Below are 101,895 nucleotides of genomic sequence, written 5' to 3'. Positions count from 1 at the left end.
GTGACTTCCATCGTGGTGATCGTCGTGACTTCCGTCGTGATGATGGTGAGCGTCGCAACTTCCACCGTGATGGCGATCGTCGTGACTTCCGCCGCGACGACCAGCGTCGTGACTTCCGTAAGGATCGTGACCAGCGGGACGCGGGTGAAGAGAGGAAGCAGTTCACCCGCGAGGAAAAGATGGAGTACCGCGAGGCCAAGCGTGGCGAATACCTGTCGAAGCCGCGCCGCAATTCCGACGGCACGATGAGTTTCCCCTCGCAGAACCCGTATACGCATCGCCGTCCTGATGAGCCCAAGATGCCGAAGAGCATCGAATGGCGCATGCTGAGCACCGATGATCGTGAACGTCTGCGTGGTCTGTCCAAGGAGCATGCCGAGAATATCGGCCTGCATATCCTTGCCGCCTACACGTTGGAGGAGAGCGACCCGGAAGGCGCCCTCGAGCATGCCAAGTGGGTGGCCCGCCAGGCGTCCCGCATCGACTTCGCCCGTGAGACGCTGGCCTTCATCGCCTACCGTCAAGGCGACTACAAGCTGGCGCTGAAGGAGTTCCGCACCGCCTACCGCATGAACGGCTTCCTGGATTATCTGCCGTTCATCGCCGACTGTGAGCGCGGCCTTGGCAGCCCGAAGAAGGCCATCGAAATCGCCATGAGCGATGATGCCAGATATCTGCGCGGCGAAGCCAAGGCCGAGATGTTCCTCGTATATGCAGGAGCCCTGGGCGACCTCAAGATGTGGGACAAGGCCATCGAAATCGTTCATAAGCTGGGCCGTTCCAAGGGACTGGCGGGCGAGTACCGCATGCGTGCGGTGCAGGCCGAACAGTACTTCCTCGAGGAATCCGGTCATACCGATGAGGCCATCGCGCTGGATCAGCTGCTCGACAAGCTTGAACTGCAGTATGCCGAATCCGACATGGATGAGACCTCCGACGATTTGGTCATCGAATATGACATGCAGGAGCTGAACGACGAACTTATGGATATGCTGGGCATCACCGAGGAGGACGCCCAGTACGCCCCGGAGGATGAGGATTCCGACGAGGCGTCCGACGGTGCCATCGACGCCAACGGCGAAACCGATGACGAAACGGAGCTGCCGGCCCAGGAGGCCGTGGAAGGCGCCGAATCGGATGTCGAACCGGCGCGGGAACAGGACGCCGATAATGATTCCGACGTATCGGCTGAACCCGAGGCGGAGCATGCCGACGAATCCGCCGACAACGAGTGAGGTGACGTTGATCACATGCTGAAGTCCACGAATCGGCCCTTGAGCGAAACATACCGGCTGGCGCTGCTTGACCTTGATGGCGTGGTGTATCGGGGCAAGAATCCGGTGGAACATGCGGCGACGAATATTCGCAAGGCGGAAAGTCTGGGCATGACGGTGGAATACACCACCAACAACTCATCCAGACTGCAGTCCGTCGTAGCCGATCAGCTCAGGGGCTTCGACCTTGACGTCGAACCATGGCAGGTCATCACCTCTTCCGTGGTGGCCGCCCGCATGGTGGCCCGTGAGGTGCCTGCCGGCGCCAAGGTGTTCGTGCTCGGTGCCCGGCACCTACGTGAGGAAGTGGCTAGGCAGGGCCTTGCCGTGGTCGACTCCGCCGAAGATGAGCCGGTCGCGGCGATCCAAGGCTGGTATCCGGACATGTCATGGAATGAGATGGCGCAGATCGCCTATGCGGTCGAACACGGCGCCACCTATTTCGTGACCAACCGTGATCTCACCATTCCCCGTGAGCTCGGCATCGCCCCGGGTTGCGGATCCATGATCATGGCCGTGGTCAATGCCACCGGTGTCGAACCCGTTTCGTCGGCGGGCAAGCCGGAGTCCGCCATGTACGACGAGGCGCGGCTGCTTGCCGCGCATGACGATGCCGAGCCGGTGGCCAAGGAACTGTGCCTTGCCATCGGGGACCGCCTCGATACCGATATCGAAGCCGGAAATCGTGGAGGCTATGATTCGCTGGCCGTGCTTACCGGCGTTACCGATCCGCATGAGCTTATGCTCGCTCCGGCGCATCTGCGCCCGACGTTCATCGCCAAGGATCTGCGAGGCCTCAACGAACCGGCTCCCGTCGTGGAACGCAACGCCGACGATGTCTGGATATGCGGCGACGCACGGGCCGGACTCGAAGGCGATGCGCTTGAAGTCAGCGACGTCACCAACATGAACGGTCTGCGTGCGGCCTGCAATGCCATGTGGGCGGCCGCCGACAACGGCCGTGCCCTGGATGGCGTCACCGTACCGGAATTCCATATCGACTGACGATCGGCAGCCAGTGCAGCATAACGATTCGCAACATGCCGTCCGCCTCGATCTTGCCCTACTGGACCGCGGGCTTTCCGACAGCAGGTCGAAGGCCCAGCGTCTGATTGCCCAGGGCAAGGTCAGCGTGAACGGCGTCATTGTCGCCAAGGCGTCGATGAAGGTCACGGACGGTGATGAGATTGCCGCCGATAGGGGAGACGATTACGTTTCGCGCGGAGCCTACAAACTGGCAGGCGCTTTCGATCTGTTCCTCAAGGACGGTCTGCGTCCGGCCGAAGGACTGCATTGCCTGGATATCGGCGCCTCCACCGGAGGATTCTGCGATGTGCTGCTGCGTCGCGGTGCGGCGCAGGTCATCGCGTTGGATGTCGGGCACGGACAACTCGATTCGAGAATCGCGAATGACGGCCGAATCATCGAAATGAGCGGAGTCAACATCCGTGACGTCGAGGCCGACGACCTACCGTACCGACCGGAGATGATCGTTTCCGACGTATCCTTCATCTCATTGACCCATGTCATTCCGGTGATCGCGCGAATCGCAGCCGATGACGCACAGATCGTGCTGCTCGTCAAACCGCAGTTCGAAGTGGGCAGGGGCAACCTCGGCAAGAACGGCATCGTCGAAAACGAAGAACTCCGTGAACAGGCGCTGCGCAATGTCATCGCCTGTGCGGAATCCAACGGGCTTGACGTGCGTGCGACCGGACCTTCGCCGATCGAAGGCACGCACGGTAATGTCGAATACCTGCTCTATGCCGTGAAATAACCGGCTGTCGGCTATCCCCGAATGAAGCGGTCAATCTGATCCTGCTTGCCCATGATGATGAGCTCGTCGTTACGATGCATGATCAGTTCCTTCGAGCCGTATTCGAACTCCTTGCCCGGTGACTTGATGCCGACCACGGTGATGCCGAAGCGCTCATGCACGCGCGCGTCCCCGATGGTATAGCCGACCACGTGTGGGGGAGTGTGGATCTTGACGACGTTATAGGCACCCTCAAGTTCGATGTAATCCAGATAATTGCCGGAGACCAGGTGCCCCACCCGTTTGCCGGCGTCGGTTTCCGCATTGATGATATGCCGTGCGCCGATACGCTGCAGAATACGTGCATGCTCCTTCGACACGGACTTCGCCCAGATATCGGAGATGCCGGCATCCAGCAGGTTTCCGGCGGTGATGACGGATGCCTCCACGCTGTCGCCTATGGCCACGACGGCCGTGTCGAAATCCGAGGCGTTGATCTGCTCCAACGCCATCACATCGGTCATGTCGGCCTGCACGGTGGGAATCTGCGAGGACCAGCGGTTCACCAGTTCGCCGTCCTTGTCGACGGCAAGCACGTCCTGGCCCATCATGTCCAACGTGGTGGCCACGGAACTGCCGAAACGGCCCAATCCGACCACGAGTACGCTTCTGGTGCTGTTCGCCATGATTCTTCGTATGTCCCTTTCCGTTGTGTGTTCTTCGGAGTCGTGTCCTGCAAAGTCCAAGTATATGGATGGCCTGCGTCAGCCGACCACGATCTGTTCGGTGGGGTAGCGCACCGCCTCCAGATTGCGCGGACGCGACACGGCATAGGCGATGGTCATCGGACCAAGCCTGCCGATGAACATGGTGGCCGCGAGAACATAGAGGGCGGTCGGATTGCCGGCATCGGCCACGCCTACGGAATAGCCGCCGAGACCGAAGGCGGAGCATGTGTCGAACAGTGCGTCGCACAACGAGCAGCCGGTAACGATCATCAACGTCATCGACACCACGGTCACCAGGGCAAGGCAGGCGGTGCTGACACTGACCGCGGTCATGACGGCCTGGGTATGGATACGACGGTGGAAGGCGTTGATCTCCCTTCGACCGGTGAAGGCGGCACGGCACACCAGCAGAATCACGGCAAGGGTGGTTACGCGAATGCCGCCTGCGGTGGAGGTGCTGCCGCCGCCAATGAACATGACGATGCTCAGGAACACCTTCGTGGCATCGCTGACCTGGGGCATCCACGACAGGTCGAAGCCGGAGCTGCGGGGCATGACGGCCGCGACCATGGCATGCCACAGGCGAGGCTCCACGCTGTTATCGGGGAACAGCGACCGGTTGTTCCATTCCACGACGAGGAACCAGGTGAGCGAGGTGGCCACGATGCAGAAGGTGGTGATCAGCGTGAGCTTGGTATGCAGGCTCCAACGCTTGGGCGGCCTGTGCATGCGCCAGGAACGCATGAGGTTGAGCAATACGGGGAAGCCAAGCGTACCGCAGAATGCGCTGGCGAGGATCGGCAGCCCCACGGCCCAGTTGTTGACATGCAGACCGGCACCGTCGGGCGTGAACCCGGCGTTGTTGTATGCCATGACGGCGAAGAACAGCGATTCCCACAATGTGTGGCGCACATCGCCATGATTGACTTTGTACAGGCCGGGGAACAACGCGATGAACGTGATGCCTTCGATGACGAACGCGGTGGTGATGACCACGGCGAGCACACCCTTGATCTCGCCAAGTTTCGTGGTGCCGAGCTCGCTGGCGGTGAGCAGCCGCTGCGTGGCCTTGAGATGATGGTTCACCGCCAATGCGATGAGCGAGGCGAAGGTCATGACGCCCAGACCGCCCATCTGCACCGAGAAAATCAGCACCGCCTGACCGAAGGTGGTCCAATGCGTGGTGGAGTTGACGATGGAGATGCCGCAGGTGGAGATTGCGGAGACGGCGGTGAAGAACGCGGTGGTGAAGTCGGTGGTGTCGCCTTTCGGCGTGGCGATCGGCATCAGCAGCAGGCTGGTGGAGATCGCCACCAGCAGCAGGAAGTAGATGATGGTCAGACGTCCCGGATGCGAGGTCAGGCGATGCATGAGACTGCGCTTGCGGGGCTTGCGGTCTTCCGCCATGGCCTTCTCGAAGGTGTCTCCCGAGAACCACCAGGCGTAGCCGTGCGAGGCCTCACGGTTGGAGGAGGACTCGTCAAAGACGAGGTTCGACATGTGTTCCTCTCTCCTTCGCCATGTAACGGGAACATCTTTCCATCAGCTATTGTAGGCATATGTGTGACTAATGGGCGACCCCGCCGGATGATCTCACCGGGATTTGTGGCGTGGGCTGCTCGCTTTCGTTCATTTGTTCGATTACTATTGGAGTCGAGGACGTTCCCTGGTCGAAAGGGTCTGAGATGGTCGATGCCCGGCATGCGGTGGTCGTAACGCATAGTCGTCTGCGGGAAAGCGGGACGGTGGTGCAGGAGGCGGTGGAGCAGCTCGCTCAGGCCGGTTTTCACGTCTCGATCATCGACAACGTGGAGGCTCCTGATTTCGGCAATCAGCCTTCCGCCGTGCCTGACAACACGGAAATCGTGGTGGTGCTGGGCGGCGACGGCACGATTCTGCGCGCGGCCGAGCTGGTGCACTGCACCGACGTGCCGATTCTCGGCGTCAATCTGGGTCATGTCGGCTTTCTTGCGGAATTCGAAAGCTTCCAGATGAGCGAGGCGATTCGCAGAATCGCCGATCATGACTATTCCATCGACGAACGCATGATCGCGCATGCCGACGTGTGGCTGCCTGGATCCGACAATCCCATCGCGGACTGGGCGCTGAATGACATCACCTTGGAACGCGCCGATCGTGGCAAGATGGTGGAGCTGTCGATCCGCGTGGACGGTGTGGAGATGAGTTCCTTCGGCTGCGACGGCGTGATCGTGTCCACTCCGACGGGCTCGACCGCCTACGCATTCTCGGCGGGCGGACCGATCATGTGGCCGAACGTCAAGGCGCTGCAGTTGATTCCATTGGCAGCCCACGCGTTGTTCGCCAGGCCCCTGATCATCGGTTCGGGATCCACGTTCGCCATCGACATTCTTGACGATTCCATGTCGGATGGCTGGATCTGCTGCGACGGCCGTCGACAGCGCGCCCTGCCGAAGGGCACACGGATCGAGGTGCGCGAATCGAAGGGCACGCTGAGGCTGGCCCGGCTTTCCGGAGTGCCCTTCACCAACCGTCTGGTCACGAAATTCGACCTTCCGGTCGTTGGCTGGCGTGAGCAGGCACGCAAGACCGGCGATGTCCATCATGGGCATATCTTCCCGGAGGCCGCGGCCCCCATTGGAGACGCGGATGCCGCGTCGGATACGGCAAGTGACGAGTGAGACCGGAACATGCTTGAAGAACTTGAGATTCGCAACCTTGGCCCGATTCGTTCCGCGCTGATCGCCCCGGCTGGCGGCATGACCGCCATCACCGGTGAGACGGGTGCCGGCAAATCCATGCTGCTGAGTGCGATCCGTCTGATTTCCGGCGGCCCCTCCGATGGAGGCCGCGTGTCGGTAGGTGCCAAGGAGGCATGGGCGCAGGGCGTGTTCGAGGTCGGCGAGTCGGTCGCGGCCGTGGCCGCCGCCCGTGAGGCCGGATTCGAACCGGAGGACGGCGAACTGTTCCTGTCTCGCAAGGTGCCGGCTTCCGGCCGGTCCCGTAGCATGCTGTCGGGCCGGAGCGTGCCAAGGTCCGTGCTTGGCTCGGTCGCATCCGAACTGGTGACCATTCATGGGCAGGCCGACCAACTGCGCATTGCCTCTCCCTCCCGCCAACGCGAGTTCTTGGACCGCTATGCCGGCGACGACGAAGCGATGGCCGCGTACAACAAGGCATGGGAGACCCTGCGAGCCATGGACGAACGGCTGGAGCGACTGTCCAGTCAGGAATCGTCAATGAGGCAGCAGGCCGATTATCTGCGTGAGTCCATCGAGCGCATCAACCGTATCGATCCGCAGCCGGGGGAGAGCGAGGAGCTGCATGCCCGGCGCGACCGCATTGAGAACGCCGCCGAAATCGCCCAGGGCGCCGCCATGGCGTTGGCGGCATTGGACGCATCGCAGGTCGGCGGCGACGTCGATACCGCAAGCGCCGCCGACCTGATCGATCGTGCGGCGCAGGCGTTGCGATCCATCCATGTGGAGGGCGTGTTCTCCGATCTGGCCGACCGTCTGGACTCCATCGGCACCGACCTGTCCGATGTGGTGTTCACGCTTTCCGGCGAGGTGGACAATGAGAACAGCATGGACGACCTTGATTCCATCAATGGCCGCATTCACGAACTCGACGAACTGACCCGGCGTTGGGGGCCGACGCTTGCCGACGTGATCGCATGGCGTGACAAGGCCGTATTCGACCTTGAGGATCTCGACGCATCTCCCGAAAAGGTCGAACAATTGCAGACGGAGCGGGGCCGGCTGTTCCGCAAGGCGTTGAAGGCGGCGCAGGCGTTGTCGAAGCTGCGTGCGGCGGCCGCCGGGAATCTGGCGGGCAAGGTCACGAAGGAGCTGTCGTCGCTGGCCATGGGAGGGGCAAGGCTGGAAATCAGTGTGAAATCCCGCGCCGATGACGGGTCCGGTTCGGCGGACGTGTTGGATGCCAACGGTTGCGACGATATCGAATTCCTCTTCACCCCGTTCCCGGGTTCCCCGCAACTGCCGATGGGCAAAAGCGCATCCGGTGGTGAGCTGAGCCGTCTCATGCTCGCGCTTGAACTGGTCGCCGCCGAACGGCATGTGGTGGCCGGTGGAACCGTGCCTCCCATGACCTTCATCTTCGATGAGGTCGATGCCGGCGTCGGTGGCAAGGCGGCGGTTGAGCTGGGCGCTCGCCTCGCCAGGCTCGCGCAATCCGCGCAGGTCATCGTCGTCACGCATCTGCCACAGGTCGCATCTTGGGCCGACCAGCAGTATGTCGTTTCCAAAGGCGCATCGGAGGGCGAGAATGGCGTCGTCACCACCATCAGGCAGGTGAGCGGCGGCGAGCGCGTACATGAGATCGCACGTATGCTGTCGGGCAGCGAAAGCGAGACGTCGCTTGAGCATGCCGAAGAGCTGCTGAAGGCATCGGTGCTCTAGGTGGCGCGTGGTGCAATCGCAAGACGGTAATCGCGGATCAGATATGGAACTGAGGGGAGCGGGTATGGCGGCAACCGACGGAATCGGCATCAATCAGGGCAAGGCGGCCATCTTCGATCTTGACGGCACCTTGCTCGATTCCATGGGCGTATGGGATCAGGTCGATATCGATTTCCTGTCGCGCCGCGGCATCGAGGTGCCCGATGACTACATGACCAAAGTCGCCGCCATGCAGTTCCGCCAGATCGCCGAATACACCATCGCGCGTTTCGGCCTGCGGGATACGCCCGAAGAGCTGATGGAGGAGTGGGACAACATGGCGCGCGTCATGTACTCCACCGTGGTTGAGGCCAAGCCGTTCGCCCGCGAATACCTGCGTCGACTGCGCGATGGCGGCGCTCGTCTGGCCGTCGCCACTTCGCTGCCGCCCGCATTGCGCGAGCCGGCCTTGCAGCACGTCGGCATCTTCGAATATTTCGATGCGATCGTCAGCGTCGACGACGCGGGCGATGTCGGCAAGGATCGGCCGGATGTCTATCTGCTGGCGGCCTCGCGTCTCGGCATCCCCCCGGAGGACTGCACGGTGTTCGAGGATTTGCTCGTCGGCATGCGGTCCGCCAAATCAGTCGGCATGAAGGTGTGGGCCATGCATGACGATTCCTCCGACCTTGACTGGTCCGAGATCTGCGAGCTCGCGGACGGCGTCATGTTCGACTTCCACGACGCTCCGCAACGGTTGTGAGCATGGGTGTTGCTTCCGCCGGAGCGGATTGCGTCTGACATCGTTCAGGATTGTTCCCTGTAGGCCTGCTCGAACATGCCGAGAAGGTCGATCAGTTCGATGTCCGCGCCTTGGCGGCGGTGACGGTCTGCCTGAGCACCTGCATGATGCGTTCCCGGGCGCGTTCCTTTATCAGCTCATTGCCATGGGCCATCACAAAGGTGCCCTTGCCCTGCATGTTTTCCACGAGTCCCTCATCACCCAGCTCGTTGTATGCCCTGGTGATGGTGAGCATGCTGACGTGCAGTTCCTTGGCGAGTGTGCGCAGGGAGGGGAGCGCCTCCCCGGCCGTGAGTTCGCCCGACAGAATCGCCGAGCGGATCTGATTCTTGATTTGTTCGTAGATCGGTTCTCCTGACGTGGATGAGATGGTCAGTTTCAATTTGCGCCTCCTCCTTGCCGTTCACGAAATCAAGCGGCAGGATTACTGCCATACTGTTATATATAACAGTATCACGGTTCGTGGTGACTGTTCAAGTGTTGTGTATAACAGTTGTGTTCGGTTATGCTTAATCGTTTAATGTCAATGTTTGCAACAATCATGGGCTGCCACTGCCATGGCGGGATGGCCTTGTCCAAGCATGTTCGACACACGTGCGTTCCCATTCCGTACGACTCCGCCGCAACGGCCTTGTCCAAACCCCAGCGAACAATACGGAACCTGCAAGCGGCCCCCGACGTACGGATCCAACGTATGCAACGCCGATCCGCCTGCCAGGAAGTCGCCATCTCGAACCAATCGTTATGCGCCCCCTCGCCGTCCGAATCAACGGACAGACAAATGGGGCCGGCTGCAATCGCAACAGCGCAACATAACGAAAGGAACCTCATCATGCCCCGTAACGGCAAGGAAGGCATTCTCTTCAGCTTCATCATGTCGGCCATCATGATCTACGTGATGGCGGCGCTCAACTACGGTGTACGCACCGGCGACGTCGGTGCCACCGCATGGAGCTACGCATTCTTCAACTGGCCTCTGGCCTATGTGGTCGGTATGATCTGCGATCTATGCATCTGCACGCCAAGCTCACGGGCCATCATGAATCGCTTCTGCGCGCAGACCGACCGCGCCGTGTGGAAGGGCATCACCGTCAAATTCCTCATGGTCGTGCTCATGACCGTATTCATGACCATCTTCGGCGCCATCATGGCCTTCGGCTTCAGCGGCGGCGCCGTGGCCGGTTTCTTCAGAATGTTCCCGTATAACTTCACCATCGCGCTTCCGATCCAGATGCTCGTCGTCGCGCCGCTCTCCGGCGTGATCGTGCACGCCGTCGGCGACAAGGCCGGTTGGAACAGGGCGGCACGGCAGCGCACCCCGAAACTTGATGTCGAGACCGTCGCCGATGTCATGCAGAGGGAGGTCTACACCGTTTCCGACACCGCCACCGTCCGTGACGCCATTGAGGTCATGCTCGATCGCAATACCGGCGGCCTGCCGGTCGTCGATGGAACGGGCGCCGTGGTCGGATTCGTGTCCGACAGCGATGTGCTGCGCCGTTTCGCACAGGACAACCTGCCGGTCTCCGACGTCTCCACGCTGATCACCGGCATGGCTCGCGGCGAATTCCCGCAGCTTTCGCATGCCGAACTCATGCAACGCAACGTCATGGAAATCGCGGCCAACAAGGTCACGACCGTCAACGTCGATGCGAGTATCGCCGAGGTCTGTCAGATGTTCGGTTACCAGCAGTACAAAAAGTTGCCGGTCGTCGATGGCGGCAGACTCGTCGGCGTCATCAACCGTGGCCATCTCACGCGCCGCTCCTTCGAAACCTGCCTGGAGTACCGGCAGAGCGCATAAGGCGTCGGTGGTTTCGAAGGAAGGTGCGGAAAACGTCGTTTCATGTGGAGGATATGGATACCACCACCATGAAACGGCGTTTCTCCTTTCCAAGGTGTCGTTTGGACGGAACGGCCATCGTGCTTATCGGCATGCAACGACGGTTTTCGGTACATAGCGACGGTTCTTGACGATTACGCGGGCGATACGGGTCCGCCGACGGCCCCGCGGCGACTTACGCTACCATGGATTGCAGGTTCCGGACGGGAACGAATGGCCATGATGGTCGGGAAGTCGAATCGGAAGGATCGCAGCATGACGACGCGACGTAACGATGAACGGACAGTGGCAGGGGAACGTCGCATGATGCGCCGCGCCGATCGTGAGGTTGCCGATCCGGCGCAGATCATGGCGATCGTCGCATCCTGCAAACTCATTCACATCGCATATGCGGATGCGGAAGGGCCGACCATAGTGCCGATGAACTTCGCCTACATCTGCGAAAACATCGGAGATGCGGCCAGACCGACATTCTATTTCCACAGTGCGCCGATCGGCCGTAAGATCGATGCCATCAAGGCCGCCGGCAACAAGCTGTCCGTCGCCTTCGAGATGGAAACCGATTGTGAAGTGGTGGCGGGACGTGTGCCGTGCAATTGGGGTGAGGCCTTCAAATCGGTGGTCGGTACCGGCGTCGCCTCCATCGTCAGCGATCTGGACGAATCCCGTCTCGCGCTTGAGATGCTGATGAGGCAGCAGGCGGGCATGGAGCATGTCGAATTCACCGACCGGCAGGTCCGCAGCGTCACCGTCTGGAAGGTCGAGTCGGACTATGTCACGGCAAAGGTACGCGAAAGACCGCAGCCGCGTCAGTAGTCTGCATCTCCTGACGTATCCGGGAATCGGCGAGCGGCGGCGTTCCTATTGTGGTTGTGGGCATCCCGCATCACCGTTGCGCCCGCCATCAATCGTCCGCATGGGCGGTGGGATGGATGACATGCGAGAATGCCAGATAGATGATCCACGCGATCGGCATCGTCAGCATGAACGCCGGATAGAACCAGCCGATCGGCATGTGCCCGTAGAAGACGCCCGCCAGAATCGGTCCCAATGCCATGCCCAGATCGAGTCCCATATAGTACGTGCTGTTGGCCAGTCCGCTACGTTCACGGCCGGCGATCACCACGGCCTGCGCCTGCGTGACCGAACTCATCAGACCGTAACTGGCGGCCATCGCCACGCCTGCGCCAAGCAGATACCAATCGTTCGTCATGAACGTCAGGAACGCCAGCATGGCAAGCATTGCGATCGAGCAGATCACCAGCCAGAACCGGAATCCCTTGGAATCGAACAGATTCTTCATGGTGATGCGCATGATCAGCAACACGGCAGCATAGAACACGAAGAACAGGTCGGATGAGACCGTCAGATGGCGCGCCGAGATGTAGTCCACGATGAACGACTGATTCGCGAAGTAGGGGATGGCGAACATCATGAACACCATCGTCAGCGGGATTGCGCGAGGCTCCACAAGATTGCTCAGGCGGAAGCGGTGCGCGATACCATGCCGTCCGGCATCGCCCCGGGATCGCGACGCGGCCTGGCGCGCCGGATTGCCGCCGTTTCTGACCAACATGACGACGATCAGCGTGAGCACGTTCAGTACCAGTGAGGCCACAAACGTCAGATGATAGCCGGCAACGGCCTGCAGGCGAATGCCAAGTGCCGGCCCCACCGCGATGGCCAGGGCGTTGACGATGCCGTACAGTCCCATGCCGGCACCCATATGACGGATCGGCAGCAGCAGCGACACCCAAGTCGCCAGACATACCGAACCACAGGCGAATCCCAGACCGTTGACCACGCGTGCCGCGATCAGCATGCCCGTGGAATTGGCCAGGCAATACATGATGCCGGCGATGATGTACAGGCTTGTGCCGACGGTCACCAGCAGACGTTTGCTCACCAAATCGGACAGATTACCCGCAACCGGCCTGCAAAACAGGGAGACGAAGCTCATCACACCGGCGATGACGCCCATCATGGTGCCGGCCGCGCCCATCAGCTCCGCATAGCCTGCGATGATCGGCGTGATGATCATGTTGCTGGTCATGAAGAAGAACGTCGCCAGCATGACCAATGCCACGTCACGGGTGATCAGCCGGTCCTTCTTCGGCCTATTCGCCATGCCTGCATTCCCGGATGTTGCGGGTGGGTTGGTTGTCGGGCCGGTCGGTCCATTCGCGTTGCCTGTAGCAGATTGCATCATTTTCGCCTCCGATTCCGACACTTTAGTGAGACTTATGAAAAACGGCCGCCCGCCTAAGCGGACAGCCGATTACCGATGTTGCGATTATCTCCTACAGGGACTTGGCGGCCTGCTCGACGAAATCCTCCATGCCGCTGATCTCAACGACGCTATCGAAGCGTACGTCGGCGGTCTCAAGACCGCGCAGCGCAGTCGGAGCGGTGGTGCCGGTGGCCTTGGCAAGCACGTCCATGCACTCGAAATCGGTGCCGGACGCATCCAGGCCGAGGGATTCGTTGACCACGCGAGGGAACTTGTACGGGCTGGCGGTGCTCAGCAGCACGCGCGGAGTGAGCGGATCCCGTGGCATCTGCTGCATCACGAAATAGCCGCAGGCGGTATGCGGGTCGATCACATAATGATGCTTGTCCCAGCAGTCCGCGATCATCTCGCGTACCTGATGCTCATCGGCCCAGCCGGTGCCGAAGATCGAACGGATCTTGGCGAGCATCGGCTCGGGAACCTCATAGGCGCCCCACTGGTTCAGATCGTTCATCAGCATGGCGATCAGGCGCGTGTCCTTGTCGGACATGTAGTACAGCATGCGTTCGAGGTTCGAGGAGATGAGGATGTCCATCGAGGGGGAGATGGTCTGGAAGAACGGACGCTGACGGTTGTACGTGCCGGAAGTCAGGAAATCGAACAGCACGTTGTTCTCGTTGGAGGCAACCACCAGATGCTTTACCGGTAGACCCAGCAACTTGGCATAGTAGCCGGCGAGGATGTCGCCGAAATTGCCGGTCGGCACCACGAATTCGACTTCGTCGCCCACGTTGATCACCTGCCGTTCCAGCAACTGCGCGTAGGCGGAGAAATAGTAGACGACCTGCGGCACCAGGCGGCCCACGTTGATGGAGTTCGCGGAGGAAAGCGCCACATGGGAACCGCCCGCCAGGCGTTCGGCAAGCTCCTTGTCGCCGAAGATGCGCTTGACCGCGGACTGTGCGTCATCGAAGTTGCCCTTGACCGCACACACGTTCACGTTGGAACCGGTCTGCGTGGTCATCTGCAGTTCCTGCACCTGGCTGACCTTGCCTTCCGGATAGAACACGGTGATGCCGGTGCCCGCCGCATCGGCGAAGCCTGCGAGCGCGGCCTTGCCGGTGTCGCCCGACGTGGCAGTGACGATCATGATCTTCTCGCGGCCATCACCGTCGGCCGGGGCGGTGCGCGCCATGAAGCGCGGCAGGATCTGCAGGGCCACATCCTTGAACGCGGAGGTCGGCCCGTTGAACAGTTCCATCACGAAATCGTCCCCAAGCGGCTTGACCGGGGTGATCCTCCCGTCGGACCATTGCGGGCCATACGCCTCGGCGATGCATTCCTTCAACTCGGTTTCGGTGAAGTCCGGCAACAGCACGGAAAGCACATCAAACGCGATCTGCTGGTAGGACTTGCCCGCCAGGGATGCGATGTCCACGTGGGATTCGCCTAGGGAGTCGGTTACGAACAGGCCGCCGTCATCGGCGATGCCTTTGCGAATGGCCTGCTTGGAGGTAAGCGAGTCGGTGGTGCTGCGTGTGCTGTGGAACGTGGTCACTGGACATCCTTAGCAATAAGGCGGATAGAGGTGAATACAGCATCAGTGTAATGGCAAAGGTGGGCAATGAAGGGCCTTGCGTCCGTGCAATGGGACGATGATTTCCGCCATGTTTCGAAACGTCCCTCGTCAAAAGCGATTACTGGTCGTAGACTGCTTCCTTAAACCGCATTGCTCGCGGACTGTCAGTACCAGCCAAGGAGAGCCCCATGACCACATCACCTCTCGCCCAAAACCCGAACGACATGTTCAACGCCCCCATCGCCCAGGCCGATCCCGAAATCGCCGCCGTGCTCGACGCCGAGCTGTCCCGCCAGCAAAACGGCCTGGAGATGATCGCCTCCGAAAACTTCGTGCCGCGTGCGGTTCTGCAGGCCCAGGGCTCCGTGCTCACCAACAAATACGCCGAAGGCTATCCCGGGCGTCGCTATTATGGCGGCTGCGAACAGGTCGACAAGATCGAGACCATCGCGCGCGAACGCGCCAAAAGCCTGTTCGGCGCCGAATACGCCAACGTGCAGCCCCACTCCGGAGCCCAAGCCAACGCTGCCGTCTACCAGGCACTCGTCAAACCCGGCGACACCGTGCTCGGCCTGGCCCTGGACCACGGCGGCCATCTCACCCACGGCATGAAAATCAACTTCTCCGGCCGCTTCTACCATGCCGAAGCCTACGGCGTGAACCCGGAAACCTTCCGCATCGACCCGGAAATCATCCGTCAACGTGCGCTGGAGACCCATCCCGCCATGATCATCGGCGGATGGAGCGCATACCCGCGCATCGAGGACTTCAAGGCCATGAAGGAAATCGCCGATGAGGTAGGCGCCAAATTCTGGGTCGATATGGCCCACTTCGCAGGCCTCGTCGCCGCCGGACTGCACCCAAGCCCGGTCCCGTACGCCGACGTCGTCTCCTCCACCGCGCACAAAACCCTCGGCGGACCACGCTCCGGCTTCATCCTCGCCAAGCAGGACTACGCCAAGAAACTCAACTCCTCCGTGTTCCCCGGACAACAGGGCGGCCCACTCATGCACGTCATCGCAGGCAAGGCCGTGGCATTCAAGGTCGCAGCCTCCGAAGAATTCAAGGACCGCATGCAGCGCACCCTCGACGGCGCCAAGATCCTCGCCGAACGTCTCACGGCCGACGACGTCAAGAACAACGGCATCAGCGTACTGACCGGCGGCACCGACGTGCACCTGGTCATGGTCGACCTGCGCAACAGCGAAATGGACGGGCAACAGGGCGAAGACCTTCTCGCACAATGCGGCATCACCATCAACCGCAACACCGTGCCGTTCGACCCACGCCCGGCATCCGTCGCCTCCGGCCTGCGCATCGGCACCAGCGCCCTCGCCACCCGAGGCTTCGGCCCCAAGGAATACGAAGAGGTCGCCGACATCATCGGCACCGCGCTCGCGGCCGGCAAGGATGCGAACGTGGACGCCCTGAAGGCGCGCGTCGACAAGCTTGCCGAGGACTTCCCGCTGTATCCGGGCCTCGACCAGATCCACTGACCGACGGGCATACGGCGCAATCGCGTCTTTTCCGATTCATTGGCGAAAAAACGGGCCATGAATCGGGAAAGGCGCGATTTCGCGCTATGGTAGGAGATTATGACGAATCCACAGACGGAACAGGGCGCGGTCGCCGCCGACGTGTTCGCAGCGGTCTGCGCAAAGGGTGACGCCGCACGACGCGCACAGGGCCTGCTGGCGCAATCCAATACGGAAGCCAAGAACGAACTGCTGTTGGCCATCGCCGACGCGCTCGACGCACGCGCCGACGAAATCGCGGGAGCCAATGCGCTCGATATGCAGGAATCCTTCGAAGCCGGCATGAGCGCAGGCAAACTCGACAGGCTCAGATTCGATGTGCCGCGAGTGGCCGCCGCCGCGCAAGGCGTACGTCACGTTGCCTCATTGCCCGACCCGGTCGGCGAAATCGTACGCGGATACCATCTGGAAAACGGCCTGCGCCTCGAGCAGGTGCGCGTACCGATCGGCGTGCTCGGCATGATCTACGAAGCACGGCCCAACGTCACCGTCGACGTGGCCTCACTATGCATCAAATCCGGCAATGCCGTACTCCTACGCGGCGGGCACGCGGCCGAACGCACGAATGCGGCGACCCTGAACATCATCGCCGACATACTGTCCGAACACGGGCACGACCCGGCGCTGGTCGCCTCCGTCGACGCATTCGGACGCGCGGGAGCCACCGCCATGATGGAGGCACGCGGCCACCTCGATGTGCTCATCCCGCGAGGGGGAGCGGGCCTTATCCAAGCCGTCGTACGCAACTCCAAGGTGCCCGTCATCGAAACCGGTGCCGGCAACGTGCATATCTACGTGGACCGCTCCGGAAACCTCGACAAGGCCATCCCGATCCTCATCAACGCCAAAACACAGCGCGTCGGCGTATGCAACGCCACCGAAAAGCTGCTCGTGCACCGCGATGTGGCCGAACGGTTCATCCCGCTGGCCGCACGGGCGCTCGCCGAGGCCCAGGTCGAGATGCATGCCGACGAACGGGCCTATGATCTGATCGACAAGGCCGGCATCGATGGCGTGAACCTCGTGCAGGCCATCGACGAGGACTGGGATACCGAATACCTGGCATTGAAGATCGGCATCAGGATCGTCGATTCGCTGGACGAGGCCATCGCACACATCAACCGTCACTCCACGGGGCACACCGAATCCATCATCGCCGAGGACTACTCGGCCATCGAGGAGTTCACCTCCCGAATCGATTCGGCGGTGGTGATGGTGAACGCCTCGACGCGATTCACCGATGGCGGTGTGTTCGGTTTCGGAGCGGAGCTTGGCATCTCCACACAGAAGATGCATGCACGGGGTCCGATGGGACTTCGTGAAATGACCACGACCAAGTGGATCGGATACGGAACGGGGCAGGTGCGGGCATGAGCGAACGGATCATGGTGGATATGGGTAATCCTTGGAATGCTGACCGCGAGGACCCGCGGCTCGGGTTGCGTCTTGCTTCGGAACGTCTGAGCATCGTACGGTACGTGTTCCTCGTGCAGATCGAGGACGGCATCGCCTCCGCGGCACAGCGCGCCTCGCTCGAATACGCCGATGCGGTGCTGATCGGATGGCCGGAAACCGATGCCGGCGACATCGCCGACCTGGACGAGGACCAGCTGAGGAACGTGGACGAGCAGATGCATCTGATGGAGCAGTACATCGCCAGATTCAGCGCAATGGAACGTGAAGGCGACATCGATGGCATGACCGACACCCTGATTCGCGTCACCGAACGGGTGGCTGAGGTCCGACGCCTGTATCAGCCTGATTTCCCGTTGCCGACCTTCGCCGAGATTCGACGTGTCGTACAGGATGAATGGGATGAGGATATGGGCAAGATCGACCCGCAGGAGAGTGTGCCCACTGCGGATGAGATCGAACGTGAAACCGCCGACGCCGACAAACGGCAGGATGAGGAGACGGCATGACCGGGCCGCGGCGCATGCGTCCGGAGTCGGCCGAGGCCGATTCCGAGCTTGCCGTCAGCTATGTGCTCGAGACGGAAAGGCGCATGGCGGACCTGTCCGTCGATGCCTCCGGTTCGGCGGTGGTATCCGGGCGAAGATCGGCACGCGGCAACTGGCATAGCCGGCCCCGCATCGGCATCATGGGCGGCACCTTCGACCCGATTCACAACGGCCACTTGGTGGCGGCTTCCGAAGTCTCGTGGGTCTACGATCTCGACGAGGTGATTTTCGTGCCGACGGGGCGGCCGGTGTTCAAGCTTGACAAAAGGGTCACCAACGCCGAGGACCGTTATCTGATGACGGTGATCGCCACGGCGTCGAACCCGAAGTTCACGGTGTCACGTGTGGATATCGACCGACCGGGCATCACCTATACCATCGATACGTTGCGTGATATCAGGGCGCAGCATCCGGAGGCGGAACTGTTCTTCATCACCGGCGCCGATGCGGTCGCGGAGATCATGCAGTGGAAGGATGCCGACAAGATGTGGGATCTCGCCCACTTCGTGGCGGTGACCCGCCCCGGATACTCGTCGCCGGAAGGCGTGAGGCTCCCGGAAGGCAAAGTCGACACGCTGGAGATTCCCGCACTGGCGATTTCGTCCACCGACGTACGCCGACGCGCCGAGCACGGCGAACCGGTCTGGTATCTGGTACCCGACGGGGTGGTCCAATATATCGGCAAACACGGCTTATACCGGTGATTTTCCACATGAACACGCGAGTCTCGCATGGTCTGTGTAAACGGTTAGTATTGGTCACGTCCAATTGACGCGAAAACAGACGTTTGGAGACATGGTGAGCGCAATCCTCGAAGGAAAGCCGGATAAAAACCTTATCCTTGTCACAGGCAGGACACACCCGAAGTTGGCGGCGGAAGTCGCGGAACAGCTCGGCATCGATGTTCTGGAAACCACAGCATATGATTTCGCCAATGGCGAGATGTACGTGCGTTACACCGAATCCGTGCGTGGCGCGGATGTGTTCGTACTGCAAAGCCATTGCAACCCAATCAATCAGTCAATCATGGAACAGCTCATCATGATCGATGCCCTCAAGCGCGCTTCCGCACGTTCCATCACCGCGGTCTGCCCGCTGTTGGGCTACTCCAGGCAGGATAAGAAGCATCGCGGACGTGAGCCCATCTCCTGCCGTCTGATGTTCGACCTGCTGAAGACTGCCGGCGCCGACCGCATCATGAGCGTCGACCTGCATGCCGCCCAGTCGCAGGGTTTCTTCGACGGTCCGGTTGATCATCTCATCGCCATGCCGGTGCTGGTCGATTACATCCGCGACCGTTTCGCCAACCAGCTCGACAATGTCGCCGTGGTCTCCCCGGATGCCGGTCGCATCCGTGTGGCCGAACAGTGGGCTCAGCGTCTTGGCGGCGGCCCTCTGGCTTTCGTGCACAAGACCCGTGACATTACCCGTCCGAACCAGGCCGTCGCCAACCGTGTAGTCGGTGACGTCGAAGGCAAGGACTGCGTGCTTGTCGACGACCTGATCGACACCGCCGGCACCATCGCCGGCGCATGCAGCGTGCTCAAGGACGCCGGTGCCAAGTCGGTGACCGTCGTCGCCACGCATGGCGTGCTGTCCGGTCCGGCCATCGAACGTCTGAAGGGTAGCGGCGCCCGCGAGGTCGTGCTCACCGATACCGTGCCGATTCCGGAGGAGAAGCGTTGGGATGGCCTGACAGTCCTGTCCATCGCGCCGCTGCTGGCCAGCGCCATTCGCGCCGTGTTCGAGGACGGTTCGGTCGCCGAGCTGTTCGACACGTATCCCGAGCATCACGGGCAGGGCTTCCTGTTCGCCTGATTCTTTGGGCTTTCGTTAGCGTATTTTGCGTTTATACGGGTTCCGACTTGTTTGGAACCCGTATTTTTTGTCGGTCACGATCGCCTCCATGAGGACGTTGGCTATGGACCATGATAAAGCGTATCCGGCGTGCGTGACCGGAAACAGGCTGTACTCTGTACACGAATCGACGGAGCCCATACGGGACTACACAAGGATTCCGCTGCTCAATAGCCACGGACATATAACGCATTGAGAACCCGTTGGTCTCTTGATTGGCGGGGAATGTTCTGAATGTCACTGGGCTGCAAATGTGAGGTTGAAGACGTACGGTGGCGAATGCTGCGAGACATGAGAATCCCTCCGGACGACAGTGCCGAAACTAGAATCATGGTCATCCACGACGTCGAATGCTACAAGACAAAAGCTCGTTAGGAAGGCGTGAATGAAAACATGAAAATCCGTATCAGAGAATCGACAGAAGCATTGCAATTCATGCGTTACCGCTGAGACATGGATGGCTGCGGATGGGAAGCGAAGCGATTCCATGCGTAAACCGGTCATGGCGTCGTCGTTGGTTGAACTGAAAATCAAACAGGAAGTAGCAGCAGACTCACCACCGCGGAAGGATACAGGACGGATGAAGTGGATGCATTCTCCGGGAATGCATCGAAACCCTGCGCAACGGATATGGACTGTCCGCCGATGACGTTGAACAGCACCCGTTCGCCATCACATATATGGGCGGATATGCCATGAACGACGTGGGTCCGGTGCTCGATCGGATAGTTCAGACGCTGAGGAGCCGTCCGTCCGGAAGACACGCTATGCCTATGGGCCAGCCCGACATGGGCCAATTGCCCAAACCGGTGCCGAGTCAGTATCCATCCGTTCCGTGGTCTCTGGCCTCTGCATCATCTCGATCCCAACCGGAACCGCGTCCGGCTTCGCAGCCGACGGTTTTAGGCGGTCTCCTCTCTAAAGCCAGGAAAAGCGCCGAAAAATTCGCGAAGGACAATGATCTGGAAGGGAAACTCGAAGCTGGCAGGACCAGGGCGAAGGAGGTGCTTTCCAAAGCCAAAAGCGAAGTAGACCGTATTGTGGCAGAAGATAGCCGCGAGGACAGGATCAATGTGATGCGCGAGCATTCGGCCCGTGCATGGAACGGAATCCAATCCAATGAGACGGTGAGGAAGGCGACCTCACGCATGCAGAATGCCACTCAGATCATCGGAGATTCCATCGATGAGGCGCGTTCAGTGTGTGAGGAAAGGAAACAGCTGCGCGAGTGGAATGCCGAGGAACACACCGCCGAAACCTTGCAGGTCTGGAACGAACCCCTGTATGACGATTCTCCGTCCGTGAGGACTAAGCCGGTTTCTCCCGGCAACAAACCACGGAGGGTATTTTCTGACATCCTCGAAAACACCGCCCCACACGGCCGGGCGGGAACTAAGGCTGAAGACGCGGAGCCGAACGCCACCGTGGAAATTGTTCCGGAGGAACAGGCCCCGACGGTCACACTTCCCACGGTTCCGGGTGGAGCCAGCTCCGAACCGACGGACGTGATGGCGCTGATCGACGTCGCTTCGGCTGCAGAGCCCGACGGCGATGCGAACCTGCCGGACGAGGCGGATGAGAACCCATCGGAACGACCGGATTCCACATACGATACGCTTGCGAAGTCCGATATGACGCCTGCGTTGTGTTGGCCCTCCGACGAGAAATGAAACCAGTCCGGCGAACAGTCCATCCGACACAAGAACGAAGGGGAATGCGACGTCTAACGGTTTCGCGGCATTGCTGAAGGACAAGCGGGGACTCACAATTCTTATCGGCTGTGTGGCAGCACTTCTCCTGCTCGTTGGCATCGCGTACTGCGCCAGCCAGCCATCCAGCGATTAGGGAAAGAACGATCCAGCATTGACTCCGTCGTATTCAGACACTCCCGACTCTGGAGATAAGGATGAGTCGTCCGCACCCTCGTTCACGACGATCGACACGAACGCGTAGAAAGGTCATTCTACGAAGGACGTGATGGAGGAACTTGACGGGAAAAACTTGGCTTATAATTTCTTGATTGACGGAGGCGACGGCAGCGACCAGACTTCAACGGTGAAGACGTACGTGCGGAACGGCGAGGAATAGACCGTTATCAAGGCGAGGCAATCCACCACGGATGGCAAGGTCACGTTGACCGTCCGGAAGAATGAGACCACGTCGTCGAAGGAATCACAGCAGCAGGAATTCCAGCAGCAGCCCGATAGCGACGGCGTCATCACGACCGCCAACAATCCGGAGTTCGCGGCGTTGCTCGCGCTGAAAGATCCTGACGATTCATCCGTCGCCGCGTTCGCGGAGAAATACAAGGGCCGCACCACCTTCGATGACAACATCGCAAACGTTATACCCAGCGACGAGCATCCCCGTTTCTTGCTGGATTACACGTTGGTATATGGCGGCGATTACAACACGGACAGTGTCAGTGGGCCGAATTTCAGGTTCGAGGGAATCATATGGAGCGATTTCCATAACGGTTCGGTCGGACTGTCCTCTTTCGTCCATGAGGGACAGAACATCCATGTCAAGGCGACAGTAGACAAATACAACCCAGACAACGGTCTTTTCAAATTGGAACTTGTCGAAATGACCGCACGCTGAGAAGTTGGCGCTATGCGATACGTCCTCCACTTCTATGAGTTCGTATGCCGTCGAAACATCGGACAACATTTGTGTATTCCCTTGTCCGGCGATGACCAGCCTCCATCCTAGCGAGGAGTTCAGGCAGTTACCCATGCACGCCGAAATTCTTTCTGACCGGCTGGACGGCGTCAGAGAGTTTGGATGACGACGACGTCAATGAAATCCACCGCGACGCCGCGGAAGACCTTTCGGCCAACAGCCGTCTCGCTGGCATGATTTCTTTTGTTGCTGCGGAAGAGATTGACGAGTGGCATCGCACATTCGCCGCCAGTCGCGGTCTCTCCGCCAATCCGACGATGGCCAGTGGCACCACCGTCTTTCTTGACGATTGCGTCATGTTTGTCATAACGCAATCGTCAAGATGATGGGGAAAGAACGTTAATCTGAGGAATTAAAACAACGTGAGGTTCCCCGTCCGTCCTTTTGCAAGTGCATCAACGATTCCTGGGACGTTATGCTTTAGCTGATATTGCCAGCATTCATTCACCGCGGAAGCGGATGATTTGGGTTTCATATCCGGAAGACAGGTAAGAACTGTTTCCTTCCCGTCAAACATGAAGGTCATCTTGTCACCTTTGAACGAACACATGGACCGTGTATCATTCTGAATCACCTCTGCAAGGGCCGCGAAGGCAATCCGTGCGTCCTCGTCGGACACACGGCCCTTTACTGTTCCGCTCATTGCATAGTCAAGCAGATCGAGCGCTGCGTGACGGTCGAGCTGATTATGGAATTGCTTGTTGTAGTAGTGCTTCAGGCAGGAGAAACAAGCCTCTTCACAATCGCAGCCGTTGAGGATGCTTCTGGTCTTGTCGAAGAGTTTTTTTGAGATTATGTCCCTTGGACAGAGCGGACGAATATCCGGCGCCACTGGAGAGAGAGTCGAAAAGGAACACGTCGGCGAAAGCGGATCCGCCGTTCCCGTCAAGACGTGTGCGGCTACCGACGCATAATTCGTTGAAATCGATATCCAATAGATCAACGGCGGCAAGTCGCATCGCCTCAGCAAGCGACACGCGGGCTCGTTTAAGCCATTTATTCGACTGGTTGACGCTCACCTCGTTTGGATCAAGGCGGAGGGCGAATATGATCATGTCCGTGTTGAACACGTCTCCGATGTATAGGCCACGGCTAAAATCATGCGCGCAGCCAGGTAGCCGATTCTGCGGAGTCTTCGTGTAAGGCGCTTTGATGTATTTTTCGACTCCTGCCGAATCCGTCGTCGGGAAAGCGGCTCCACAATGGGAACAGATTGTGAATCCCTCGCCATTCGGACCTTTGTTGATCACCATGAGGGAGCAGTCGTGTCTTTCGCTGTATTCAATGTGATTGTAATCGGTGCCCATCATTTCTTCGGAAGGCGTCGCGGAGTAGAAAGGTGGTTCCGCAAAGGACAATTCGGAACGTTCGCTCGCCGACGGAGACGCATCTCCGTTTTTCGGCGCGAATCCCCACGGCTTAAGGAACGGCTTGCGTTCAAGTCCAGGTTCCTTGCAGAACGGGCAACGGTCGGGTTTACGTAGCTCCTTTTCGAATCCGAACCATCCACAAGTCGGGTTCGTGCAGAGGAGCACTTCGTTGTGGTAGTCCTTGTTATCGAAGTACTTCTTCGCCGGCTCGAATGAGGTACCTTGCTTTTTGGCGAATCTCGACGAATGTGCGTAGATTCCACCGGAAATGTACCTTTTTTTGTTCACGATGAGTTCTCGCCCTGGAGCGTATTCGCTGATGGCCATATCGAGGGACCGTTCCGGCCGCTGCTCGAGCTTCTTGACATCGGATGGATCCTCAATGTCGAATCCGGTGACGTTGCGGGGGAATGAGTACGTCGGGAGTATGGCCGCTTCGAGGAGACTATCCAAAAGGCTCTTGTAGGTTTTATTGTCGGCGGACAGATAGTTCTCTCCGTATTTTTCAAAATCCTTTTTAAGGTCGTCCAACTCCACGGACAGGGCACGACGGAACTTGTTGGCATCCAGTCTCCAATCCCGTGGAATCAGCTGATGCCGGATGATGACATTGAAGTCGTACGATTCAAGAAAGGAGTTCCAATTTCTCCAATAGTTTTCGAAGAAATTCTCAATCGTAACGTTCTCCATCGAAAATCCTTGCTCAGCACTGAAATCGGTGAGCAGAATAGTCGCCAGATGCCGTCTAATCAGCTTTTCGTTGTCCACGTCGACATGCGGTTCCCTCAGTTCCCCGCGAACAATACTGTCTGGATGTTCGAAATAATGGTTGTCGAAAGGCCTGGCATCGACATACGTCACGATGGTGGACACTGAGGAGCCGCGACGTCCTGCGCGTCCGGCCCTTTGCTGGTAGTTCTCGCGCATCGGCGGAATGTTGCGGAGTGCCACCGCCGTAAGGGATCCGATGTCGATGCCGACTTCCATTGTTGTCGTACAGGAAAGGACATCCACGGGATCTTCGTTGTCGGATGTGTAAATGTCTTGGAACCGCATTTCGTATTCCTCGGTGGTGGACCAGCTCTCGTTCTGGCCATCCTTATGGGATAGCTGCGCTGTATGTTCCTCAGTGTTGATTCTCGCGCGCAGGGAATCGTCATCACCTTGGAGAATCTTTACAATCGGATCGCGCCAAAATGCGACGGAGCTGAAATCCGTAAGTTCATGCATTTCGCCTTGCTTGCAGTGAGGGCATTTGCCCCATAAATCATAGGGGGCATTCTTACCACATCGGTCGCAGACCTTCCACCGCGCATTCGGTTCGATCCTCAATGTGACGCAATGCGGATCCAAGAATTTATACTGGACTTTTTTTTGTTGATGTTTCGAGGAAATGGTCCAGTGCGTGCTCAATATGCGCCATTTCGTCCGCACTGAAGCGTTTCTTCAGGAATTCGTACAGCGAACGTTGTCCCCTCGTCTGTCCCTTGAAAATGTTGTCATTGTCCACCCCATATTCCGCGGAAAAAGGCATTGCCCTATCGCGAGTGGACCAACTGATATTTGGGTTCAGGGCGGCGTTGTGAATGAGCAGATACTCGCTCCACGCATAGAAAATCGACTTGAATTCCGCTTCGGAGATTCCAGCTTCATCGAGGTCGCCATCGATATCTTCCATGACGTCGTCGGTCGGATCAATCCATCCGATTGTCATATCGCTGAGAGAACGATAGCGATCGCAGATGAGCGATAAAAGGAGGTAGTGGTATTCTTGCGGCGCGCTTTCATCACCTGCGACTAATAGTTTTTTTGAAGCGTCGAGGGTTTTCGTATTTTCTCTGGTCTTTCTCGATTTTTCCCATAATGGTCGTGCGGTCGTTGCCGTAGAAGATACGCGATTCATGTTCCGACACGGTTTTCAGGAGCATTGGATAGACCGCGCTGACAGTTGCCTCTTCTCTGTACTCTCGGTACAGGTCGTATGCCGCCCTGCACAGTAGCTTACGCATCAGATCTTTGTCGGAGGATTCGGTTAAGTCGAGCGCTATCCTGGCGGCAGCCTGCCTGCTGTCGGAAAAGAGGATCACTTTCTTTCCGGCATTCGGGTTTCTCCATAGTTTCTCCGGATTGCTCGAAGGCTCTTGCAAAGAGAATTGCTCGGCGACGACGTTGTAGAACGGCTCATTGCCCTTGGTAGTGAAATCACTGACCGAAAGACGACCGCTGCATTTCGGGCAGGTGGTGAACTGCATCTTCTTGCCGTCCATGTCTTTGGGCTGGTCAAAGGAGAACGCCACATGCGAGAAATGGGACTGTCCATGATGGTCGTCACGGTATATCTTGCCGGATACCGTGTTGAGCCATCCTGTCTTGGTGTCGTCCGGACGGGAGTCTTCCGCTATCGGCATGACGCTGAGCGCTTTGATTTCACTGTTGCCGACAGGCTTCTCGTTCCAGAAGAAGAAGTCGTCATCGCTGGGATTGGCATAGCCTTTAAGGAACAATGCTCCGCAAGTACGGTCGGTGGCCAGTTCGTAGGTCTTCGCGCCGCAGGAGCAGTGTCCGGCTGACCCGTTGATGAACGTCTTGCCGAGTGGCAGATCGTCCTTTTTTTCCGCATAGATACATCTAGGATCGGCACAGACCGTGAGCGATTGGATTCCTCTGATGAACAGGTGCATACGTGTCGGCAGAAGCGGCCGTCCCTCATCCAAGGCCAATGCGGCGATATTCAGCAGAATGTCGGTCGCCCTGACGGCTTCAGGCTCGTCTTTGAAGATTTCTTCCGCGACTTCCTCCAAGGTCATCGTTTTCCGACGAAGAATTTCCGCCAACGCCCCGAACCGTTCAATCTTCTGAAGTTCTTCTCCGGCTCGCTCGCGGACCATCTGCTCATCCATGCTCTCCGGTACAGGCTGGCCGATTCCCGACAGGAACCGCCGCAGGCGCATCATCGAAGTATCCGCATCATTACCGGCTCCAGTGGCAGCCACTATGTCCTTCGCGGAAAGAATCCGGGAACCACGGATGACTTCCTGCTCCTTGCCCGTGATGATGCGCAGATTTGAAGCCGATCTGCCCGCCATGTCCTCGAAGAAACGCTCGACCGGTTCATGATTCTCCGGAATGGAGGCGGAAGTCAGGATGAATTGGAACCGGCCCATTCCGACGCCAAGCCTTGCCGCGAGACGTTTCAGCAGCAGCGACACCTCGCCTCCGGCGGCGCCTTTGTACATATGCGCCTCATCAAGCACGAGCAGAATCCGTTCCTTCGGATTTCGCTCCAGCCATTTCGCGGTGTTCTCCCAGATGCCGTTTTCCGTTGCCCGGATGAGCATGTACTGCAGCATGGAATAGTTGGTTACGAGTATGTCCGGCACATGTCGCTGCATTTCGAAGCGCATCAGCATCTCCGTGTCCAAGGAACTCCATCCGTCTCCGCCTTCCGCGATCACATCCGTATAGGCGAGGATGTCTTTCTTTTCTGGGAAACGGCCGGTTTCCGACAGATGGAGCTTGTCTCCCTCACCAAGCTCGCCGAAATCCTTCCTCAGTGTTTCGGCGTATTCCTTGTCTCGCTGCTTGTTTCTCGCGTCGCCGGCGTAAGGAGTCCTGCCGGTATACATGCCAAATTGGGGACGTCGTACGTTCCTGACGGAATTCTTCCAGATGTCAAGGAAACTGCCTTGCCTGTCGCCGATCATCCTGCGCAGACGACCGACCTGGTCGGACACGAGCGCGTTCATCGGATACAGGACCAGTGCTCTGACCGCACGGCTTTCCTCCCATGAGGACCGTCTATCGGTCAATCCCATGGCCTCTCCCGCCATTTTGGACACGAGCGGCCACATAAAGCACTCCGTCTTTCCGGAACCTGTTCCTGTGGAGACCAAGACGTCGCAACCGTTCCAGAACGACTCGAGGGATTCGACCTGATGGCTGTATGGTTGGGCGAACACTCCCTTGTCCTTTTCCGCCATATTCTGAAGAAAAGCCTTGATTCGTTCCGGAACCGCAGCGTTTCCGATGCCTCCATCGGCAAGCTGATAGGCTTTCGTGGCTTCCAGATACGGTTTCTGAAACAGCGTTCCAGGAGCAGCGAGTGTTTTCTCGCATCTGGAGAGGAGCTCGGGCGTTTTGCCGAAGTATTCGGTCTCGATGTATTTGACGAGTCTGTTCGAAATGGCTTTCTCGGTATCGGCGATACTCAGTTGGACTGGCATGTTCGGTTGCTCCTTACTTTGATTCCGCAGGATTCAAGCATATCCACAGCGGTTTCTAACAGTTCGTTGCGGATTATCCGCATGGTTTCGTCGTCGGGAGCTTTTTCAGGCCAGGTCATGAAATCCAGCCATCTGGATATTTCCGTTGGAAGCATGCCAAAAGGTGTCTTGATCCTGGTATGGGATTCTCCCAGCGGTTCCAGCTCCGCCCAGTAGGGATTCCCCGCGACGCTCCTTAGATGGGTGTACAGAGGCTTCCACTGGGAGCCGTCGATGATTCTCGCCTCGATGTCGCCTCGTCGGTCGCGTAGCAGAAAGTACGTGCTGCGCCTATAGGCTTCCTCTCTTCTTCCGATCCCAATCCCATCCAATAGGATGGGATTCGCCGCCCAACAGTCCCTAACGTTTTGTCGGAACGGGTCGGCGTATTCGTAGACCCGTTCGTCCGTGCAGGATGACCAGACATGGTACTCCCGCGGTAGATCCCACCATGCTGGGTTGCGTTCAACCTGTGGTTTCCCATGTTCACGTGCTGAAAGCATCATTCCCGAAATCGGCAGAGACATGACGTTACCTGTCATGTCGTAGACGCCCAGGAGTGCTTTCAAGTCATCGCTGATTTGAATCGTATGACGGGAAGGACACCTGTACGTTCCGCCGCTGTTTTCAGAGATGATGTCTCCGACCATGATGAGCTTGTCGTAAAGGAGTTTGGATGCCGGAGGGTCCCCGAACCATTGCCCAATGAACGGATATATGAGGGAGATTCGCCTGAGCCAAAGGTTCAGCCTTCTCGAGATAGTGCCAGGCCGGCATCCGTCAGCCCCCATTCGTCCGTCATCCAGACAAAAGGCTTCGATCCAGAACCGTGATGCGGAATAAACCGTTCTAATGCCGAACGATTCGTCCGTCTCATTCCGGTATCGCCTGACGCCAAGGTCCGTAGCCATAATGCTGAGCAGATCGTCATACTTCATTGGCTGCATCCCTGTCGATTCTCCGCAGGAGCCGTTCAGCCCTGTTCCGGTCATCCAAAGGGTCGGCGACCATCATCATTCCCTCCGGTCCGGCGAAGGCGTATGCCAGAATGAGCTGATGGTCGGCTGTCCACCTGCTGAATTCGTCCATGGCCTTCTTCTCCTTCCGCCGCTTCTCTTCTCCAGTCTCATTACTGCCATGTCGGACCATTTTGCGGAATGCCGTGAGTATCTTACAAGGTAGTACAAGGGCATTGCCTGGAACGGTCTTGTTGAGCGTTTCAGGCAATGACCGTAAATCGTCCACCTTGAACTCGACGTGCTCGATATTCGCCAGCTTGCTTGGCGCGTAGTAATTCTCTATCTCATAGGATGGATCCCGAGCGAAATCATTTGAAGACACATAGAAAATTTGTCCCCATAGCTCTGGCGCGAGGAGTTTGAGATTGCCATGCGCGCCAATGGGCAGGATGAAGATCTTTTTTGTTCTTGCCCGAAGCAGCGAAAACAAAAAATGCCTCATTCATAGTGTCGAAAACATTATCCATAACCAGAACGGAACAATCGGCCTCATCCAGCTTCTCCAACGTTGTATCTATATCGCTCCAATCGGATGGCACTGGAAAATGGTAGGCGGGTTTGCCGCTCAAGGTGAATGCCAATGAGTTTGCGACGTCATTACAGAAGGCCGAATCCACCGCAAGGAACCTCGTCGCGGCCAACGTCGCCAGTAGTCCGGCTGCCAATCCTTCGATATCATTCCCACCAAGCGCAAAAATGGATTCATCGAGATTATCTTCGAGAATCATGGAGAGTTCCTCATCGTCGATAGTCTTTTTACGTGACATATCGGCCAAGGGTTGGGGAGACGGAAGCGTGGGGAAGGAACTACCGCCGGATGGAATAGCTCTAGCAAGGCTCCGCAATCCCAACTTCAAGGCGATATTGTCCTCCATCTCTTTCAGTACTTCGTTCTGACGCTGGTTTGCCTCCTTTATTTTTCCTTCAAGGTCGGAAAGCGTCGTGCTTAGCTCTTCACGTTGAGCCTCGTCTTCTTTTTTTGAGCTGGTCCAGAATGGACAGTTCATTGTGTCCCTGTTGAACCCGCTGTTCAACATCTCGGAATGTCTTATTTTTTCTCCTCTATCTCCTTGTCCTTGCCTGCAAGGACCGTGTTGAGACATTGCTGATGAAAATCCTTGTCCGTCGCCAGTACATGGGTGATGATTCGATTCATCAAATCATCATCGGCGTGCATCAACCTTTGTATTGCATGGGCATATAGCTTTTCGTCACGGGTATCAAAAGGTTTTCCCGAATAATCCTCCAGCGAGATTGGTGAACTGATAGTCTCCTTGAACAAGGTTCCGATTCTTTGGCGATCTTCCTTGGAGTAATCAAAACCGGACTGGTCGCAATACCATTTCAGGTAATCATCGGCGTAGTCCTCAAAAGGCCTGATTGGCACACTGCCTTTGGGACTTGGAAGGACAGCCTTGGAGTAGAGCATTCTTACGGTCTCTTCCCCAAACTGTCTGGGCATTTCCTGCACATCATTCTCGTTGATAAGGAAACAAAGTGCTGTGAACTTCCCGTCGTGCATGTATTTTTGCAGTTTCGCTTTCCCATCGTGGAATTCAAGTTTGCTGCTTTGCAGTAGGGCCGCTTCCAGCATGTTCCTCTTGCAGCGCTTGTATGCAATGAGGATTCGTTCTGTAGGTCGACCTTGGTATTCGAATCCGATGGAAAGCATTTCAGATAGTTTGGCATCATTCTCGGTCAGGTAGATTACCTCGATGAGATCTCGCGGATTGGTATCGTATGATGGATACTTAGAATCAAAAGGATCGACTATGGTCGGCCTATCCGGTCTTGCGGAATTCGGTTTCCATCTCAGACGTACGAAATCACCAGCAAAAACGTTTACTGTTGCTGGTGATGCTTCGCGAGTATAAAGTTCTCGGATCGTCCGGATTATCCTTATCGATCCAGCGGTTAAGGTTCAGCCATATGAAAGGGTTCTCCTGAGATTGGGAATCGCAGTCGGCAAGACGAAGATAGTTGTTGACCGTGCCATCGTGGTTATACCGGACCATGCAAATCGATTCCCTTGCATATTCCTGTCCCCAAAACATTTTTATTCTCCTCTTCTCGCTCGGACTACCGTTTCGCTTCTCGACGTATTCGTCTTTCCAACCTTGATTCCAGTACGTTTCATTGCGATTGACGTGCCAAGATTTGTCTTTCGCAACAGCAACCTCGTATCGGTTTTGGCGGTTGATCGTGCGGCAGACTCTTCCGCTTTGCCGACATCATTAAAACGCAACAGGAACGTCTTTGGGAAAGCTCCTTTCGCGGCTCTGATTAGAACCAAATCCTTCCGCCGTGCCGGGAGCGTTCTCTCGCTTTTAAGCAGACTTTCGCTCCAGGCTTCTCCCGTCCTTGACCGTATCTCTACGTCCACGGGGAATGAGCTGGTAAGAATCGGCTTGTCACCCGATGTCAAACTCACGGATGACTCGTCGTATCCCGATGTCACGAATGCCGACCAGTCGATTCTGTCTCGGATTATTGTCCGCCATGTGTGGAATTCATCCGGCCGGGATACCAGAAAACCGGTATCCAATTCGTAGATACACTCGTTCTTGCCCGTTCCGATATATCCGAACGGGGATATGTAGTCGTCTCCCAGCCCGTAGGTCGCCGCAGGGTGCATGATCCGAACCATCCCAGCGTCTTCGGGACGAGCGTTCCCCTCCGGCTCATGATATATGACAGGTGTGTTTTCGAACAGTGGCTGATCCATTCCGTTGGAAGTGAGGGACGGAGGCCAAAGCAGGTCAACCGTTTTCTCCTCATCGGTAAGACGGCAGCCGAAAGAGGCAAACATATTCGCAGCATCGTCTCTTTTGGAGGATGACGTGGAGACGGAAACCAGCCAAACGGTAAAACGGTTGTTGGCCGCGAGACTTCCTATCTTTTTCGCGGTATCGAAGGATTTCACGACTGACTGGGTCAGTTTCGGCTCTCCCGAATCAAGGACAAGGCAATAGTGCCGTCCTGCGTATACGTCGTTTCCGTGCCGAATCCTGACTCCGATATGAATGACATGATCCGTTGGGATGCCGTCGTAGTCGCTGGTGAATACCATGCCGGTTCTGCAGTCTTCGACTGTCCCGATTCTGCTGAGTATGGATTCGGAAGCTGTTACCGTTACCACCTTGCTGAGTTCCAGCGTTAACAGTTTCCGGATGGGGGCTTTCAGGGATTCCGATGCCATTTGCCATAGCGAATACACTCGTCCATTGACCGACATATAAGCTTCTACGGTTTTCCTCAGATCATCACGCAGTCTTTGTCCGATTCCGTACAGGCCTGCTTTCAGTACGTAACGATTCGTGGATCCGCCCTCTCGTTCAAGGAAGATGGGAATGACCGGATTTCGCGTAAGGAGATTTTCGGATCCACTACCGCTGACATATTCATCGCAGAACTTCGCAAGATCATCGTTCCGATGATGTTTGAAATACGTTCTGACCTTCTTGGAGTCCAAGGCGGCAAGGTCGACCGGACGATCACAATAGGGACATTTGAAACGCGCTCCCCGAGGAACATGTTTTTTTGTTTCTGTCATCGATTTCACGTGCGAAGACGATTATCTCTCTATTATCTTTCATCATTTTCGCACAATCCATAGCTCAACCTCCGATGTCGGAGACAGATATTGATTATCCGTCGCCTATGACTTTTCCTATTCTACGAAGAGGAGAGGGTGCATGAGCCGATTTAGAAAGGTGTGTTACTGTCCGCTGCTGATTGGTTGGCGTTGGGAATGCTCTCGTTAAAGGGTAATGAACTGGCTCATTATGCCCCAGGAATTATGATATGCTTTACTCCCAATTTAAGGTTACGTCGTAATGGGAAACTTGCCGTTTCAGTAAATGGCCTTGATTTTGACTGTGTCTGTGACTAAGGGTGAGGTTCTGGAACGAAAGGCGTTTTGATAAATACCAAATGGAATGATTGATGTCGGCATCTCTTACATATAAGAAATTAAAAGTGTTTCCATATACGTAAGGCATAACTACATAATTATCTATTTTCAGAACGGGAAAAGGGAGTCATGCACTACGCGACCAGTGCATACAAGAATGCGTATTCCTCCGCTACGGAGTCCTCCCAGATTTTAGCGGCGCAAATCTCGGGCGGATTCTCCAATGGTGCGTATCGTTCCGTACGCCCAGAAGAGTCTGGATGAGCGGACTCGAGGTAAGGAGGGCTGGTCAGTCAGACGTGGCATCCACGACGATGGCGCACGCCCAATGACGGTTCGGACGACGATAACGTCAAAAAGACCAGCCCGAAGAAGTTGCTCAAAGTGCTCACATGTTGCCTCAAATACATGAGACGTGCCGGCAAAGAACTGCCGAAGACCTTGGAAGAGGCGGGGGGAGAAGAGTCAACTGCCGTTCTCACCGTGCAGTCCGAAGAGATAGGCCGTCTCAGACTGGGCGCGACAACGGCGAACGGGAATCATGTCCGGAAGATTGAGACACTTTGATGCCGATTACCCATCATGCGTTTAAGAAAATCAATCCTTCGAGATGACAATTGTCCGGGAACTCGGGCCCTCCGACTTTCCGAGAGGACCCGTTTTCAGGCTCCCCCACCTGGACTCGAACCAAGACAAAGGGTTCCAAAGACCCGTGTGCTGCCATTACACCATGGGGGAACGGCAAAAATCCTAAAAGCTTTTCGCCGAGTATTCATTATGCCATATGCCGCCAACACAGCGTGTCGAAAGTGTCACGCATCTGAAAACATGCGATGCCAAACTATGCGAAATGCTTATTCGTCAAGCCTGTACGATGAATAACAGTTCTTGGAATGCTGCTCGAACGGGGCTGTATTCTTCATCTGTGCTCCGTTCGATCTATTCCCTGCATGCTGTTGCGGAAACAAGATGGTTGTCTGCCTAGGAGAAGGATCCAAAACGCTTACCCCTTACACGCTACCGCATACTGGAGTTGCTGTGCGCGGAGGATCTGGCAACGGGGATCTCCGACTGCGGCCGTGCCGAACGCTGCGTTGCTCTGTCCGGCCCCAACGGTTATAATCCTCGAACAGAAAAAGGCCGTTTCCCACAAGATTCAAGGAAACTTGCACGCTGTATAACCTATTATGCGAATGCAACAGGAACGGTGGCGTGAATGGCTTCCCTGGCCTTGAGGAGACGGTATGGATATCCGGTGCACTTACTGATTGCACGGCAGAATATCCTCTGTTGACGAGAATCAAAAGACGGAAGGCGGAAGATGGCATTAAGCGCCGCAATCATCCTCGCCGCGGGTGAGGGCACCCGCATGCGTTCCAGTAAGCCGAAGGTGTTGCACACCTTGGCGGGAAAGACTTTTCTGAACCGTGTGATGAATTCCGTATCGGCACTCAATCCCGACACGCTCGCCGTGGTGGTGCACTACCAGGCCGAGCGTGTCGCGGCCGCCGCGCGTTCCTACGATGAGCGTGTCACCATCGTCAACCAGGACGACATTCCGGGCACCGGCCGTGCCGTGCAGTGCGCCATGGCCCAATTGCAGGAACATGGGGCACTTGACGGCGTCGTATTGATTGCCGCTTCCGACATGCCGCTGCTTGACGCAGACACGCTGAATCGGTTGCTCGCCTTCCATGAACAGAGCGGCAACGGAGCGACCGTGCTCACCACCATTCTCGATGACCCGACCGGCTATGGGCGAATCATCCGCGACAGCGAAGGCAACGTGCTGCGCATCGTGGAACAGAAGGACGCCAACAGCAGTGAACTGGCCGTGCATGAGGTGAACACCTCCGTATATGTGTTCGACGCCATGCTGCTGGCCGAGGCCATCGCCAACCTGAATTCCGACAACGCCCAGGGTGAGTTCTATCTGACCGATGCGCTGGAAACGGCCAAGGCGCATGGCGCGGTAGGCGCGTTCGCCGCCTCCGACCCGCTGAGCGTGGAGGGCGTGAACGACCGCATGCAGCTCGCCGCCCTCGCCAAAGCCCACAACGCGCGCGTATGCGAACATTGGATGCGCGAAGGCGTGACCATCCTTGACCCGGACACCACATGGATCGAAGACGATGTTCGGATCGCCCGCGACGCCGTGATTCTGCCGGGTTGCTTCCTCCAGGGCCATACCGTGATCGGCGAGGGTGCCGAAGTCGGCCCCTACACCACGCTGATCAGCGCCGTCATCGACGCCGAAGCGCACGTGGAACGTTCCCGCGTGCAGAAGACCCATATCGGCCGCGCCGCCAACATCGGTCCATGGACCTACCTGCGCCCAGGCAACGACCTCGGTGAGGAATCCAAGGCCGGTGCCTTCGTAGAGATGAAGAAGGCGCACATCGGCAACGGCACCAAGGTGCCGCACCTGAGCTATGTCGGCGATGCCGATCTGGGCGAGCACACCAACATCGGCGGCGGCACCATCACCGCCAACTATGATGGTGTGCACAAGCACCACACCACCATCGGGTCGAACGTGCACGTCGGTGCGGGCAATCTGTTCGTGGCCCCGGTCGAGGTCGGAGACGACGTGACCACAGGTGCGGGTTCCGTGGTCCGGCATGACGTGCCGGCCGAATCCATGGTCTATTCCGAAAACACACAACATGTAGTAGAGGGCTGGAAGCCCGAATGGGAGCGCTGATTATGCCGGCAGTACAAGATTCCATCGACGCCATCCGCATCGCCGCAGCCGCGGCCGATCGCATGAAGGCCACCGACATCGTGGCCTTCGATGTCACCGAACCATTGGCCATCACCGATCTGATGATGATCGCCGGAGCCTCGAACGAACGTCAGGTGCTGGCTGTGGCGGAGGAGATCGAGAAGGATCTCTATCTGAAGGACAACAAGCGCCAGCCGCGTTCCCGCGAGGGCCTGACCGAGGGCCAGTGGGTGTTGCTCGACTATGGTGACTTCGTGATTCATGTCATGCATCAGGAATCACGCGACTTCTATCGCTTGGAACGACTGTGGAAGGATTGCCCGAACATCGACCTCCAGCTGGACCACGCGCGGGACACGGCGGAGGAAACCGTCGGAGCGGAATAGCCCGAAACGCAAGGAGAAGCATGCCGCGCAACGTAACGATCGAACCACAGGGCAAGGTGCCACAGCATGTGCATGCCATCACGCTGGTACGTCACGGACGCACCGCGTTCAATGCGCAGCATCGTCTGCAAGGGCAGATCGACATTCCCCTTGACGAAGTGGGCGAGTGGCAGGTGAAGCAGACCTCAAAGGCCTTGCGTGAGCTCTATGTGGATCACCGTCCGGATATTCCCAATCGGCTGGTGGTCTGTTCCGACCTTGCCCGTGCGGCCGCCACCGCACACGCCTTCGCCGATCCGCTGGGGCTTGCGGTGCATGCCGACAAACGTGTACGTGAACGCAGTTTCGGCGATTGGGAAGGCGTTGCCGTGGAGGAGCTTGCCAGGCGTTATCCGGAGGATTATCGTTCCTGGGCCGAGTTTCGCGGCGGAGAAGTCAAATACGGTGCGGAAACCAAGGAGCATGTCGGCAGACGTGGCGTGGAGGCCCTTAACGATTGGGCCATGCGCGCCGGAACCGATACCGACCTGTTCGTGTTCTCCCATGGCGCCTGGATCTCACAGACGCTGCAGACGCTGTTGGGACTGAACGAAGTGCGGCCTGACTTCGCCTCCATTCTTTCGATGCGCAATGCGCATTGGGTGCGTCTCGTGCCGATCGAAATCGAGGGCACGTTACGCTGGAGATTGCTGGATTACAATCACGGTCCGGCCATCGCCGATACCGAACAATGGGAGCATCCGCGTCTGTAACGCTTGGGATTTTAAGGATTCCACGAATTTTCACACAATCGCCAGTCCTTTTGAAGCGATACTCGCTATCGTCGTGTGCTGTGAAGAATTTTTTTCAAGGGAATCTCATTTTCGTCAATTTCCGCAGGCGCGCTTGCGGCGGTGACATCCTTCCTGCTTTCCGCGAAAATCGGCATAGCGGGATCGGTGATCGGTGTGGCGGCCGGATCCATCGTCTCCGCGGTCTCGACGCAGATCTACAAGAACGTGTTGAAGGCGTCGGGGGAGAAGATTCAGAACGCGGTGCCGTTCGGTTCGAACTCGGACGGGAAAACCTCCGAAAACACCGCCACGACCGACGGCGATACGGATGCCACACAAGTCATAGGCAAGGTCCGGCATGACGGAGACGATACCACGGTCATGACATCCGACCAGACCGCGGTGATATCAGGCTCTCCAAGGGTCATCACCTCCGGCGCCGATAATGGCGCAGCCACGCGCGTGCTGACCGATCTTGGGCACAATGCGGAAACCAAGCCGCACACCAATGCGGCAAACTCCACCGACGGCAAATCCCGGACCATGCATCATGCGGGAGAGAACCGTGTCATGTCATGGCTGCACGGCAAATATGCGCCGGCCATCATCGCATTCGTCAGCGCGTTGGTCGGCGTGGGCCTGAGTGCCGGCCTCATCCTCGTTCTCACCCACGGCAAAGGTACGGACACCGTGGTGCATGACGTGGTGTACGAGAAGGTCACCCCCTCGCCAAGCTCCAGCTCCACCGACACGGGCGGTACCGTTTCCGGCACCCCGACCCCAAGCACCGGTTCCACGACGGGCGGAACCGGTGATACCGGCGGAACGGCCAATCAGTCAACCACCGGAGGCGGTGACAAGACTTCCGGCGGCACGTCCGACAGCACGTCCGGAACCAGCGGCTCGACCGATTCCAAGAAGAACGGCTCGACCGACTCCGGCACGGGCACCACCGATGGCGGCTCGTCGTCGACCGACGGTTCGGATTCCTCCGGTACCGATTCCGGTACCGGCTCCGATTCGAGCTCATCCGACTCCACCTCAAACGGTTCGACTTCCGGAAGTTCGACCGGCGGATCATCCGATTCCGGAACCGGCACGAATTCAAGCGGAGACACCGGAACGACGCATTGAGTCATGCAATCCCGGTCCCCGAACGACACGCCGGGATTGCATGATTCAGGTCTGCGATGTATCTTATACAAGGTTTGCAGAGCAGACACGGGGCTATGGCGCAGCTGGTAGCGCATCTCCATGGCATGGAGAGGGTCAGGGGTTCGAATCCCCTTAGCTCCACAAGCAAGGCTTCCGGATTCTTCCGGAAGCCTTTTTTCGTATGAAGCCGTCGCTCGCCCGGCGGTGATATGGGCCGGATGCCACCGCAATGGGGTCGGTATGGCGAAGACGGTACGACGGCATTCACGCAGGGTGAACATGTGTCGAAGGCGTTCCTGCCGTAGTCTGGAAACACACCTATGCACCACAGGTGCACAAGTTGGAAAGGATTGCAATCATGGCGAATCTCACTGCGGAGATGAAGGAATTCCTTAACGACAATCTGGCATGGGTCGCGACCATCGGCAAGGACGGCCATGTGGATTTGGGACCGAAGATGAGCATGTTCATCATCGACGACAACCACATCGGCTACCACGAACGTACGGCGGGCCAGATGTATCGCAACCTGCTCGACGGCAGCGAATTGGTCGTCGCCGTCGCGAACCTCGAACAGAAGAAAGGCTATCGTTTCCGTGGCAATGTCGTGCTGCACGACGACGATGCGATCTACGAGGACCAGGTCAAGGTCGCCGAGGAACGCGGCACGAAGAAGCCCATGACCATTCCGGTGCTGGAGATCAAGGAAATCCAGGATCTGACGCCAGGTGCGACGGCCGGCAAAACCATCGTCAAAGACTGACGGAACATATGTCCGGCCCACCGGGCCCGTATGGGGATGATGCTGATAGTCATCCCCATACAAGCTTTTTCGGATCTGAATCTTAGGCATATCGAACCGACATGGCGGATTGGATGCCTTACAGCATGCTTTCCGTCATGTCTGCCCAATCGTATTGGGCCATGTATTCGCCGTGGTACAGATTCACGGCATCGGAATCTCCCCTCAGGAAGCGGAACAGGTCGCAGTCAAGCGTTTCCATCCTGATTGCCACGCTGTCCCGCCCGCGCACGATGACGTCATCCTGACCGATCGGCTCCAGCGTCGTTTTCAGATCGTGGATAAGATTGCGTACCTGGGCGCGACGCGACGGCGAATTGGAGGCATCCTCCCATAATGCCGTGATGAGTTCGCCGATGGAGCAGCGTGCGCCCTTGCGATGCACCAGATAGGCGAACAGTTCCTTGGACTTGCTACGATTGAACTTCAACGGTTCGCCACGATAGAACACATCAAAATCACCGAAGCATTGCACCACGATACGGTCGTCGGCCTCCGGCTCGATGGGGTTGCGCAGATTGGACAGTGCGACGCGGACGTCATCCTCATCGGCGGGCTTCAGCAGGTATCCACTGACATACATGCCGTGCGCCTCAAGCGCATGCTCGGCATGCGCGGTGACGAAGATGATGTTGACGTTCTCATTGCATCCCTTGAGTTTTCGAGCCAGTTCGATGCCATCCATGCCAGGCATTTCAATGTCGAGGAACACCACGTCGAACCGGATCCGACAGGCCTCGTCCAACGCCTGTCGCGCCGATGTCGCCTTCACGCAGGTGCCATCGGGCTCGACGTCGCGCAAAATGCGGCATAGTGCATTGATCGCAAGCTGTTTGTCATCCACGATGAGGATGTTCATGCGTTACCGCCTTTGGGAATGGTGATGGTCAGGGTCGTTCCATGGTCGGCATCATACGCGAGGGACCCGTTGCAGATGGCACCCAACCGTTCGGCGACGCGATCCAGGCTGGCCGTACGATGGTCGGCCCCTTCCGGGCATTCGGATTCGGCATCGTCATGCACACTGACGTAGTCCGCCGCGTCATCCTGCCAAACCTTGATGGCGAGCGCCGGGTCGACAGTGCATGGCGAATGGAATTTGATGACGTGTTCCACCAGAGGTTGCATGCTCAGTGGCGGAATCCGAAAATCCAGGGTGCGTATGTTCCATGACACCGTGATGTTTCGCGGGGCATCGGCCTGCAGCAGATCAAGATATGCCTTGACATGCCGGATTTCCTTGCGGATGGGAACCAGCGTAGTCTCTCCGGCCGCATCGATATTGCCACGCAGATATACGGACAGCTCCTGTATGGCTTTTCTCGCCCTGTCGGGATCCTCCATGCACAGTTCCTGGATGGCGGTCAACGAATTGAAGATGAAATGGGGGTGAAGCTGTTCGGTGAACGGTTTCACCCTGCCCTCCGCCAGTTCATGCGCGGCTCGGATCCGCCGCTCCTCGCCGTTCTGACATCGCAGCATGACAGTATCATCGAAGAGAATGCTGTGGCCGGATACATCAGCATCACCGTACCATAGCGAAGCCCCACGATTCCCGAGACGACCGGCAGCAGGAACAATGCCAGCCATTGCGGCAGAACATGTTTGGCACTGGCCGTACGCCTCGCTTTCCAAGAAGGCCTGGACGGCAGATTGGCGCATGCCAGCAGAATGAAGCCGGTGACGGCCACAGGCCCCACAATATGCACGCAGTAGCTGCCGACATGCGTCATCACGATGGGGAACGTACCATCAAGACCGGTGAATCTCCAAACCAGCAGACCTCCGAACATGGCGACGGCATGAAGCGCCAATACCGTAGCAAATGCCATGCGGCTCCGACGCGTGTCATCGCTGAGCGCCACGACGACGATCGCCCCGGCAAACATCGCCGGCATGAGGATCTCGATACCGGAAAGAATCGTATTGTAAGCCATAACCCCTTCTGCCCGCATGGAGGCATGGTTATGCCCCTTCGACGGAACCAGTATAGAAGAGAGCGCAAGACTGCCTCGAAACGTGCGGATTGCGACGGATGACCATGATCCGCCGCCACCGGCACCCATGGCGCAGCCGCCCCCACGGATACAATGAACAACATGATCGACGAAGTACTGTTTCTACGCCACGGAAGAACCTCCTACAACCTTGGCAGAAGACTGCAAGGCCAGATCGACATCCCCCTCGACATCGTCGGCCGATGGCAGGTGGACCAAAGCGCCTATGAACTTGCACGCCGATACTACTGGGCGAAGATCACCAACCAGGCGCAACATCCCGAATCCCTGCAACAGCCGACCGGACCGGACGCACATCCGGCCGATCCAAACGAAATCACACAGGCGCCGGCGGCGAAACGCCGGATGACCATCGTCTCCTCCGACCTGTTCCGCGCACAACAGACCGCCCACGCCTTCGCCAACCTGCTCGGACTGCCCGTCGAATGCGACCCGCGACTACGCGAACGCAGCTTCGGAGAATGGGAAGGCATGACCCGCGAGGAAATCCGCAGCATCGACGCCGCGGACTACGACTCATGGCGCTCGCATACCGGCGGGGAACTCAAGCACGGCGTGGAAAGCCGCACCCATACCGGAAGGCGAGGCAGCCGGGCGGTGCTCGACATCCTCAGCCGTCACCGCAAGAACGCCGCACCGACCACACTGCTCATCGTCGGCCACGGGTCCTGGATCGTCGCCACCATCGAGACATTGCTCGGCATGGATCCCGACAGCCTCAGCAACCTTGGATCCATGCGCAACGCCTTCTGGTCACGTATGACACCCGCGGGCGATACGGAACAACCCCGATGGACGCTCGACGAATTCAACCAAGGCCCGGCGATCGCGGCATTCACCGATTGGGAAAACGGACCCGACAATCTCAGAGGCCCGAACATGCCACAATGGAAACCGATCACGCAGTAAGGCCGAGCGCACGGCACCCCGGGAGACCGTAACACCACGGTCCCGACATGAATAGTCGGTTAACGTTTCACCCTGCGCATCGCAAATTCTGCGCATGGGACTATCCTTAATGAGGTTGTATGCCCGGCCACATGGTTCCCTGTGGATTCACGGGCTGCCGTACAGCGATAGAACGTCGGAAAGCGCGAAAGGCGGGTGAGAGACATGTTGAGAATGTTCAGAACGATTAACGGCCAGGTGGAGCAGATCCAAAAACCTGAGAACGGCTCCTGGCTATGCCTTTCCGAACCGACCGACGTAGAACTCGCCAACGTCGCCCAGGAGACCGGCATCGACCTGGCCGACCTGCGTGCCCCGCTGGATGACGAGGAGCGCTCGCGAGTCGATGTCGAAGACGACTATACGATGATCATCGTCGACATCCCGACCGTCGAGGAGCGTGGCGGTCGCGACTGGTACGAGACCATCCCGTTGTCGATCATCATCACGCAGTCGATGATCATCACCGTCTGTATGCAGGACACCTCGGTGCTGCATCCGTTCATGGAAGGCACCATCCGCGGTTTCAATACGTATATGAAGACGCGCTTCATTCTGCAGATCCTCTACCGCAACGCCACCATGTATCTGCGGTATCTGCGCATCATCGACCGCGAGAGCGACAAACTCGAACTGAAGCTGCGCCACTCCATGCAGAACCGTGAGATCCTCATGCTGCTGGAACTGAGCAAGACCTTGGTCTACTTCACCACGTCACTCAAATCGAACGAGATCGTGATGGAAAAACTGACGACCCTGCCTCGTCTCAAGCAGTATCCGGAAGACGAGGACCTGCTCGACGACGTCATCACGGAAAACAAGCAGGCAATCGAGATGGCCAACATCTACAGCGGCGTTCTCGCGAACATGACCGATGCCTTCGCCTCGATCGTGTCGAACAATCTGAACAACGTGATGCGCATCTTCACCATCATCTCCATCACACTGTCGATACCGACGTTGATTTTCTCCATGTACGGCATGAACTTCCAGGACGGCATGCTGGGCATGCCGTTGTCCGACAAACCGTGGGGCTTCGTGGTGATCATTCTGATTTCGATGGTGCTTTCGGGCATCGTCACCTGGTTCCTTACTCGTTCACGCATGTTCAAGTAGACTTTGCGTCACCGGTCGGTGGTTCCGGCACCGACGCATAGTGAATGTTCGGAAGGCGGTTATATGGCGCACGGGATGCGGAATATCGCGGCGATGCTCTGCGCAGTGTCGATCATGATCGGTACGGGCGCATGCGGCACCTCCATCTCCGTGGTGACCAACGGTCAGGCGCAGGGGCCGACCATCACCATCGGCGTGGCCACCGATCAGCCGGGACTCGGCTTGCTGCACGGTAAGGATTATTCCGGATTCGATATCACCGTGGCCCGATACGTCGCGCAGTACCTGGGATTTGCCGACAAGCAGGTCGTGTTTACGAAGGTGATTCCCTCGACTCGCGTTTCGGCGTTGACTTCGGGGGATGTCGACATGGTCGTGGATTCCTTCGCGATGGATGCCTCCTATGACGACAAAGTGACTTTCGCCGGGCCGTATCTTACGGTGAGGCGGGATTTGCTGATCCGCGGAGACAGCGCGGATGTGATTTCCGGCGTCGATGATCTGGATGGCAAAACCGTATGTACGGCCAAAGGCGGCACTTACGGTTCCGACATGCGGAATCTGGCAGCCAGCGTGACGGTCGAGGAACGTGACACCTATCCGCAGTGCGTCACGTCGCTGATGATAGGCGAAGCCGACGCCATCGTTTCCGATGATGCGATTCTCACGGGACTCGCCGCAGACAGGGGCAACGGCTACCTGCAGGTGGTCGGCAATCCATTCGGCGAGGAATCCTACGGCATCGCCGTCAGGCATGGTGAGAGCGAGTTGGCCGGGCAGATCGATGCGGCGCTCAAGTCCATGCTCGCCGACGGTTCATGGAAGAGCGCGGTACGGACCATGAAACAGGAGATCGGATACACCACCGACGCTTCGCTGAACCCGCCTACGGTGCAGCGGAAAGACTGATCTTCGCGTCGCTTCTTGGATACTGATTATCACCTTGCCAAGTGTCCAGTTGCGCGGCTAGTTTCATGCATTATGAGTGACACCGAGAAAAGCGCGCAGGCGCAATCGAACGAATCCGCCGAGCCATCGTTTCGCTACAACGCGAAGCTGGCTCAGGTCGTTGAGGAGAAATGGCAGAAGATCTGGGATGACGAGGGCACTTTCTGGGCCGCCAACGTCAAGGGCGAACTGAAGGATGGTGAGGGACGCAACGCGGAAGGCCGTCCGTCCTACTTCGCCATGGATATGTTCCCGTATCCGTCGGGCAAGGGTCTGCATGTGGGACATCCTCTGGGATACCTCGCCACTGACGTGGTCAGCCGCTACCACCGCATGAAGGGCGAGAACGTGCTGCATGCCATGGGTTATGACGCCTTCGGCCTTCCGGCCGAGCAGTACGCCGTACAGACCGGTCAGCATCCGCGCATCACCACCGAGCAGAACATCGCCAACATGCGCCGCCAGCTGCATCGCATGGGCCTGAGCTTCGACAACCGCCGTTCCTTCGCCACCATCGATCCGGGCTATGTGCGTTGGACCCAATGGATCTTCTCGCGCATCTATGACGCATGGTATGACCAGGACGCCACCAACCCGAGCGGCTCCAAGGGCTGCGCGAGGCCGATCGGCGAACTGGTCGAACAGTTCGAATCCGGCGCACGCGCCATTCCCGGCTTTGGGGGCAGGTCCTGGGCGGATCTGAGTGAGGCCGAGCAGTCGGATGTGCTCAACGACTTCCGCCTAGCCTACATCTCCAAGTCCCCGGTCAACTGGTGCCCTGGCCTGGGTACCGTACTTGCCAATGAGGAAGTCACCGCCGAGGGTAAGTCCGAACGAGGCAATTTCCCGGTATTCCAACGTGAGCTGCGCCAGTGGTCCATGCGTATCACCGCCTACGGCCACCGTCTGATCGAAGACCTCGACGGCATTGACTGGCCGGAAAAGGTCAAGCTGATGCAGCGTAACTGGATCGGTGAATCCCACGGCGCATCCGTGCATTTCACCGTTGAAACCCCGAACGGTGCCAAGGACATGGAGGTCTACACCACCCGTCCCGACACCTTGTTCGGCACCACATTCGCCGTCGTGTCCCCGGAACACCATCTGCTTGAGGATGTGCCCGCCGAGTGGCCTGCCGGAACGCCGGAGAATTGGAAGGGTGGCTACGCCACTCCGGTCGAGGCCGTGAAGTCCTACCGTCTGGCGGCCGAAGCCAAGACGGCCAAGGACCGCGTCGACGAGGCAGGGGAGAAGACCGGTCTGTTCACCGGCTTGTATGCCGTCAACCCGATTACCGGAGCCGAACTGCCGCTGTTCACCGCCGACTACGTGCTCATGGACTATGGCACCGGCGCCATCATGGCGGTGCCGGGCGGCGACCAGCGTGACTACGATTTCGCCGTCAAGTTCGGTCTGCCGGTCATCTACACCGTCAAGCCGCTGCCGGAATCCGGCGATGACTTGTCCGACTACGAGGGCAGGGCCCCGTTCGTCTCCCATGACGGCATCGTGATCAACTCCTCCGTGGAATCCACCAAGGCCAAAGGCGACGCCCTGAGCCTCGATGGTCTGCGAGTGGACGAGGCCATCGACAAGGTCAATGCATGGCTCGAATCCGCAGGCGTCGGCAAGGGTACCGTCAGCTACCGTCTGCGTGACTGGCTCTTCAGCCGTCAACGCTACTGGGGCGAACCGTTCCCGATCGTCTACGGCGAGGACGGCACCCCGCATCTGCTGCCGGACGAACAGCTGCCGATCAATCTGCCGGACGTGCCGGATTACAGCCCGAAGACCTTCGACCCGGAGGATGCCGAATCCAACCCGGAGGCGCCTTTGAGCCGCAACGAGGATTGGGTCAAGGTCGAGCTCGACCTAGGTGACGGCAAGAAGACCTACTACCGCGACACCAACACCATGCCGAACTGGGCCGGCTCCTGCTGGTATTACATGCGTTACCTCGACCCGACCGACACCGAACGCATGGTGGAGAAGGATGAGTTCGACTACTGGATGGGACCGAACCACAACAAGACCGCCGGCAAGTCCGGTGGCGTGGATCTGTACATCGGTGGCGTGGAACATGCCGTGCTGCACTTGCTGTACTCGCGCTTCTGGCACAAGGTGCTTTTCGACCTCGGCTTCGTCAGCTCCGCGGAACCATTCCACAAGCTGTTCAACCAAGGCATGATCCAGGCTTATGCCTACACCGACGATCGCGGCCAGTACGTGCCGGCCGCCGAAGTGGTGGAAGGCCCGGCCGACGCCAATGGCGAACCGACCTTCACCTGGAACGGCGAGCACGCCAACCGCGAGTTCGGCAAGATGGGCAAGAGCCTGAAGAACATCATCACCCCGGATGACATGTATGAGAACTACGGCGCGGACACCTTCCGCCTGTACGAAATGGGCATGGGCCCGTTGGCCGAGTCCCGTCCGTGGAACACCCGTAACGTGATCGGCTCCATGCGTTTCCTGCAGCGTCTGTGGCGCAACGTCGTCGACGAGACCACCGGTAAGGTGCGTGTCACCGAAGGCGAGCCCGACACCAAGACGTTGAAGCTGCTGAACAACACGATTGCCGACGTGACCGTGGAAATGGAGGCCATGCGTCCCAACACCGCCATCGCCAAGCTCATCGTGCTCAACAACCATCTGACCGGTCTTGACGATGTGCCGCGTGCCGCCGCCGAACCGCTGGTTCTGATGCTCTCGCCGATCGCCCCGCATATCTGCGAGGAATTGTGGAACAAGCTCGGCCATGCCGAGTCGTTGGCCCATGCCGACTGGCCGAAGGCCGACGAACGCTACGTTGGTCAGGACACCGTCACCGCGGTGGTGCAGATCAAGGGCAAGGTGCGCGCCAAGCTCGAGGTCGCTCCGGATGTCGACCCGAAGGAACTCGAGAAAATGGCCCTTGAGGCCGTCTCCGAACGTCTTGGTGGCAAGGAGCCGCGTAAGGTGATCGTCAAGGCCCCGAAGATCGTCTCGATCGTTCCGGCCGAATGACGCCTGAAGGCTGCCGAAAGACACTGAACCATTCTCCCGCTTGACGACACGCCGAGCCTGTGGATAACTGGCGTCCTCCGACCACAGGAGCTGTTTCGGCTGGACAAATGCCCATGATTCCATCAGCGTGGAATCATGGGCATTTTCGTTATCCTCAAGAAGCATCCAGCCGCCGCAGCCGCAACGATGACACGGCTGCGGCGGCTGGATGCTCCCGAGAAGACGGTGGAACCTGAATCTCATCCGCCCTCGCATCATCCGCAACCCGCACGATTGCGGATCCGGACATCACAGGCTCGGCATGCCGTCGTCGCAAAACCATCGTTAGCCGATTTGTCCGGTGTCCGGCCATCCGATTCCGAGGAGACGGCCAATCACGGGCGACGGGACAGACCCCGCATCATATTCCAACCGATTCACGCGGTCATCGCGATGCTGATCCTGACCTGCGCATTATGTGCAAGCCTGACCATGCTTGTCCAACAGGCGACTCACTATGCGCAACTGCAATCCACGCAAGCCATGACACGACAGGCTTCATATCCTCCATCCGATACGACATCGTCGCCGCCTGCGTCAGCCTCATCCACACAGTCGGATACGGCGCAATCCGAATCGCAGGATTCCGGCTCCGACCAGTGTCTTCTTGATCTCAACACCGCGAGTCTGGAGGAACTGCAGACGCTTAAGGGTGTCGGACCGGTTACCGCGCAACGCATACTCGACTACCGCATGCAGGTGGGTCGTTTTGATGATGTGAATCAGTTGATGGAGGTCAAGGGCATCGGGAGCAAGACATTGGCCAAATTCCGTGACCAGGTGTGCGTGCGATGAGCAGGAGGGATCAATGGTCCGAACACGAACAGGGGAGCAAGGACCGGCGTCTGCTGCCCGTGGCGTTGCTGGGCTGGTCGTCGAGTTTTCTCGCACATGTCGTGTTCTCGATGGTGATGTCGGAAGGGGCGCATATGGGCCTGGCTCCGATCGTCGTCGTGGTTCTGGTGCCTGTACTGGCCTTTACGGGACTGGTATCGTCTCGATTACGTGGACCAGGCGGCGCCATGCTGATGATTCGGCATAATGGCGCCATGGTATGCGTTGCCGCCATGCTGGCATGTTTCTCCACCGCGTTGACCTACGATCTCATGCAATGGAACGACGTATCCTCGGTACTGGCAAGGAGGGGAACCACGCGGGTCACGGTACGGCTGCATGTCACTGCACCGGCGGTCGCCTCGGACAGGCGCTCCAACGATTGCCAAGTGGACGCCATGCTGCAATCCGTGACCGAAAACCATGTCGTACGGGCATCGGCTGGCCGCATACGGGTATACGCCGACCAGCCCGACTGCGCCATGCTGCAGCAGGACGGCGTATATCAGTTGGACGGTATGCTGATGCCGGCCAACTATGGCGGCAGGCCGCTATGGCTGACCGATGCCGGCGACGTTCACAGGATCCGTGCGCCGAATGTCACGTTCCACCTTGTCGGCGTGATGCAGCGTGCGTTCTTCGTGCAGACCGGCAAGCTTTCGGATCAGGGGAAGGTACTGGTACCTGGACTGACATTGGGCATTCTCGGACAGGATTACGTACCGATGGAAGATCAGCCCGACGAATCCGGCATTGATGCCACCTATGCCGGTCGATTGGAGGATGATTTCCGCAGATCGGGAATCCTGCATCTGATGGCGGTCAGCGGCGGGCATCTCGCCGTGGTCGCCGCCTTGGTCCGTACGATCTGCGCGTTCTTCGTGATACCGCGAAGAATCACGGCGACACTGACCGCTCTCGCCTACATTGCATTGTCCTGCTGCATGTTTCCTTCGGATTCCGTCTCCCGTGCGCTACTGATGGGTCTGGCCGGTGCGATCTGTCTGTTTCTGGGACGGCGTGGACAGGCGTTAAGCACCTTATGCTGGACCACCCTGGGCGTGTTGCTTGCCAAGCCGTACATGTCGCGCAGCTTTGGTTTTGCGCTTTCATGCGCCGCGGTGTTGGGCATAGTGCTGTTTGCGGACCGTATAACCGACTGGCTGAAGGTGATCCTGCCGCAATTTGTGGCGCAGGCCGCAGGCATGACCATAGCGGCACAGCTGTTCACGCTGCCGTTGCAGGTGCTGATCGAGCCGGAATTGCCGGTATTTTCGATTCCGGCGAATCTCGTGGTCTCGCCGGTCGTTGGTTTCGCCACACTGACCGGACTGGCGTCATTGGCCTTGTCCTGGATACTTCCCGACATCGGATTCGCACTGGCGTGGTTGTCCGGTTGCGGCACCGCGATCATGGAGGTCGTATCGTCGCATCTGGGGTCGGGCGATCACGCCATCGTCCCATGGACCGGTGGCATCGCAGGCGCGTTGCTGGTGCTGGCGGTCGAATCGATCTGCGCCTGTACGGTATGGCTGATGCACCGCATCGCAAGACATGCGGGAACATCCGAACGAGGCATGCCTGGTCGACGTTTGCTGATCAATCCCGTGGATCGGCTACGCATGTGGGGCGAACGCACGGCCGTCGCACTGAGAAGCATGCACTGGGATGCCGGCAGGTGATGACGCGCTTGTCCACCGATGCGGCGAGATTGAATACTATGCCGAAAACATCCGCAGCGAATACGCCCTTCCATATCGTCTTTGGCGGTGACGCATACCTGAACGAACAGATGGTGCGTGACCAGTGCAGTGCCGCGCAACGCAGGTATCCCGATGCGGAATTGATCGAACTGGATGCGGCAGGTGCGGATCATTACGCTTTCGACGAAGCGGTGAGTCCCTCGTTGCTCAGTGATCGTGCGATCGTGAAAATCGTCAACCTGCAAGGCGCAGACGAAGGACTCGGCGACGCCATGGTCGATTACTGCAGGCAGTCATGCAGGAATCCCGCGGATTCCAGCATCGTCATCTGTCAACATGAAGGTGGTGTCAAGGGCAAGCGATTGGTGGACCGGCTCACGAAGGCCGGCGCCGACAAGCAGGTCGTGCCCGATTTGAAGAAGGCCGACGCGAAGCTCAACTTCGTCATGCAATGTTTCGAACGTAGAAACCGTCGTGTGGAACCGATGGCGGCGCAGCAGCTCGTGGCCGTGCTCGGTGAGAAAACCGGCGAGCTTGCCGCAATGGTTTCGCAGCTGTGTTTTGATTTCGACGACGATCCGATGGGCTTGGATCGCGTGAACCAGTACCTTACCTCCAATCCGCAGGTCACGGGTTTTTCCGTGGCCGACCAGGCGATGGCCGGGCGTTCCGCCGATGCCATCATCGCCATGCGGTCCGCGGTGGAACAGGGTATCGATCCGATTGCGCTGATCGGAGCCCTCGCCATGAAGCTGCGTACGCTCGCCAAGGCGTCGGCGGTACAGGCCGGCACCATTTCCCAAGCGGAGGCGAAAACGAATCCTTGGGTGCTGAAAAACGCCACGAGACAGCTTCCCGGATGGACCTCGGCGGGCTTGGGCCGGTGCATCCAGATGCTTGCATGGGCGGACGAGCAAAGCAAAACCAACGGGGGAGACCCGGTCTATGCGCTGGAACGCTCCATCGAACTCATTAGCCAAAAAGGACGGATCGGCTGATTATGAACAACAATGGCCCCACCATCACGGTCAAGACCGGTGACGACATGCGCGCCATCGGAGAACGGTTGTCAAAGCTGACCCGCGGAGGAGATGTGGTGCTGCTTTCCGGACCGCTTGGAGCCGGCAAGACCACGTTCGCGCAGGGTTTTGGTGCCGGTCTCGGCATCGCGGAGCCCATCGTGTCCCCGACATTCACCATCGCCCGTGAACTCGAAGGACGCTTCTCCGACGGATCTTCCGCGCACCTTGTGCACGTTGACGCCTATCGTCTGGGAGGCAACGCCTATGCCCCCGGTCAGGATACCGTGGGCAGGCTCCTGGATGAGCTTGAATCACTGGGACTGGATGAGGAGTTGGAGAATCCAGGCGACAATACGGTGATACTCATGGAGTGGGGCGAACAGATGGCGGCGGCCCTTGCCCCGGAACGGTTGGAAATCCATATCGACCGGCCCGCCGATGCCGGTATGCCGGATGATGACCGGGAGATGACCAGCGATGGCGTGCGTATCGTCACCATGATTCCGGTCGGCTCGGCCTGGAGCGGTTTCGATTTCGAAAACGGTTCCCGCTGACCGGCGTTTTGGACGCTTCTAGCGCCGGTTGTACAGTATCTAGAAGCTTGGCACAAGGAGTTCTTGAAGATGCAGACACTGGTGATCGACACCTCGTATGGTTCCACCGTCGGCGTGGTCGGACACGAACCCATCGTGGAGACCGATTCGCGCACGCACGTCGAGAAACTGCAGGTGAACATCGCCCGTGCCGTCGAACAGGCGGGACTCAGACCGCAGGATATCGAACGTATCGTGGTGGGCATCGGACCGGCGCCGTTCACGGGACTCAGGGCCGGTATCGTGGCGGCCAAGGCATTGGCGTTCGCCACCGGAGCCGAATTGGTGGGGCAGGATGTGCTTTCGCCCCAGGTGCGACTGGTCGATGCGCGCGCGAATGATGACGCATGCCATCTGACGCTTGCAGTCAACGACGCCCGCCGCCGGCAGCTGTACTTCATGCTGAAGGGCGCGGCGCGGGAGGGCGCCACGCCTCGGACATTGATCGAAATGGATATCGACTATCCTCAATCCATCGTGCAACGGGTCGACGCCGCGATCGAACGACTGCGGAAGGAACATCCGAATGTGCGATATGCGGTCGACATCGCGGGCCATGGTGCCATGAAATACGCCACGACATGGAATTCGCTGTCGGCGCTCAGTTCGGTGTCCGACGATACGTTGCTTGATGAGGGGGCTTGCGGATTGGAACGGTTCGCCGCTTTCGCCACATCCGACGAGGCGTTGTCCCATCCCGTCCCCGTTGAACCGCTGTACCTGCGGCGTCCCGACGTATCCGTGCCGAATCCGCTCAAGCATGTGCTCAATCATGCCGGTGCCGATAAAACCGAGTGAGGCGACGATATGATTGTCGATCATACGCAGGTCGAACAGGATATGGCCGTCAGCCAGATCGCCGCATTGGAGGCTGACCTGTTCGGCCACGGCGCCTGGAGCGAACACGCGATCCGGCAGGAGTTCAATGCGCCGGCACGCACCTATCTATTGGACCTTGGGCCGGCGGATGACGATGGGGTTCCGGTCATCCGCGGCTATGCCGGTTTCTGGTATGACGGTGACGACGCGGAAATCATGACCATCGGCGTCGGCAGACCGTTCCAACGTCGTGGAATCGCGGCAACGCTCCTGCGGTCCCTGATCGAGTCGGCCAAAGGACAAGGCGCGAAGCGCATGCTCCTGGAGGTGCGCGTCGACAATGAGCCGGCACTGGGACTCTATGAGCGTTTCGGCTTCACCAAAATGGGTCTGCGCAAACGCTACTACCAGCCCGAAGGAATCGATGCCTACACCATGAGCCTCGATCTTGCACCACGAATCATCGGTTTCCAACCACAGAATTAACGGAGTGTCCAACCAATGAGCGAACCAATCGTACTCGGTATCGAATCCACCTGCGATGAAACCGCCGCGGCCGTGGTGCAGGGCAGAACGCTGATCTCCAACGTCGTGGCCTCGTCCATGAACGAACATGCACGCTACGGTGGCGTGATTCCGGAGATCGCCTCCCGAGCACATGCCGAGGCCTTCGTGCCATGCGTATCGAAGGCCCTGATCGACGCCAATATGACGTTATCCGACATCGATGCCATCGCCGTATCCGCGGGCCCCGGTCTTGCCGGATGCCTCGCCGTCGGCGTTTCCGGGGCGAAGGCGCTGGCCTGGGCCGCGAACAAACCGATCTACGGCATCAATCATGTCATTGGCCATATCGCCGTCACCCAACTGCAGTTCGGCCCGTTTCCCCAAGACACGCTCGCGTTGATAGTCTCCGGCGGCCATACCTCACTGCTGCACGTTGAGGATGTGGCTCGGCATATCGATGTGGTCGGCACCACACTTGACGACGCCGCCGGCGAATGCTTCGATAAAGTGGCTCGACTGCTTGGTTTTCCCTATCCAGGAGGTCCGCATATCGACCGTCACGCCCAGTTAGGCGATCCGCATGCCATCAAGGTGCCGCAAGGACTGACTCAGGGCAAGGCCGGCCAGCAGCATCCCTATGATTTCAGCTTCTCCGGGGTCAAAACCGCCGTCGCACGTTGGATCGAGCAACGGCAGGCCGCCGGCCGTACGGTTCCCGTAGATGACGTATGCGCCTCACTGGCCGATTCCGTCGCCACCGTGCTCGCCAGAAAGGCCATGCGGGGCTGCGAACAGTATGATTCCAAGACGTTGATCGTCGGCGGTGGTTTTTCCGCGAATTCCCAGTTACGCGCCAAACTGTTGGAAGCCGGCAGGGAATGTGGTGTAGAGGTACGTATTCCTCGCATTAAGCTGTGCACCGACAATGGCGCGATGGTGGCCATGCTGGGAGTCAATCTGGTCGAGGCGGGCGTCAGCCCGTCCGCTCCGGATTTCCCGATCGACTCCGCCATGCCTCTGACCAGGATTTCCATGTGACACGCTGAGGTTTTGCAATAGCGCCATTCCGGAGTATCATCTTCGTCTTGTGCACAACGCATTCCTGCGTAGCTCAGTTGGCAGAGCATCCGACTGTTAATCGGACGGTCACTGGTTCAAGCCCAGTCGCAGGAGCCATGGTATGAGCCCTCGAAGGATCGAGGGCTTTTTGTTATTCCAATGAATCCAACACCTCATCGATAAGCGTGCGATCGTGACCTTCTCCCTCACGCAGACGAGGAAAGCGACGCAACGCATTCGCGGGGCTGGCACCCGCTGCGCGCGCCACATTCGATTTGGATTCCCCGTGTGCGATCGCCGTTTCGGCCAGGCGATCCACCAGTGAATCCGCCACCTGGCGAATGCGTTCAGCAACCCACAGCTGTGACAGGGCGGGAGAGAGCGAATAATCGTCCTGCAATTCGCTCGAAGCCTCCTGCACGGCCGCCCATAGCACCATGAACGGTTTGCGATAATAGGCGATTCGTTCCTCAACGGATTCGCTCTCCAGCTGCTGTAGGGCTTTACGTTGCGTGGTGTTGTCACTCATGTCTCCCATCGTAGGGCGCGACACGCCCGGAGCCTGTGGATAACCTCCATCCTCCGACCACAGCCCTCGTTCTGGCTTGACGGGGAAGATAAAGGGTCTTCATGCTGGCAGCAACGACAAAGGAGCCATGGTGAACGAACAGGATTATCAGCGTAGACTTCGACGATACCGGTATCAATGCGACGCCGAGCGCAGTGATTGCGAGCACAGACGGGCGATCGTCTCCTGTCTGGTCACGACGATCGCGGTGCTGATCTGCTGCTGCATGATGGTGCGATCATCGCAGGCCTCGACGATTGCACCATCATCATATTCGGATGACTGCAGCGCACTCATGCGTTGGCCTGTGTCGAACGCCAGAATAACGGAGCGGTTCACGGCACCTGAAAAGGCATGGCTTGCAGGGCATCGGGGCGTCGACCTCAACGTGGAGAAAGGCGAGGAGCTCCTTGCGCCTGCAGATGGCGTAATCGCCTTCGTGGGAAGTGTGGCGGGCAAATCGGTGGTGACCATACGTCACGGCACGATGCATGGCGAGCTGACCTCCACCTTCGAGCCGGCCACCACCGATCTATCCGTGGGGACAATGGTCGAAAGCGGGCATGTCTTTGCGCACGTCGAAGGATCTTCCGACCACTGTGCGGATGTCTGTCTGCACTGGGGGCTTAAAGGCGCCGGTCGCGATTACGTCGATCCGGAGGGGAAAGTCAGATCGACGGCGATCATGCTGAAACCGGTCGGGTGATGTCAATGAAAACGCTGAAAGGCAGGGTGGATTCCAAGGAAGATGACTGATTCGACTATGATGCATACTTGTAGGTTCATGCATTGAGGAGAATAGCGCCATGTATAAGGAATACACGCGTCCTTTGGAACAGTCGATCGACACTGACAAGAACATCTTTTCGGTTCTTGAGGAGCGTGTGAAGCGCGCGCCGAACGATTCCCTGGTCGAGTATAAGAACGGGGAAGGAGCGTGGATGTCCTTCAGTGCGGTTGAATTCCAGGCCAAGGTCATCGCCATCGCGAAGGGTCTGATTGCGCGTGGCATCATGCCGGGAGACTCGGTGTCCATCATTGCCCATACCTGCTGGCAATGGACGGCGCTCGACTTGGCCATCATGTCCATCGGAGCGCTCACCGTGCCCGTGTATGAGACGAATTCGCCGGCTCAGGTCACGATGATCTTCAACGATTCGAAGGTCAAGATGGCATTCGCCGAAGACGATGGCCAACGGGATAAAATCGAGTCGGTGCGCGGGCAATGCGCGGATCTGGGTGACGTTTATGTGATTCGGTTCGGCGCGATCGACACCATCATCGAATACGGTCGTTCCGTATCCGATGCGGAATTCTATGAACGCGAGCACGCCGTCAAGGGTTCCGATCTGGCGACCATCGTGTACACCTCCGGTTCCACGGGAACGCCGAAGGGCATTGAGCTATCCCACGCGAACTTCGTGTTCATCACCTATTCCGGTGTCCGTTCCATGCCCGACATCGCCATGAAGCCCAACCGTCGTCTGCTGCTGTTCCTGCCGCTGGCTCACGTGTTCGCCCGCTATATGCAGTTCTTCAGCTTCGCCGGCAACGTTTCGCTTGGACTGTCCGGCGATCTCAAAACCATTCTGGCCGATTTCCAAGCATTCAAACCGACATTCATCCTGGCCGTGCCTCGGATTTTCGAAAAGATCTACAATGCCGCCTCGCAGAAGGCCGGTTCCGGCTTCAAGGGCCGTGTGTTCGCGGGCGCCACCCAGGTGGCACGCGACTGGTCGCATGCGCAGCAGTCAGGCGAAGGCATTCCACTGGCGCTTGGCATGAAGCATGCGCTGTACAACAAGCTTGTCTACTCGTCGATCATGGACGTATTCGGCGGACATGTGGAGTATGCGGTCTCCGGTGGCGCGCCTCTTGACTCCTCCATCGCACACTTCTTCAACGGTGTGGGTCTGCCCTTGCTTGAAGGCTATGGCATGACCGAAACCTGCGCCCCATCCAGCGTGAACCCAACGACCGGCTACAAGATCGGCACCATCGGGCTGCCGTTGCAGGGCGTGACCATGGGCGTTGACGAGGAGGGCGAGCTGTGCATCACAAGCCCGGCCGTATGCGTGGGCTATCATAACCATCCGGAAGTCACCAAGCAGCAGATCGTCGACGGATGGCTGCACACCGGGGACCTCGGATCCATCGACGATGACGGATTCGTGTCCATTGTCGGACGCAAGAAGGACCTCATCATCACGGCGGGTGGCAAGAACGTCTCCCCAAGCGAGATGGAGGCCTCCATCATGACTTCGCCTGTGGTGAGCCAGTGCGTGGTGATAGGTGACCGCAAGCCGTTCATCGCGGCCATCATCTCCCTCGATCTGGCGGAGACGAATCTGTGGCTTGAATCGCAGGGCGCCGAACGTGTGGAGAATCTTGAAGAGGCCACGAAGAACCCGATCGTTCGGGCCGAAGTGGAACGTGCCGTCAACAAAGCCAATGAATCGGTATCCCGTGCCGAATCCATCCGAAAGTTCGAGATCGTGCCCGACGAGTTCACTGAAGAGAACGGTCTGGTCACGCCGAGCATGAAGGCTCGCCGCCAAGCGGTCGTCGAATACTACAAGACCCTGATCGACACCGTGATCTACGTGCCAAGAAAATAGGCATTGGTATTCGTAGATGGCGGGAGGGCCGCACCGGAAATCAACCGGCACGGCCCTCCCGCCATCTACGAATTCGAATCGATCGGCATCGTCTACATTCCGGCGTCGGCCAGAGAGATGTACCCCGGTTCGATAAGCGTTTTTTTTCAGATTATAGGCGCTGACCGCCAGGGCATCTTCCTGTACGGTGGGCGTCTTCTGTCCGCTTACGGTGGTGTTTTTGACGAAACTCAGTCCGTCGATCTTCTGCGATGCGTTGAAGCGTACGCATACCTCGGCGATGTCCTGGGCAAAGGCCTTGCGATTCTCCAATGCGGTCATCCATTGCTGTCCGTTCACGATGCTCGGCATGGAACCTGCATAGGCTCCGTAACCGGTGACGATCGGCCATTGCGCGTTCTGTTTGTCGATGGATTCGTCCTTGCCGGAATCATCGGCGGACTCATCGTCGTCATCCGATTCCGGGGCCTTGATGGGGTCCGGAACGGCTTTTTTTCTTCAGATCATGCTTGCCTGCGATGTTGTCCATGATGCCGGAGATCGTAATCGAAGGATTGATATCCGCAGCCGAGCCGGTGTATGCCAGATCCGATAATTCGGCGATGACCGCGTCCGCCACGAAATCGTTGCAGGCGATCACGCCATCAATGCGTGTATGGCTGGACCTATCCTTGTCCATGCCGAGACGTTCAGCCAACACCTGTCTGATCTGCTCGCTTTTCGTGGCCTCGAACGCCACCTTCCGCCAGTCGTCATCGGTGCTGGACGCGGTCAGCTTACCGGAAGGGCTTACGGCCTTACCGTCTTTGAAATACGGGCCCAACACCTTCCATATCCCCTTGAACACCGATTGGGCGAAGGTCGCATCGATGTCCTGACCGCTCTCATCGGTCGTATCGTAGGGGAGCAGTACCTCGATATGCTTCGGATTGTCGGAACTCGTCTTGTCCAAAGCCAACTTGCTTGCCAATTTCTGCGCCTGCAGCATGCCGATCTGCTCCGCATCGGACATCTTTACGAACGCATCCGGAACGTATTCCTGCAGGCTGTTGGAGATCAGCACCACCTTCATGCCTTCGTCCTGGGCAAGCCGCAATGCGGAAACCAGGCGTTCCGCGGATTGCGCGTAGGCCTGCTCGTCTTCATCCGAGGAATCGTCGTTCCAGGTGATGGCACGGCTCACATAATCGCCGTACTGTCTGTCCGATTCGGTGGTATTCGCCACAGGAGCCACAACCAACGTGGTCTTCGTCTTCTTGGCGGCGCCGGTCACGTGATTCACCACGTAATCCTGCACGCTTTGGCTTTGCCTATCCAGACTCGAAGCGGTTCTGACGGTGATGTTCCTACTGTCCACCCCCTTGGATTTCAAGGAGGATACGATTTCCGGCACCAGCTTCTCCCACTTGCTCAAAGGGGTCTGCTGCGAGATGGTGATACCGTCCGAGGGAGCGAAGATCACGACATTGCCGTCTTTCGTCGTACTGGATGCGCTGGCGGAGGAGGATGCCGCCGACGAAACGTCATCCGACCGTGAGCAGGCGCCCATGGCTAGGAGCAACCCCGCCGATGCCGCCAACGCGATCAGTCGTTTCGCCATAGCTGTGCAGTGCAATGTCATGCCGTCGTTCCTTCGCTGGTGTCGCTGATATTCCTGTGCTGACCATGATTGTAATATCTGGTCATCGAAAAGGCCTGAACATATGCGTGAATGCGCACATATTCAGGCCGGAATCATATGGGGACGGGAACGGGGCGGTGACCCTTATTCCGACAGAGCCGCGGCAAGAGCCTCATCAAGGGCGTCCATGAAGCCCTCGGTGTCGAGCCACGGCTGGTCCGGGCCGATCAGCATGGCCAGATCCTTGGTCATCTTGCCACCCTCCACGGTATCGACGATGACCTTCTCCAGCGTCTCGGCGAAATGCTTGACTTCGGGCGTATTGTCGAGATCGGCGCGGTGCTTGAGGCCACCGGTCCACGCGAAGATGGAGGCGATCGGGTTGGTGGATGTCTTCTCACCTTTCTGCCAACGACGATAATGGCGGGTCACGGTACCATGTGCGGCTTCGGCCTCGACGGTCTGACCGTCAGGGGTCATGAGCACGGAGGTCATCAGGCCGAGTGAACCGAAGCCCTGCGCCACGGAATCGGACTGCACGTCGCCGTCATAATTCTTGCAGGCCCAGATATAGCCGCCATGCCACTTGAGGGAACTGGCCACCATATCGTCGATCAGACGATGCTCGTAGGTCAGGCCGGCAGCTTCGTACCTGTCCCTGTATTCCGTTTCGAACACCTCTGCGAAGATGTCCTTGAACTGGCCATCATATGCCTTGAGAATCGTGTTCTTGGTGGACAGATACACCGGATAGCCACGCATCAGCCCGTAGTTGAAGCAGGCGCGCGCGAAGCCACGAATCGAATCGTTGACGTTGTACTGCACCTGGGCCACGCCGCCGTCGGGCCCATAGTTGTAGACCACATGCTCGATCGGTTCGGAACCATCTTCCGGAGTGAAGGTGACGGTAAGCGTGCCGGCTCCCGGCACCTTGAAGTCGGTGGCCTTGTATTGATCGCCAAAGGCATGACGGGCCACGACGATCGGTTTGGTCCAGCCCGGAACCAGACGTGGCACATTGCTCATGACGATTGGTTCGCGGAAGATGGTACCGCCAAGAATATTGCGGATGGTGCCATTGGGGGACTTCCACATCTTCTTGAGGCCAAATTCCTTGACGCGGGCTTCGTCCGGGGTGATGGTGGCGCACTTGACGCCGACATGCTCGCGCTGGATCGCCTTGGCCGCGTCGATGGTCACCTGATCGTCGGTGGCGTCGCGGTTCTCGATGCCCAGATCGTAGTAGTCGAGATCCACATCGAGATACGGCAGAATCAGACGATCCTTGATGTCCTTCCAGATGACACGGGTCATCTCGTCGCCGTCGAGCTCGACGACCTTGCCTTCGACCTTGATTTTGGCCATGTGTTGCCCTCCTGTCGGGATTGAAGGTTATGTGTTCCGTCATAGCGGAAGTGTGTTAATTTCGTGTGGCAATGTCCAAATTCGACAGATGGACACGGTACGTCCACTGTCATTGCTGAGCATTAGCCTTGAAGCCATGTCTCAGGAAATTGAAATCGGTTTGGGCAAGAAGGGCCGTCTGGCCTATTCATTGGACGATGTCGCCATCGTTCCCTCCCGTCGTACCCGTGATCCGCAGGATGTATCGACCGCATGGCAGGTCGATGCCTATGAATTCGACATTCCGGTCATCGGTGCGCCGATGGATTCGGTGACCAGTCCGGCCACCGCCATCGCCATGGGCAAGATGGGCGCGCTGGGCGTGTTGGATCTGGAGGGTCTGTGGACCCGATACGACGATCCGCAACCGTTGCTTGACGAAATCGCGCAGCTGCCTGCGGATCAGGCCACCAGCCGCATCCAGCGGATCTATGCCGAGCCGATCAAGCCGGAGCTCATCGTGCAGCGTCTGCATGAAATCCGTGATGCCGGCGTCACCGTCGCCGGAGCTCTGTCTCCGCAACGCACCCAGGACTATTATTCGACCGTGCTTGATGCCGGGGTCGACCTGTTCGTGATTCGCGGCACCGTCGTGTCCGCCGAGCATGTGTCAAGGAACCATGAACCGCTGAATCTTAAGAAGTTCATCTACGATCTGGATGTGCCGGTCATCGTCGGAGGGGCCGCCAACTACACCGCCGCCCTGCATCTGATGCGTACCGGTGCGGCCGGCGTGCTGGTCGGATTCGGGGGCGGCGCGGTCTCCGCCAACCGCAACACCATCGGCGTGCATGCCCCGATGGCCACCGCCATCGCCGACGTGGCCGAGGCCCGTCGCGATTATATGGATGAATCCGGTGGCCGCTATGTGCAGGTGATCGCCGATGGCAGCATGGGAGACTCCGGCAGTTTCGTCAAGGCATTTGCGCTTGGCGCCGATGCCGTGATGCTCGGTTCGCCGCTGGCCCGTGCCGAGGAGGCTCCGGGGGCAGGGGATGCATTGGGGTACCGAGGCCCGCCATCAGACGCTGCCGCGTGGTTTCCGCACGAACGTCGGCACCGTCGGATCCCTGGAGAGCGTTCTGTTCGGTCCGAGCCATCAGGCCGATGGCACCACCAATTTCATCGGTGCTCTGCGCCGTGCCATGGCCACCACGGGTTATGTCGATCTCAAGAGTTTCCAGCGCTGCTCGGTAACGGTCGCTCCGCATTGCGCCCGTTGACGTTCCGCTTCTGACGAGGGGTTGTCCACATATCCACAAATCCCTTCCGCCGATTTGACGGAAGGGATTTTTGACGCTGTAATGAATATACCCCCATATTCGATGGTGAATATGAATGTTCAGGAAAGGAGTCCTATGAAGGATCCCGAAGAAGAAGTTCCTCCTCCCGATGACGATATGCAGCAGGAGGAGGCCGAGCAGGAACCCGATGAAATTCCGGAGGACATCCCGTCCTCTGGATTGGATGCCATACTGGATCCGAATGATGAGACCAACACGATGTGGCGGGAATATGTGGACAAACCGAAAACGCCATTACCCGTCTTCGATGGCTTCATTGCCGTCGAACTCTCCGCCGAACCCATCCCATTCCACTTCGTACGCACCGATGCCGTGGAATGGGACCCGCAACAGGCTCATGCCATGGCGATGAACTCGGCACGCATCGCTTGCGATTCCGCAGATATCTTCCGCGGCAGGGCGAAGCCGGCGCGCATAGAGCGCAGAATGACGCCGGCATGCCTGAGACGATTGGAAAATGCCTCCCAGCTGTTGGTCGACCATATGCGTAGAGATGCGCGATTGCATGCCAGAATCGGAATACTGCCCGTCATTATGGGATCCATCAGCGGGTGGCTGGTCAACCCGCGAAAATTCGACTGCGTGGTCATGCTGCGCATCGGCGCCGAACGAATGTGCTGCAACATGGTGTTCGAGCGGATGGGAACCGTTTGGAAATGCTCGTATTCCGATATCGGTTGACACTTGCGGCGTAACTGAAAACGAAAAATAGACAGAATCCTTGGAAACGGCAACATCCAGCCGCTTCCAAGGATTTTCAGCGTGCCTTGAGAAAGCTGCAACTACTATAGGGATTCATGTTGCGTGAATTTATACCGGAACCTGCATACAACACCACTGATGAGGACACCGTGTATTCGCTGCTCTCCAAACGCGCCGAGCGAAACCCCGACGATCTGATCGCCCAGTGGCAGGATAATGAGACCCGACATTGGCATGACGTGACTGCCGGACAGATGCTTGATCGAGTGAAAAGCGTGGCCAAGGGTTTGCTCGGGCTCGGAGTCAAGCCCGGCAGCATGGTGGTCATCTACTCGGCGACCTGTTATGAATGGGGCGTCGTCGATTTCGCATGCGCCGCGATCGGTGCGGTAAGCGTACCCGTATATGAGACGGATTCAGCCAGGCAGACGGCCTCCATCATCGAGGAGGTGAATCCCGTCATCGCCTTCGCCGGCGATTTCTCGCATACACAGACGCTGGAACAGATTCGCGATAGCCATGATGGACTGAAGTACGTGTTCAATTTCGAAGCGGATGGACTCGATGCCGTCGCCGATTTCGGCCAGGCAATCGATGACATTACGCTCGACAAAGCCATCTCGCGGGTCAAGGCCGATGACATGCTGACCATCGTCTACACTTCAGGCTCCACAGGCAAACCGAAGGGTGCGATGCTATCGCACCGTAATTTCACGCATATCGTGCTCAACGGGTACATCATTCTCGATGAGATGCTCTATCAGCCGAATCGATTGATGCTGTTTCTGCCGTTGGCGCATTGCTTCGCCCGATATATCCAGTATGTGGCCATCGGTGGTCAAGGCGTGGTCGGTTACCTGCCGGGCGCCAAGCACCTGTTGGCCGATCTGCGTAGCTTCAGGCCCACCTATCTGCTTGGTGTGCCGCGTGTGTTCGAAAAGGTGTACAACGCGGCCTCGCAGAAGGCTGGTGCGGGCATCCGCGGCCGTCTGTTCGCCAAGGCCTTCGAGCATTTCGTGCAGTGGTCCAAAGACGAGCAGGAGACTGGTCATCATTCGATTGCCGCACGTGCCGAGCATACGTTCTTCATGTCCACCGTGGGCAAGTCCATTCGCTCCGCTCTTGGCCCGAACATGCGCTATCTGGCATGCGGCGGCGCGCCGTTGAACGTCGATCTGGCCCATTTTTTCAATGGCATGGATGACATTACGTTCATCCAGGGGTATGGCATGACCGAGACCGCGGCCCCGATGATCGTCAACTGGCAGGATGCCAACCGTGTGGGATCCGTAGGCAAACCTGGTCCCGGAATGGGCGTGCGCACCGACGATGACGGCGAGCTGCTTGTCGAGGGGCCGAACGTGTTCCTCGGCTACTACAAGAAGCCTGAACTCACCGCCGAGGTCAAGCTGCCCGATGGATGGCTGCGTACCGGAGATCTCGGCACCATCGACGATGACGGTTTCGTGTACATCACAGGCCGTAAGAAGGACATCATCATCACCGCAGGCGGCAAGAACGTGAGTCCTGCTCCGATGGAGGACATCATCAACACCTGTCCGATCGTCTCGCACAGCGTGGTTGTGGGGGATGGCAAGCCGTTCATCGGCGCGCTGATCGAGCTTGATCCGGAGATGGTGCGCTCCTGGCTCTCCCAGCAGGGCCTCGATGCCAATATGCCGTTGCGTCAGGTTGCGGGCAACGATGCGGTGCACGCCTTCATTCAGCAGTACGTCGAAAAGGCCAATGCCAACGTATCCCGTGCGGAATCGGTGCGTAAGTTCGAGGTGCTGGGTGAGGAATTCAGCCAGGACAACGGCACGCTGACCGCCAGCCTGAAGGTGGTTCGTCCGAAGGTGCTGCAGCGCTACGCCGAAACGATCGAGAACGTACTGTACGCACCAAAGCCTTCCGGAAAGCCGCTTCCAAGGACCGTGCAGATTCTTGACCGCACCACGGAAACGGTCAAGCAGGCGTCTGAAAGCGTTCGGCAGGCATCGGAATCCATGAGCCCGAAGGTTCGGCAGGCATTTGATACCATGCAGGAGAAAATCAAGAGGCAGGCTGAGGAATCGCATGGTGAAGCTGAGGCGTCGGTCGATTCCGCGGTATCTGCAACGACGAACATAGATGAGGAGAAATAATCTTGGCAATCCGTGAGATTCGAGTCGTGCCCGATCCGGTGCTACGCACCCCGTGCGATCCCATCAAGGAAATCACTCCGGCCGTACGCCATCTGGTGCAGGATCTGCTGGACACCGTTGACGATCCGGGTCGCGCCGGCCTGTCGGCCAACCAGATCGGGGTGAACCTGCGTGCATTCTCCTACAACATCGACGGCAAGGTCGGCTACGTCCTGAATCCCGTACTCGAAGAGACCAGCGGCGAGCAATACGGCGATGAGGGGTGCCTGTCGGTGCCGGGCTTGTGGTACAAGACCCGTCGTGCCGATTACGCCCGGGTGCGTGGCATCGATCTGGATGGGAACCCGGTCGTGCTGGAAGGGCATGGCATCATGGGTCGTATGCTGCAACACGAGACGGATCACCTGGATGGCCATGTCTATCTTGATCGTCTCGAAAAGGAGGAACGCCGCGAGGCGATGCGATACATGCGCAATCACCGCCAGTAGGCCTTTTGCTCCCAGCGAAAACGCAGATATCATACGCATACGGGGTCCCGTCCGGAAAAAAGACGGGGCCCCGTGCTATTTTCATATTTCGTATGCCACTCGGCGAGAGGCGCAGTCGCAAGCGTTTCGGACCAACCATTATCGTCAACCGGCATGCGACAAATTCGCGTCATGCTCGCGACGACCTGTGTCGGTCGGCCCCACCCTGCAGGCGGGGCTGCACGCAGGGACGCATGACCAGGCAAGAACCGACAAGAAAGAGGTAGCAATACCATGGCTCAGATCACTATGAGCGACATGCTGAAGGCAGGTCTGCACTTCGGCCACCAGACCCGTCGTTGGAACCCGAAGATGAAGCAGTACATCCTCACCCAGCGCAACGGCATTCACATCATCAACCTGTTCAAGTCGCTCGACATGATCGACGCCGCCTATGACTTCATCAAGGCCACCGTCGCTCATAACGGCACCGTGCTGTTCGTCGGCACCAAGAAGCAGGCTCAGGAAGCGGTGTCCACCCAGGCCACCCGCGTGAACATGCCGTATGTCTCCGAGCGCTGGCTCGGCGGCATGCTGACCAACTTCCAGACCGTGTCCAAGCGCGTTTCCCGTCTCAAGGAACTCGAAGAGATGGACTTCACCGACGTGCACGGCTCCGGCCTGACCAAGAAGGAACTGCTGCTCCTCGAGCGCGAGAAGGATAAGCTGGCCAAGCAGCTGGGCGGTATTCGCAACATGAACCGTACCCCGTCCGCCATGTTCGTCGTTGACGTCAACAAGGAGGCTCTGGCCGTCGAAGAAGCCCACAAGCTGGGCATTCCGGTCGTCGCCATCGTCGACACCAACGCCGATCCGGAATCCGTCGAGTACCCGATCGCAGCCAACGACGACGCCATCCGCGGCATCGAACTGCTGACCAGCCTCATGGCCGATGCAGTGGCCGAGGGCCTGCTGGAGCGTTCCGGCAAGGCCGCCAAGGCCGAGGGTGAAGCCGAGCAGCCGATGGCCGCTTGGGAGAAGGAGCTCCTGACCGAAGGCGCTCCGGCCGCAGAAGCCCCGGCTGAAGCTGAAGGCGAAGCCAAGGCCGAGTGAACACGTCCTCTATGATGGGAGGTGCAATGCCTCCCATCATGTGGGGCATCATAAATTTTCCAGAGGAGACAAATCAATGGCAGCAATCACTGCAGCTCTGATCAAGCAGGTGCGCGAGGAAACCGGCGCCGGCATGATGGACGTTAAGAAGGCCCTGACCGAGGCCGAGGGTGACGTGGCTCGCGCCAAGGAAATCATCCGCGCCAAGGGCATCCAGGCCGCGGGCAAGCGCGAAGGCCGCAAGGCTCAGGAAGGCACCATCGCCTCCAAGGTCGTGGAATCCGCCGACGGCCAGACCGGTTATGCCGTCGAACTCAACTCCGAGACCGACTTCGTGGCCAAGACCCCGAAGTTCGTGGAGTTCGCGGACAGCGTTCTCGAAGACGCCGTCAAGGCCGAGGCATCCTCCGTGGATGAGGTTCTGGCAGCCGCTTCCGGCGAAGCCACCGTGAAGGAGGCCGTCGAAGAGGCGGCAGCCCTGTTTGGCGAGCATGTCAAGGTCGGCCAGTTCGCCAAGGTCGCCGGCCCGCATGTCGAGATCTACGCCCACAAGAAGTCCGCTGAGATGCCGCCGAGCATCGTGGCCATGATCGCCACCGATGAGGCGGGCGCCGCCGTAGCCCACGAAGCCGCTCTGCAGATTTCCGCAATGGGCGCCCAGTGGCTGACCCGTGAGGATGTTCCGGCCGATGTGGTCGAATCCGAGCGTCGTGTGGCCACCGAGAAGTCCCTGGCCGAAGGCAAGCCGGAGAAGATCGTTCCGAAGATCGTGGAAGGCCGTCTGAACGCTTTCTACAAGGAGAACGTCCTGCTTGAGCAGTCCTACGTCAAGGATCCGTCCAAGACCGTCGGCGACCTGTTCAAGGAAGTGGGCGGTACCGCCCTGGCCTTTGCTCGTGTGGAGGTCGGCAAGGGCGAAGCCGAGTGAACTCGCATATGATGAATCCGTGACACACGGTGCCACGGATTCATCCCGAGGCGGTCATCATGCGCAATGATGGCCGCCTTTTACGTATGAGTCGTGTCGCTCATACATGGTGTCGTTGTTTGCCGATAGTCTTGAGAGCGGTAAATTTCGTGAGTTTTCGGGCAAGAAAGGCTTTTCATGACTGACGAAAACACTGGTGACAATCCGCGCAGGGTGCTGCTCAAGCTTTCTGGCGAGGCGTTCGGCGGAGGCAAGGTCGGCATCGATACGACCGTGATTCGGCGCATCGCAGGTGAGATCGTTCCCGCTGTCCAGCAGGGTGTTCAGGTGGCGATTGTGGTCGGCGGCGGCAACTTCTTCCGTGGGGCCGAACTGCAGCAGGCCGGCATCGACCGTTCCCGCGGCGATTACATGGGCATGCTCGGTACCGTGATGAACTGCCTGGCATTGCAGGATTTTCTGGAACAGGAGGGTCAGGCCACCCGAGTGCAGACCGCCATCACCATGGGGCAGGTCGCCGAACCGTATATTCCGCTCAAGGCGATTCGTCATCTTGAAAAAGGCCGTGTCGTGATCTTCGGCGCCGGTGCGGGCATGCCGTACTTCTCCACCGACACCGTGTCCATTCAGCGATCGCTGGAAATTCACTGCGATGAGGTGCTTATGGGCAAAAACGGTGTGGATGGCGTCTACACCGCCGACCCGCGCAAGGACGAGAGCGCCAAGCGCTTCGCAACCCTGAGCTACAACCGCGCACTCGTCGACAACCTGGCCGTCATGGACGCCTCCGCGCTTTCCATGGCTCGCGACAACAAGCAGCGCATTCGCGTGTTCGGCCTTGAAGGCGAAGGCAACGTCACCCGCGCCTTGCTCGGCGAGGGAATTGGTACCATGGTTTCCACCGCGGAGTCCTCGCTGGCCGAGTAACGACATTCAACGTCGAATATCGATCAATCACAAACAAGGAGTATGAATATGGCAAGCATCGTCGATCAGGCAAAGGCCCAGATGGCCAAGTCCGTCGAATCCACCAAGGAGAATTTCTCCGGTATCCGTACCGGTCGGGCCAACCCGGCCCTGCTCAACGGCATCACCGTCGATTACTACGGCGCTCCGACACCGCTGAAGGCCGTCGCCACCATCGGTGTCCCGGAACCACGCACCCTGTCCGTCACCCCGTTCGATGCCTCGCAGGCCAATGCCGTGGAAAAGGCCCTGCGCGATTCCGATTTGGGCGCCAGCCCGCGCCGTGACGGCAACGTCATTCGACTGACCATGCCGGAGCTTACCGAAGAGCGTCGCAAGGAATACGTCAAACTCGCCAAGGGCAAGGCGGAAGACGGCAAGGTCGCCGTGCGCAACATCCGCCGCAAGGCCAAGGAATCCATCGACAAGGCCATCAAGGACGGCGATATGGGCGAAGACGAGGGCGACCGCCTTCTGAAGGAGCTCGACAAGGTCACCAAGCAGACCACCGACGAACTCGACACCCTGCTCGAAGCCAAGCAGAAGGAGATCATGGAGGTCTGATTCGCGGACATTCATGATCGACAATCGACGCCAGCAGAGACAGTCAAGGAACCATGATGGAGCATCAGGAACAGCGCGAGAAGGAAGCCGAAGAGGCCATCAACGCCATCAATAGGAAAACAGGGCGTAATATGCCGCAGGCCATCGCCACCGCGGCCGTGCTGGTCGTGCTTATTCTGGCATGCCTGCTGATCAGCATCGACCTATTCGTCTATCTTGTCGTGCTGTTCATGCTGCTCGCATTATGGGAGCTGCGTGTCGACTTCGCCACCGCCGGGTTGCATATCCCGGTGGTGACGCTGTGGATCTGTTCGACGGTGACACTGCTGGCCACCTTCTACAGCGATCGGCATATCGTTGCCATGACACTCTGCGTGCTGGTGTCGATGTTGCTGGTGGCCATCGCCGCAAGCGCCAAGGTGACGTTCGGCAGCAGAATCTCGTTGGCCGTCGCCAACAAGCTGTCCCACACCGATGCCGGCGCAAGACTCGAATCGTCGTTCAACCATGAGCGGGGCGAGATCAGCCACAGCCGTCTCAGCCACGTGGCGGTCTCCATGTTCACCGTACTGTACATTCCGCTGCTCGCCTCCTGCCTGATCATGCCTTTGACATTCAACGACCATCCGGTGGCGCACGCCATCATGCTGGTGTTCATGCCGGCCCTGAGCGACACCGGCGGCCTATTCGCCGGCGCCTGGTTGGGCAAGCACAAGCTCAGCCCCCGCATCTCGCCGAAGAAGTCGTGGGAGGGACTGGCCGGCTCCATCGTATTTGCCATGGCAGGTGCGTTCGCGGTGATGTTCTGCACCTATGATTCCTCCGTTTGGATGTCCCGTTGGTGGGTACCTGTCGTCGCAGGCATCATGATCGGCGTCGCCGGTACGTTCGGTGACCTGTGCGCATCCATGCTCAAGCGTGATATCGGCATCAAGGACATGGGCCATCTGCTCAAGGGGCATGGCGGCGTAATGGATCGTGTCGACTCCATACTGCTGTGTGCACCGTTCGTGTGCGTACTGCTATGGGCCACCGGCATGTAACGAATAAGAGGATTGGTTGACACTGTGATGAACGACCCCGTGAACACCGCGAAGGATCTGCCTGAGACCGGTATCACGCCCGGAGGCACCACCGGTGCGTTCCGTGACGTGCTTTCCAAGAATCATGCTCGTCGAGGCAAGCCGCCGCTGCATTTTGCCGACATGAGTGAGGACGAGCGAATCGCCAAGGCCAAGGAACTCGGCCTGCCGAAATTCCGGGTCAGGCAGCTTGCCAATCATTACTATGGCCATTTCGATGTGAATGCCGGGGAATTCTCCGATTTTCCCGCAGCCAAACGCGCCGAAGCGGCCGAAGCGTTCTTTCCGACATTGATCACCGAAGTCACCCGTCAGATAGCCGATGAGGGCACCACCATAAAAACGCTGTGGCGTTTGTTCGACGGTTCGCTGATCGAATCCGTACTGATGCGCTATCCGACACGAACCACACTGTGCATCTCCAGCCAGGTGGGCTGCGGCATGGGTTGTCCGTTCTGCGCCACTGGCAAGCTCGGTCTGACCCGCAATATGTCCGCCGGAGAGATTCTCGAACAGGTGCGCGTAGCGGCGAAGGCCATGCGCGATGGAGAGGTCGCCGGCGGTCCCGGGCGTCTGAGCAATATCGTGTTCATGGGCATGGGCGAGCCGATGGGGAATTACAGGTCCGTATTGAGTGCGGTCCGCCAGATCAGCGCCATGCCACCCGAAGGCTTCGGCATTTCCGCACGTAATGTCACCGTATCCACTGTCGGCGTGGTTCCGGGGATCAGAAAGCTTGCCGCTGAAGGCATTCCGGTCCGTCTTGCGGTATCCCTGCACGCTCCCAGCGATGAATTACGCGACGAGCTGGTGCCGATGAACAAGCGTTTTGACACCACTCAGGTGCTGGATGCCGCCCATGACTACTATCTGGCCTCCAAACGTCGCGTCAGCATCGAATACGCGTTGATGCGCGGCATCAACGACCAGGTCGAGCATGCCCGTCTGCTGGCCAAACGGCTCAATCATTATGGAGACAACTGGGCCCACGTCAATCCCATTCCACTCAACCCCATCGAAGGATCGAAGTGGACGGCATCCAAACCGGAGGATGAGCGACGGTTCCTGGATATTCTGCATCAGGCGGGTGTCACCGCCACCCTGCGCGACACTCGTGGCCAAGATATCGACGGCGCCTGCGGACAACTCGCGGCAAAAGAGCGGCAATAGTCTGTCCGCTACTCGGACTTCATGCGAACATGCGTAACGCGTAGCGGTTACTCTTGCAATCGTTGTACGAAACCGTAAGCGAGGAGAAGCAGCATGTCATTGGCAGTCCGAGTCATCCCATGTCTTGATGTCGACGCGGGACGAGTGGTCAAGGGCGTGCATTTCGAAAACCTCCGCGATGCCGGGGACCCGGTCGAACTCGCCGCCGAATACTACCGTCAAGGTGCCGATGAACTGACGTTCCTCGACGTCACCGCATCCAGTTCGCATCGCCAGACCATGGTGGATGTGGTCAGCCGCACCGCGGAACAGATTTTCATTCCATTGACCGTAGGTGGTGGCGTACGCACCCCGGAAGACGTTGACTCCCTATTGCGCTGCGGCGCCGACAAAGTCGGCGTCAATACGGCGGCCATCAACGATCCGACCCTGATCAGCCGTGTATCCGAACGTTTCGGTAACCAGGTGCTGGTGCTTTCCGTCGATGCCCGCCGTGAACAGGGGGAGCGCCACACCCGGTCCGGCTTTGAGGTGACCACCATGGGAGGGCGCAAATCCACGGGCATCGATGCCATCTGGTGGGTCAAGCGCGCGCAGGAGCTCGGTGCCGGCGAGATTCTGCTGAACTCAATGGATGCGGATGGCACCCAACAGGGTTTTGACATCGAGATGATCAAGGCCGTGCGCAGGGAAGTCAAGATTCCCATCATCGCCTCCGGCGGTGCGGGCAAGGCCTCCGATTTTCCCCCGGCAATCGAGGCCGGTGCCGATGCCGTGCTCGCCGCGTCGATCTTCCATTACGGCAAAGTCTCCATCGGAGAGGTCAAGTCCGCCATCAAGGCCGCCGGATACACCGTACGCTGAGATGGCGGCATTCATCAATTGTTCCCATAATCGAAAAGAACGACATCAAGATTACTATGACCAACGAAGCATACGATAACAGCGTCAATCTCGATCCCCGCATCGCGGCACGCCTTAAGCGTGATGGAAAGGGATTGGTTGCGGCGGTGATTCAGCAGTTCGATACCAAGGAGGTGCTGATGGTCGGCTATATGAACGATGAGGCCGTCCGCCGCACCCTGACCACCGGTCGAGTGACGTTCTGGTCCCGTTCCAGACAGGAATATTGGCGTAAGGGCGATACGTCCGGCCACGCCCAATATGTCAAATCCTTCGCTCTGGATTGCGATGGGGACGCCATTCTGGTCGAGGTCGATCAGGTCGGAGCCGCCTGCCATACCGGCAAGCGGTCCTGCTTCGAGGAGGGCGGCCGGTTGCCGGTGGTCGTGGGTCACCGGACCAAGGAACAGGAGGAACAACGATGAGCGAATGCAGCGTACGCAACCTCAAGTGGGGCGCCACCTGGCCAGACCGCGAACAGTTCCATGAGCTCGCGGACGAAGGATACCGCGTCATTCCCATCGTACGCAGACTTCTTGCCGATTCGCTGACCCCGGTCGGCTTCTACGAGCGCCTGGCGGGAGACCGTTCCGGCACCTTCATTCTCGAATCCGCTGAATTCGGGGGAACCTGGAGCCGTTACAGCTTCATCGGCGTCAACTCCATGGCGCAGTTGCGCTCCAATGATGGCAAGGCCGACTGGCTGGGCAAAGTCCCGGTGGGAGTTCCCACCCAAGGCGATGTGATCGAGGTGGCGCATGCCACACTGAAAACACTGAAGGCACCGCATGTCGACGGTCTGCCAAACCTCACCAGTGGTCTGGTGGGTACGGTCGGATGGGATTCCATTCGTCATTGGGAGCCGACTTTGCGTGCCGAAGCCCCGAACGAGACGGGACAGCCCGAAACCGTACTGGCATTGGCCACCGACATCGCCGTGGTCGACCATGTGTCAGGTTCGGTGTGGATGATCGCCAACGCGGTCAACGTCGATGATCGCCCGACACGTGCCGATGCCGCGTACGACGAGGCCATAACGAGACTTGACACCATGCAACGCAAGGCCGCGACACCTGTCGGGGGAGAGGTGCGCGTCAACGTGCTGGACGAGACCATCAGCCAACCGGAGCTCCGTTTCCGTACGGAGAAGGCTGATTACGAGCATGCCGTCGAGGTCGCCAAACGGCACATCATCGATGGCGATGTATTCCAGGTGGTCATCTCCCAGCGTCTTGACATCGATTCCCCCGCCGATCCGTTCGACGTCTACCGCGTTTTACGTACGCTCAATCCCAGCCCGTACATGTATTTCATGGCATTGACCGACGCTCAGGGCCGCGATTTCAATGTTATCGGCTCCAGTCCGGAAACACTGATCAAGGTCGACAATGGCCATGCCATGACTTTCCCGATTGCCGGCTCCAGACCGCGTGGCGCCACCGTTGAGGAAGACGAACAGCTGGCCAAGGACCTGCTCGCCGATCCGAAGGAACGTAGCGAGCACATCATGCTGGTGGATCTCGCCCGCAACGATCTGAGCCGCGTGTGCCAGCCGGAAAGCGTGGAAGTCGTCTCGTTGATGGACATCAAACGATTCAGCCACATCATGCACATCTGCTCCACAGTGACCGGTCGGGTGAACCCCGACATGACTTCATTCGACGTGTTCACCTCCGCATTCCCCGCAGGAACGCTTTCCGGCGCACCCAAACCCCGGGCCATCGAAATCATCGACGAGCTTGAACCAGCCGATCGCGGCATCTACGGCGGCACCATCGGCTACTTCGATTTTTCGGGCAATCTCGATATGGCCATCGCCATTCGAACCGCATTCATTCGGAATCATGAAGCGAGCGTGCAGGCCGGAGCCGGAATCGTACTTGATTCCGTACCGGCCAGTGAGTGGCAGGAGACGCGCAACAAGGCGGAGGCCAGCGTCGAGGCGGTGCAGATCGCCTCGCAGCTTCGCCAGCTGTAGAAGCCAGGAAGCTTACCAATCGAGTAAACCACTGAAAGGAATACCATGTCTGTACTCGATGAGTTGGTGGCAGGAGCCGTCGAAGACCAGCAGGCGCGCGAGAAGGACGTGCCGCTCGACGAAGTGATGCGGCAGGCGGCCCAGGCTCCCGCGCCGATTGATGCGCGCCGATGGCTGAAGAGGGCGGATGGCATTCCGGTCATTGCCGAAATCAAAAGAGCGTCGCCTTCCAAAGGCCATCTCAGCGACATTCCCGATCCCGCGGCATTGGCCCACGAATACGAGCGTGGCGGTGCAAGCGCGATTTCCGTGCTTACCGAAGGGCGTCGTTTCCTTGGCTCACTCGATGATTTCGACAAGGTTCGTGCCGCCGTGCACATTCCGGTGTTGCGTAAGGACTTCATCGTCACCGAATACCAGGTATGGGAGGCTCGCGCTCATGGAGCCGATCTGGTGTTGCTCATCGTCGCGGCGTTGAATGATGCCAGACTCAAGTCGTTGCTTGATCTGGCACATAGCCTCGATATGACGGTGTTGGTCGAGACACACACCCGCGAAGAGATTCAGCGAGCCATCAATGCCGGTGCGCGCGTGATCGGCATCAATGCGCGCAATCTCAAAGACCTGAAGGTGGACGTCAACAGATACAACGAACTCGCGGCCGACCTTCCGGACGATGTCATCCGAGTCGCCGAATCCGGTGTATTCGGAGCCGTCGAACTTGAAGACTATGCCCGCGCCGGAGCCGACGCGGTGCTCGTAGGCGAGGGTGTCGCCACCGCCGCCAACCATGAACAGGCCGTAGAACGTCTAGTAAAGGCAGGAGCAAGAGTGAAAGCATCAGAACAAACCCCGTTGAGCACCCATGAAGGCCCGTATTTCGGACAATTTGGCGGACGCTACGTGCCGGAGGCGCTGATCACGGCACTTGACGAGCTCGAGCGTGTCTATGCGGAGGCCAAGGCCGATCCGGAATTCCACAAGGAGCTGGCCAGACTCAACCAGCAGTACGTGGGTCGCCCGTCGCCGCTGACCGAAGCCCCTCGTTTTGCCGAACGCCTTAAGGAGAAGACCGGTCTGGATGCCCGTATCTTCCTCAAACGAGAGGATCTGAACCATACCGGTGCCCACAAGATCAATAACGCTCTCGGACAGGCGTTGCTGGTCAAGCGTATGGGCAAGACCCGCGTCATCGCCGAAACCGGCGCAGGCCAGCACGGTGTGGCCACCGCCACCGTATGCGCCATGCTTGGCCTGAAATGCCGCATCTACATGGGCCAGATCGATGCCCGCCGTCAGGCCCTGAACGTAGCCCGCATGCGCATGCTCGGCGCCGAAGTCGTAGAGGTCACCTTGGGAGACCGCATTCTCAAGGATGCCATCAACGAAGCGCTGCGTGACTGGGTCACCAACGTCAAGGACACGCATTATCTGCTCGGCACCGTTGCAGGACCACATCCGTTCCCGGGCATGGTACGTGATTTCCAGAAGATCATCGGCGAGGAAGCCAAGCAGCAGCTGCGGGATTGGTACGGCATCGACCATCCGGACGCAATCTGCGCCTGCGTCGGCGGCGGCTCCAACGCCATCGGCATCATGAACGCCTTCCTGGATGACGAACGTGTGAACCTGTATGGGTATGAAGCTGGAGGCAATGGTCCGGAATCCGGGCGTCACGCCATCCGTTTCGCTCCCGGCACCGGCGAGCTGGGCATGTTCCAGGGAGCCAAGAGCTATCTGCTCGAAAACTCCGAAGGTCAGACGCTCGACACCTATTCCATCTCCGCGGGCCTCGATTATGCATCCGTGGGTCCGGAACATGCATGGCTCAAGGATATCGGACGGGTCAACTATTCGTGGGCCACCGATGAGGAGGCCATGAGCGGTTTCAAGGATCTGTGCGAGACCGAAGGCATCATCCCCGCCATCGAAAGCTCCCATGCCGTCGCCGGCGCGTACAAGGCCGCCGAGGATCTCAAGGCCAAGGGCTATGAACATCCGGTGATGATCATCAACATCTCCGGTCGTGGAGACAAGGACATGAACACCGCGGGCAAGTGGTTCGGCTACCTGACCGATGAGCAGGCCAAGGCGCTGGAGGCCAACGGCGCTCAAGGCAACAACGCAGACGGCGAGTGAAAAGAAGGAGAGCGATCATTATGACGAATGCAAACGACGCAACCACCCCGTCCGGTCAGCCGTTGGGTATCAGCCACAAACCAAGCCCGACCGAAGCCATGTTCGACGAGTTCAAAGCCGACAACAAGCCGGCGTTCATCGGGTACCTTCCATACGGATTCCCGAACCCGGACTACTCGCTTAAGGCGTTCAAAACCATGGTCGAGCATGGTGTCGATGCCGTGGAGATCGGTCTGCCGTACTCCGATCCCGTGATGGACGGACCGGTCATTCAGGCCGCTTCCCAGATCGCCATCGACAATGGCGAACGGATAGCCAACGTGTTCAGGGCCGTGGAGACCGTGGCCAATGCAGGGGGAGTGCCTCTGGTCATGAGCTATTGGAATCTGATCTTCCACTACGGTGTCGAACGTTTTGCGCGCGACTTCGAAAACGCCGGCGGCGCCGGACTGATCACGCCGGATCTCATTCCGGATGAGGCCGGCGAATGGATTGAAGCCTCCGATCGCCATGGCCTGGATCGTATCTTCCTGGTATCTCCGGACTCGACCGCCGAGCGTCTGAAAGTCGTGGCCGACAACGCCCGTGGATTCGTCTACGCCGCCGCCCGTATGGGTGTGACCGGCGAACGCGCCACCATTGACGCCTCGCCTCAGGAACTGGTGGCTCGTACCCGTGAAGCGGGCGCGAGGAACGTATGCGTCGGCATTGGCGTTTCCACCGCCGAGCAGGGGGCGCGTGTCGGTTCCTATGCCGACGGTGTGATCGTCGGTTCCGCCTTGGTGCACACCATGCTCGATGAGACCGGCAGCCTTGCCGTGGACGAGACGACCGGTCTCAAGGCTCTTGCCGCCAAGGCCGAGGAGCTTGCCGAAGGCATTCACAACGCCCGTAACTGAATCATGAAATAAGGGGTTCGCGCAGCTCGCACATATCGGCTGCGCGGACTACCATCAGGGAACCATGACACTTGCATATATTCCATCACCGACGATTTCGCAATTTTCCATCGGGCCGGTGACGATTCACATCTACGCCTTGTGCATCCTGATGGGCATCGTGCTCGCCGTATGGATTACCAACAGCCGATGGAACAGATTGGGAGGGAACTTCGACCAGATTCTAGACATCACGCTGGTCTCCGTACCTTCCGGCATCATCGGCGCACGCCTGTACCACATCATCACCACGCCAGAACGCTTCTTCGGCGCGAACGGCGACTGGGTGGAGATGTTCCGCATCTGGAACGGCGGCCTGGGCATTTGGGGAGGCGTCGCGCTCGGCGCACTGGCCGCATGGGCATGGTGCCGCCACAAGCACTATCCGATGGCATTGCTCGCCGATGCCATCGCTCCGGGTCTGTTGGTTGCGCAGGCCGTCGGTCGCCTGGGCAACTGGTTCAACCAGGAGCTCTATGGCGCCCCCACCACATTGCCGTGGGGTCTTAAACTCAATGACACGGGCACGGCCATCGGCCAAAGCGAGCAATGCTACGACGGTGCCACCTGCCCAAGTGGCACGTTGTTCCACCCAACCTTCCTGTATGAGATGATCTGGAATCTCATCGGCGCCGTCATCATCGTGTGGATCGGTTCCAAAGCCATGAAGAAACTCAAGGCGGGTTCGCTGTTCACCATCTACATCATGTGGTACACCGCCGGACGCACCTGGATCGAATCCCTACGCATCGACTACGCCCACGAATTCCTTGGCGTGCGCATCAACGTGTGGGTGTCCCTTGCAGTCTTCGTACTCGGCGTGATCTCCTTCATCATCGTGCAGCAGATGGGCAGGCCAACCGAATTGCTCGCCGAGAAGCTGCGCACGGTCACGCAGATCGAGGTACGGTTGAATGGCGAGGATAAGGCCGGTTCCACCAGATCAACGGCATCCGATACGACCGCCGCGCAAACGACGGATGAACAAACGGGCAATGAAGACGGAACCGTCTCAAATGCCGATGACCAGCCTCATATCCGATAGCGTCAAGTCGCTTACCTTCCATAGAATAAGAGTCATGACTATTCAAATCGCACCAAGCATTCTGTCCGCCGACTTCTGCAACCTCGAGCGTGACCTCAAGGCCATCTCCAATGCGGATCTCGTTCATGTCGACGTGATGGACCATCATTTCGTTCCGAACCTGACTTTGGGCGAGCCGATTGTGGCACGCATCTGCCAGGTCACCGACCTACCGGTCGATGTGCATCTGATGATCGAGGATCCGGACCGTTGGGCACCGGAATATGCCAGGCTTGGCGCCGCTTCCGTCAGCTTCCACATGGGTGCCACCCATGCCCCGGTGCGTCTGGCGCGTCAGCTGCGCGACATGGGATGCAAAGCCTGCTTCGCCGTGCGTCCGGCCGAACCCGTGGAGCCGATTTTTGACATTCTCGATGAGTTCGACATGATTCTGATCATGACCGTCGAACCGGGCTTCGGTGGCCAGAAATTCCTCGACAATCAGATGGCTAAGGTACGCCGCCTGCGTGACGAGATCACCCGCCGTGGCCTCGATACCAGGATTCAGGTCGATGGCGGTGTCAGCCCGAAGACGGCACACATCGTGGCCGAGGCCGGCGCCGACGTGCTGGTCGCTGGTTCCGCCGTGTACGGCGCCGAAAACCCCGCCGAGGCCATCGACTCCATCCGTGACAAGGCCGAGGCCGCCTTCAAAGCCTGAGCAACGCCGACATCCAAAAAGGAACTGACAGAATAGTATGAAGACTTTCGAATCGCTGTTCGCCGAATTGAGCGAGAAGGCCGCCAACAAGCAGGCTGGATCCCTGACCGTCGATGAGCTGAACAAGGGCACCCATTTCATCGGCAAGAAGATCGTGGAGGAGGCAGGTGAGACCTGGATCGCCGCCGAATACGAAGGGGCGGACCGCACCGCCGAGGAGATGAGTCAGCTCATCTACCATCTACAGGTCATGATGATCGATCGTGGCATCACTCTCGAAGACATCTACAAGAACCTGTGACATTTCCCGGGCCGCGTCTTTGCGCCGCATGGCTCATGAGGAGGAACAATGCTAAGAATCGCAGTGCCCAATAAGGGCATGCTGTCTGAGCCCGCCTGGACCATGCTGGCCGAAGCGGGCTACCGACTGCGTAGCAACCCACGTCAGCTCGTCGTCGAGGATCCCGATAATGATGTGGAGCTGTTCTACCTGCGTCCGCTCGATATCGCCGTCTACGTCGGCCGCGGCACCATCGATGTCGGTATCACCGGCCATGACCTGCTGCTGAATTCCGGTACCGACGCCGAAGAGCACATGCAACTCGGCTTCGGTGCCTCCACCTTCCGGTTCGCGGCGCCGAACGAATCCTCGATCAGCACACTCGAGGATATTGAAGGCAAACGTGTGGCGACGTCCTTCGACAAGCTCGTGCATGACTATCTGGTTGAACACGGCATCAACGCGGAAACCGTGCATCTCGACGGTGCGGTGGAGTCCTCGGTACAGCTCGGCGTCGCCGATCTGATCGCCGATGTCGTTTCCACCGGCACCACACTGCGCAATGCAGGCCTGCGCATCTTCGCCGAACCGCTGCTGCACTCCGAGGCGGTGCTCATCCGATCCCCACGCCTCAGCGAGGATGATGACCGGCTGATGATTCTGAGCCGCCGCCTGCAAGGTGTGCTCACCGCTCAGCGTTATGTGCTCATGGATTACGACATCCCCGTAGAGAAGGTCTCCGCCGCGGTATCCGTCACCCCGGGTTTCGAGAGCCCGACGATTTCGCCACTGCACAACAAGCAGTGGGCTGCCGTGCGCGTGGTGGTTCCGAAGGCCAAGGTGAACCCGCTGATGGACCAGTTGTACGAGATTGGTGCTCGTGGCATAATCGTCACCGCGTTGCAGGCTTCGAGAATGTAGTATTGCCCGCAGTATGAGCAAACTGATCATCAAGAAGCAATACAGTCCGGAACCGCGGGATATCTATTTCACGGTTCCGAACTTCATCAGCCTGCTGCGCATCATTTCGATTCCGCTTATCGCCATGTTGGTGGCCCGGCATGAGATGGTGAGCGCGCTTGTGGTCCTGGCACTGTCCGCGGTATCCGACGGCCTTGACGGATTGATTGCGCGTTCGTTCAATCAGGTGAGTAAAATCGGGCAGATCCTCGATCCAATCGCGGATCGCCTGCTGATTTTCTGCAGCATTCTCGCGCTCGGCATCGCAGGCATCATCCCATGGTGGATGCTGATCGTCGTAGGCCTGCGTGACCTGATCATGGCGATTCTCGTACTGATCCTGGCACAGCATGATTATGGCCCATTGCCGGTGCATTTCGTCGGCAAGGCAGGAACGGCCATGCTGCTGATTGCCATCGTCGCACTGATTTTCGCCGATATCTGGTCGAACTCAGCCACCGATGTACTGCACCTGTGCGGTCTTGCCACCGGCATCTGGGGCGTAGGCCTGTACTGGCTGGCCGGATACATCTACATTCGTCAGGGCGTTGGGCTGTTGAAGAGCGACAAGGACACCTCCCATGACGCATGATGCTTCCGAACACGCGTCATTCCCCGTATCCCCGGAGAACACGCCGACGAAGCGTCGCGCCGTGTTCTCAGCCTCCTTTGCGGGGCTGGAATCACATCATGTGCAGCCCGATGCGCAGCCGACGGGCCATACCGGAAGACGTCATTTGGAAGATGATTCGCTACGCTTGATCGATGATCTGACCAACCGCCCCATGGATGTGCTGTACACCGATTCGAGATTGGCCACCAAGCCGCCATCGGCCATTTCGGTGTGGGCTACACGGGTCACGGTGTTCCTCATCTGCATCGCCGTCGGCGTGGCGGGAAGTGTGTTCGTGCGTCAGCTCAGCACCGACCCACGCAAGGAAGTGCGCAAGCAGCTCGCCTCCCAGCTCGCCGACCAGACGGATAAGGTCGAATCGCTGACCAAGGAAGTGAACTCCCTGCGTTCCCAGATCGAAAGCGAATCGAAAACGGTTTCGAACTGGTCATTGAGCCAGACCACACGGGACGATGAAATGGTCAACGGCGTGCTTCCGGTCCGAGGGGAGGGCATCACGCTCACCATCGCAAACCCCATGTCGGTCAAGGGCGACGGCACGGATGAGAAAAGCGGCAATCAGATCCGGGTCGTCACCGATTCCGATCTGCAAACGCTCGTCTCCCTGCTGTGGCAGGCGGGAGCCGAGGCGATTTCCATCAACGGGAATCGTCTTGGGGTCCAGACATCGATTCGTACTGCGGGGTCCACGATTCTGATCGGTGTCACTTCCGTGCAAAGCCCTTACAAGATCGAAGCCATCGGTAACAGGAACGTACTTGCCGCCGCGGTGAGCGAACAAACGCAGAAGCCGTTGTACAGTGCATTCAAGGAAGCCGGCATCTATCCGCAGGTCAGCAAAAGCAAATCGCTTACACTGGAGGCGGCGGTTACCGGTGAAGTGACATATGCGAGAGGGGACAAGTAGATGGCAGCTGTCTTAGGTCTTATCATCGGCGTGGTCATCGGCGTATTCGTGCAGCCGGACATTCCAGTCGAACTGCAGCCATATCTGCCGATCATGGTCGTGGCCGCATTGGATGCGTTGCTCGGCGCGGCCCGTGCGTATTTTCAGCGTAGCTTCTCCGACAAGGTGTTCGTGATCTCCTTCTTCTCGAATGTGATCACCGCGACCCTGCTCGTGTTCCTCGGCAACCAGCTCGGTGTCGGCTCTCAGCTGCAGACCGCCGTCATCGTCGTGCTTGGCATCCGTATCTTCACCAACGTGTCATCCATACGCCGCTTTATCTTCAAGGGCTGATGCGTGATGTTACGGCACACCAACGAATCTCCCGAATCACCCGACGTGTTGACCAAGCTGCATAGCCAGATCGTCAAAGACCAGGATAACGACAGTACCGAAACCGGCTCGTTCCCGGTAATTCGGCGCAAGCCGAAGCGTGTGTCGTTGAACGCGAAGTCAACAAGGGCACGACTGTACTCCAGCGTGCTGGTCACCATACTGTGCGCGTTGCTGGGATTCGGCTACGTCATTCAGCTCAACAATACAAAGTCCACATATGAGACGATGAGCGAGGATGAACTGACCCGGCTCATCAGCGAAACCAGTTCGCAGGTGCAGAAGCTGGAGCAACGAAAAAGCGAACTGACCAGTCAGCTCAACTCCTTGAAGGATACCGCCGATAAAAACGCGAAGGCCGCCGAAATCGCCAAGCAGAACGCCGAATCCAACGGCATCCTGTCCGGTCGCCTGCCCGCTTCCGGCGAAGGCGTCGTCATCCGAATCTCCCAAGGGCAGAAACAAGACATCGATGCGTCCATATTGTTCACCCTGCTTGAGGAGCTGCGCAACAGCGGTGCCGAAGTCATCGAGATCAACGACGTCCGCGTGATCACCAGTACTTATATCAGCGACACCGACGACGGCCTTGACTGCGATGGAACCATACTGAAGGCTCCATTCGTGATCAAGGCGATCGGCGACAGCGACAACCTGCAGAATGCGGTGAATCTCGCCGGAGGAGTCGGTTCGCGGCTGGAGGTGAAATACGGGGCCACGGTCTCGGTCAAGGCCTCTCAGGACGTGGAGATTACCGCGACCCGTTCCGCTCCGCAGTACACTTACGCACATGTCATCGAGCAGTAGGATGAGCGGCCATCCTCCGTTGGCTTGGAATTCACCATTGCCGCGCGTCGATGTCTGCACTCGTCCCTATCTTGTTCATCGTTGATACACAAAGTCCAGGCCTGCACATTGGTAACGCGGACCCCGATAGCAAAGGACAACCCATGGCTGAACAGACCATCTCCATAACACTCGACGGCGAAGCGAAGGAGGTGGCGGCGGATCAGACCGGTGTCCAGCTCTTCTCGGACGACAAGAACATCATTGCGGTGCGCCTGAACGGCGAACCCCGTGACCTTTATACCGAGTTGCATGACGGTGATATCGTGGAGCCGATTGCGCTTGACAGCGAGGACGGCGTGGCCATCATGCGCCATTCAGCGACCCATGTCATGGCACAGGCCGTGCAGGAAATCCGTCCGGGCGCCAAGCTCGGCGTCGGCCCGGTCATCAAGGACGGCTTCTACTACGATTTCGACGTAGATGAACCGTTCACCCCCGAGGATCTCAAGGATGTCGAGAAGCGCATGCAGCGCATTATCAAGTCCTCCCAATCCTTCCGACGTCGTGTGGTGAGCGAACAGGAGGCTTTGGCGGAAGAGGCCGACCAGCCGTACAAGCTCGAGCTCATCAGGGATAAGGAGGCCCATCTCGATCCGGAGGCCGCCACTGAGATCAGCGAAAAGGAACTAAGCTTCTACGACAACGTCGACCGTGACGGCAACGTGGTCTGGAAGGATCTGTGCCGTGGACCGCATCTGCCGAACACCCGCTACATCAAGGCGTTCAAGATAGAACGCTCCGCCGCCGCCTATTGGCGTGGCAACGAGGCGAATCCCATGCTGCAGCGCATCTATGGCGCCGCCTTCGCCACCAAGGAGGATCTGAAGGCGTATCAGACCCGTCTTGAGGAGGCCGCCAAGCGAGACCATCGCAAACTTGGCGCTGAAATGGACCTGTTCTCCTTCCCTGACGAGATCGGCCCGGGTCTGGCCGTATTCCATCCGAAGGGTGCCGCGATCATCAACGCCATGGAGGACTATTCCCGTGAGATGCACCGTAAGCACCACTACAGCTTCGTGCAGACCCCGCATATCACCAAGGGTGGCCTGTATGAGACCTCCGGCCATCTGCACTGGTACAAGGACAGCATGTATCCGGCAATGCGCCTGGACGAGGAGAAGGACGAGAACGGCAATATCATCAAGCAGGGTTTTGACTACTACCTCAAGCCGATGAACTGCCCGATGCACAACCTGATCTTCAGGTCCCGTCAGCGTTCCTACCGCGAGCTGCCGCTGCGTCTGTTCGAGTTCGGTACCGTATACCGCTATGAGAAGTCCGGCGAGGTGCATGGTCTGACCCGTGTGCGCGGCCTGACTCAGGATGATTCCCACATCTACTGCACCCGCGAGCAGATGAAGGATGAGCTCAAGAACCTGCTGACCTTCGTGCTTGGTCTGTTGAAGGACTTCGGCTTGGACGACTTCTATCTGGAACTGTCCACCAAGGATCCGCACAAGTACGTCGGCTCCGACGAGATCTGGGAGGAGGCCACCAACACGCTGGCCGAGGTCGCCAAGGAATCCGGTCTGGAATTGGTCGACGACCCGTGCGGCGCCGCCTTCTACGGTCCGAAGATTTCCGTGCAGGCTCGTGATGCCATTGGACGTACCTGGCAGGTGTCCACCATCCAGCTCGACTTCAACCTGCCGGAACGGTTCAAGCTTGAATACATCGCGGCCGACGGAACCCATCAGCGTCCGGTGATGATTCACCGCGCGCTGTTCGGTTCCATCGAACGTTTCTTCGCCGTGCTGCTCGAGCATTATGCCGGCGCGTTCCCAGCGTGGCTCGCTCCGGTTCAGGTACTCGGTGTGCCGGTTGCGGATGAATTCGCCCCGCACCTGCAGCAGTTCATCGCAAGTCTGGAAGAAGAGACCGTTCGTTGCGAGATCGACATGTCCGACGATCGTTTCGGCAAGAAGATCCGCAACGCATCCAAGTCGAAGGTGCCGTTCATCCTCATCGTCGGCGAGGAGGACATGAACAACAACGCCGTGAGCTTCCGCTTCCGTGACGGCAGCCAGCTCAATGGCGTGCCGGTGGCCGATGCCAAGGACCAGATCATGACGGTGCTCAGGAAGCGCGTTCAGATCAACAGCGCCGACGACTTCAAGGCCGCCATCGCCGACTGAAGGTAAGTTGGATCCATAGCCATGACTGGAAGCGGCATGCGAGTAGCGGGTTTATTCCGCTTCTTCGCATGCCGCCTTTCTTATATAGCGAACAGGAATCGTAATGCTTGAGCATCTTCGCGGCCCATTCAAAAGACTGATAGAACCCATCGCGAGGGCGTTGATCGCCATGGGACTCACCGCCAATGCGGTGACGGTGATCGGGGCCGTTGGCACCATCGTGGTCGCCATCGCCACCGGCATCACCGGCTGGCTGTTTGCCGGCGCGGTGGTGCTGACGATTCTGGTGTTGGCCGATTCCCTGGATGGTTCCATCGCCAAGCTCACCACCGGTGGTACCGAATTCGGCGCATTCCTTGACTCCACGCTGGACCGCATCGCCGATTGGGCGGTGCTTACCGGCGTGATCATCTTCTTCCTGATGCACGGCGATTGGTGGTATGACGGCACAAACACCAGCCTGCCCGATTATACGAGCCGGGTCGGCGTAATCGCCGCAATGGTATCCATCATGACCTCCTTCGTCACCTCATACGCCCGTGCCCGTGCCGAATCCGTCGGTTTCGAGGTAAAGAACGGCGTCGCCACCCGGGCCGATCGGCTGGTCATCATTCTGGTGGGCATGGCCATCACCGGTCTGACCCACCAAGGTCTGTGGTTGGCCATGGCGATGGTGTTGCTCGCGCTGCTCGGCATCATCACCGTTTTCCAGCGCATCCTCGAGGCAAAGAGGCAGATGCGCATCGGCAGGAAGACGTATCATGCCTGATCGGCTTCTTCTTGACGTGGCCAGGAGTGCGGACCGGATTCCGGAGGCCGTATTAAGAGGGTTTTTCGTGTGCGCCGCCGACATCGCATGGACGTTCCGCATGGGAGGGGTCAGGCAGTTGGAACGCAATCTTACGCATGTATTCGCCAGCGAAATGCGGCAAGCGCATGAACTAATCGATAACCGGAAACTGCGGAGGCGCGTTCGTCGTTGCTCACGGCAAGGCATGCGTTCGTATTTTGCGTACTTTTGCGAGGCGATGACTGGCGGGGCACGAAGCGAACAGCAGTTGCGGGCGCGAATTCGGGGTATGGGCGGCGGATTCGACTCCATCGCCGACAATGCGCGGCAAGGGACGTCGTCGCTCATCGCGATGGGACACCAGGGCAATTGGGACTACGCAGGGTACTGGGCGCAGTTTGAGGTCGCCCCGGTGGTTACGGTCGCCGAAAGACTTGCCAATGCCGAATTGCTGCGCACCTTTGTTGAGATCCGAGAACGGCTTGGCATGCGCATTCTGCTCACCGGCCAGCACGATCTTACCGACCGGTTGCGCAATGCCTTGCAGGATTCCACGGTTGTTGTTCCGCTACTGGCCGACCGGGATCTGAGCAGACACGGCATCTTCGTCCATGCCTTCGATTCCACGATTCGCGTGGCCCGTGGGCCTGCGGCGCTGGCATACGATACCGGGAACCCTCTGTATGTGGTGAATCTGTATCGCGAAAAACTCAGCGGCCAGCGTAAAAAAACAGGCAGGCGCTCCATACGGGTATGTATGTGATATCAGTGGCCCTGTTGACGTCCACAAGTTTCGCGAGATGCCTCGGCAAGAGGCGTTGCAGGCGATTTCGCAGGCATGGGTTGACCTGTGGGCACGGGGAATCGCGGCCCATCCGCAGGATTGGCACATGCTGCAGCCGCTGTTCCTGGAGGATCTCGATCGTTCCCGGCTGCATGATGTCCCCGATGGACTGCGTTCGCGGATGGATGACAAATCCTTCGGTCAATGAGAGAATGCAGGGTATGGCTGAATCCGATGAAGAAGAACATGGCGGCGATTCCCTGAACGGACGCAAACTCCGCATTGGCATCATCTCGCCATATGCGTTCGAGACGCCGGGAGGCGTGCAATTCCATATCAGAGATTTCACGAACGAGCTGATTCGCCGTGGGCATGACGTACAGGTGTTCGCTCCGGGCAGACGCACCAAGGACATGCCGCTGTGGGTGCACACCAATGGCTCGTCATTCGCCATTCCGTACAACGGTTCCGTAGCACATCTGAGCTATTTTCTCATTGCTGGACTGCAGACACGACGCTGGATCCGGCAGGGGCATTTCGATCTGGTACATCTGCATGAGCCTGAGGCGCCATCATTGAGTCACAAGCCGTTCACCATGCATCGACATCCGCCGTTGGTCGGCACCTTCCATGCCTCGCTCGATCCGTACCCATTCGGCCTGAAGGTTTTCGAGCGCTACCTGCATCGATATCTCGAACCTCTTGACGAAGCCATCTTCGTCAGTGACGCGGCGCGGCAGACGGCCGAGCATTATCTGCCGGAATCCGTCGAGCGCACGGTGATACCGAATGGCATTTACCATGACCAATTCGCCTCAGCCGTACCTGACCCACGATGGACGGGCAACGTCCAGGCCCCGACCATCGGGTTCCTGGGTCGCATGGGGGAGGAACGCAAGGGATTCGCCGTGTTCGCGGCCGCGGCGCAGCAGGTGTTGGGACAATATCCATACGCCCGTTTTCTCTGTGCCGGAGATGGGGAGGACGACGGCAGGCGCATGGTCAGACGGCTGGACCCCTCAGGGCGGCTGCTGGAACATTTCGAATTCCTGGGTCGCATTTCGGAAGACGACAAAGCTCGTTTCTATCGTTCCCTCAGTCTGTACGTCGCCCCGCAAACCGGTGGCGAAAGCTTCGGCATAGTTTTGGCGGAGGCCATGAGCGCTTCATGCCCGGTGGTGTCTTCGGACCTGAGTGCGTTCCGCGCCGTGAGCCAGAATGGACGAAGCGCTGCGCTGTTTGCCAACGGGGACGCGACATCCTGCGCCGATGTCATCTGCCATCTGTTGGCCGATGACGCCAAACGCGCCGATCTTGCCGCCGAGGGGGAGCGAAGGTCAAGGGATTTCGATTGGAATGCCGTGGTGAACCGCGTTTTGCATGTCTATGCGCGCGTATTGTCGTAGAACCGCTTTAGAATCATTTCGTTTGAAACATCCGCAACCTGCCTAGGAGCATTATGTCAGGTCATTCCAAGTGGGCGACCACCAAGCACAAGAAGGCCGCCATCGACGCGAAGCGTGGCAAGCTGTTCGCCAAGCTGATCAAGAACATCGAAATCGCAGCGCGCATGGGCGGTGGCGATCCTGACGGTAATCCGTCGCTGTACGACGCCATCTATAAGGCCAAGAAGGCCTCCATGCCGGCCGACAACATCAAGCGCGCCGTCAAGCGCGGTTCCGGTGAGGAAGCCGGCGGCGCCAATTACGAAGACATCGTGTACGAGGGCTATGCTCCTGCAGGCGTCGGCCTGATCATCGAATGCCTTACCGACAACCGTAACCGTGCGGCGGCCGAGGTTCGTTCCACCCTGACCAAGGGCAACGGCTCCCTGGCCACCACCGGTTCCGTGAGCTTCAACTTCGAGCGCAAGGGCCAGATCATCGTTCCCGCCGAAGGCGTTGATTTCGATGATCTGTTCGAGAAGGCCGCCGAGGCGGGTGCCGAGGACGTGACCGAAGACGGTGAAGTCTATACCGTCGTGACCGGTCCTTCCGAGATGATCGACGTGCGTAAGGCACTGCAGGACGCCGGTTTCGATTATGATTCCGCCGATCTGGTCATGATGCCGAAGAACGAGGTCGAACTGAATCTCGAGGACGCCCAGAAGGTCTCCAAACTCATCGACAACCTCGACGACCTGGACGACGTTCAGAACATCTACTCGAACTGGACCGCTTCCGACGAAGTGATGGCCCAGCTTGACGCGGAGTAGCCAAACGTGATCATTCTTGGCGTTGACCCCGGGCTGACACGGTGCGGGGTCGGCGTGATCGAAGCCGGCGCATACCGCCGGCTTTCGTTTATTCACGTGGATGTGGTGCGCTCCGATCCGAAGATGTCGCAGGACCTGCGCCTGTTGGCCATCTACGACGGTCTGGTCGAGAAGATTGAACGATTCGCCCCGGATACGGTATCCATCGAACGGGTATTCGCACAGGAGAACCGCAATACCGTGCTGGGCACAGCGCAAGTCGCGGGGCTCGCGATGCTGGCCGCCGCACAGCGGGGAATTCCAGTGGCATTGCACACGCCCACTGAGTCGAAGATGGCCATCACCGGCAACGGCAAGGCCGAGAAAATCCAGATGGAGCGCATGGTCGCACGCATGCTGGGACTGAATACTCTGCCCAAGCCGGCTGATGCCGCCGATGCGTTGGCCATCGCCATCTGCCATGCGCTCCGCCCGGCGGGTGCCCTGCAGGGCGGTGAACGCGAACAGCACCTGACCGCTGCACAGCGGCAGTGGGCCAAGGCCGCCCAGAAGGCCGCACGCAGGCAGGGCGTCCGCAGAGGCATGTAGACTATCGAACAGATGTTCTATATGCTGGCGAAGGAGACACCACAGTGATAGGCATGTTACATGGCCGGGTCGAGTCCGTCGATACGGTCTCGGCTTTGATTGAGGTAGGCGGAATCGGCTACGAGACCAGGATGCCCTCCGCCGATCTGGCTTCCATGCACGCGGGCCAGGAAGTCAGGGTCTATACCTCACTAAGCGTTTCGCAGGACGCCATCACCCTGTTCGGCTTTCTGACCCCCGCTTCGAAACGCATGTTCCTGCAACTGCAGAAAGTCAGCGGCATCGGTCCCAAAGTGGCGCTTTCCCTGCTTTCCACGTTGCCCCCCGCACCGTTTGGCCCATGCCGTCGCCGAAGGCGACGCCACCGCGCTTGCCAAAGCGCCGGGACTCGGCAGGAAGGGTGCGCAGAAGATCATTCTCGAACTCAAAGGTTCCATCGATCTCAGCCAGATCGAGACTGCGGCGTCCGTCGCCAGTCAGCCGGAGGACACCGGCTCCGAACAGGTAGTCGAAGGCTGATCTCACTGGGTTGGCGTCAGCAGGACGCCCTGCACGCCGTTCAGGAGGTATGCAGGAGCAATGGAATCACAACGCCTTTAAGCGACGAGAACGTACCGCGTGTGTTGAAACTCGCATTGGCGTCGCTGGACCGAGGTAGGTGAACGGAATCATCATGACGAACGACTCCGCATTCGAGCAGTCGAATACCGGTGCCAATGAGGAATCCCTGCGTATGGTGTCGGCTTCTCCGGTCGGCAACGAGCCGGTCAGTGACGAAGAGCTGCGTCCGCATATACTTGATGGCTTCATTGGCCAACCACGCCTTAAAGCCCAGCTTCAGCTGTTTCTCGACGCGGCGCGCAAGCGTGAGGTGCCACCCGATCACATCCTGCTTGCCGGGCCTCCGGGCCTGGGCAAGACCACCTTGGCGATGATCGTGGCCAATGAGCTTGGCGTGCCGATTCGCGTCACTTCCGGACCGGCCATCCAGCATGCCGGCGATCTCGCCTCAATCCTCAGTTCCCTGGATGCCGGCGAGGTGCTGTTCATCGATGAGATTCATCGTCTGCCCCGCGCGGCCGAGGAGTTGCTGTACATCGCCATGGAGGATTTCCGCGTCGATGTGATGGTGGGCAAAGGGCCTGGCGCCTCGTCCATCCCGTTGACCCTGCCCCGCTTCACGGTTATCGGAGCGACCACGCGTGAGGGTATGTTGCCCTCGCCATTGCGTGCACGTTTCGGTTTCACCGCACATCTTGATTTTTATCCTCATGAGGAACTCGAAAAGCTCATCGAACGATCGTCCTCCGTGCTGGGTGTCCGTCTTGAGAACGGATCGGCCCACCAGCTGGCCGTGCGCTCCCGTGGCACGCCACGTATCGCCAACAGACTGCTTCGTCGTGTCAGGGATTGGGCCATCGTGCATGATCTTGAATCGGTGCATCCCGATGACGTCAAGGAAGCCCTCGCACTGTATCAGATCGATACCGAGGGGCTTGATCGGCTCGATATCGCCGTGTTGAAGGCCATCGTCACCAACTTCAATGGCGGGCCGGTGGGATTGAACAACCTGTCCGCCATGGTCGGCGAGGAGTCGGAGACCGTGGAGACCGTCTGCGAACCGTATCTGGTACGGGAAAGATTCCTTATCAGGACTCCCAAGGGTCGTGTGGCGACACGCAGGGCCTGGGAGCATCTCGGTCTTAGTCCCGACGATTCCCAGCTTGATGTCAGTAAGCTGGCATAGACTCTGTGTTCTGGACGAACGGTCCCACCGAGTGCCCCACCTTCAAGGAGTTTTGCTTTGGAATACGCAATTCTAATCGTTATCGTCGTCATGATGTTCGGCATGATGTTCCTGCAATCCCGCAAGGCCAAGCAGCAGCAGGCCGAACGTCAGGATTTCCGCGCGAATCTGCAGCCGGGCACTGAAATCATCACCATCGGTGGCGTTATCGGCAAGGTCGTCTCCGTCGACACCGAATACGAGGAGATCGTTATCGACTCCGAGGGCTCCCTGCTGCGTTTCGCCTTCAATGCCATCAACCGCGAATACGTTCGTCCGGCGTACGTGCACGATGATGAGGTCGATGAGGATGGCAATCCGCTGCCGCAGGAGAGCGATGGTCAGGTTGCCCAGGAACCGATCGAAAACGTGAATGACGGGCTGCCGCAGGTCGTAGAGGCCGAGACGGCCGCCGAAGAGTCCAAGGCGGAGCCGAAGAACGCCTGATATCTGTGCAATGAACGGCGAAAATCTCGTTTTTGGGATTTTCGCCGTTTTCATTCATGGGTGAATCATATAATTGCCACAAACTAGGGAGAAGGAAACCACCGTCATGGCACAATCGGATATTGCAGTCGCCGGGCTGGGCAAGGTCGGGGACGAAGATGCCGAATATCTCGTTTCACTGATTCGTTCGATTCCGGGCTTTCCTAAGGAAGGCATCGTCTTTCGTGATTTCATGCCCGTTCTTGCCGATGCACGCGCGCTGGGCATCCTGATGAATGCACTGGAGGCGGCGCTTCCGGTCGATGCCGATTCCTTCGATCTTGTGGCGGGGCTCGAGGCACGTGGTTTCCTGTTCGGACCGGCCCTTGCAGTGCGTTTGGGCAAGGGATTCGTCGCGGTGCGCAAGGCTGGCAAACTTCCACCGGAAACCGTGAAGCAGAGCTACGATCTGGAATATGGACAGGCTACCGTGGAAATCGAAACCGGTTCCGTTCATGAAGGCGCCCGTGTCCTGATCGTGGACGATCTGATTGCAACCGGCGGCACTGCCAATGCGGCGCGGAGCCTTGTTGAGAAGTGCGGCGGCAAAGTGGTCGGTTTCAGCTTCGTCATGGAGCTATTGGGCATTCATGGCATCGAATCCCTGGGGGACTGCCCGACCAGTTCTCTGGTCACCATGCCCGCCTGATACCTCCATCATCATCTAACAACCAATTAGTAGTCATAAAGGGAAGAAGTTCATGGATCTCTATGAATATCAGGCGAGGGAGCTGCTCGAAGAGCAGGGGATCCCGACCCCGAAGGCCGTGTTCGCGCAGAACTCTCATGAAGTGGCACAGGCTGCTGAAGACATCGGCTATCCTTGTGTGGTCAAAGCCCAGGTGAAGATCGGTCACCGTGGTCAGGCCGGTGGCGTGAAACTGGCCAAGACCCGCGATGAAGCCATTCTGGTGTCCGAAGACATTCTGCCGATGACCATTCACAGACACAAGGTCAGCGGCGTGCTCGTGGCTGAAGCCAAGAACATTCTGCACGAATACTACGTATCCATTTCCGTGGACCGAACCTCGAGGGACTTTGACGTACTCGCCACCGCGAATGGCGGCACCGAAGTCGAGGAGATCGCCCGCGAGCATCCGGAATCCGTCAAGCGCCTGCATATCGATGCCTTGGAGGATTTCGATATCGAAGCCGCCACCAAGATGGCCGAAAGCATCGGCTTCTACCACGCCGATGTCGATCAGGCGGCACAGATTCTGCTGAAGATGTGGCGCTGTTTCAAGGAGAACGACGCCACTCTCGTGGAAATCAATCCGCTCGCCAAAATCGGCGATCCGGACGATGAGTCCTCGAAAACGCTATGCGCACTTGATGCCAAGATCTCACTCGACGACAATGCTGCCTTCCGTCATGACGGCTGGCAGCGTTTTGCCGATCCGGTGCATGTCGATCCGTTCGAGCAAAAGGCCCGCGAACATGGGTTGCACTATGTGCATCTCAATGGATCCGTCGGCGTGATCGGCAACGGCGCGGGTCTGGTCATGAGCTCGCTGGATGCGGTATCCGGTGCCGGCGAGGATCAGGGCACGAATGTCAAGCCAGCCAACTTCCTTGATATCGGCGGCGGCGCATCCTCGGAAGTCATGTGCAGCAGTCTGGAGATCGTGCTATCCGACCCGCAGGTCGAGTCCGTGCTCATTAACGTATATGGCGGCATCACCTCTTGCGAGCAGGTGGCCAAAGGCATTCTCGAAGCACTTGATAAGTTGGGCAGCTCCAAGCCGCTCGTCGTTAGATTCGACGGCAATGCGGCGGCCGAAGGCCTGGAGATCCTGGCACAGGCCGACCGTGCCAATCTGCATGTCGCCCAGACCATGGAAGAAGCCGCACAGCAGGCCGCTCGTCTCGCGGCCAACAACGGCAGGGAGGTTCGCTGAAACATGACGCTTTTCATTGAAGACGGTGCACCGGTCATCGTGCAGGGCATGACGGGGCATCAGGGCATGACCCATACGGCCCGTATGCTCAAGGCGGGCACCAACATCGTTGGCGGCGTCAATGCACGCAAGGCCGGGCTTGATGTCGAATTCCCGGGCGCACATAACGGAGAGGATGCCACCATTCATGTATATGCCAGTTGCGCCGAAGCCGTAAGTGCCACCGGCGCCACGGCAAGCGTGGTTTTTGTTCCGCCCCGCTTCGCCAAAGACGCCGTGGTCGAAGCCATCGAAGCCGGCATCAAGCTGATTGTGGTCATCACCGAAGGCATTCCGGTCGCGGACAGCGCCTATTTCGTCGAACTCGCCCTGCGCAAGGGTGTGCGAGTCGTAGGTCCGAATTGCCCGGGTCTGCTCACGTTGCCATCGTCCGAAGGCGCCAAGGGTTGCAATCTCGGCATCATTCCGGACGGTATCGTCTCCCGCGGCCCGCTTGGCCTGGTCTCCAAATCCGGTACGCTGACCTACCAGCTGATGGGTGAGCTGTCCGATATCGGCTTTACCGCATGTCTCGGTGCCGGCGGCGATCCGATCGTCGGCACCACCTTGCTGGAGGCGCTGGAGGCATTCGAGAGTGATGACGCCACCAAAGCCGTCGTCATGATCGGCGAAATCGGAGGCAGTGCCGAACAGGATGCCGCCAAGTGGGCGGCCGAGCACATGACCAAGCCGGTCGTCGCATACATTGCAGGCTTCACCGCGCCGGAAGGCAAGCAGATGGGTCATGCAGGCGCCATCGTCTCCGGAGGCAAGGGTACCGCGCAAGACAAGAAGGATGCGTTGGAGGCCGTCGGCATTCGTGTCGGACGCACTCCGGGACAGACTGCGGAGATCATGCGCGAGGTGCTTGCTGCCAACTCGCTATGATGACTCACCTGAAGTATTGGTTGAAGGGGCTTGCCGTCGCCGCAACGTCCATGATCGTCTACGCCGTTGCCCTCGGTTGCTATATCGCACTGATGCTTCTGGTCATTTCCATGGAGGAGGGCGGAGACAACCTTTCCGCCCTCTCCGTACCGTTGACTGAAGCAGTTGTTCTGCTCAGCCAGGGCGTCGGCTTCCAAGCCGGTGCGATCACGCTGACAATAACCCCGCTACTGCTGACGGTGTTGCTGATTGCGCTGATCGCTTCGTTCGCGACACGCTTCGGCACTGATATCAGGGGATTCGTTTCCGGGTCGGTGTTCTGGGTGCTGATGAACGTCCTATTCGCCCACAGTGCGGAGGTGACGTTACTGGACCAGCTCACCGGCATCATATGGAAATCGGCCCTGGTGTTCGTCACAGGATATGCCGTCGCCGCAATTCCACGAAGCGAATTGACTCGACGACTGTTGGGCAAGGTGCAGACGCACGTTTCCGCCCCGGTTCGCAAGACCATATCGATTGGCGCGATTTTGGGCGTATTGCTGATCGGCATCTACCTGATGGCGGGATTGGCCGCCGTATTGTACTGGTGTCTCTCCAGTCGATCCGCAGTGATGAATCTTTATGAGCTTTCCGGCATGCAGACCGGCTCGCGCGTTCTCACCACCATCGCGGTTATCGTATGGCTGCCCAATATCATGATCTGGGCCGTGTCATGGCTGTTCGGTTCCGGTTTCGCCATAGGAGACCTCGCATCCTTCACCATGTGGAGCGGTCAGGGAAGCGCGCTGCCGGCGCTGCCGGCATTCGGCATACTTCCGCAGGCCGTGTCCATACCGTGGGTCCGCATCGTCCTACTGTGCATTCCATTTGCGGTGAGCCTGATCTCGGGATTGGCGATTATGCTGTTCAATCGCGGCTTCGCCGTGCGTATCGGCAAGCCGAACCAGCCGGTCGACGTCAAGCGCATGATATCCGGATTCGCCTGTTCGGCAGGCACATTCTGCATTGCCAGCGCATTGGTCGCCATATTGGGCAGTGTGCTGTTCGCACTGTCGAACGGAGCCTTGGGAACGAAGCACCTCGCGCACATCGGAGTGCAGGTGGTCGCTTCCACTCGCAAGGTCGGTCAGCCAACTGCATTGGGCCTGTTCTCATCATGGCTTGTCATGCTGGTTGGTGTGGCCGCTGTTTTCGGGATACGCTGCGTCATGGGGCGTATCCGGGAGGCCAGGGGCATGTCCTCTGAGCCAACCACCGTCAAACGTGAATTCACCGTCGTTCCCCGCACGGTGAATTCGACCATCAACAACAAGGAGGAGCAGGGTGACAACAACGAATCGACAGATACGGAGGGCTCTGGTATCCGTCTTCCATAAGGAAGGCATCGAGGTACTCGCCGAGGCGTTCATCAAGGCTGGGACCGAGGTGGTCTCCACCGGTTCCACCGCCAAGCGCCTTGCCGAGCTGGGTGTCAAGGTGACCGAAGTCTCCGAGGTCACCGGCTTCCCGGAATGCCTTGACGGTCGTGTCAAGACCCTTGATCCGCACATCCATGCCGGCATCCTCGCCGACATGACCAATGTGGATCACGCGGCTCAGCTGGAACGGTTCGGCATCAAACCGTTCGATTTGGTGGTGGTGAACCTGTATCCGTTCGCCGATACCGTACGATCCGGGGCCGATGAGGCAGCCACCATCGAAAAGATCGATATCGGCGGTCCTTCCATGGTTCGTGGCGCGGCCAAGAACAGCGCCACCGTCGCCATCATCACCGATCCGAATGACTACGCTCTGGTGGCTTCCCGCATCGAAAGCGGCAAGGGCTTTTCCCTTGATGAGCGCCGTTGGCTCGCCGGCAAGGCCTTCGCACATACCGCGGCCTATGATGCGACCATCAACGAATGGACGTCCAAACACTGGACGAAGCCGGCATCCATCGAACAATCCGCTGCCGAGGATGAGGCTGCGGTGAATGAAGCCAAGTTCCCCGGCGCATTCACCCGCACCTGGGACCGAGCCCATGTACTGCGTTACGGCGAGAATCCTCATCAGCAGGCGGCTTTGTATCTCGATCCGCTGAACCGGAACGGTTTCGCGCACGCCGAACAGCTCGGCGGCAAGCCGATGAGCTATAACAACTACGTCGATGCGGACGCCGCCTGGCGTGCCGTGTGGGATTTCGCCCCCCAGATCGCCGTAGCCGTGGTCAAGCACAACAACCCATGCGGATTGGCCATCGGCGCCACCGTCGCGCAGGCCCACAAGAAGGCCCACGCATGCGACCCGATGAGTGCCTACGGCGGCGTCATCGCCGCGAACAGCAAGGTCACTCTCGAAATGGCCGAAAGCGTCCGACCGATTTTCACCGAGGTCATCGTCGCACCGGATTATGATCCGCAGGCACTCGAATTGCTGCAGACAAAGAAGAAGAACTTGCGTATCCTCAAGGTCGCCGAGCCGCCGAAATCCAAGACCCAGTTCCGCCAGATCGACGGAGGCCTGCTGGTGCAGTCCACGGATCTCATCGATGCCCCCGGCGACGATCCCGACGCGTGGAAGCTGGTGTCGGGCGAGCCGGCTGATGCCGAGACCATCAACGATCTGGTCTTCGCGTGGCGGGCCATCCGTTGCGTCAAGTCCAACGCCATCCTGATCGCCCATGATCAGGCGACGGTCGGCATCGGCATGGGGCAGGTCAATCGCGTGGATTCCGCCAATCTGTCGGTCGAACGTGCCAACACGCTGGCTGATGGCGCCAATCGCACCAAGGGCGCTGTTGCCGCATCCGATGCGTTCTTCCCATTCGCCGATGGCGCTGAGATTCTCATTAAGGCTGGGATCAAGGCCATCGTGCAGCCCGGAGGATCCATCCGCGACGAAGAGGTGTTCGAAGCGGCCCGCAAGGCCAATGTCAGCATGTATGTGACCGGTACCCGCCATTTCTTCCACTGACGGGGGGTAGGATCCGTCCGGGATTCTCCGGTAACGCAAGGCGTGGCGTCCATGGTCATGAAAACGACGGACGCCACGCTTTGTTATGATTGCTGCGCTATGTTTATGACATCTAAGGAAGGTGTGACGGCCGATGAAGCATCCTTATGTTTCCGAAGACCACGAAGGCAAGCCCTGGTTTGAGTGGCTGGTGGCCGCCGCAGTGGCGGTTTCCGCGTTGCTGGCCTTCCTCGGCCATACGAAAGCCGCCACTGTGATCATCGCAGTGGCGGCTTTGGTCACCGGACTCATTCGGCTTGTATTGCGCGAACGCAGTCCTTGGAAGGTGCGGTCAGTCGCGTTCGACGCCTTCATCGGCATTGCCCTGGGCATCGGACTGCTTGTCCTGCTCGTCCTGTTCCCCGTCGGCATGTAGCTCTTCATCGGTCTCGGCCGATACTTCCTCTTGAGCGTCATCACCTTCCTCGGTCTTGGCGCCCTTCTTATTCGGGGAGGATATCATGGCGGCGACGATGATCACCAAAGCCACGACGGCCGCGGCAAGAACGGGGCAGATCCAAAACACCCACAGCTGCTGCAGCGGTTCCTCGTTAAGGCCTTGGTTCTGAGCGAAAATCGCAATGCCGGTGGCGCGTGCCGGGTTCAGGGCGGCACCCGTCACCGGATAGGTGATGGTGGTTCCCACAGCATAGGCCAAACCCATGGCAACGGCGTACTTGGTGTTGGATTCGTCATGCTCGCCCATGCCACGCATCGCGGTGGCGGCGATGATCAGACCGGCGATCAGCTCGACGACGACGGCCAGGGTGATGCCGAAGCTCAGCCCGAGATTGGCCAAGGTGGAGTAGGATATGGAGGCTTTATCAAACCCGTTGACGGCCAATGACAGCCAGCTTTTAAATGGGACCTGCTCCGACGTCGGCAACAGGAAGCGAATGGCCGCGCCCGCGCCGATACCGCCCAGCAACTGGGCGATGATATAGAGAATACCGTCAAGTACACGCGTTTTGCCGGTCAGCATCGCGGCGATGGACACCGCGGGATTGAATTGGCCACCGGAGATCCTGCCGAAGATCAGGATCATTACGGCATACGCCGCGCCGGTCAGCAACGCGATGAATGCCATGTTCAGGTTGGAAACGATGGCGTCGAGCGTGCAGATCGTGTAGATGGCGAAGCAAATGAAGAAGCTGCCCACCAGTTCGGCGCCTACGCGCAAAGCCAACGGTTGCTTTTTGGATTCCTCGGTTACGGGTGTTGCCTCAACAGCAGTCATAGTCTTTCCTCTGTCATATAGTTAATCCGTTGTAGGTACGTAAAAGGTCCTACCGAACGACTGCCATAGTACCAGCAGCTCCTACAAGAGCGGTACATGGCATCGAAATCCGATTATCTATCCGGCCACGTTGGGAGAACGATGCCAAACGCATATTCCCGCGCCGCCAAGGCGCATGACAATAACAATGAAGGTATCCGCCTGCAGAAGCTGCTCGCACAGGCAGGCTTCGGATCCCGCCGCAAATGCGAAGAAATCATCACCGACGGACGTGTCGAGATCGATGGCGAACTTGTCACCGAACTCGGTACCCGAGTCGATCCGAAGCACCAAGAGGTTCGAGTGGATGGTTCCCGCGTTCGCGTGAACCCCAATCATGTCACGCTCGCCCTGAATAAACCCAAGCGCGTGCTGAGCGCCATGGATGACCCGAAGGGCCGCTACACCCTGCGCGATATCGTCGGCGATAAATACGAGCGCATCTTCCACATGGGACGCTTGGACTACGATTCCGAGGGTCTGATTCTCATGACGAATGATGGCGAACTGAGCCAGCATGTCATGCATCCCAAGTATGAAGTCGAGAAAACCTACATCGCCACGCTTGAAGGCCGTATCAGCGGCACGGTCTGCCGCCGTCTGGTCACCACCGGCGTGCAGCTCGACGATGGATGGATCAAACTCGATCGTTGCGCCATTCTCGATTCCAGCCGTGACAGCACGCTGGTGAAGGTGGTGCTGCATTCCGGCAAGAACCGTATCGTACGCCGCATCTTCGGTTCGATCGGTTTCCCGGTCAGGCGTCTGGTCCGTACGCAGATCGGCCCGATCAAGCTCGGCGACCTGAAGTCCGGTACGTATCGGGTGCTTTCGCAGGTCGAGGTACGTTCCCTGTCAAAGGCGGTGGGGTTGTGATCCGTGTAGCCATCGATGGTCCTGCCGGAGTGGGCAAATCCTCCACCTCCAAGGCTTTGGCCAAGTACTACGGCTTCGCCTATCTCGACACCGGCGCCATGTACCGTGCCTGCGCATGGTGGTGCCTGCATAAGGGTATCGATCTGGATGCCGAACCCGTGAACGAGCGGCTGATCACCGAAACCGTGGGGGAGTTCTTCACCGAGGGGCATTTCGACATCAGCGTCGATCCGGACGATCCGAAGGTCACTGCGGACGGCGTTGATATCAGCGCCGAAATCCGTTCCTCCGAGGTATCATCCCATGTCTCCAAGGTATCCAACGTCATTCCGGTGCGCCATGTGCTGATTGCGGCGCAACGTGCCTATATCGCGCGTGAGGCTTCGGCGGACTCCTTCTCGGGAGGCCTTGGCGTGGTCGCTGAAGGACGCGACATCACCACTGTGGTGGCTCCCGATGCCGAGGTGAGAATCCTGCTCACCGCCCGTGAAGAAGTGCGTCAGGCCCGCCGGACGGGACAGTCCTCCTCCGGAGTGGGCACGGAGAACGTCGCGGCACGGGACAGAGCCGATTCCAAGGTCACTAATTTCACCTCCGCGGCTGAAGGCGTGCTCACCGTCGATAATTCCGACCTGGAGTTCAGTGAGACGCTGGATGTGCTCGTACGTATCGTCGACGATGCCATCGAAGAGCAGGAATATCGTCAGTATGTCTCCAACTTGGACGACTATGAGCTGGACGAGGGCGACGAGGGTCTGATCGACGGTTCCTCATTCATTGGTGGCGAACGTCAGGCCGGTCCGAAGCCGGTGGGCGTACTTGCCGTGGTCGGCCGCCCGAACGTGGGCAAATCCACGCTGGTGAACCGTATCCTCGGCCGGCGCGCAGCCGTAGTGGAGGATACGCCAGGTGTGACCCGTGATCGTGTGAGCTACGACGCGGAATGGGCCGGCACCGACTTCAAATTGGTCGATACCGGTGGCTGGGAGGCCGACGTTGAAGGCATCGAGTCCGCCATCGCCTCGCAGGCGCAGGTGGCCGTGCAGTTGGCCGACGCCGTGGTGCTCGTGGTCGACGGCCAGGTAGGTCTTACCTCCACCGACGAACGTATCGTGAAGATGCTGCGTGCCTCCGGCAAACCGGTGACGTTGGCGGTGAACAAGGTCGACGACCGCGAGAGCGAGTATCTGACCGCCGAATTCTGGAAGATGGGTCTGGGGGAGCCTTATGGCATCTCCGCCATGCACGGGCGCGGCATCGGAGAATTGCTTGATGCCGCGCTGGAATCGTTGAGGAAGGCGAAGAGGACCTCCGGATTCCTCACTCCGTCGCACTTGCGCCGAGTGGCTCTGGTCGGCCGCCCGAACGTGGGCAAGTCTTCGCTTCTCAACCAGTTGGCGCACGAGGAACGTTCCGTGGTCAACGATCTGGCCGGAACCACCCGTGATCCGGTTGATGAGGTAGTGACCGTGGACGGCGAGGATTGGCTGTTCATCGATACCGCCGGTATCAAACGGCGCCTGCACAAACTGTCCGGCGCGGAGTATTTCTCGTCGCTGCGCACGCAGGCCGCCATCGAACGCTCCGAACTCGCGCTAGTGCTCTTCGATGCTTCGCAGCCGATTTCCGATCAGGACCTGAAGGTCATGAGTCAGGCCGTGGACGCAGGCCGTGCCATTGTGCTCGTGTTCAATAAGTGGGATCTTATGGACGATTTCGATCGTCAGCGCATGGAGCGTCTGTGGAAGACCGAATTCGACCGCGTGACCTGGGCGCAGCGTGTGAATCTGTCCGCCAAGACCGGTTGGCATACCAACCGTCTTGCCAATGCCATGCGCAACGCTTTGCAATCCTGGGATAAGCGCATCCCGACAGGTAAGCTTAACGCGTTCCTAGGCAAGATTCAGGCCGCTCATCCGCACCCGTTGCGTGGTGGCAAGCAGCCGCGTATTCTGTTCGCCACGCAGGCTTCGACGCGTCCGCCACGTTTCGTGATCTTCGCCACCGGCTTCCTGGAACATGGCTATCGCCGATATATCGAACGCTGTCTGCGTGAGGAATTCGGCTTCGAAGGCTCTCCGATCCAGATTTCGGTGAACATTCGCGAGAAGAAGAAACGCAAGTAAAACAACAGATGGCTGTCCACCCTCATCTGGGGTGGGCAGCCATCGCCGCCGCATGCGAATCATGTCGCATTCCGTTCAGAACAGCGGTGTCTCCTCCTCATCGCGGGACTCGAGGTATCCGCTGACGGCTCGTCGTGCCAGCGAGCTCAGCGAAATGGCGTCCTGTTCGGCACGACGGCGCGCCCGCAGGCCCAGATCGTAGGGGAGTCGGATTTTCCATTCATCGCCCAGCTGTTCGCGGTCGTCGCCGTTTTTCGGCATGCGTCCCAGACGCACCTTATCGTCGCACGTATCAGAACCGTCGCGTTCCAAGGCCCTGCGGGTCAGTTCGGTAAGCGTGATGCCATCGTGTCTTGCCCTTTCGCGAGCCTCAATGCCGAGTTCCTTGGGCAATCGGATTTTCCATTCGTCTTCCTGCCGGGCATGCTCGTCAAAGACATGCGCCAAATCGTCGACGTCATCGAATTGCGGCTGCCTCTCCTTCGGCCCCAAGTCAATCACCTCACATCACAGATATTCTTCCCGAGCATGGAAAACCCGAAATCATAGGGAGGCAAGGCCGCCCCATCACATCTGATTACATGGTTTTGGCTTCATTCTATCAGGAAGCCTTGCATTGGCCGTCGTGAATCTGTTGCGCCACACGGTTCGTCGTCTCATCGAACTTGTATTCGTCACCCATCGTTCGCCTCAGTTCGTTCTCGTCGGCTCCCAGAAACATGACCGCGTAGCTTTGCGTTACCGCCTCCGTGCGGTCGACACCATTGATGACCACGTTCTGGGGACTGATCACGCCGCATCTCATGTGAATGGCATGATGAGCTATCTCGTGTTTGACCGTGGCAAGCGCATAGGCATTGTCCCAGTTGGGCATGCTCGTATTCGCATACAGCAGATTCGGCGTGGTGGGGCAGTATGCGGCCTGTGTCCTGTTTTTGGTGAGGTTGGTTCCGGACGGACATGCCTTGTACAGGTCATCGAAATTCCAGTCGATCTGCATTTCAGCCAGGCTCGC

At 58.6% G+C, this 101,895-nt stretch carries 94 protein-coding genes, 3 tRNA genes and 6 pseudogenes (1 of these 103 cut by a window edge); 77 read left to right on the top strand and 26 right to left on the bottom strand.

Going from position 1 to position 101,895, the window contains the following annotated elements; genetic code table 11:
- The 3 genes from BMOU_RS05795 to BMOU_RS05785 form a co-directional block, all read left to right on the top strand.
- Positions 1-1,235, top strand: a 1,235-nt coding sequence (locus BMOU_RS05795; RefSeq protein WP_235143728.1) for an MSCRAMM family adhesin SdrC, incomplete at its 5' end; no start/stop codon positions are given.
- A 15-nt stretch (positions 1,236-1,250) separates the two neighbouring features.
- On the top strand, positions 1,251-2,279 hold the full coding sequence (locus tag BMOU_RS05790) for an HAD-IIA family hydrolase (protein WP_034875683.1): 1,029 nt from the start codon (positions 1,251-1,253) through the stop codon (positions 2,277-2,279).
- A gap of 13 nt (positions 2,280-2,292) precedes the next feature.
- Positions 2,293-3,051 carry a TlyA family RNA methyltransferase gene (locus BMOU_RS05785; protein ID WP_034875681.1) on the top strand — a complete coding sequence of 253 codons (759 nt, stop codon included), beginning with the start codon at positions 2,293-2,295 and terminating at the stop codon, positions 3,049-3,051.
- Between the two features lie 11 nt (positions 3,052-3,062).
- Here the strand turns inward: BMOU_RS05785 and BMOU_RS05780 are convergent, their stop codons facing one another.
- Together BMOU_RS05780 and BMOU_RS05775 are read right to left on the bottom strand one after the other, a co-directional pair.
- The gene (locus tag BMOU_RS05780) at positions 3,063-3,716 is read right to left on the bottom strand and encodes a potassium channel family protein (RefSeq protein ID WP_034875679.1); all 654 of its coding nucleotides are present in this window, start codon (positions 3,714-3,716) and stop codon (positions 3,063-3,065) included.
- A gap of 78 nt (positions 3,717-3,794) precedes the next feature.
- A complete protein-coding gene (locus BMOU_RS05775; protein ID WP_034875677.1) occupies positions 3,795-5,258 on the bottom strand; it encodes a potassium transporter TrkG in 1,464 nt (487 codons plus the stop codon).
- A gap of 185 nt (positions 5,259-5,443) precedes the next feature.
- On the opposite strand from BMOU_RS05775, the gene BMOU_RS05770 reads away from it, so the two are divergent.
- The 3 genes from BMOU_RS05770 to BMOU_RS05760 all read left to right on the top strand — a co-directional run bounded on the left by BMOU_RS05770 (position 5,444) and on the right by BMOU_RS05760 (position 8,900).
- Positions 5,444-6,418, top strand: a complete 975-nt coding sequence (locus BMOU_RS05770; protein WP_137648309.1) for an NAD kinase — start codon at positions 5,444-5,446, stop codon at positions 6,416-6,418.
- A gap of 9 nt (positions 6,419-6,427) precedes the next feature.
- A complete protein-coding gene (recN, locus tag BMOU_RS05765; RefSeq protein WP_034875675.1) occupies positions 6,428-8,158 on the top strand; it encodes a DNA repair protein RecN in 1,731 nt (576 codons plus the stop codon).
- A 64-nt stretch (positions 8,159-8,222) separates the two neighbouring features.
- Positions 8,223-8,900, top strand: a complete 678-nt coding sequence (locus BMOU_RS05760; protein WP_034875674.1) for an HAD family hydrolase — start codon at positions 8,223-8,225, stop codon at positions 8,898-8,900.
- Between the two features lie 44 nt (positions 8,901-8,944).
- Here BMOU_RS05760 and BMOU_RS05755 read toward each other — a convergent pair.
- Positions 8,945-9,321 (bottom strand): annotated as a pseudogene (locus BMOU_RS05755) (GntR family transcriptional regulator).
- 450 nt (positions 9,322-9,771) lie between these two features.
- On the opposite strand from BMOU_RS05755, the gene BMOU_RS11010 reads away from it, so the two are divergent.
- Positions 9,772-10,743, top strand: coding sequence for a CBS domain-containing protein (locus tag BMOU_RS11010; RefSeq protein ID WP_235143727.1), 972 nt, complete (start codon positions 9,772-9,774; stop codon positions 10,741-10,743).
- A gap of 294 nt (positions 10,744-11,037) precedes the next feature.
- Entirely contained in the window at positions 11,038-11,598 is a 561-nt protein-coding gene (locus BMOU_RS05745; RefSeq protein ID WP_137648307.1) for a pyridoxamine 5'-phosphate oxidase family protein, read from the top strand.
- An 88-nt stretch (positions 11,599-11,686) separates the two neighbouring features.
- Here BMOU_RS05745 and BMOU_RS05740 read toward each other — a convergent pair whose 3' ends face one another.
- Together BMOU_RS05740 and thrC are read right to left on the bottom strand one after the other, a co-directional pair.
- Positions 11,687-12,991, bottom strand: coding sequence for an MFS transporter (locus BMOU_RS05740; protein WP_034875672.1), 1,305 nt, complete (start codon positions 12,989-12,991; stop codon positions 11,687-11,689).
- Between the two features lie 91 nt (positions 12,992-13,082).
- Positions 13,083-14,570 carry a threonine synthase gene (gene thrC, locus BMOU_RS05735; protein WP_034875671.1) on the bottom strand — a complete coding sequence of 496 codons (1,488 nt, stop codon included), beginning with the start codon at positions 14,568-14,570 and terminating at the stop codon, positions 13,083-13,085.
- 209 nt (positions 14,571-14,779) lie between these two features.
- Here thrC and glyA point away from each other — a divergent pair, with 209 nt between their 5' ends.
- The 8 genes from glyA to BMOU_RS05690 all read left to right on the top strand — a co-directional run bounded on the left by glyA (position 14,780) and on the right by BMOU_RS05690 (position 22,952).
- The gene (gene glyA, locus BMOU_RS05730) at positions 14,780-16,087 is read left to right on the top strand and encodes a serine hydroxymethyltransferase (RefSeq protein WP_034875669.1); all 1,308 of its coding nucleotides are present in this window, start codon (positions 14,780-14,782) and stop codon (positions 16,085-16,087) included.
- Between the two features lie 99 nt (positions 16,088-16,186).
- Positions 16,187-17,500: a glutamate-5-semialdehyde dehydrogenase gene (locus BMOU_RS05725; protein ID WP_034875666.1), complete on the top strand. Its 1,314-nt coding sequence runs from the start codon at positions 16,187-16,189 to the stop codon at positions 17,498-17,500.
- Positions 17,497-18,048 carry a hypothetical protein gene (locus BMOU_RS05720; protein WP_034875664.1) on the top strand — a complete coding sequence of 184 codons (552 nt, stop codon included), beginning with the start codon at positions 17,497-17,499 and terminating at the stop codon, positions 18,046-18,048. The genes BMOU_RS05725 and BMOU_RS05720 overlap by 4 nt, the downstream gene beginning before the upstream one ends.
- Before the next feature lie 14 nt (positions 18,049-18,062).
- Positions 18,063-18,791, top strand: a complete 729-nt coding sequence (nadD, locus tag BMOU_RS05715; RefSeq protein WP_051428925.1) for a nicotinate-nucleotide adenylyltransferase — start codon at positions 18,063-18,065, stop codon at positions 18,789-18,791.
- 91 nt (positions 18,792-18,882) lie between these two features.
- Positions 18,883-19,905, top strand: coding sequence for a ribose-phosphate diphosphokinase (locus BMOU_RS05710; protein WP_003839946.1), 1,023 nt, complete (start codon positions 18,883-18,885; stop codon positions 19,903-19,905).
- A 1,079-nt stretch (positions 19,906-20,984) separates the two neighbouring features.
- Complete coding sequence (locus tag BMOU_RS05700) at positions 20,985-21,614, top strand: hypothetical protein (protein WP_137652103.1); 630 nt, start codon at positions 20,985-20,987, stop codon at positions 21,612-21,614.
- Between the two features lie 463 nt (positions 21,615-22,077).
- Positions 22,078-22,545, top strand: coding sequence for a DUF4839 domain-containing protein (locus BMOU_RS05695; RefSeq protein WP_034875655.1), 468 nt, complete (start codon positions 22,078-22,080; stop codon positions 22,543-22,545).
- Between the two features lie 179 nt (positions 22,546-22,724).
- Positions 22,725-22,952, top strand: a complete 228-nt coding sequence (locus BMOU_RS05690) for a hypothetical protein (RefSeq protein WP_034875653.1) — start codon at positions 22,725-22,727, stop codon at positions 22,950-22,952.
- 26 nt (positions 22,953-22,978) lie between these two features.
- Here BMOU_RS05690 and BMOU_RS11600 read toward each other — a convergent pair whose 3' ends face one another.
- From BMOU_RS11600 to BMOU_RS05670, 4 genes are all read right to left on the bottom strand, one after another.
- Entirely contained in the window at positions 22,979-23,269 is a 291-nt protein-coding gene (locus tag BMOU_RS11600) for a hypothetical protein (RefSeq protein WP_235143725.1), read from the bottom strand.
- Between the two features lie 94 nt (positions 23,270-23,363).
- On the bottom strand, positions 23,364-25,226 hold the full coding sequence (locus BMOU_RS05680; RefSeq protein ID WP_034875648.1) for a helicase-related protein: 1,863 nt from the start codon (positions 25,224-25,226) through the stop codon (positions 23,364-23,366).
- 127 nt (positions 25,227-25,353) lie between these two features.
- Complete coding sequence (locus tag BMOU_RS05675) at positions 25,354-25,674, bottom strand: hypothetical protein (protein WP_034875645.1); 321 nt, start codon at positions 25,672-25,674, stop codon at positions 25,354-25,356.
- A 109-nt stretch (positions 25,675-25,783) separates the two neighbouring features.
- Positions 25,784-27,400: a DEAD/DEAH box helicase family protein gene (locus BMOU_RS05670; protein WP_235143724.1), complete on the bottom strand. Its 1,617-nt coding sequence runs from the start codon at positions 27,398-27,400 to the stop codon at positions 25,784-25,786.
- On the opposite strand from BMOU_RS05670, the gene BMOU_RS11595 reads away from it, so the two are divergent.
- Positions 27,377-27,787 carry a hypothetical protein gene (locus BMOU_RS11595; protein WP_235143723.1) on the top strand — a complete coding sequence of 137 codons (411 nt, stop codon included), beginning with the start codon at positions 27,377-27,379 and terminating at the stop codon, positions 27,785-27,787. The genes BMOU_RS05670 and BMOU_RS11595 overlap by 24 nt on opposite strands.
- On the opposite strand, the pseudogene BMOU_RS11830 reads toward BMOU_RS11595, so the two are convergent.
- The 7 genes and pseudogenes from BMOU_RS11830 to BMOU_RS05635 all read right to left on the bottom strand — a co-directional run.
- Positions 27,749-27,976: pseudogene (locus BMOU_RS11830) on the bottom strand (DEAD/DEAH box helicase); the annotation flags it as partial. The gene BMOU_RS11595 and the pseudogene BMOU_RS11830 overlap by 39 nt on opposite strands.
- Before the next feature lie 227 nt (positions 27,977-28,203).
- On the bottom strand, positions 28,204-29,196 hold the full coding sequence (locus BMOU_RS11825) for a hypothetical protein (protein ID WP_034875638.1): 993 nt from the start codon (positions 29,194-29,196) through the stop codon (positions 28,204-28,206).
- Positions 29,186-29,599: a hypothetical protein gene (locus tag BMOU_RS05660; RefSeq protein WP_034875635.1), complete on the bottom strand. Its 414-nt coding sequence runs from the start codon at positions 29,597-29,599 to the stop codon at positions 29,186-29,188. Before BMOU_RS05660 ends, BMOU_RS11825 begins: the two co-directional genes overlap by 11 nt.
- The gene (locus tag BMOU_RS05655; protein WP_152535084.1) at positions 29,586-30,284 is read right to left on the bottom strand and encodes a hypothetical protein; all 699 of its coding nucleotides are present in this window, start codon (positions 30,282-30,284) and stop codon (positions 29,586-29,588) included. The genes BMOU_RS05660 and BMOU_RS05655 overlap by 14 nt, the downstream gene beginning before the upstream one ends.
- A 41-nt stretch (positions 30,285-30,325) precedes the next feature.
- Positions 30,326-30,871 carry a hypothetical protein gene (locus BMOU_RS05650; protein ID WP_235143721.1) on the bottom strand — a complete coding sequence of 182 codons (546 nt, stop codon included), beginning with the start codon at positions 30,869-30,871 and terminating at the stop codon, positions 30,326-30,328.
- 462 nt (positions 30,872-31,333) lie between these two features.
- A complete protein-coding gene (locus BMOU_RS05640) occupies positions 31,334-32,749 on the bottom strand; it encodes a hypothetical protein (RefSeq protein WP_152535083.1) in 1,416 nt (471 codons plus the stop codon).
- Positions 32,750-33,857: 1,108 nt separating this feature from the next.
- Positions 33,858-33,928, bottom strand: a tRNA-Gln gene (locus tag BMOU_RS05635).
- Between the two features lie 583 nt (positions 33,929-34,511).
- Here BMOU_RS05635 and glmU point away from each other — a divergent pair.
- The 6 genes from glmU to BMOU_RS05605 all read left to right on the top strand — a co-directional run bounded on the left by glmU (position 34,512) and on the right by BMOU_RS05605 (position 38,992).
- Positions 34,512-35,894: a bifunctional UDP-N-acetylglucosamine diphosphorylase/glucosamine-1-phosphate N-acetyltransferase GlmU gene (gene glmU, locus BMOU_RS05630; RefSeq protein ID WP_034875619.1), complete on the top strand. Its 1,383-nt coding sequence runs from the start codon at positions 34,512-34,514 to the stop codon at positions 35,892-35,894.
- Positions 35,895-35,896: 2 nt separating this feature from the next.
- Positions 35,897-36,301, top strand: coding sequence for a ribosome silencing factor (gene rsfS / locus BMOU_RS05625; protein ID WP_137648302.1), 405 nt, complete (start codon positions 35,897-35,899; stop codon positions 36,299-36,301).
- A gap of 20 nt (positions 36,302-36,321) precedes the next feature.
- The gene (locus BMOU_RS05620; RefSeq protein ID WP_034875613.1) at positions 36,322-37,053 is read left to right on the top strand and encodes a histidine phosphatase family protein; all 732 of its coding nucleotides are present in this window, start codon (positions 36,322-36,324) and stop codon (positions 37,051-37,053) included.
- A 141-nt stretch (positions 37,054-37,194) separates the two neighbouring features.
- The gene (locus tag BMOU_RS05615; protein ID WP_235143720.1) at positions 37,195-38,208 is read left to right on the top strand and encodes an ABC transporter permease; all 1,014 of its coding nucleotides are present in this window, start codon (positions 37,195-37,197) and stop codon (positions 38,206-38,208) included.
- Between the two features lie 89 nt (positions 38,209-38,297).
- Positions 38,298-38,370 (top strand) — tRNA-Ala (locus tag BMOU_RS05610).
- 217 nt (positions 38,371-38,587) lie between these two features.
- Positions 38,588-38,992 (top strand): pyridoxamine 5'-phosphate oxidase family protein, encoded by a 405-nt coding sequence (locus tag BMOU_RS05605; protein WP_034875609.1) that lies wholly within the window; start codon positions 38,588-38,590, stop codon positions 38,990-38,992.
- Between the two features lie 118 nt (positions 38,993-39,110).
- Here the strand turns inward: BMOU_RS05605 and BMOU_RS05600 are convergent, their stop codons facing one another.
- Genes BMOU_RS05600 through BMOU_RS11580 form a run of 3 tightly spaced genes read right to left on the bottom strand, consistent with a single transcriptional unit; the run spans position 39,111 to position 40,968 of the window.
- A complete protein-coding gene (locus BMOU_RS05600; protein ID WP_034875607.1) occupies positions 39,111-39,890 on the bottom strand; it encodes a response regulator in 780 nt (259 codons plus the stop codon).
- Positions 39,887-40,513 (bottom strand): sensor histidine kinase, encoded by a 627-nt coding sequence (locus BMOU_RS11585; protein WP_235143719.1) that lies wholly within the window; start codon positions 40,511-40,513, stop codon positions 39,887-39,889. The genes BMOU_RS05600 and BMOU_RS11585 overlap by 4 nt, the downstream gene beginning before the upstream one ends.
- The gene (locus BMOU_RS11580; RefSeq protein ID WP_235143718.1) at positions 40,444-40,968 is read right to left on the bottom strand and encodes a hypothetical protein; all 525 of its coding nucleotides are present in this window, start codon (positions 40,966-40,968) and stop codon (positions 40,444-40,446) included. Before BMOU_RS11580 ends, BMOU_RS11585 begins: the two co-directional genes overlap by 70 nt.
- 162 nt (positions 40,969-41,130) lie before the next feature.
- On the opposite strand from BMOU_RS11580, the gene BMOU_RS05590 reads away from it, so the two are divergent.
- From BMOU_RS05590 to BMOU_RS05535, 12 genes are all read left to right on the top strand, one after another.
- Positions 41,131-41,958 (top strand): histidine phosphatase family protein, encoded by an 828-nt coding sequence (locus BMOU_RS05590; RefSeq protein WP_034875604.1) that lies wholly within the window; start codon positions 41,131-41,133, stop codon positions 41,956-41,958.
- Between the two features lie 204 nt (positions 41,959-42,162).
- Complete coding sequence (locus BMOU_RS05585) at positions 42,163-43,113, top strand: magnesium transporter CorA family protein (protein WP_034875602.1); 951 nt, start codon at positions 42,163-42,165, stop codon at positions 43,111-43,113.
- Between the two features lie 63 nt (positions 43,114-43,176).
- Positions 43,177-44,022, top strand: a complete 846-nt coding sequence (locus BMOU_RS05580) for a transporter substrate-binding domain-containing protein (RefSeq protein WP_034875600.1) — start codon at positions 43,177-43,179, stop codon at positions 44,020-44,022.
- A gap of 72 nt (positions 44,023-44,094) precedes the next feature.
- Positions 44,095-47,067, top strand: a complete 2,973-nt coding sequence (leuS, locus tag BMOU_RS05575; protein ID WP_034875597.1) for a leucine--tRNA ligase — start codon at positions 44,095-44,097, stop codon at positions 47,065-47,067.
- A gap of 432 nt (positions 47,068-47,499) precedes the next feature.
- Positions 47,500-47,901: a ComEA family DNA-binding protein gene (locus BMOU_RS11220; RefSeq protein WP_034875594.1), complete on the top strand. Its 402-nt coding sequence runs from the start codon at positions 47,500-47,502 to the stop codon at positions 47,899-47,901.
- Positions 47,898-49,622, top strand: a complete 1,725-nt coding sequence (locus BMOU_RS05565) for a ComEC/Rec2 family competence protein (RefSeq protein WP_034875593.1) — start codon at positions 47,898-47,900, stop codon at positions 49,620-49,622. The genes BMOU_RS11220 and BMOU_RS05565 overlap by 4 nt, the downstream gene beginning before the upstream one ends.
- A 38-nt stretch (positions 49,623-49,660) precedes the next feature.
- Positions 49,661-50,641: a DNA polymerase III subunit delta gene (gene holA / locus BMOU_RS05560; protein WP_051428922.1), complete on the top strand. Its 981-nt coding sequence runs from the start codon at positions 49,661-49,663 to the stop codon at positions 50,639-50,641.
- Positions 50,642-50,643: 2 nt separating this feature from the next.
- Positions 50,644-51,219, top strand: coding sequence for a tRNA (adenosine(37)-N6)-threonylcarbamoyltransferase complex ATPase subunit type 1 TsaE (gene tsaE / locus BMOU_RS05555; RefSeq protein WP_034875587.1), 576 nt, complete (start codon positions 50,644-50,646; stop codon positions 51,217-51,219).
- A gap of 69 nt (positions 51,220-51,288) precedes the next feature.
- Complete coding sequence (gene tsaB / locus BMOU_RS05550; RefSeq protein WP_034875586.1) at positions 51,289-52,056, top strand: tRNA (adenosine(37)-N6)-threonylcarbamoyltransferase complex dimerization subunit type 1 TsaB; 768 nt, start codon at positions 51,289-51,291, stop codon at positions 52,054-52,056.
- A 9-nt stretch (positions 52,057-52,065) separates the two neighbouring features.
- Positions 52,066-52,563: a ribosomal protein S18-alanine N-acetyltransferase gene (rimI, locus tag BMOU_RS05545; RefSeq protein ID WP_034875584.1), complete on the top strand. Its 498-nt coding sequence runs from the start codon at positions 52,066-52,068 to the stop codon at positions 52,561-52,563.
- A gap of 15 nt (positions 52,564-52,578) precedes the next feature.
- Positions 52,579-53,622: a tRNA (adenosine(37)-N6)-threonylcarbamoyltransferase complex transferase subunit TsaD gene (gene tsaD, locus BMOU_RS05540; RefSeq protein ID WP_034875581.1), complete on the top strand. Its 1,044-nt coding sequence runs from the start codon at positions 52,579-52,581 to the stop codon at positions 53,620-53,622.
- A 62-nt stretch (positions 53,623-53,684) separates the two neighbouring features.
- Positions 53,685-53,760, top strand: a tRNA-Asn gene (locus BMOU_RS05535).
- Between the two features lie 34 nt (positions 53,761-53,794).
- Here the strand turns inward: BMOU_RS05535 and BMOU_RS05530 are convergent.
- Together BMOU_RS05530 and BMOU_RS11820 are read right to left on the bottom strand one after the other, a co-directional pair.
- Entirely contained in the window at positions 53,795-54,172 is a 378-nt protein-coding gene (locus BMOU_RS05530; protein ID WP_171001947.1) for a transcriptional regulator, read from the bottom strand.
- A 174-nt stretch (positions 54,173-54,346) separates the two neighbouring features.
- The gene (locus BMOU_RS11820) at positions 54,347-54,508 is read right to left on the bottom strand and encodes a hypothetical protein (RefSeq protein ID WP_371851391.1); all 162 of its coding nucleotides are present in this window, start codon (positions 54,506-54,508) and stop codon (positions 54,347-54,349) included.
- On the opposite strand from BMOU_RS11820, the gene BMOU_RS05525 reads away from it, so the two are divergent.
- Positions 54,507-54,917: a M23 family metallopeptidase gene (locus tag BMOU_RS05525; RefSeq protein WP_371851390.1), complete on the top strand. Its 411-nt coding sequence runs from the start codon at positions 54,507-54,509 to the stop codon at positions 54,915-54,917. The two genes, BMOU_RS11820 and BMOU_RS05525, sit on opposite strands and share 2 nt — an antisense overlap.
- Before the next feature lie 100 nt (positions 54,918-55,017).
- Complete coding sequence (locus BMOU_RS05520) at positions 55,018-56,829, top strand: AMP-dependent synthetase/ligase (RefSeq protein WP_034875573.1); 1,812 nt, start codon at positions 55,018-55,020, stop codon at positions 56,827-56,829.
- Positions 56,830-56,921: 92 nt separating this feature from the next.
- Here the strand turns inward: BMOU_RS05520 and BMOU_RS05515 are convergent.
- Both BMOU_RS05515 and BMOU_RS05510 read right to left on the bottom strand, forming a co-directional pair.
- Positions 56,922-58,450: pseudogene (locus BMOU_RS05515) on the bottom strand (substrate-binding domain-containing protein).
- A 144-nt stretch (positions 58,451-58,594) separates the two neighbouring features.
- On the bottom strand, positions 58,595-59,815 hold the full coding sequence (locus BMOU_RS05510) for an NADP-dependent isocitrate dehydrogenase (RefSeq protein WP_034875572.1): 1,221 nt from the start codon (positions 59,813-59,815) through the stop codon (positions 58,595-58,597).
- A 136-nt stretch (positions 59,816-59,951) separates the two neighbouring features.
- On the opposite strand from BMOU_RS05510, the pseudogene BMOU_RS05505 reads away from it, so the two are divergent.
- From BMOU_RS05505 to BMOU_RS11000, 38 genes and pseudogenes are all read left to right on the top strand, one after another.
- Positions 59,952-61,077, top strand: a pseudogene (locus BMOU_RS05505) (GuaB3 family IMP dehydrogenase-related protein).
- A gap of 54 nt (positions 61,078-61,131) precedes the next feature.
- Positions 61,132-61,839 carry a hypothetical protein gene (locus BMOU_RS05500; RefSeq protein WP_235143717.1) on the top strand — a complete coding sequence of 236 codons (708 nt, stop codon included), beginning with the start codon at positions 61,132-61,134 and terminating at the stop codon, positions 61,837-61,839.
- 116 nt (positions 61,840-61,955) lie between these two features.
- Positions 61,956-64,004 (top strand): AMP-dependent synthetase/ligase, encoded by a 2,049-nt coding sequence (locus BMOU_RS05495; protein WP_034875570.1) that lies wholly within the window; start codon positions 61,956-61,958, stop codon positions 64,002-64,004.
- A 2-nt stretch (positions 64,005-64,006) separates the two neighbouring features.
- Positions 64,007-64,492 carry a peptide deformylase gene (locus BMOU_RS05490; RefSeq protein ID WP_034875569.1) on the top strand — a complete coding sequence of 162 codons (486 nt, stop codon included), beginning with the start codon at positions 64,007-64,009 and terminating at the stop codon, positions 64,490-64,492.
- Between the two features lie 273 nt (positions 64,493-64,765).
- Positions 64,766-65,584 (top strand): 30S ribosomal protein S2, encoded by an 819-nt coding sequence (gene rpsB / locus BMOU_RS05485; protein WP_034875568.1) that lies wholly within the window; start codon positions 64,766-64,768, stop codon positions 65,582-65,584.
- Between the two features lie 76 nt (positions 65,585-65,660).
- The gene (gene tsf, locus BMOU_RS05480; RefSeq protein WP_034875567.1) at positions 65,661-66,512 is read left to right on the top strand and encodes a translation elongation factor Ts; all 852 of its coding nucleotides are present in this window, start codon (positions 65,661-65,663) and stop codon (positions 66,510-66,512) included.
- A gap of 177 nt (positions 66,513-66,689) precedes the next feature.
- Positions 66,690-67,439: a UMP kinase gene (pyrH, locus tag BMOU_RS05475; RefSeq protein ID WP_034875565.1), complete on the top strand. Its 750-nt coding sequence runs from the start codon at positions 66,690-66,692 to the stop codon at positions 67,437-67,439.
- Positions 67,440-67,487: 48 nt separating this feature from the next.
- The gene (gene frr / locus BMOU_RS05470) at positions 67,488-68,042 is read left to right on the top strand and encodes a ribosome recycling factor (RefSeq protein WP_034875563.1); all 555 of its coding nucleotides are present in this window, start codon (positions 67,488-67,490) and stop codon (positions 68,040-68,042) included.
- 56 nt (positions 68,043-68,098) lie between these two features.
- Positions 68,099-69,085 carry a phosphatidate cytidylyltransferase gene (locus BMOU_RS05465; protein WP_034875561.1) on the top strand — a complete coding sequence of 329 codons (987 nt, stop codon included), beginning with the start codon at positions 68,099-68,101 and terminating at the stop codon, positions 69,083-69,085.
- A 27-nt stretch (positions 69,086-69,112) separates the two neighbouring features.
- Positions 69,113-70,294: a dual-specificity RNA methyltransferase RlmN gene (gene rlmN / locus BMOU_RS05460; RefSeq protein WP_034875559.1), complete on the top strand. Its 1,182-nt coding sequence runs from the start codon at positions 69,113-69,115 to the stop codon at positions 70,292-70,294.
- A gap of 93 nt (positions 70,295-70,387) precedes the next feature.
- Complete coding sequence (gene hisF / locus BMOU_RS05455; RefSeq protein ID WP_034875556.1) at positions 70,388-71,158, top strand: imidazole glycerol phosphate synthase subunit HisF; 771 nt, start codon at positions 70,388-70,390, stop codon at positions 71,156-71,158.
- A gap of 56 nt (positions 71,159-71,214) precedes the next feature.
- Positions 71,215-71,622 (top strand): phosphoribosyl-AMP cyclohydrolase, encoded by a 408-nt coding sequence (gene hisI / locus BMOU_RS05450; protein ID WP_034875554.1) that lies wholly within the window; start codon positions 71,215-71,217, stop codon positions 71,620-71,622.
- Complete coding sequence (trpE, locus tag BMOU_RS05445) at positions 71,619-73,175, top strand: anthranilate synthase component I (RefSeq protein WP_034875551.1); 1,557 nt, start codon at positions 71,619-71,621, stop codon at positions 73,173-73,175. The genes hisI and trpE overlap by 4 nt, the downstream gene beginning before the upstream one ends.
- Positions 73,176-73,220: 45 nt before the next feature.
- The gene (locus BMOU_RS05440) at positions 73,221-75,314 is read left to right on the top strand and encodes a bifunctional indole-3-glycerol phosphate synthase/tryptophan synthase subunit beta (RefSeq protein WP_034875550.1); all 2,094 of its coding nucleotides are present in this window, start codon (positions 73,221-73,223) and stop codon (positions 75,312-75,314) included.
- 20 nt (positions 75,315-75,334) lie between these two features.
- The gene (trpA, locus tag BMOU_RS05435; RefSeq protein ID WP_034875547.1) at positions 75,335-76,213 is read left to right on the top strand and encodes a tryptophan synthase subunit alpha; all 879 of its coding nucleotides are present in this window, start codon (positions 75,335-75,337) and stop codon (positions 76,211-76,213) included.
- Positions 76,214-76,277: 64 nt separating this feature from the next.
- Positions 76,278-77,297: a prolipoprotein diacylglyceryl transferase gene (gene lgt, locus BMOU_RS05430; RefSeq protein WP_034875545.1), complete on the top strand. Its 1,020-nt coding sequence runs from the start codon at positions 76,278-76,280 to the stop codon at positions 77,295-77,297.
- Positions 77,298-77,331: 34 nt separating this feature from the next.
- Positions 77,332-77,997, top strand: coding sequence for a ribulose-phosphate 3-epimerase (gene rpe, locus BMOU_RS05425; RefSeq protein WP_034875544.1), 666 nt, complete (start codon positions 77,332-77,334; stop codon positions 77,995-77,997).
- A 37-nt stretch (positions 77,998-78,034) separates the two neighbouring features.
- Positions 78,035-78,298 carry a phosphoribosyl-ATP diphosphatase gene (locus BMOU_RS05420; protein WP_034875541.1) on the top strand — a complete coding sequence of 88 codons (264 nt, stop codon included), beginning with the start codon at positions 78,035-78,037 and terminating at the stop codon, positions 78,296-78,298.
- A 48-nt stretch (positions 78,299-78,346) separates the two neighbouring features.
- Positions 78,347-79,198 carry an ATP phosphoribosyltransferase gene (gene hisG / locus BMOU_RS05415; protein ID WP_034875539.1) on the top strand — a complete coding sequence of 284 codons (852 nt, stop codon included), beginning with the start codon at positions 78,347-78,349 and terminating at the stop codon, positions 79,196-79,198.
- 13 nt (positions 79,199-79,211) lie between these two features.
- Positions 79,212-79,829, top strand: coding sequence for a CDP-alcohol phosphatidyltransferase family protein (locus BMOU_RS05410; RefSeq protein WP_034875536.1), 618 nt, complete (start codon positions 79,212-79,214; stop codon positions 79,827-79,829).
- Entirely contained in the window at positions 79,819-80,778 is a 960-nt protein-coding gene (locus BMOU_RS05405) for a DUF881 domain-containing protein (protein ID WP_034875535.1), read from the top strand. The genes BMOU_RS05410 and BMOU_RS05405 overlap by 11 nt, the downstream gene beginning before the upstream one ends.
- The gene (locus BMOU_RS05400) at positions 80,779-81,111 is read left to right on the top strand and encodes a small basic family protein (protein ID WP_034875534.1); all 333 of its coding nucleotides are present in this window, start codon (positions 80,779-80,781) and stop codon (positions 81,109-81,111) included. It abuts the gene before it with no gap.
- A 6-nt stretch (positions 81,112-81,117) separates the two neighbouring features.
- Entirely contained in the window at positions 81,118-81,957 is an 840-nt protein-coding gene (locus BMOU_RS05395) for a DUF881 domain-containing protein (RefSeq protein ID WP_034875533.1), read from the top strand.
- A 143-nt stretch (positions 81,958-82,100) separates the two neighbouring features.
- Positions 82,101-84,134: a threonine--tRNA ligase gene (gene thrS / locus BMOU_RS05390; protein WP_034875532.1), complete on the top strand. Its 2,034-nt coding sequence runs from the start codon at positions 82,101-82,103 to the stop codon at positions 84,132-84,134.
- Positions 84,135-84,237: 103 nt separating this feature from the next.
- Positions 84,238-84,903 carry a phosphatidylinositol phosphate synthase gene (gene pgsA, locus BMOU_RS05385; protein WP_034875530.1) on the top strand — a complete coding sequence of 222 codons (666 nt, stop codon included), beginning with the start codon at positions 84,238-84,240 and terminating at the stop codon, positions 84,901-84,903.
- Positions 84,896-85,916: pseudogene (locus BMOU_RS05380) on the top strand (phosphatidylinositol mannoside acyltransferase). The gene pgsA and the pseudogene BMOU_RS05380 overlap by 8 nt, the downstream one beginning before the upstream one ends.
- 13 nt (positions 85,917-85,929) lie before the next feature.
- On the top strand, positions 85,930-87,114 hold the full coding sequence (locus tag BMOU_RS05375) for a glycosyltransferase family 4 protein (RefSeq protein ID WP_371851389.1): 1,185 nt from the start codon (positions 85,930-85,932) through the stop codon (positions 87,112-87,114).
- Positions 87,115-87,167: 53 nt separating this feature from the next.
- Positions 87,168-87,923, top strand: a complete 756-nt coding sequence (locus tag BMOU_RS05370; protein ID WP_034875523.1) for a YebC/PmpR family DNA-binding transcriptional regulator — start codon at positions 87,168-87,170, stop codon at positions 87,921-87,923.
- A gap of 6 nt (positions 87,924-87,929) precedes the next feature.
- Entirely contained in the window at positions 87,930-88,511 is a 582-nt protein-coding gene (gene ruvC / locus BMOU_RS05365) for a crossover junction endodeoxyribonuclease RuvC (protein ID WP_034875521.1), read from the top strand.
- A 44-nt stretch (positions 88,512-88,555) separates the two neighbouring features.
- Positions 88,556-89,173 (top strand): annotated as a pseudogene (gene ruvA / locus BMOU_RS05360) (Holliday junction branch migration protein RuvA).
- An 11-nt stretch (positions 89,174-89,184) separates the two neighbouring features.
- On the top strand, positions 89,185-90,258 hold the full coding sequence (gene ruvB, locus BMOU_RS05355; RefSeq protein ID WP_034875518.1) for a Holliday junction branch migration DNA helicase RuvB: 1,074 nt from the start codon (positions 89,185-89,187) through the stop codon (positions 90,256-90,258).
- 57 nt (positions 90,259-90,315) lie between these two features.
- Positions 90,316-90,744, top strand: coding sequence for a preprotein translocase subunit YajC (yajC, locus tag BMOU_RS05350; protein WP_034875516.1), 429 nt, complete (start codon positions 90,316-90,318; stop codon positions 90,742-90,744).
- 106 nt (positions 90,745-90,850) lie between these two features.
- A complete protein-coding gene (locus tag BMOU_RS05345; protein ID WP_034875513.1) occupies positions 90,851-91,432 on the top strand; it encodes an adenine phosphoribosyltransferase in 582 nt (193 codons plus the stop codon).
- Positions 91,433-91,484: 52 nt separating this feature from the next.
- Complete coding sequence (gene sucC / locus BMOU_RS05340; protein ID WP_034875510.1) at positions 91,485-92,681, top strand: ADP-forming succinate--CoA ligase subunit beta; 1,197 nt, start codon at positions 91,485-91,487, stop codon at positions 92,679-92,681.
- A gap of 3 nt (positions 92,682-92,684) precedes the next feature.
- Positions 92,685-93,608: a succinate--CoA ligase subunit alpha gene (sucD, locus tag BMOU_RS05335; RefSeq protein WP_034875507.1), complete on the top strand. Its 924-nt coding sequence runs from the start codon at positions 92,685-92,687 to the stop codon at positions 93,606-93,608.
- Positions 93,605-94,987 (top strand): cell division protein PerM, encoded by a 1,383-nt coding sequence (locus tag BMOU_RS05330; protein WP_034875502.1) that lies wholly within the window; start codon positions 93,605-93,607, stop codon positions 94,985-94,987. Before sucD ends, BMOU_RS05330 begins: the two co-directional genes overlap by 4 nt.
- Positions 94,935-96,563: a bifunctional phosphoribosylaminoimidazolecarboxamide formyltransferase/IMP cyclohydrolase gene (gene purH / locus BMOU_RS05325; RefSeq protein WP_034875500.1), complete on the top strand. Its 1,629-nt coding sequence runs from the start codon at positions 94,935-94,937 to the stop codon at positions 96,561-96,563. The genes BMOU_RS05330 and purH overlap by 53 nt, the downstream gene beginning before the upstream one ends.
- Before the next feature lie 133 nt (positions 96,564-96,696).
- Entirely contained in the window at positions 96,697-96,978 is a 282-nt protein-coding gene (locus BMOU_RS11000) for a DUF3017 domain-containing protein (RefSeq protein WP_081738502.1), read from the top strand.
- Here the strand turns inward: BMOU_RS11000 and BMOU_RS05320 are convergent.
- Positions 96,895-97,839, bottom strand: coding sequence for an MIP/aquaporin family protein (locus BMOU_RS05320; RefSeq protein WP_034875498.1), 945 nt, complete (start codon positions 97,837-97,839; stop codon positions 96,895-96,897). The two genes, BMOU_RS11000 and BMOU_RS05320, sit on opposite strands and share 84 nt — an antisense overlap.
- A gap of 141 nt (positions 97,840-97,980) precedes the next feature.
- On the opposite strand from BMOU_RS05320, the gene BMOU_RS05315 reads away from it, so the two are divergent.
- Together BMOU_RS05315 and der are read left to right on the top strand one after the other, a co-directional pair.
- Positions 97,981-98,754 (top strand): pseudouridine synthase, encoded by a 774-nt coding sequence (locus BMOU_RS05315; protein WP_034875496.1) that lies wholly within the window; start codon positions 97,981-97,983, stop codon positions 98,752-98,754.
- The gene (gene der / locus BMOU_RS05310) at positions 98,751-100,880 is read left to right on the top strand and encodes a bifunctional cytidylate kinase/GTPase Der (protein ID WP_034875495.1); all 2,130 of its coding nucleotides are present in this window, start codon (positions 98,751-98,753) and stop codon (positions 100,878-100,880) included. Before BMOU_RS05315 ends, der begins: the two co-directional genes overlap by 4 nt.
- A gap of 75 nt (positions 100,881-100,955) precedes the next feature.
- On the opposite strand, the gene BMOU_RS05305 is transcribed toward der, so the two are convergent.
- Entirely contained in the window at positions 100,956-101,381 is a 426-nt protein-coding gene (locus BMOU_RS05305) for a hypothetical protein (RefSeq protein WP_034875493.1), read from the bottom strand.
- 100 nt (positions 101,382-101,481) lie between these two features.
- Positions 101,482-101,895, bottom strand: partial view of a hypothetical protein gene (locus tag BMOU_RS05300; RefSeq protein ID WP_034875491.1) — the 3' portion only. It continues 195 nt past the right edge of the window; only the last 414 of its 609 coding nucleotides appear in the window; its start codon lies beyond the right edge, outside the window; its stop codon occupies positions 101,482-101,484.

Origin of the sequence: Bifidobacterium moukalabense DSM 27321, from assembly GCF_000522505.1 — a bacterium.
Taxonomy (GTDB): Bacteria; Actinomycetota; Actinomycetes; order Actinomycetales; family Bifidobacteriaceae; genus Bifidobacterium; species Bifidobacterium moukalabense.
This window is presented reverse-complemented; position numbering and strand designations above follow the sequence as displayed.

Excerpts from the sequence above, each read along its gene's own strand:
- BMOU_RS05790 (WP_034875683.1), top strand. The coding sequence starts at position 1,251 with ATGCTGAAGTCCACGAATCGGCCCTTGAGCGAAACATACCGGCTGGCG.
- BMOU_RS05780 (WP_034875679.1), bottom strand. The coding sequence starts at position 3,716 with ATGGCGAACAGCACCAGAAGCGTACTCGTGGTCGGATTGGGCCGTTTC.
- BMOU_RS05775 (WP_034875677.1), bottom strand. The coding sequence starts at position 5,258 with ATGTCGAACCTCGTCTTTGACGAGTCCTCCTCCAACCGTGAGGCCTCG.
- BMOU_RS05770 (WP_137648309.1), top strand. The coding sequence starts at position 5,444 with ATGGTCGATGCCCGGCATGCGGTGGTCGTAACGCATAGTCGTCTGCGG.
- recN (WP_034875675.1), top strand. The coding sequence starts at position 6,428 with ATGCTTGAAGAACTTGAGATTCGCAACCTTGGCCCGATTCGTTCCGCG.
- BMOU_RS05760 (WP_034875674.1), top strand. The coding sequence starts at position 8,223 with ATGGCGGCAACCGACGGAATCGGCATCAATCAGGGCAAGGCGGCCATC.
- BMOU_RS11010 (WP_235143727.1), top strand. The coding sequence starts at position 9,772 with ATGCCCCGTAACGGCAAGGAAGGCATTCTCTTCAGCTTCATCATGTCG.
- BMOU_RS05745 (WP_137648307.1), top strand. The coding sequence starts at position 11,038 with ATGACGACGCGACGTAACGATGAACGGACAGTGGCAGGGGAACGTCGC.
- BMOU_RS05740 (WP_034875672.1), bottom strand. The coding sequence starts at position 12,991 with ATGATGCAATCTGCTACAGGCAACGCGAATGGACCGACCGGCCCGACA.
- glyA (WP_034875669.1), top strand. The coding sequence starts at position 14,780 with ATGACCACATCACCTCTCGCCCAAAACCCGAACGACATGTTCAACGCC.
- BMOU_RS05725 (WP_034875666.1), top strand. The coding sequence starts at position 16,187 with ATGACGAATCCACAGACGGAACAGGGCGCGGTCGCCGCCGACGTGTTC.
- BMOU_RS05720 (WP_034875664.1), top strand. The coding sequence starts at position 17,497 with ATGAGCGAACGGATCATGGTGGATATGGGTAATCCTTGGAATGCTGAC.
- nadD (WP_051428925.1), top strand. The coding sequence starts at position 18,063 with ATGCGTCCGGAGTCGGCCGAGGCCGATTCCGAGCTTGCCGTCAGCTAT.
- BMOU_RS05710 (WP_003839946.1), top strand. The coding sequence starts at position 18,883 with ATGGTGAGCGCAATCCTCGAAGGAAAGCCGGATAAAAACCTTATCCTT.
- BMOU_RS11600 (WP_235143725.1), bottom strand. The coding sequence starts at position 23,269 with ATGAGCGGAACAGTAAAGGGCCGTGTGTCCGACGAGGACGCACGGATT.
- BMOU_RS05680 (WP_034875648.1), bottom strand. The coding sequence starts at position 25,226 with ATGCATGAACTTACGGATTTCAGCTCCGTCGCATTTTGGCGCGATCCG.
- BMOU_RS05675 (WP_034875645.1), bottom strand. The coding sequence starts at position 25,674 with ATGGAAGATATCGATGGCGACCTCGATGAAGCTGGAATCTCCGAAGCG.
- BMOU_RS11595 (WP_235143723.1), top strand. The coding sequence starts at position 27,377 with ATGTCGCTGCATTTCGAAGCGCATCAGCATCTCCGTGTCCAAGGAACT.
- BMOU_RS05670 (WP_235143724.1), bottom strand. The coding sequence starts at position 27,400 with ATGCGCTTCGAAATGCAGCGACATGTGCCGGACATACTCGTAACCAAC.
- BMOU_RS11825 (WP_034875638.1), bottom strand. The coding sequence starts at position 29,196 with ATGAAGTATGACGATCTGCTCAGCATTATGGCTACGGACCTTGGCGTC.
- BMOU_RS05655 (WP_152535084.1), bottom strand. The coding sequence starts at position 30,284 with ATGAACTGTCCATTCTGGACCAGCTCAAAAAAAGAAGACGAGGCTCAA.
- BMOU_RS05650 (WP_235143721.1), bottom strand. The coding sequence starts at position 30,871 with ATGCTGGAAGCGGCCCTACTGCAAAGCAGCAAACTTGAATTCCACGAT.
- glmU (WP_034875619.1), top strand. The coding sequence starts at position 34,512 with ATGGCATTAAGCGCCGCAATCATCCTCGCCGCGGGTGAGGGCACCCGC.
- rsfS (WP_137648302.1), top strand. The coding sequence starts at position 35,897 with ATGCCGGCAGTACAAGATTCCATCGACGCCATCCGCATCGCCGCAGCC.
- BMOU_RS05620 (WP_034875613.1), top strand. The coding sequence starts at position 36,322 with ATGCCGCGCAACGTAACGATCGAACCACAGGGCAAGGTGCCACAGCAT.
- BMOU_RS05605 (WP_034875609.1), top strand. The coding sequence starts at position 38,588 with ATGGCGAATCTCACTGCGGAGATGAAGGAATTCCTTAACGACAATCTG.
- BMOU_RS05600 (WP_034875607.1), bottom strand. The coding sequence starts at position 39,890 with ATGAACATCCTCATCGTGGATGACAAACAGCTTGCGATCAATGCACTA.
- BMOU_RS11585 (WP_235143719.1), bottom strand. The coding sequence starts at position 40,513 with ATGCTGCGATGTCAGAACGGCGAGGAGCGGCGGATCCGAGCCGCGCAT.
- BMOU_RS11580 (WP_235143718.1), bottom strand. The coding sequence starts at position 40,968 with ATGGCTTACAATACGATTCTTTCCGGTATCGAGATCCTCATGCCGGCG.
- BMOU_RS05590 (WP_034875604.1), top strand. The coding sequence starts at position 41,131 with ATGATCGACGAAGTACTGTTTCTACGCCACGGAAGAACCTCCTACAAC.
- BMOU_RS05585 (WP_034875602.1), top strand. The coding sequence starts at position 42,163 with ATGTTGAGAATGTTCAGAACGATTAACGGCCAGGTGGAGCAGATCCAA.
- BMOU_RS05580 (WP_034875600.1), top strand. The coding sequence starts at position 43,177 with ATGGCGCACGGGATGCGGAATATCGCGGCGATGCTCTGCGCAGTGTCG.
- leuS (WP_034875597.1), top strand. The coding sequence starts at position 44,095 with ATGAGTGACACCGAGAAAAGCGCGCAGGCGCAATCGAACGAATCCGCC.
- BMOU_RS11220 (WP_034875594.1), top strand. The coding sequence starts at position 47,500 with ATGCTGATCCTGACCTGCGCATTATGTGCAAGCCTGACCATGCTTGTC.
- BMOU_RS05565 (WP_034875593.1), top strand. The coding sequence starts at position 47,898 with ATGAGCAGGAGGGATCAATGGTCCGAACACGAACAGGGGAGCAAGGAC.
- holA (WP_051428922.1), top strand. The coding sequence starts at position 49,661 with ATGCCGAAAACATCCGCAGCGAATACGCCCTTCCATATCGTCTTTGGC.
- tsaE (WP_034875587.1), top strand. The coding sequence starts at position 50,644 with ATGAACAACAATGGCCCCACCATCACGGTCAAGACCGGTGACGACATG.
- tsaB (WP_034875586.1), top strand. The coding sequence starts at position 51,289 with ATGCAGACACTGGTGATCGACACCTCGTATGGTTCCACCGTCGGCGTG.
- rimI (WP_034875584.1), top strand. The coding sequence starts at position 52,066 with ATGATTGTCGATCATACGCAGGTCGAACAGGATATGGCCGTCAGCCAG.
- tsaD (WP_034875581.1), top strand. The coding sequence starts at position 52,579 with ATGAGCGAACCAATCGTACTCGGTATCGAATCCACCTGCGATGAAACC.
- BMOU_RS05530 (WP_171001947.1), bottom strand. The coding sequence starts at position 54,172 with ATGAGTGACAACACCACGCAACGTAAAGCCCTACAGCAGCTGGAGAGC.
- BMOU_RS05525 (WP_371851390.1), top strand. The coding sequence starts at position 54,507 with ATGCGTTGGCCTGTGTCGAACGCCAGAATAACGGAGCGGTTCACGGCA.
- BMOU_RS11820 (WP_371851391.1), bottom strand. The coding sequence starts at position 54,508 with ATGAGTGCGCTGCAGTCATCCGAATATGATGATGGTGCAATCGTCGAG.
- BMOU_RS05520 (WP_034875573.1), top strand. The coding sequence starts at position 55,018 with ATGTATAAGGAATACACGCGTCCTTTGGAACAGTCGATCGACACTGAC.
- BMOU_RS05510 (WP_034875572.1), bottom strand. The coding sequence starts at position 59,815 with ATGGCCAAAATCAAGGTCGAAGGCAAGGTCGTCGAGCTCGACGGCGAC.
- BMOU_RS05495 (WP_034875570.1), top strand. The coding sequence starts at position 61,956 with ATGTTGCGTGAATTTATACCGGAACCTGCATACAACACCACTGATGAG.
- rpsB (WP_034875568.1), top strand. The coding sequence starts at position 64,766 with ATGGCTCAGATCACTATGAGCGACATGCTGAAGGCAGGTCTGCACTTC.
- tsf (WP_034875567.1), top strand. The coding sequence starts at position 65,661 with ATGGCAGCAATCACTGCAGCTCTGATCAAGCAGGTGCGCGAGGAAACC.
- pyrH (WP_034875565.1), top strand. The coding sequence starts at position 66,690 with ATGACTGACGAAAACACTGGTGACAATCCGCGCAGGGTGCTGCTCAAG.
- frr (WP_034875563.1), top strand. The coding sequence starts at position 67,488 with ATGGCAAGCATCGTCGATCAGGCAAAGGCCCAGATGGCCAAGTCCGTC.
- BMOU_RS05465 (WP_034875561.1), top strand. The coding sequence starts at position 68,099 with ATGGAGCATCAGGAACAGCGCGAGAAGGAAGCCGAAGAGGCCATCAAC.
- rlmN (WP_034875559.1), top strand. The coding sequence starts at position 69,113 with ATGAACGACCCCGTGAACACCGCGAAGGATCTGCCTGAGACCGGTATC.
- hisF (WP_034875556.1), top strand. The coding sequence starts at position 70,388 with ATGTCATTGGCAGTCCGAGTCATCCCATGTCTTGATGTCGACGCGGGA.
- hisI (WP_034875554.1), top strand. The coding sequence starts at position 71,215 with ATGACCAACGAAGCATACGATAACAGCGTCAATCTCGATCCCCGCATC.
- trpE (WP_034875551.1), top strand. The coding sequence starts at position 71,619 with ATGAGCGAATGCAGCGTACGCAACCTCAAGTGGGGCGCCACCTGGCCA.
- BMOU_RS05440 (WP_034875550.1), top strand. The coding sequence starts at position 73,221 with ATGTCTGTACTCGATGAGTTGGTGGCAGGAGCCGTCGAAGACCAGCAG.
- trpA (WP_034875547.1), top strand. The coding sequence starts at position 75,335 with ATGACGAATGCAAACGACGCAACCACCCCGTCCGGTCAGCCGTTGGGT.
- lgt (WP_034875545.1), top strand. The coding sequence starts at position 76,278 with ATGACACTTGCATATATTCCATCACCGACGATTTCGCAATTTTCCATC.
- rpe (WP_034875544.1), top strand. The coding sequence starts at position 77,332 with ATGACTATTCAAATCGCACCAAGCATTCTGTCCGCCGACTTCTGCAAC.
- BMOU_RS05420 (WP_034875541.1), top strand. The coding sequence starts at position 78,035 with ATGAAGACTTTCGAATCGCTGTTCGCCGAATTGAGCGAGAAGGCCGCC.
- hisG (WP_034875539.1), top strand. The coding sequence starts at position 78,347 with ATGCTAAGAATCGCAGTGCCCAATAAGGGCATGCTGTCTGAGCCCGCC.
- BMOU_RS05410 (WP_034875536.1), top strand. The coding sequence starts at position 79,212 with ATGAGCAAACTGATCATCAAGAAGCAATACAGTCCGGAACCGCGGGAT.
- BMOU_RS05405 (WP_034875535.1), top strand. The coding sequence starts at position 79,819 with ATGACGCATGATGCTTCCGAACACGCGTCATTCCCCGTATCCCCGGAG.
- BMOU_RS05400 (WP_034875534.1), top strand. The coding sequence starts at position 80,779 with ATGGCAGCTGTCTTAGGTCTTATCATCGGCGTGGTCATCGGCGTATTC.
- BMOU_RS05395 (WP_034875533.1), top strand. The coding sequence starts at position 81,118 with ATGTTACGGCACACCAACGAATCTCCCGAATCACCCGACGTGTTGACC.
- thrS (WP_034875532.1), top strand. The coding sequence starts at position 82,101 with ATGGCTGAACAGACCATCTCCATAACACTCGACGGCGAAGCGAAGGAG.
- pgsA (WP_034875530.1), top strand. The coding sequence starts at position 84,238 with ATGCTTGAGCATCTTCGCGGCCCATTCAAAAGACTGATAGAACCCATC.
- BMOU_RS05375 (WP_371851389.1), top strand. The coding sequence starts at position 85,930 with ATGGCTGAATCCGATGAAGAAGAACATGGCGGCGATTCCCTGAACGGA.
- BMOU_RS05370 (WP_034875523.1), top strand. The coding sequence starts at position 87,168 with ATGTCAGGTCATTCCAAGTGGGCGACCACCAAGCACAAGAAGGCCGCC.
- ruvB (WP_034875518.1), top strand. The coding sequence starts at position 89,185 with ATGACGAACGACTCCGCATTCGAGCAGTCGAATACCGGTGCCAATGAG.
- BMOU_RS05345 (WP_034875513.1), top strand. The coding sequence starts at position 90,851 with ATGGCACAATCGGATATTGCAGTCGCCGGGCTGGGCAAGGTCGGGGAC.
- sucC (WP_034875510.1), top strand. The coding sequence starts at position 91,485 with ATGGATCTCTATGAATATCAGGCGAGGGAGCTGCTCGAAGAGCAGGGG.
- sucD (WP_034875507.1), top strand. The coding sequence starts at position 92,685 with ATGACGCTTTTCATTGAAGACGGTGCACCGGTCATCGTGCAGGGCATG.
- BMOU_RS05330 (WP_034875502.1), top strand. The coding sequence starts at position 93,605 with ATGATGACTCACCTGAAGTATTGGTTGAAGGGGCTTGCCGTCGCCGCA.
- BMOU_RS11000 (WP_081738502.1), top strand. The coding sequence starts at position 96,697 with ATGAAGCATCCTTATGTTTCCGAAGACCACGAAGGCAAGCCCTGGTTT.
- BMOU_RS05320 (WP_034875498.1), bottom strand. The coding sequence starts at position 97,839 with ATGACTGCTGTTGAGGCAACACCCGTAACCGAGGAATCCAAAAAGCAA.
- BMOU_RS05315 (WP_034875496.1), top strand. The coding sequence starts at position 97,981 with ATGCCAAACGCATATTCCCGCGCCGCCAAGGCGCATGACAATAACAAT.